Genomic DNA, 115,343 nt, shown 5'->3' on the forward strand with positions numbered 1-115,343 from the left:
CATCGCCGGAAGCTCGCGTAATGTTTCCCGCGCCAGGTAGACGCTAAAGCCTCCGCGCTATACCGTTTACCGACGCAGGAAACTACTACACCGCCGCTCGTTGCCGCTTCGTTAAGCGCCCGCCGCCTCCTCCGCCTTCCAACACGGCTGATCGCCGCGTTTAGATTCCGTAAGTGTTAACAACCCGATCGTCCTTCCCGCGAGCACCTTCAGAAGATCAACCGTATAAATTTTTACGTCGCGCTCCGTTTCGACATGGCGTAGATAAACGACATTACCGTACGATCGCACGAACGTAAATTCACCGGTTATAACCTCCTTCGCTACATCTGCAGCTTCGTACTTTCCTCCGCAACTATGTTTACCCCCGACGTACCACGCGTTAGCCTGTTCTCCGCATACGTTACATACCGCTTTCCTAATCGTCTTTTTCGCAGCCATTACGCTAACCTCCCGTTATTATTTAGTGGCAACCGTACGACAACGTTCGACATCGCTCGACATTATCCGCTATTACCACGTAATTGCTACGACATCGGCCGCGCCTTTCTGTTCCGCCTCTATCCGCTCACGCTCCGCCTTCTCCGCAAGTATCCGCGGCAATATCCGCGACGCCATGAACGATAATACGAAGCCGGCGCTAAGCTGCGGAAAGTCACGTGTCGGCCGGTAATCCGCGAAGGCTTGTTCACATACTTCGCGCAGGACAACGGGACCGTAACGTTCGATCGCCGCTTTAATCTGGCGCTGCTCAAACCCCCAATTACGCATCGGAACGTATTCCTCAACGCCGAATTTCTCGCGATTCATCTCCGCGAAATAACTGTGGAATGTCAACGTGTTCCATGCGGCTGTCGGGAGATTGCGCCAATCCTTCGCGTTAACTTTCGGCTGCTTCACCGCCTTCTTACGTGCCATAATCTAACGCCTCCCTCGCTAAGTGCGCCATTGCTGATCGCGGCATCATCGGACTCTTACGGTCGTCCATCCGTTCTAACACGCCGCGTAACCGTTCAATCTCCGCGAGTGCAGCCGGCCACCCTTCGCGAGCTTCCGCTATGAACCGTGCGTCATTTATCCCGTTTGCGTCCGGAGGAAGTACGATTCGACGACGATTAGATACGTTCGGTTGACGAATCTGAGTCGAGATACCCTCGGCTACCAACCACGGTCCGTGACTCGCCGCGTCACATACCCGCCGATCCTCCGCAAAGTTACGTCTTATTACCGACATTCTCCGTGTCCCCTTTCGTAAATAGAATAGTTTAACTGCGCGATTTCCGTCGAACGCCAAATTCGGCGATTTCGCGTTTACACCCGCTGGAAATTACGCATAGAAATACCGTATAATTTCATACGCATTTGTCGCATTGATACGCATTTAACGTATTCGTCGCGCGTTTCCGTCGAAATTCCCAGTTGTGGATAACGTCAATCTCCCGTTTACTCTCGTATACTCCATTTCGCGTAGAATTACGCAGCGACGGTTTCTTCGTATCTCCGACCCGTTCGCTCCTCAAACGCGCGTATCTGCGGCCAGCGAATCATCGCTCTCTTCGCGTTCTTAGCCCCGGACAAAGAAGCTCCTACGCGCACACATTCCGCAATAAACTCATAGTCGCAATCGTCATACGGTTGACCCGTCATGTGAAGGCGCCAATGTACGAGCTCATGGTGCAGATTATCGATTACTCGGACGAAGCCTAACTCGTTATTCGTCGGCGAGCTCATCCGAATCGTCTTTCGTTCCGCAACGTACAATGCCATATACACCGCCCATCTACGTTTGATTAATTCGATATTTCCCGTAAATGGTACGCCCCAATTTCTCAGGCAGAATAGGTTAGCTGCCACGTATAATTCGTCTAACGATAAGTTACCGCTCATTTTACTCATCCACGCCAACATCCTTTTTCTTAAAGTCCGCATGTTCCGCGACGATAAGTTTCCCGCCGATATCACCGTAAGCTCCGCCGAACCGCGAATCTGACGCGAGGCTCTCCGCGTATTGGCGGACGTGAGTGATATTCGCTTTCAATCGTCTGATCTCCGCGCGGTGTTCGCCTACTAGCGCGAGAGCTTCCGCAAAGAGTTCAGCGGGACTTGGCGGCGTGTGTTCGGTTACCATTACGCCAACACCTCCGTTATCTAACCGCGTCTACGATATCCTTCAGCGCGTAGTAAGCGGGATTAAGTACTTTACCGATTGCATCCGGAATAGAGAACGTGAGTGCCATTACGAGGATGAGCGTAAGTGTCCCGCCAACTAGCGAGTAAAAAAGCAACATATTACCGGCATGTTTTCGTGCCTCCTCCGTGATGCTGGCCCGCGATTGTGTATGATTAATCCGCGCTTCGTTGTACTTACCGAGCGCTCTAAATGCCGCTATAATCAGCGCGATATCTATGATGAGTAGCAGCGCCCATATTCCGATCGTTGTGATCCCCGCGATAACTTGTTGCTTAACTAGCGCTGTCATAACGAACTCCGTCGCCACGCCGAGCTTCTGCGCTATTGCATCGAGATATCCGAAAATGCGGTCCTGTATCGATTGATCAACGTTCATTCTTATCGTTCCCCTTTCGTTTAACTTGCGCTTTGAACCGAAACTGGTACGAATCTACTCCGTAGTGCCTGGCGCGTCTCCTACGCGCTGGAAATGCGGCAACATCGCGACGGTAATCTCCGCCCTTACACGCGTAGTCTCTTTCGCGTAAGCTACGAGTAGGTCCGATAGCGTACGCGCCTCCGTCGTATCGTTAACTTCGTTGATGATCGCCCGTTCGACTGCGGAAATTAAGCCGCCGTGATTTAGCGGATAATAGCCGACATCGCGCCACTCTTCACGGATCGGACCGTCCTCTAGCGGCTTCTTAAACGGATGGCGCGACGGATCGACCGTGTGTTTACGCTTGAGTACGTATTGGCGCTCATCCGCGGTCATACGATAATTTGGCGTGATGGATACGGCGATCGGTGCCGCTGCGGTTTTTGCGGTCATTACGCGTTCACCCCCGAGATTGATACGCCGAGTTCGTTCAGCGTGAATTTGATACCGTTCGCGATTCCAGCACAGCGAGCGTCATAGTTTGAGTAGCCCAGCGAACCTCCGCGACTATGGCGATGTTTATAAGCGGCACGAATTCGGCCATGAGCGGCTTGGCGCGCTTCATCCGCAAGTTCCTCCGCGGTCTTCTCGACTTCGTAACCGTTGGCGATCGCAGAAACGAAAGCGTCCGGATTAGTTCTCGCGAATGAGCGGACAATATTAGCGCGATCCGTTACATATGTACCGTCAGGACGAAACGCAATACCCATAAGCGTAGACAATTCGCAATAATCTCTCCGCAATCCTTCGAGTGCTTCCGCAACATTACGTGGTAATTTCGTTTTAATTACGTTAGACATACGTTAAGACCTCCGTTTAATTATTCGTATAAGAGATAACGCGATAAAGGTTTAATACTACATCGTCGCGAGGAACGAATGTGAACTCGCTATTTTTCATGGTTCTTCTTAAACGTTGGTTATCGTTAATACTAGTTATACTTAGTGCCACGCTGACCAAGTTGGTAAACACCATGTCGGTCAACTTATACTTGGATATCTAATGGCATCCTGAGTAGTTACCCGCTACTTTTGAAGTCTTTGCCCTATTGTGTAGTGGCGATAACGTCTTGATTGCATATGCTTCGTAGATTTCCTGATCCGCGATGTCGTCAACGTAAAACCCCGCAACTCTATATAAGGAATTCTTTATTTCTCTTGTTCGCGGGTCATTCCCTACGAGGTGCTCTATCAGTCGTCGTTTCACGTTCAAGGATCTTCCTATATAAATCAACCGCTCCTTATCGTCATAAACAAGGTATACCCCGCCTTTCTTCCAGACTATTAGATGTAATGCCGCATAACACCGATCCGCAACACGTTTGTCGTTAGGGGAATTTACTTCTCTCCAATCTCTTACGTCAACACTAAAGTCAAAATCAGGCAATGAAATTAGAATTGACATACCGACCTCCTAAAATATTGAGTATCCAGTAGACGGAAGAATGCGGTAATGTAACCGGTCAAATCTACCGTTGTTATCTCGCGCCCTTTCCGCAACGATGATTGGCGCGCCATCACGTCGGAACGCGAGTAACCGCTGCACGTACTTATTCGCCGTCTGCCGGTTAACGCCGAGCAAGCGTCCGACAGATGCCTGCGTAGGGTAGCAGCGGCCGTCACCGTCCATAAACGAAGCGATGACGGTAAGTGTCGCCCATAAGTCCGCACCCATCTCCGCGATGAGTCCGGATTTCGCCGCGTTAACCGATAGTCTTACGTAGATGTCCGCGGACACCTTACCGCCTCCCCTCCGTTTGTGTTTCTCGCGCCTTCGTATATAGTACCCGCTAACATTCCGTATATTGGGACATCGCGCTTACAATTATTTAATCGAACGTGTCGGAGCGTTCCGCACACTTCAGCGTAAATTTATTTTCGCGGGATGTTCCGCGTTTTTACCATGCAATTAGACGCGATAGACTTGCGGGAGGTTTAGCGTAGCCAGTCGGGGTATTGGCGGTGATTTTACGGGGGAATTACGGGGATATAGGATAACAAAAAAACGGACACCCTACGCTGTGGAAGAGCGCGACTGGCGCCCTCCTTTACGTAAAGTGTCCGTTACTAACTAGTATACGCTATCGGGCCAGAGTTTCGCATAAGCGTTTGTATTATCCACTAACCATGCTACTGCTTCTGTCTTATCCGCGTCGCTCGTTTTATTTGAAACAATGAACTCATTTATATTATTTCGGTTTTTAACGAGAGCTCTGCGTATTTCCGCTCTTTCACCTTCGCTGAAACTTACTGCCTGCGATTGTTCAGAAAGTAGTAGAGCCAGCCGATCAATAGGCATAGTTTTAACGAGACGGGCAAGGTCGTTCCAACTCTCGTACTGCATCTCCGGAGAACGAAACGCATTCTTCATTTCAATATGCTGCAGTTGATTAAGGAACAACTCATCCTCCGCGCAAAGCAAGGTTAATTTTTTAACGAGTTGTTCCAAACAATCCCCCGTATAGCTTGGTTCTTCGCTGTAAATTTCTGTGAACTCTCCTTGTTTCACTTTGTTTAATACATATTCATATGCCATCGACATTTTATTTTGATTCAAACTTATCGCAAGATTTCGCTGAATACGCAGAAAACCGACTATTTCTACTTTGTTGATATACTTCTCCATTTAATGATGCACGCTCCCGTCTTCTTCTAATCAACGTACAAGTTCTCAAGTGGACTATGCCGGTCATGCTTCGTCGAGATATCGGACGCGAAGAGTGATACGTAAGTGCGCACCATATCCAACGTAGCATGACCGAGTATCTTCTGCAGTGACAATGGGTCGCCTTCGTCCATAACGAACATTTTCGCGCCGGTATGGCGAAATGTGTGCGGGCTGACGCGTACACCTTTGATTCCCGCCGCGATTCCGTATTCCTGAATACTCTCCTGCATCGTCCGCGTTTTCATCGGCGTGTTATCGATGTTTACGAAGAGGAAATCGTGATCGAGATACCCGCGGATCTCAATGTATTCCTTCAAGTGGCGCTCCAACGTTTTCTGAAACGGTACATAGCGTTCTTTGCGGCCCTTACCGTACACTTTTATCTTCCGTTCGCGCCAGTTAATATTAGGTATCAAAATTCCTTCCGCCTCTGATACGCGGATCATCGTATCCAAAAACGTCAACATAAGTACGTAATTGCGGTACCCGGTGAATGTATTCTTTTTTGGTGCTTCTAACAACGACCGGAGTTGTGTCTTACTGAACGTCTCAATAATACGCCGCTCCGACTTAATTTTCTCAACACGATCAAACGGATTTGTCGTTACGTACCCTTCCGCTGCCATGAAGTTAAAATACGCACGCCATCCCCGCAGATATTTGTCTACTGTAGCGTCTACTACGCCCTCCTCACGTTTCGCCAATACGCAATCGTGAATTGTATCGTGCGTAACGTCGATCGGCCGTTCTACGCCTTGTACGGCTACCATACGCTTTAGCATTGATAAGACATCGCGATAATACGTAATGGTATCCCCGGTTAAATTACGGATCTTACAATTACGGATGAACGTCGCCTCGGCTACGTCGAAGTCAACGGATTCACCCGCTAACTGCGTCGCATCATAGCCGGATACAGCGACCGTGTTCTTCCTACGTACTGGATTACGTTTAATTCCGGACACAAAAAACACCCCTCCACGTTATTATCGTTCGAAAACGAAAAAAGCGCGGTTATGAGGTGTATTTTCGTAGCATTTACGCGGCATCAAAACCGCAGGATTATTATTACGCGAACCGTTTTATACCGATATTTCTACGCGATTCCGTAGGCTAACCGAGTGGCTTACCGTCAGGGTTACGTAGGCATAAACGTCGATATAACGGGCTAAATCGTATGTGGTGCCGAGGACGGGGGTCGAACCCGTACGGTAGTCACCTACCGCAGGATTTTAAGTCCTGTGCGTCTGCCAATTCCGCCACCCCGGCATGTGGAACATGGTCGATTAGAGCATGTTCAAAGGTTACATAACGTTATGTATTGCATACATCTGAATTTCAGTTGGTGGGCCTTGAGGGACTCGAACCCCCGACCAATCGGTTATGAGCCGACCGCTCTAACCAACTGAGCTAAAGGCCCCCGTCTCGGTCCCGAGAAAGGTTGGTTGCGGGGGCAGGATTTGAACCTGCGGCCTTCGGGTTATGAGCCCGACGAGCTACCGGGCTGCTCCACCCCGCGTCATTTTAACCAGGTCACGTTTATTGGCGACAAGTAATAATATACTACACCACACACCCTGGCGTCAAGAACTTTCTTCGATTTCCTACTCTTTCTCTTCCGTTTTCGATTCCGCCTTCGCCATTTCCGCTAATTTCTGAAGTAAAATATGCTGCGGCATGTGCATAAGGTGCTCAAGCGGTACCTTCATATATTGAGCAAGCTTCACGGCTGTGTCTGCCGATAGGGGCATTCTTCGCATCGCCATACCTCCTTCATCCTCTTTCCCTCGGACTCAGAATAGCATAGGATCACCGTTGTTGCCAACCCGTTCCTAAGGCAAGTAACGCACGCCATATCTCCCGCGCCGGGATCGAAAAACTTCGATTTCCTGGGGGACATCTACCCCGAATACCCAGCTATCGTGCTCCATGCGTTGAACAAGGCATCCCGCTTGAAATTTACTGTCGTATAATCTGGACCAATAAATCCATTTCATCTCGTTCCCTCCGGATTCTGGTGTCGATCTTGCTGCTAATAGCATGTGCGGCTTTTGTGATTTTGAATCCATTGTTGGATCATTATTATTGTCCAAAATCGAAAAATGGTGGTGCAGGGATATGCCCCTGCACCACCACTTTATAGCTCAATAGGCTCAACCCTCGCCGGCCGCTTCCATTACTGCTCTTTTCTCCATCGGAATATTGCCTTCCCCGCCATAAACATCGTCGAAAACCCCGTCGATTTGGCCTTTAGGGTTCAGCTTGATTTTCTGCAACAAGTCGTTCCCTTTCGTTTCCCATTGCGTTAGAGCTTCCTTAACCGACTTTTTACCTTGGATGACCTCCGAATAAGCTCTCGATCCAAGCTCGGATACCATGTTCAAATTCGGTTTATCACGATATAATTTTTGTTCTTCGGCAGATGATTGCAAGAGCGGAGCAGGTTTCATTTTCGTAAATGCTTCAACGTTATAACTCATGCCGTCGCGCGCTTTAACGAATTCTTTGCGGGCGGACATTTCGTATGTGCTGCGGGATTTCAGCTTCGCCCACTCTTTGCCGTTCATGAACTTGACGAATTCCCATGCATCATCCGGATTGGCCGCTTTAGCGTTAATTCCCGATAGATTGTTCAAATAGATGCTGCCGCCGACGCCCTCATGACCGACATGAAACGGCATCGAGACGACATCCCAGTCCAGCTTTTCGATTTTCAATTTATCGCTGTTGTCGTTCATTTGTTGGATTTGATTGATCATATTATAATCTCCAACAGTCATGGCCACTTTACCATTCAAGAACAATTGGCCTTGGAAAGGATTGTATCTCATCTTGCCGTCTTGCGGTTGATCGTACTGCATATCTTCCTGATGCGGAGTGACATGGTCTTTGTACAAATCCGTTACCGTTTTCCAGACCGCTTCCCATTGCGGAGTATTAACGGTCATCGTTTCACCTTTGTTGTCGAACATCTTTAATTGAAGCGGAGCGGCATAATTTTGCACATCCCAATAATTGTCGCCGGCACCCCATTGGTTAAACGAAAATCCGAATACGGCATCTTTGCCGGTCCCTTTTTTCATCCTCTTCGCAAGGTTAAACACATCGTCCCAGCTCATGCCGTCATGAGGCACCTCTACTCCGGCTTTGCTGAAAAGCTTCTTGTTGTAATAAAGGGCCGATGGCGTGAACGTAGGCGTTAGAGCGTACAAAAATCCGTTGCCTTGGTCTTTAATGCCTTCGATGACCGTCGTCACGAATTCGTTCGTATCAATCTTCTCTTCCTTAATCATCGGATCCAATTGCTTCAGCAAGCTTTCGTTCACCAATTGGCTAAGCATGCTCATATCGAAAATCATAACATCCACGGGATTCGTCCCCGTCATGATCGCCTTTACCTTCTCGAGCGGGTTAGGCTGTTCCATCTGCTTAGACTGGTCTTCGAACTGCTGCTCCGAGTAATCGATCGCCGGAACGACTTCGATATCGATGTTGGAATGGGTAAACTCGAACATATCGGTAAATTGTTGACGGAAATAAGATTCGTCCTGCTTGCTGCCGTACATCGTACCAATGCGGAGCGTACGTCTTACATCGGCGTCTTTTCCTTTGCTTGTGTTGCATGCGGCCAGTGTAGGAATAAGCAATGATAGCGTAAGGCCTGTCAAAATCCACTTGCGAACTCGGTTTTTCGGCTTGCTCATGCGGATTGATCCCCCTCTAATGATTTTGGTTTCGTAATGACGATTTTGTCCCCGTCGAATTCCATCGTAGCCTTGTCTCCAATCGATAAAGCCTGCAAATATTCTTTCGGAATTTGCAATCTGCCTACCCGATCTACGACGATGTAAGCTTCGTGAATTTCATCAAGCGATTCTCCCTCGGACAAGGGCAAAGATAGATCGAGATTCGGATTGCGCTTAATGAATTCGGTGCTCGTGAGACCATCCCGGATCGCGACCACCCGGTCCACTTTGCCGGCGAGCGAGAGGTCATGCGTAACGATGACGATAGTAAGTCCCAATTCGCGATTGAAGCGGCGGAAAATATCCATGATGACATCCGACGTGCGGGTGTCGACGGAGCCCGTCGGTTCATCGGCGAGCAGAAGCTGCGGACGGTTAGCTAGCGAGATGGCGATCGCCACCCTTTGCTGCTCTCCCCCGGAGAGCTGCTGGAGTTTGTTGTGCATGCGATCCTTGAGACCGACCCACTCCAGCAATTGGATCGCATAAGGCCGGTCCAGCTTTCCCGAGAACATCATCGGCATTTCGACGTTCTCCAGCGCACTCAGAAAAGGAAGCAAGTTGCGCGCGTTGTTCTGCCAGATGAATCCAACCGTATCGCGTTTGTATTTCACCAAGTCCTCGTCGTTTACCTTGAGTAAATTCCAAGGCCCGACTTGGACTTGGCCGGCGGACGGGCGATCGAGCCCTCCCAGTATGTTCAGGAGCGTCGACTTTCCGCTGCCGCTGTTGCCGATGATGGCCATCATTTCCCCGGGTTTGACGGACAAATTCAGTCCTTGAAGAGCTACGACCTCCAAGTCATCGGCTTTGTAAATCTTGACGAGACCTTCGCAATGAATCATGGATTACCGCTCCTCTCCCAGCTTCACGGCCTGGTGGACTTTCAGTCGTCTAATGTGGGTAATAAGCAGCGCAACTCCGATGCTCATCATAACCGCAACCACGATGTACAATCTCATCGTATCGGCTGCTTCGAATACGACTCGGAATGGCGGTACTTGGTTCGCTGAATTATCGGTCGTCTGCAGGAACGGTAGGAATAGAATACTGGTCAGCTTTCCGATTCCGATCCCCAGTCCAATGGATAATCCAGCCGTAAATACTTGTTCTAGCAACAACATCCCGGTCAATTGCTTGCGCGACAACCCCATCGCCCGCAATATCCCGATCTGCACGACCCTCCTCGAAAGGTTGAAAAACCAGAACAGGACGTATCCTGACAAGGAGACAATAATGGTTACCAAGAAGCCAAGGCTCAGAATGCCGAACACGCCGCCGCGTGCGGGATGTTTGCTCTGCGTGACGAGTTCGCTTCTCATATCGTCAATGGAAGCCAGTTCTATTCCTTTGCCTTGCAGCACGGGAATGATCGGCGCAGTCTTCGCGCCAGGTTCCATCTTGAGCCATACATCATAAGGAATAAGCGGGACTTGATCATAGATGTAATCCAGGTTCGCGATCAGGAAAGGCGTTTGATCCGGATATTGGCTAGGCCAGTAGGGCAAAACGTCGAGTATAATAAACTCGATGGTTTGTTCCTGAATGATCGCTTGCACCGTATCCCCGCGCTTCAAGTCGAACTTCTTGGCTACGTTGGAGGAAATGAGCGCCCCCTCCGGTACTTTGCCAAGCCAAGCGAGATATTTATAAGGATTGATCGGATACATGTCTTTGCGCAACCAGCCGACACGGGCGAAATCCACGTTATCGATACCCATAATCGTCGTTTGGCCTGCTGTTTTGCCGGAAATCGTCAAGTTGCTTTTCGTTTGCAATACCCGAGCGGCATGCTCGACTCCTGGCAGGGAACGAAATATTTCGAATGGCGGCTCGTTGTAATTAATACGTGTAGGCGTTGGACGAGATCCCTGACCTCCGCCGCCTCCACTCCCACCGCCGGATCCGCCGCCTGCCCCCCCGCCGGAACCGCCATTTCCACCACCGTTTCCTCCGCCTTGCTGTTTGGTCGGCGGCTTAAATTCCGCCTGCCCTTCCCAAACGGTTTTAACGACGACGTCGGATCCGAATTTGTACATGATTCGCTCTTCTGAGTTCAATCCGATCGTACGGGCGGCAGATGAATTGTATACGCCAAGTCCGAGCGTCAGAATGAGCAAGATCATAAGCGGATAATACGATTTCGACGAACGGGACAACTGGGTAAGCGTTAAATACAAAGGAACCGGCAAAAACTTTTTCCAGATGAGATTAAACAACTTAAGCAAAAGCGGAAATAATCTTAAAAATACAAGTCCTGCAGCGAAGATGCTCAGTGCCGGAACAAAGAACAGGAACGGCTGTACGTTAAGCTGGTCGGTAGTCACTCCGGTTTGGAAGGATACCATTTGCCGCTCATTGAACAAATACCAGCCGTAACCGGCAACTCCGAGCAGAACAACGTCTAAATACCACCTTTGCCAGAACGGCCTCCTGTCTCCACGCGCCATTTGCCGCTTATAATCGACGATGGAAGTGCGAGTGAACACAAGCGCCGGAATGACCGCTGCGCCGATAGCTACGATTACCGCCGCTACCCCTGCCAAGACACCGTCCGTTGAGAATCCGACCGGAATCGCTTTGCGGTCGACGAATTCCAAGAAACCGCTAGCCGACCCGATGCTCTTGGCCATGAACCACCCGAAGAAAGGTCCAACCAGCAAGGCGATAATTCCAAGAAGCGACCCTTCCAGCAAGAACAGCATGAACACTTGCCTTGTGCTCGCTCCGCGGCTTCGCAGCACCGCGATGTCGGATCGCTGCTTCTCCAGCGCCTGCTGCGAATTCATCGTAATGAAATAGAAAACCATCGCGATCATCGGCGCCGCCAAAGTAAACAGCAACGTCTGAAGCTGTATGCTATCCCGACGGAAATCGCTGAGCATACCGGCGAACGAGATATCCAGGTGAGTGTCCTTTAACCTTTTGAATACTTCGATATCGATGCGATTAAGTTTACTGGAGAGCGGGGAAAGCTGACTCGTCTTGATTTCCCGCAGATCGAAAGCGGAATACCAGCCGGCCATCTGTACAGGGATTTTCTGTTTCCCGGCCAGATCTTCCAAGAATGCAGGCTCCGCAATGTATAGATTGTTCATCAGCCCCTCGAAGCCTTGGTACCAATAGGGGCTGTTCTCGTCGGTCGCTTTGAACGAACCGACGATTTGAACTCTAAGCGTCAGATTCTGTCCACCGAATATGGGATACATGAGAACGTCACCCACATGCAAGTCGTTGCGGAACATCGCTTCTTCCATCATGACAGCTTGAAGCGTTCCATCGGGTTCCGCACGATCGGCAAACCATTTTCCGCCTGCCAGCTCGATCTGTTCCTTCAATCCGCTGAACGCCGATATCGTTAACTTGCGCGTTCGGCTTGCATCTACCTTCTTCGGATCTTCCGGGAATACCTCGCTGCTGCGCAATATCAAGCTTCGTTGGCTAACTTCCGTCGGAAATCCGATATTAGCAGTTACATCTTCGCGGATATATTTATCAACATTATTGAAACCTTCCATATCCGTTTTGCCGTCGGTAGATTGATACCTAATCAATAACGATCCGGCGGGTAATCCTTGACTGTTATCCTGCAGGGATTGGGAAACCACCCGTTTAAGCGCTCCATCGGCATACATCGGAATGCTCGTCGTAAAGGCAACTGCAACGAATAATCCGGCGAGCGTGCTGAGCGTGAGCCAGCGGGTATTCCACATTTTGCGAAAGAGAAACCGAATGAGTGCATTCATCGATTACCGTCCTACGACTTTCTGTCCTGGAGTCAATCCGTTTAAGATTTCCGCATCCGTCGACGTTTGTTGTCCGACTTCCACGTCCACTTCGCGTTTGCTGCCATCCGCTTCGACCACTTGCACGTAAGTTCTGGCTCCGATCGTCCGAAGCGCCGCCAGCGGAATGACTACGGCATTTTCCTTGCGGTTGACGATAACCGATACGGAAAGCGGCGTACCTCTCGTTACTGTCTTCGGCAAATTAGCCACTTCGACTAACAAATATTTATCTAGGCTCTCAACGCCGTTTCCGCCTTGGCCGTTGCCCCCGTTACCGCCATTGCCATTGTCTGTTGCAGGCTGCGGGAGTTGTTTCACCTTGCCCTTGACCTGACCGGCGTTGTTGATGTCTACCTGTACTTCCATCCCTAAGGCCACTTTCTCCAGGTCGTCTTTGGAAAGACTGGCGGCTACGATTAACCGGCTTGGATCCGCGACAATACAGATCGGATCATAAGCTTTGATCGAAGCCCCTTCCTGTACGCTTACGGAAACGACGGTTCCTGCGAATGGAGCAGTCAGAACCGCTTTATCAATGTCCGTTTGCAAATCCGTCAACGATTGACGAGAGGTTTCGAAGTCGAGCATGCGTTGCTCGAAGTCGATCGGATCCATATCGTCTTTGGTCCGGAGCAGAGTCTTCATTTCAAGCTCCGTTTTCTTGAAGGCCAGCGTCTGAGTACGAAGGTTTTTCTTCATATCGTCGACGTCCAACTCTCCGATCGCTTGTCCCGCTTTTACCGTGTCGCCTGAGCGTATGTATAATTTCTTGAGTTTTTTACCGTCCAATGTGAAAAATAACGTTTTTTCCTGCGTGGACATCATTTTGCCAGAGCCTTGCGCCGTCGTTTCCAGCGTCTTAGTTTCCACGTCGTATTTGGGCTTCTCGGAAATTTTCGGCAGCTCTATTGCCGATAAATCTTCCTCTACCGGTTCTTTAGGAAGGAGTCCGCAACCGCTTATGGCAACCGACAACGCCAGTACGGCTAATACTCCCGCCCCCCTGCGGCTTCTTCTTCGCATGGACGTCGTGCGATCACTTGACGACGAATACGCCATCCACCATTTCGTAGACATGGTCTGCTACCTCCATTATTGTAGGATCGTGTGTAGTCATGCATATCGTCACGTTCTCGCTCGCGACAATTTCTTTGAATACCTGCATGACCTGAGCGGCCATCTGGCTGTCCAATTCCGCCGTCGGCTCATCCGCCAGAAGCAAGCTGGGACGATGGGCGATCGCTTTGGCAATCGCGACCCTCTGCTGTTCTCCCCCCGATAATTCAAAGGGACGATGGTGCATCCGTTTCGCCAAACCGACCAAATCCAGGCAAGTGGTTACCCGCGATTTCCAGTCCGCACGCGGGACGTTTGCCATGCGGAGCGACAGTTCGACATTCTCGTAAGCAGACAATAGAGGCATCAAGGCGTAGGCTTGGAAAATAAATCCGATATCCTTGCGGCGCACCTCCGTGCGCTTGTCGTCATCCCATTTGTGAAACGGACGTCCCTTGAAGTGAATTTCGCCTTCGGTGGGCGTATCCAGCCCTCCCATTAAATTCATCAGCGTTGTTTTGCCGGAGCCGGATCGTCCCCTAAGCATGACAAGCTGTTGCGGATACAGGTTTAAATTGATCCCTTTCAATACGCGGATTTTCTGGCTGCCGGCATCGAAAGAACGTTCCACATTACGAACGGTTAACAGCGGCTCTACAGTAGATGCCTTGTTCGCTGCATCCGTCTCCTGCACCGGAGTTTCCTCCTGCTCGCCGGTCGCAACAGGTGCGGAACCTCCGCTTAACCAGGTCAGCATGCCATTTCCTCCCTTTCCAATCTCTTCATCAATTATAACGAGCCTTTGTAAAGAAAAGTTACGGAAAAATTAAACCTTTATCATTTTTTTAGGAGAAAATGATTAATTCGTGTAATATTGACGGCGACATCTTCCGACATTTCACCATTTTTTCACTCAACCCTTTATAAGCGGAGCCTCTTTTGTGTATTATTAGAAGATATACTTGCTACAGTGAGGAAGGTTGGTCCGATTGGAAGCTAAGACGCCGTCATCGAACTTTATCAAAAACATCGTAACCGAGGATCTCGCATCCGGAAAAGTACGGGAAGTGGTTACCCGCTTCCCTCCGGAACCGAACGGTTACCTGCATATCGGACACGCCAAGTCGATTTGCCTTAATTTCGAGCTCGCGGACGAGTTCAAAGGAAGAACCAATTTGCGTTTCGACGATACGAACCCCGTAAAGGAAGATACCGAATACGTAGAGTCGATCAAGGAAGACGTAAAGTGGCTCGGGTTCGAATGGGACGGATTATTTTTCGCGTCCGATTATTTCGGCGAAATGTACGAGCGCGCCCTCGTCCTTATCCGCAAAGGCCTAGCGTTCGTAGATGACCAAACCGCGGATCAAATTCGCGAAACGCGGGGTACGCTTACGGCCCCCGGACAAGAAAGCCCTTATCGGAATCGCTCAGTCGAGGAAAATCTCGCCCTTTTCCAAGCTATGAGGGAAGGGAAATTCGCGGACGGGGAACGGGTGCTGCGCGCCAAGATCGATATGGCTTCTCCGAACGTCAACCTGCGCGATCCGATACTTTACAGAGTCGTTCACGCGCACCATCATAATACCGGCGATGAATGGTGCATCTATCCGATGTACGCTTTCGCGCACCCGCTTGAGGATGCTATCGAAGGCGTCACCCACTCCATTTGCACGCTGGAATTCGAGGACCAACGACCTTTCTACGATTGGGTCGTTCGCGAGTGCGAGATGAAATGGGTTCCGCATCAATACGAGTTTGCTCGATTGAACCTGACGAACACAGTCATGAGCAAACGGAAGCTGAAACAGCTCGTGGACGAGAAAGCGGTTGACGGTTGGGACGATCCCCGCATGCCGACCATATCCGGGCTGCGCCGCAAAGGCTACACGCCTGAAGCGATTCGCGCTTTCTGTCGCGAGATCGGCGTCGCTAAGAGCTACGGAATCGTCGACGAACGGATGCTGGAGCATTTTATCCGGGAAGACCTTAAGCTTAAGGCGCTTCGGACGATGGCTGTGCTGCAGCCGCTCAAGGTCGTCATCACCAACTACCCGGAAGGGCAGACCGAGTGGCTTGAAGCGGAAAACAATTCCGAGAACCCGGAGATGGGTAATCGTGAAATCCCGTTTTCTAGGGTAATCTATATTGAGCGGGACGACTTCATGGACAATCCGCCGCCGAAATATTTTCGCTTGTTCCCGGGCAATGAAGTCCGTTTGAAGCACGCTTACTTCATCAAGTGCGAGGAAGCCATCCAAGATGCGGACGGCAACGTCATCGAGCTTCGCTGCACGTACGACCCGGAGACGAAGAGCGGCTCCGGCTTTACCGGACGCAAGGTGAAAGGCACAATCCATTGGGTCGATGCATCGCATGCCGTTCCAGCCCAATTCCGCCTCTACGAGCCGCTCATTGCGGATAATTCGGACGAGGAAGGGGAGTCGTTCTTAGACCGCCTCAACCCGAACTCCCTTGAAGTATTGGAAGGATTCGTTGAACCGGGAATGAAGGATTCCTCCGGTGGAGATAAGTTCCAGTTTTTCCGTCACGGCTACTTTAATGTAGACCCTAAGGATTCTGCACCTGGACACCCCGTCTTTAATCGAATCGTATCTTTGAAAAGCTCCTTTGAAGTTTAATTAGAATAAGCTCCTGCCTCCCTTAACAGGGGATTGCAGGAGCCTTTTATTTAGGAGGATAACCCCTATGAAAATGAACGTTCGATGGAATTTAGGAATCGTGAGTATTTGCACGGCGCTTGTACTAACCTCAAGCTGCGGATGGTCGGGAAAAGGAAACTCTGCCAGCTCATCGCCAAGCACCTCATCTACAGCATCGGAAAGTCCGTCAACCTCTTCTGAGCCGTCGGCGTCCAGTCCTGAGGCTTCCCCAACCGCGTCCGCCTCTCCTACTTCCACTTCAATGCCAACGGAGTCGGAAACAGATACGGATGAAATTACCCGGATCATTAACGATATGACGTTGGAAGAAAAAGTCGGGCAAATGATACTGGCGGGTATCGACGGCACTTCCATTAATCAAGCGACCAAGAAGATGATTGCTAATCAGCACGTGGGCGGCATTATTATGTATAAAAATAATTTCTCCGATATCCGCGGCTCCGTCCAATTGGTTAATGATTTGAAAAAAGCTAATAAAAACAATCCTGTCCCTCTGTTCATGAGCGTCGATCAGGAAGGCGGAAAAGTTAGCCGTCTGCCGAAGGATTTCGTTGCCATACCGGACAATGCCAAGGTAGGTCGTTCCGGCGAAGCGGAACTCGCAAAGGAGATGGGCTCTTTGATCTCTAAGGAGCTGCGGATTATGGGCTTTAACGTCGACTTTGCGCCTGTTCTAGACATCAATAGCAATCCGAACAATCCGGTTATCGGCAATCGCTCGTTCGGCAACAATGCCAAACTCGTAACGAAGATGGGCATTGCAGAGATGAATGGGCTGCGCGATGGTGGGACCATTGCCGTCGTCAAGCATTTCCCTGGTCATGGGGATACGTCTGTCGATTCTCATCTGGATTTACCCGTCGTTCGCAAAACGACCGAGCAGTTGGAAGCCATGGAATGGATTCCTTTCCGAGCAGCTGTTGAAGCTAAGGCGGATGCCGTTATGGTAGCGCATATCCTTTTCCCTCTGATTGACGACAAGGCACCTGCATCATTTTCCAAAGTCATTATTGGAGAACAGCTTCGCGGGACGCTTGGATACAACGGCGTTGTCATCACCGACGACATGACCATGGGCGCCATTGCCAAAAATTATGGAATAGAGGATGCAGCCGTCTTATCCGTTGATGCGGGCAGCGACATCTTGCTTATCGCCCACGGATACGATACGGAGAAGAAGGTGTACGACAGACTGCTTCAAAGCGTAAAGTCCGGAAAAATTCAAGAATCCCGAATCGACGAGAGCGTACGCCGGATACTCGCCTTGAAGCTTAAATACAAATTGTCGGACAAACCCGTCCCAACTCCGAAATTAGCAGATCTACCCAATGAAGCGATCCGTCATTGGCTCGATAAATTATAGAACGCTAAGCTCGTGCCCCCTTACCGCGTCGGCTACTGTCTGGCCATTATCCCCGTCGATCAGGTTCGTGCGCGTTTCCCCGTCGTTTGCTGTCTATCCATTATCCCCGTCGTTCAGTCCTAATCCAGATTTTATCGTAATCAAGATTAAGTCGGACTGAGCATACGGGATAATGGTCATAGAAGTTAGCATGGGTACGACTCACTGAACGAGCGGTATAATGGGACGTACTACCGGACTTCGACTTTCCCTTTACGATAAATCAAAGTCCCGATAGCAAATGCTGCAGCTCCCCATAAAGCCAACACGCCAATTCCCGTCCAGAACTCGCTTGTCGCAATCCCGCTGCCATAAACCATCCCGTCCCTCATTCCATTCACGAAGTAGGTCAAAGGGAGCGCATGAGTAACCGGCTGCAACCATTCCGGCAATCCGCTCGTTGCGAAGAATATCCCGCTTAGGAACATCATCAGAAAGCTGGCAATGTTGGCCATTCCCATATACGCCTCCAATGACTTGCTGAAGGAGGAGAACAGGTAGCCGATAGCATTAAACGAAAGTGCTCCGATGAAGAAGGCAACAATTAATGTCGGGAAATCCAGATGCAGATTAGCGCCGAAGCCAAATACTCCGATCGCGGCCAGGATGACGATCTGCACGATTCCCAACACGAATCTCACCATCATTCCGGCCAAGCCGAACAGTCCCATTTTCACCGGAGTCATCCTTAAGCGCTTCAGCAACCCTTTGCGTCGCATTTCCACCATATCTACCAGGCCGAACAGGCCGCCCTGAGCTACCGACAACGCAATCATTCCTGTCAGCAGAAAATCGACATAGCTTAAATCTTCGCTCCCGTTAGATACGGAATTCATATCGAGTTTGAAAGTAGGCTGCACGCCAGCAACTTCAAAATTCGTTTGTTGGATGAATTGATCCAAGATGCCGCCTATCGCTTGAGTTGTCGCGTTTTTCTCATTCTCTTTGTTAACGACGAGCTGCAACGCTTTGTTATTTTCCGACTCGGGAAGGATAATAACGGCGTCTACGTCCTTGTCTTTAATCCAAGTATCCGCTTGCTCCTTGCTGACCGGCTGTTCCGACTTCCACTCGAATACGGACACTTGACGCAAGTGGGTTTCCAGCATATCGGAAGTGGCATTGGATTGCTGCTTTACGACGGCGATCTTGGCTTTAAATTCTCCGCTGCCGCCGCCACCGAAAATAACCATGAACAATGCCATCAGAATAATCGGGAAAAAGAGATTCCAAAACCAAACCTGCTTCTCGCGAAACATCATTTTGATTTGCGCGCCGAACAATTTGTTCAATTGCTTACCGTTACTCACCTTAGTCCCTCCACTCTTTGCCCGTAAAGGCAATAAATACGTCCTCAAGGCTCATTTCTCTTATGGACACCTGTTCGACCCGGTAACCCCGTTCCTTGGTGAAGCCGAACAATCCGTATAACGTTTCCTCCGGCTGGATCGACCAGAGCTTTAATGCCGCGCCTTCCCGGGTTGTGCGAACGACCGTCGGCTGAGTTTGGGCAAGCTTTTCCGTCTCGCTTGCAGCTTCTTCCCCGTCCAGGAAAGATAGTCGAACTTCCCGTTCCTTGGTCAATCTGTCAATAAGCGCGGCAGGCGTGTCGAGCGAGACGATTCGGCCTTGATCGACAATGCAAACCCGATCGCTTAATTTCTCAGCTTCTTCCATATAATGCGTTGTCAATATCGTCGTTTTGCCAAGTTGCTTGAGCTTCAGCACGATGTCCCAAATGTTGCGGCGCGCTTGCGGATCTAATCCCGTCGTTGGCTCATCGAGGAAAATAATGCTCGGATCGCTGATCATCGCCAATCCGATGGCAAGCCGCTGTCTTTGTCCGCCGGATAGAGATTTCACCCTCTTGTCGCGATGATCTAATAGGTTAATCATCTCGAGCACTTCTGAAGCTTGCTTCGGCCGCGGGTAGAAAGAGGCGAATAAATCCAAATTTTCTTCCACGGTCAGAAGTTCAAACAACGCGCTCGATTGCGGCTGCACCCCGATCTTAATTTTTATTTTTTCCGCGTCCCTGTCCCAGCTCAGCCCGTCTATCGCAATCGTTCCGGCATCCGGCGATTGTAAGCCTTCGATCATTTCCAATGTCGTCGTTTTGCCTGCCCCGTTCGGTCCAATGATCGTAAACACCTCGCCGGTTTCCACGGCAAAGCTGATTTCTTCGACAGCGGTAACTGATCCGAACGACTTACGTAACCCTTTTACTTCTAAAATAGGCATGAATCCCTCTCCTTCATTTTCCAATTTCACTAAGTTAGTACCATTGTATCCTAGACCGCAGACTGTCATCGACGGTCTTAGGCATGCTTTTGCCATCGGTCTTAAGACGGAGTAAATCCAAAATTTTCTTGAATATTACAAAAATAGAGGTTATACTCCATTTGGTTTCATAAATCATCTTTTTTTAATAGGAGAGAGATCAATTTGTCGAAAGTGTTAAGAATGAGAGGGGTCACGGCTGCGTTCGTACTCGCTATCGCATTGTCAATGCCTATATCCGTGTATGCGGAAGGCACAGAGACTGCAGAGCCCCGATACGATTGGGTAGAAGGCACCGGGCAATCCGTTCAAATCGGTTCGGTAGCCGACCTAGCGTTGGACCCTGCCATGCTTTATTTGGATGCGGACAATACAAGACGGTTCCTCGACGAGAATGGCAATATCTCTTCGGATAGCGACATTGCCTCCGTGTTTCCGGCCGATTCGGATTGGAGCGTCTACTTTCAATATTTTGAAGAAGGGCACGTTGCGGATGACGAGAAAAACGATATCGACGCCGATGCTCTCTTGCAAAGTTATAAAGACGGGACGGAAGAACAGAATAAGAAACTCGAAGACCCTGCCGATCATCTTTTCGTAGAAGGCTGGGAGAAGGCACCGGAGTATGACGAGACGCGGCGGGCGTTAACTTGGACTTTAAGGATGCATGACGGCAATAACGAGCCTCTTGTTAACCAGAACGTGCGAGTATTAACGAGAGAGGGTTACATGTCTGTCATCTTGGTCACAGACCCCGCCCAACTGCAAGCGGACGCCGCGGCTATGAACGAACTAGTACTCAAAAAATTTACGGTCAAATCGGGACAGCGATATGAGGATTTCAACGAATCCACCGATAAGAAAGCCAGTTACGGATTAACCGGTCTCATCTTAGGCGGTGCTGGTCTTCTCGTCGCTAAGAAAGCCGGGTTGATCGCATTGATCGTCGTACTAGCCAAGAAGTTCGGCATCGTGATCGTTGCAGCCATTGCCGGCTTATGGCGTTATCTGAGGGGTAAATCGAAGAAGAACGATTCGGAGCCCACGGCCATCGCTCATGAACAACCGGTAGATCCTTCCTCTCCTACTGAATTGAACCGTAGTTAGAATGGATTCCTATATGAAATAAGGTTGTCCCGCTAGGTGAGAACACCGGTGGGACAACCTTATTTTTATTGCATGGAACCTAATACATCAATTTTTCGAAAAATAACTGCTTGCGCGTATTCGCTCCTTCATCAAACGTTCCTGTTCGAGCTCATGAGCGATTTCATCCTGAATTCTTGTCGAACATTTACTGCACATTGTGCCTCTGCGGATCGGTCCGGCACATACATCGCATTCATCCGCTAAATTCGGGTAATCGAAGAGCTTAATTTTCCCTCTGCGGATGAACGACAAAATTTTCTCCCGAGGAATGTCGGCTGTTTCGGCAAGTTCTTTAACGTTCAACTGACGATTGCGCATCAGCAATTTCTCTAAAGCTTTAATATAAGTATCTTCTTCGGCAGAGCAGTTCGCGCATAAGCCCCGCATGTTCATCTGAAAAATTTTCCCGCAGCTATTACAATGGGCAACTTTTAGTTCATTCGACATAATCAGACCTCTTTTATATGGTGCTAATGAACCAATATTAGCATAGGTCTATCGGAATTTCACCACTATTTTCCGAAAGTTTGCGGATTTTCTCGCCAGGATTGCAGCAATTTCACATCATCATCGCTGATTGTGCCCATACGGCGAGCTTCCTCTACCAAAGCGGTATAATTCGATAAAGTTTGCAGTTCGATACCCTCTTCGCGGAAAGCTTCTTCGGCCAACGCGAATTGGTAGGTAAAAATCGCGAGCACGCTTTGCACGTCGCCGCCCGCTTCGATGACGGCGAGAGCGGCTTTGAGCGAGCTGCCGCCAGTGGAGATCAAGTCTTCGATGACTACGACCTTCTGCCCGTCCTTGATCACCCCTTCGATCAGGTTCTGCTTACCATGACCTTTCGCTTTATCGCGAATGTAAGCCATAGGCAAGTTCAGCTTCTGCGCGACCCAAGCCGCATGTGGAATACCCGCCGTTGCCGTGCCTGCGATGACTTCTGTGTCTGGAAAATGCGTACGGATCAACGTCGCGAATCCTTCGGCGATTTGATCGCGAATAGCCGGAAAGCTCATCGTTAAGCGATTGTCGCAATAGATGGGAGAGATGATTCCCGAAGTCCAGGTGAAAGGCTCGTTAGGCCTTAAGTTCACCGCGCCAATCTCAAGAAGGTTGCTGGCAATCGTTGCCGGTAATTGCTCTAAAGGTACACTGCTCATTATTCAGTCATCTCCTTCAAAATGTTGTCCAGCGCTTCGGCAGGATTCGTTGCTGCGTTTATCGGTCGGCCGATGACGAGATAGTCGGTACCGGCTATGACGGCATCCCGCGGTGTCATGATGCGTGACTGGTCACCGACATCGGCGCCCCTCGGGCGAATTCCCGGAGTTACTGTGATGAAATCCGAACCGCAGGCGGCTTTGATCTCGGCTACTTCGAGCGGAGAGGCAACGACGCCTTGAAGACCCGCTTGGCGAGCTAGTCGTGCGTAGCGCACAACGGCATCCTCCACTTGCCCGGCAATGCCGATTTCATTATTCAGCACGTCTTGGCTTGTGCTTGTCAACTGCGTGACAGCGATGACGATCGGAGCATGCTCGGCATCACCCGAAGCAACGCCCTCCCTCACGCCTTCGGCAGCTGCGCTCATCATTGCAATACCGCCTGCTGCGTGCACATTAAACAAGTCTACCCCAAGTCGCGTGATGCTGCGTGCACCCCCGCGAACCGTATTCGGAATATCGTGCATCTTTAAGTCCAGGAAAACACGGAATCCCCGCGATTTCAGCTCCCTAACGATGGAAGGTCCGGCCGCGTAGAACAGCTCCATCCCTACCTTCACCCAACAGCCTTTTCCATGCAATTGATCGGCTAACGTTAATGCCGCTGCAGCATCGGGTTTATCGAGAGCGACCATCACCCTGCTCGCGGCTTCATTCAGCGTTAGTGCTGCCATTCGTGAACCCCTCCCTATCGACTCAACGTTCATGCAGAAGCCCGATCCCCTCATTAGTTCGGGAGGACCGGGCACTCTTCTGAATTTATTCTTGGAAAGCCGGCATCGGTTCGCTGGAGAATCTAAGCGCCTGCAGCATGTTAAGCAACGCGCTTACCGTATCTAGCGAAGTTAAGCAGACGATACCGTTCTCGACCGCTTCGCGGCGAATACGGAACCCGTCGCGCTCGGGCGCCTTACCCTTGGTCAGCGTATTGACGACGAACTGCGCTTGGCCCGTGCGGATCAAATCCACGATATTCGGCGAGCCATCGGAAAGCTTGTTCACGCGACGTACTTTAAGCCCCGCTGCTTCTATAGCGTCAGCGGTTCCGCCGGTAGCGATGAGCTTGTATCCGAGATTGTAGAAGCCCTTCAGAATCTCGATCGCGTCTCCCTTGTCCTTATCGGCGACAGTAGCGATAATAGCGCCCGAGGTCGGGATTTTCATGCCTGAGCCGATCAGACCTTTGTACAAAGCTTTTGCAAAATTCCGATCGCGTCCCATGACCTCCCCTGTCGACTTCATCTCCGGAGTCAGCGTAGGGTCAACGCGGCGCAGCTTAGCGAAGGAGAATACCGGTACTTTCACCGAGATGAACTCATCTTCCGGCCACAAGCCTTCTTGGTAGCCGAGCTCTGTCAGCTTCTTGCCAAGGATCGCTTGCGTAGCAAGGTTAGCCATTGGAATGCGAGTAACTTTGCTTAAGAAGGGAACCGTACGGGATGAACGTGGATTCACTTCGATCACGTAAACCTTTTCTTGCCAGACTACGAATTGGATATTCACAAGTCCGATCGTTTTTAATTCTTTGGCGATCTTGATCGTAATATCTATCGCTTGCTGTTTAATATCATCCGAGAGCGATTGCGGAGGGTACACCGCGATGGAATCGCCCGAATGGACGCCCGCGCGCTCAACATGCTCCATGATACCCGGGATAAGCACCGTCTCGCCGTCGCAAATCGCATCAACTTCGATTTCTTTACCGAGCATGTAGCGGTCTATAAGCACCGGATGCTCTGGGTTTACTTTTACGGCAATTTCCATATAAGCAAGCAACTCTTCATCGGAATATACGATTTCCATCGCGCGTCCGCCAAGTACGTAGGAAGGACGAACAAGTACCGGATAACCTAGCTCCTGCGCGGCTCCTACCGCTTCGTCCACCGAAATTACCGTGGTGCCCTTCGGCTGAGGAACATTCAATTTGCTGAGCAATGCTTCGAACTTCTTGCGGTTCTCGGCCTCGTCGATGCTTTCGAGCGATGTACCGAGAATGCGTACGCCTGCTTTGGCAAGCGGTGCCGCCAGGTTGATCGCGGTTTGACCGCCGAATTGCACGATGACGCCGATTGGCTTCTCTTGCTCGATGACGTTCATGACATCCTCGAAGAAAAGCGGCTCGAAGTACAAGCGATCCGATGTGCTGAAATCGGTGGAAACCGTCTCCGGGTTGTTATTGATAATGACCGCTTCATACCCCGCATTGCGAATGGCCCATACAGCATGAACGGTGGAGTAATCAAATTCGATTCCTTGGCCGATCCGGATCGGTCCGGATCCGAGCACGATGATTTTCTCCTTCGCGCTTGGAATAACTTCGTTCTCCGTCTCGTAGGTGGAGTAGTAATAAGGCGTCGTCGCCTCAAACTCCGCTGCGCAAGTATCAACCATTTTGTATACCGGTTTAATCCCTTGCTCGAGACGGTGCGCTCTTACATCTAATTCCTTAGTCAATGCGCTGCCCGGGTGGCCTTCGCTCCGAAGTTCGGCGATTGCGCGATCCGTGAAGCCATTGCGTTTCGCTGCAAGCAAAGTCTGAGGATTAAGCGCAGGCTCGCGGCGGATAACGTCTTCGAACTGCACGATACGTTCGATCTTGTCCAGGAACCACCAATCGATATTCGTAAGGTCTTGAATGTGCTGGAGCGTCCAACCGCGGCGGAATGCTTCGGCCACTAGGAAGAGGCGCTCATCGTCCGGTTTCACAAGGCGGGTAGTCAGCACATCGTTGGCAAGCTCTTCCGCACCTTTGAGATAAAGGCGATGTACGCCGATTTCGAGCGAGCGGACCGCTTTCTGAATCGACTCCTCGAACGTGCGGCCGATCGCCATTACTTCGCCGGTCGCTTTCATCTGAGTGCCGAGCTTACGGTTCGCCGAGGTGAATTTATCGAACGGCCACCGCGGTATTTTCGCCACGATGTAGTCTAACGTAGGCTCGAAGCAAGCATAGGTTTGCCCGGTAACCGGGTTAATTATTTCATCGAGCGTGTAACCGACAGCAATCTTCGCCGCCATCTTAGCGATCGGATAACCGGTCGCTTTGGAAGCAAGCGCCGAGGAACGGCTAACGCGCGGGTTAACTTCGATAACATAATACTGATAGCTCTGCGGGTCCAGCGCGAATTGTACGTTACATCCGCCTTCGATATTGAGGGCGCGAATGATCTTAAGCGAAGCCGAGCGAAGCATCTGGTATTCACGGTCGGACAACGTTTGGCTTGGCGCCACGACAATGCTGTCTCCGGTGTGGACGCCGACCGGATCGAAGTTCTCCATATTGCAGACGACGATACAGTTATCGTTAGCGTCGCGCATAACTTCATATTCGACTTCCTTAAGGCCCGCGATCGAATTCTCGATCAAACATTGGCCGATAGGGCTGTAGCGAATTCCGTTCGTAACGGTCTCGCGCAGCTCTTCTTCGTTGGCCGCGATACCGCCGCCCGTTCCGCCTAGCGTATATGCCGGACGTACAATGACGGGATATCCGAGTCCGCTGGCGAAGTCAACCGCAGCTTCGACCGTCGTCACGATTACGCTCTCCGGTACAGGCTGTTCCAGTTCCCGCATCAAGTCGCGGAACAAGTCGCGGTCTTCCGCACGTTCGATAGCATTCAGCTGTGTGCCGAGAAGTTTCACGTTCTCTTGCTCGAGCACTCCCGCACGGGCTAATTCAACCGCCATATTAAGTCCGGTTTGCCCGCCGAGCGTCGGCAGCAATCCATCCGGACGTTCTTGGCGGATGATCTGGGATACGAACTCCAGGTTAATCGGTTCGATATATACTTTATCCGCGATATTCGTATCCGTCATAATCGTAGCCGGATTGCTGTTGATCAGAATAACTTCAATGCCTTCTTCCTTTAACGCTTGGCAAGCTTGCGTACCGGCATAATCGAATTCCGCCGCTTGTCCGATGACGATAGGGCCTGAGCCGATTACGAGTATTTTCTTGAGGTCCTTATTTCTGGGCATACTGCAGCTCTCCTCTCAGCGTCTCCGACAATTGCGCCTGGCGCGGACGTTCAGGGTTGGCGATCTTATTGTCCCGGATCAATTCCAGGAAGCGGTCGAACAGGTAACTGGAGTCATAAGGACCCGGAGCCGCTTCGGGGTGGTATTGCACCGAAAAGGCAGGGTAGCGCTTATGCTTCAATCCTTCGATCGTTTTGTCGTTGTTGTTGATATGTGTGACTTCTAGCTCGGTACCGGCTACGGACTCTTCCTTAACCGTATAGCCATGGTTCTGGGAAGTGATGAAGCAACGTCCGGATTCGAGCTCCTTAACCGGATGATTGCCGCCGCGATGGCCGAATTTGAGTTTATCGGTATCCGCTCCGCAAGCGAGCGCGAACAGTTGATGGCCGAGGCAAATGCCGAAGATCGGGAACTCGCCGAGCAGTTGGCGAATCGTTTCCACCGCGTGCGGCACGTCCTTCGGATCCCCAGGACCATTTGAAAGCTGGATGCCGTCGGGGTGCAAACGGCGGATTTCGTCAGCTGTCGCGTCTTGAGGCACAACGACAACGTCGCAGCCGCGTTTGGTCAACTCGCGCAGGATGCCGCTTTTCGCGCCATAATCGACTAATACGATGCGTTCTTTTTCTCCAGGGCTGGAAAATACGCTTTTGGTCGAAGTCCGTGCCACTTGATCGCGCAAGAGCGAAGCCGTTCCAAGGCGTTCCTTCAGCTCTTCGACGCGCTCGCTGCCGGTCGTCAAAATCCCTTTCATCGTACCGTGCTGACGCAATATGCGAGTAAGCATGCGCGTATCGATGTCACTGATACCGACAATGCCGTATTCTTTAAGTAATTGATCGATTGTATATTGCGCCCTCCAATTGCTTGGCACCGTTTCATGGCGACGAACCACGAAACCGTGAATGTAGGGACGAATGCTTTCGAAATCGTCGCGGTTAATGCCATAGTTTCCGATGAGAGGGAAAGTCATGGTCACGATTTGCCCGCAATAGGAAGGATCGGACAACACTTCCTGATAACCCGTAATCCCGGTGTTAAACACCACTTCGCCGACGGAACCGCCCTCGGCGCCGAATCCTTGCCCCGTGAACAACGTGCCGTCTTCCAACAATAATCTAGCTTGCATCCCAATCACTCCTTAGCGGTTGATGCCGTTCTCTTCTGTCCATACAACTTTACCGTTAACAATTGTCAATGCAGGCCAGCCATACAATTTCCAACCCGTGAAGGGGGTATTGCGGCCTTTCGTGAGGAACGCGGCAGGGTCGACCTCCCGTTCGTTCTCTAGATCGATTAGGATCAAGTCAGCCGGTGCGCCGACTGCCATCGTTCCGTATGGCAGACCGAACACGCGTGCCGGATCGCTAGTCATTCGGCGAAGCAGAAATTCGAGGCTCCAGCGTCCCGTGCGGACGAACTTCGTATAGAGCAGCGGAAACGCGGTCTCAAAGCCGACGATTCCGAACGGTGCCCTCGCCATGCCCCGTGCCTTCTCTTCTTCGCTGTGGGGAGCATGGTCTGTCACGATAATATCGATCGTGCCGTCTTCAATCCCTTGGATGCAAGCTTCCACGTCCTTAGGCGTCCGGAGGGGCGGGTTCATTTTCCAATTGGCATCCATGCTGTCCGGAATGTGTTCGTCCGAGAGCAGCAAATGATGCGGGCACACTTCCGAAGTGACTCTGACTCCGACCGACTTGCCTAAACGGATCAGTCTTACGGATTGCTCCGTGCTGACGTGGCAAATGTGATAATGTACGCCCGTCGCTTCGGAGAGTAGAATATCCCGACCGACGTGGATCGCTTCGGATTCGTTCGGAATGCCCTTAAGTCCGTGCTTGCGCGCGAACGCGCCTTCCGAGACCGCCGCGCCTTCAACGAGCGTATCGTCTTCGCAGTGTGCGATAATCGGCATATCGAGCGACTTGGCCAGCGTCATCGCGTCTTTCATCATTTGCGCATTTTGCACGCCGACGCCGTCATCCGTGAAGCCGATCGCTCCCGCTTCCTTCAGGGCCGCGAAATCCGTCAACTCGCGTCCTAGCTCGTTTTTCGTAATCGCTGCATAGGGGAGAACCCTAACGACGCCCTCCGTTGCCGCTTTATCTAAGACCAAATGGATTGTTTCCGGGGTATCCATGACCGGCCGCGTGTTAGGCATAGGCGCTATAACCGTGAAGCCGCCTTTGGCTGCCGACTCCGTGCCGCTCGCTATCGTTTCTTTATACTCAAAACCGGGCTCGCGCAGATGGACGTGCATATCGATGAAACCCGGAGAAATCAGCTTTCCTTTGGCATCGATCAATTCGGCGCGGGTCGTATCAGGCAGGGCCGAACCGTCTCGCCATTCAGCGATCAAACCATTTTCTAATCGAACATGCTTGATCTCCATTTCGCCCGTTTCCATGCTAAGCGTCTTTGCATTGATAATCCATGTAACCATTTTATAGCGCCTCCTCTACCGTTGGGTTTGCCGACGTTATCGTCCGACTTCCGCTTCGCGCGGGTGCAAGATCGTGACGCAATCGCTCTCGTCGATCTCGCTTAACGATACGTCAATCTGTTCATGCCGAGAGGTCGGCACATTTTTGCCTACGTAATCGGGACGAATCGGCAGCTCGCGATGCCCTCTGTCGACCAGTACCGCCAGTTGGATCGATTGGGGTCTTCCGCAATCCATTAAAGCGTCCAAAGCCGCACGAATCGTTCGTCCGGTATAGAGCACGTCGTCGACAAGGATGATTCGCTTATCTTTTACCAAAAGCGACAATTCCCCATCGGGCGTGCTCCTCTTAGCTTCAACCGTATAGGGACGATCATCGCGATACCCCGTAATATCCAGCTCTCCGACCGCAATCGGATGGCCTTCGATATCGAGGATGCGCTCCGCTACGCGATGTGCGAGGTAGACGCCTCTTGTGCGTATGCCGATGAGTACGCAGCCTTGAATTCCTTTGTTCTTCTCGACCATCTCGTGGGCAATCCGGGTAAGCGCCCGCCGTATGGCGGATTCATCCATGATGACGCGGGAGTCTGACAAATCGATCCCTCCTTCACACGGTAATTGCACATAAAAAACCTCCTTGCGTCTTACGCAAGGAGGATTCAGTCAGATGAGGATATCCGCGGGTTCGCACAACCTGTCCGCGCTGCAGTTTAACTGCAGGACAAGTCGGGTCAGATAACCCTGGATATATGTCAACTCTGCGCCACCTTGCCAGTCTCTCAGGACTGAGTTAAAGGTACCCGTTCATTAACAATGATTATCCCATGTTCGACAGGAAGTGTCAAGGAAATCCGGCTCATTAAAATTCAAATTGTACGTCCGTCAGACGGCGTTTGATTTCATCGATTACGCGCGCTTCTTCCGCCTCGCCTTGAGCAATGAACGTAACGGAAAAACGTACGAACTTGCCCGCGTCTTCCCATGGCACGGTGGAAATGAGCTTCTCGCGAATGAGATACTGGGAGAAATCTTCCGCCGACTCGAAACGCTGTCCGCCAACGATTCCTTTAGGAGCTTCCACGTATAGGAAGAAAGAACCTTTCGGTTTCTCCGCGCGGAAGCCGATCTCGTTCAGCGCCGCTACTAACATGTTGTGACGGCGGGAATACTTGGCCGAAATCGCTTCGGTAATGGCAGGATTATCGAGTCCGTAGGCAGCCGCCTTCTGAATGGCGATGAACTGGCCGGAATCGCTATTATCCTTAACGTCGCCGAAAGCTTTCACGATCAGCGGGTTGCCGGCGATAAATCCGATCCGCCAGCCCGTCATGTTGAAAGATTTCGAAAGGGAGTGCAATTCCACGCCTACGTCTTTCGCGCCGGGCACCGACAAGAAGCTGAACGGCTTCACGCCATCGTAGGTGAGAGCAGCGTAAGGTGCATCGTGAACGACGACTACATTGTATTTTTTCGCCCAAGCGATTACCTTCTCGAAAAATTCCACCGTCGCCGCAGCGCCAGTCGGGTTATTCGGATAGTTCAGGTATAACAGCTTAGCGCGCTTGGCAATGTCTTCGGGAATAGCGTCAATATCGGGCAGGAAGTTGTTTTCCTTCGTCAGCTTGATATTATAAACTTCTCCGCCTAAGTATTTGGTATGAGTACCCATTACCGGATAACCGGGAACGGTCATGATCGTTACGTCGCCCGGATTGATAAAAACGGCAGGCAACATCGCAAGTGCCGGTTTCGCGCCGATCGTGTGCAGCACCTCGGTGTCGGCATCGATTCCATCGACGGAAAATACATTTTTCAAATATCTAGCCGCAGCTGCTTTGAACTCGGGAATTCCGTTGTCGGCATAGCCGCGGTTTTCGGGCTTGGCCGCTTCTTCGGCAAGCTTGGCCACGATGCCGGCATCAGCCATTTCGTCGGGTTCGCCTACACCCATGTCGATCAATTCAACGTCGGGATGCGCTTTTTTCGCGGCAGCCTTCGCTCTCTTGATTTTCTCGAATTTATAAATGTTCGTATCCTTACCGTAGTTGGATCCGCCAATGCGGCTTGCGAATTGCTCTTGAATGAATGTTGCTTGGTATTGTTCCACGCTCACGTTCCGACACTCCTTAAAAGTCCAATAGTTTACACTACTATGCCTCATCCGGAAGAAAATCGGAATGGACTATTACGCAGATCATTTGCAGAAATCGCCGCCCTCATATTTTACGATATCTTTATCGGGTTAGCGGGTTCTAAGTATAGTTAACGAATGGTCCATGTCCGTTGGAATCGGCACCGTGAACTCCAAATATTGCCCTGTCCGAGGATGATTAAATCCAAGTATCCCCGCGTGCAAGGCTTGCCCTTTCATGCCCAACGTACGGCCGCTCTTCCCGCCGTATACCGGATCTCCCACCAGGGGAAAGCCAATGTATTTCATGTGAACGCGGATTTGATGCGTCCGGCCGGTTTCCAGCTTTAGTTCAAGCAGCGTATACTCATCAAACCGCTCGATTACCGCAAAATGAGTGACGGAATGTTTGCTGTTCTTTTCCGTTACGACATAAAGCTTGCGGTCGTGGTTCGCCCGCCCGATTGGTGCGTCTATCGTCCCTTTGTCATGTTGCATGACTCCGTATACAAGCGCTGAATAACGGCGGTTCACCGTGTGTTCTTTAAGCTGCTCCGCTAAAGAAGCGTGCGCCAAATCATTCTTAGCGATCATAAGCAATCCGGAGGTGTCTTTATCGATCCGGTGCACGATCCCCGGCCTCATTACGCCGTTGATACCGGATAAATCCTTGCAATGATACAGCAAAGCGTTAACGACCGTGCCGTTAGGATGTCCAGCAGCCGGATGTACGACCATTCCGCGCGGCTTATTAATGACGATGACATCGCCGTCTTCGTAAACAACATCCAAAGGAATGTTTTCCGGCTGCGCTTCCAGCGGCTCGGCTTCTGGCAAAATCACGCGGATACTGTCGCCGCTCGTTATTTTCGTGTTGGCTTTGACCTCATGTCCGTTGACGCTGACAGCGCCGATGCGGATCCATTCCTGCACTTGGGAACGGGATACCGACTGCTCTGCCATTACTTCGGCAATATGCTTGTCCGCCCGTTCACCCGAATGCTGCTCCTCGGCTTTCCACTCTATTGGGCTGTTAGAGCTTTCTTCGCTCGTTTCCAAATCCAAATCCAAATCTTCAGACGATTGGTTGTTCTTCGGGTTGTTTTCCATTGTCATGCGGTTTATTCTCCTGTTTCATGGTCAGCAGCGCATCCAATATCACTAACGCAACGCCGCCGCAAATGGCGGAATCCGCAAGATTAAATATCGGGAAGGTATACGTACCAAAATTAAATTGCAGAAAATCAACAACTTCGCCAAATAACGCACGATCGAGAAAATTACCGACCGCTCCGCCCAATATCACCGATAAAGCAAAAAGCAGCAGGCCGCTTCCCGTACGATAAGAACGGTGCAAATACCAGAGAATTCCTACGACTACGACAATGGTAACGATCAGAAAAAACAAACGCTGCTCCTGAAGCATACCAAATGCCGCTCCCCTGTTGCGAATGTGCGTGATGATGAAGAAATCTCCTAGAACCGGTATCCTCTCGGTATCGAGCTCTACCGTGCGGGAAATTATTTTCTTGCTCACGAAATCGATCAGAAACACGACAACTGCCACCACATAATATGCCCAAACCGGCCAAATACGACGTTTCATCGGCTTTATTCCGCCCTTCATCTGTTCTCCTGCGTGTTGATTTTATCACATTGCGCTTAGGAGCGTCCATGAAGAGCAAGTAAATACCGACAAAACCTCCATACTTGCCCGCTTCATTCCGTACGTAAAACCAACCAAATTCGAGAAAACTACAGTCAGTCAGAAGATGAAGGGAGTGGACATCTTGACTGCTCAGTTAGATCAAGACAAAATCCAGGCTCTCAGGCGGCGATTGCTGCAAGAGCGCAGCGAACTAGAACAACGAGTGCAAGGAAACAGCCATTTTGGTCTAGCCGCGTCCTACCGCGATTCTACAGGCGAGCTTTCCGCCATTGACAATCATCCCGCGGACGCAGGGACGGAGATGTTCGAACGCGGTAAAGACATCGCCTTATTGGAAAAGGAAGCTTTCCGTCTCGAGCGTGTAGATGCTGCATTGGCGCGGATGGATACAGGCGAATACGGTCACTGCGTTACATGCGGCAAATTTATTCCTCTCGAAAGACTGAATGCTCTACCTACGGCGATCTATTGCGTGGAGCATGAGCCAAGGCAGGAGCCGTCGAACCATCGACCGGCGGAAGAAGATTTTCTGTACCCGGCCTTTGGTCGCACCAGCTTTGACGAACGAGAGGATGAGACCGAATTTGACGGCGAGGACGCTTGGCAAATCGTCGAGTCATGGGGCAGCTCCAACAGCCCCGCTATGGCAGAAGGCAATAACATTGACGATTATGAATCCATGAGCATTGAGGCCAACGAGAACGAAGGTTTCGTCGAACCCCTTGAAAGCTTTCTGGCCACGGACATAACCGGCCACAACGTAACCGTCGTACGCAACCGCGCCTACCATCAATACATGGCCAACAACGAAGGCGACCACCTTCTCGAGCCCGACGAGCTTGCGGACGAACGGTAGGAAATATGTGCGCGTTAGTTGTTTATGGTCCTCAATAATTTTGAATGTGAATTGAGTCTGCCGGAACAAATGTATCTCTCGGAAGAGTTTACGTCCGCCTCTGGGAGCCCATTGCCACCTTGTAATCTCATCAGGGCAATGGGCGGACAGCAAGCGGCTGGAGAGAGGTACATTTGTGTAGGCACGGCTCTTTATCACATTCTAATACGGATTAATCTGCAGCTGACGCTGAACGATCCGAACGATATCCGCAATATAATCCCCCACGATAGGCAAATTCAGCGCACCGAGAATTTGCAGCAAATATACGATGGTGGCCGCGAAAAAAGTAAAACCAAGCGCGATACCCACGCCTCGCGAAAGCCCGGAAATGAAATTTCTCCAAATAAGCTGCAACGGACGATGCATCAAATTTACGTATTCGCTCAATTGGGCCTTTTCCATGTCGATGGATAAACGCTCAAGTTTGTTCGCCAGAAAACCCAAAGTCCCTCGCAGCTCTTTCGCCTCTTCAGCTAGCGGCTTTGTCAATTCATCAGAAGCAGTACGAGAGGATGTCTTTACCTTAATCTGATTCGGTTTGCCATCCTTGGAACGATCGCTCATCGCCGTATCCCCTTCGGGCGTCCGATTTTATCCGACCGCCGAACGCAAAACGAGCCCTCCCCGCGGCAGGCCATTTACAGCTTGCCGGACGGGGACATGGAGCTCGTCTTATCGTTTTCCTTATTATGTTTAGCATGTTGCCTCGGTAATTATGCTTCCGTTCCGATGGATATGCCGATTGATTTCTCGCCAAGCTGAACGGTTTCCATATCTCCGGTCTGCCCGAAAGAAACCTGATTCACGAGTACGTTATCCTTCAGCACGTTATCAAAAGCACGCAAGGCGGCCTCCAATTCAGCGTCGACATCGAGCACCAAATTTACCCGTTTCTCGATTGGCAGATCGAGCTTCTTACGCGTATCCTGTACCGCCCGAATGACCTCGCGAACCCAACCTTCTTGTTCAAGCTCCGGCGTGATCTCGGTATTCAAAGCAACCGTCACTCCGCCGCCGGAAGCGGAAGCGAATCCTGTTTTCGCTTCCTTCTCGACTAGGAGCTCCTCTAAGGCTATCGGCAACGACTCGCCATCCGGCGAAACAAAGTCGTATTGTCCATTTTGAACGACCAGGCGCGTCTCGTCGCTCGAAAGTCCCTTCAGCGCATTTTGGATCGGACCGACGTTTTTGCCGTATTTTTTACCCGCGACTTTTAAGTTCAGCTTGAGGTTGAAATTAACGAACCCGCTGTCGTCGATCACGATCGTTATCGACTTCACGTTGATTTCATCCTTAATGATATCCTCGTACCCTGCCAGATCAAATTCACTGCTTAGGGATACCAACAATTCGGACAACGGTTGGCGAGTTTTGAGGCTGGCTTCGTTGCGGATATTGCGAGCCAACTCAACCATGTTCCGCGCGGATGCCATATCCCGCTCCAACTCCGTATCGATGACGGACGAATCCGCTTGCGGATAATCCGTCAGATGGACGCTTCCTTCCCCGCCTAAATTGCCGTAGATATCCTCGGAAACGAAAGGAACATAAGGGGCGATCAGCTTCGACAAGGTCACGAGCACCTCGCCAAGCGTCTGGTAAGCGGTCAGCTTGTTATTCGTTAGTCCGCTGCCCCAGAAACGATCCCGCGAACGGCGAACGTACCAGTTGGATAACTCGTCTACGAACGTTTCAATACCCTTGGCAGGGTTCAGGAAATCGTTAACTTCCAGGCCGCGCACGACGTCCCCGACTAAAGAATTCAACCGTGACAAAATCCACCGATCCAACTTATTGTCGGATTTGATCTTCGCATGCTCCGAAGCCACGTACCCGTCAATGGAAGCGTACAACGCATAGAATGCATGCGTATTAACTAGCGTATCCACCACTTTGGATTTTGCCTCGGCTACGATTCCTTTGGAGAACCGTTTGCTGTTCCAAGGCGCGCTGTCCGCCAGGAGGGCCCAACGAATCGCATCCGAACCGTACTCATTGATAACATCCCAAGGATCGATAACGTTACCCTTGGATTTGCTCATCTTCTGTCCGCTTTCGTCCAGAACGTGACCGGTGGAAATAACCGATTTATACGGTGCTTTGCCGTTGTATAGCGTCGATACCGCCAACAAACTGAAAAACCATCCACGCGTCTGATCAATTGCCTCGCATATAAAGTCCGCAGGATATTGCTCTTCGAATTTCTTTTCATCCCCGTAAGGATGGAAGTATTGCGCGAAAGGCATCGAGCCGCTGTCGAACCACACGTCGATAACTTCCGAAGCGCGGTTCATCACGCCCCCGCAACCGCAGCGAAGCTGAACGGCATCCACGTAAGGCTTGTGGAGCTCAATGTTTTCGGGCACGTCTCCGACAGCCAGCGTACGAAGCTCGGCAATGCTATGAGGCGCTTTCTCCGTGCCGCATGATTCGCAAGTCCATACGTTAAGCGGCGTTCCCCAGTAACGGTTGCGGCTGATATTCCAATCGACCAGATCCTCCAGGAACTTGCCGAACCGACCGTCGCGAAGGTGCTCCGGATACCACTGAATCGTTTTGTTGTTCTCGATCAGTTGGTCTTTGACTGCGGTTGTTTTGATGAACCAACTCTCCGTCGCGTAATAGAGCAGCGGCGATTTGCAGCGCCAACAGAACGGGTAACTGTGCTCGACCTTTTCCTTGTGATATAACAACCCCCGCTCGGACAGCATCTTCACAATGTCGATGTCGCAATCTTTAACGAAGCGGCCAGCTAAATCCGTCACTTCTGCGATATATCGCCCCGCGTTGTCAACGACCATCAGCATAGGGATATCGTGCTGGCGGGCAACCCGGTAATCATCTTCCCCGTGAGCCGGGGAGATATGGACGATACCCGTACCGCTGGCGTCGGTTACGTAATCCGCATCGATGACTCGATATGCGTTATCAACCTTTACGTATGGAAATAGCGGCTCGTAAGATAATCCTATCAGTTCCCGTCCCTTGACCGTGCTAAGCGTCTCGTATTCGCCCTTCATAACCTTCTCGGCCAATGCAGCAGCTACGATGTACACTTCGCCGTCATTACGAACCCGCACATACTCGAGATCGGGATTTACCGCTAAGGCAACGTTAGCAGGCAACGTCCAAGGTGTCGTTGTCCAAGCAAGAACATATTCGCCGCTTTCCTTAAGCTTGAATTTAGCCGTTGCCGTCAAATCTTTAACGTCTTCATAGCCTTGCGCCACCTCATGGGAGCTAAGCGTCGTCTGGCAGTCCGGGCAATAGGGACTTACCCGGTGACCGCGGTACAATAACCCCTTCTCATGGATGGTCGCAAGGATGTGCCATACGCTTTGGATGTAATTGTTGTCCAGCGTGATGTATGGATCGTCAAGATCCGTCCAATACGCGATCGCTTCAGTCAGTTCGCGCCATTGGCGTTCGTATTCGAACACGCTTTCCTTGCATTTTTTGATAAAAGGCTCTACGCCGTAGTTTTCGATTTCTTGCTTGCCGGATATGCCGAGTTGTTTCTCCACGCCCAGTTCGACAGGCAGGCCATGGGTATCCCATCCCGCTTTGCGGATGACGCGGTATCCCGACATCGTCTTGTGGCGGCTCACGAAATCTTTGATTACGCGGCCAAGCACGTGGCCGATATGCGGTTTGCCATTGGCCGTCGGCGGTCCTTCATAAAATACGAAATTCGGTTTCCCTTCACGGTTGTCAATCGATTTACGGAACGTATCCTCCTGCTTCCATTGCTGCAAAATACGCTGCTCACGGGATCGTGCCCGCTCTTTGACGTCGACTCTGTTCATGTTTTTTCGCTTCCTTTCTTCTAGGGCAAAATAAAAAACCCCATCCCTGGAAAGGGACGAGGTTAGCTCGCGTTACCACCCTTGTTCCGCCCTTATTCCCCATTTCGGAAACGTGACGGCAACTCACAACGCACAAGAGGATTGCAGGCATCGTGCCTGACCTGTTAGCTGTGCGTGTTCCCAATAACGGTGGACATCCGGCGTTGCTTAATATCAAGAGAATAAAAGACCCTTGGGGTTCGGCAAAGCGTCTCGGGGACGATATTCGTCATGTTCCTCGCGTTGGCTCGCAGCAACCGCCAACTCTCTGAACTTCGGATACATGCTTACTGCTTCCCGTCTTCGACATTCGTATGAAATAATCGTATATCCCTGTTATACTTTTTGCCGGAGCATTTGTCAAACCCGCTTATGCGACTTCAACAAAAAAAGACCCCGAAGGATCTTTTGTTTTGACATCGATTAAGCTTCAATACCTCTAGGTTCACGGCTATCCAGAGATTCCCAGCCATCTTGCGTCAACAGCTCCATTTGCGTCTCGATTAACGCACGGAAACGCGCACGGTAAATTGTCGCCTGCTTTTTCAACTCTTCAACTTCCAAGGCAACCTTGCGGGACTTGGAGAGAGCGTCGTTGATGATGCGGTCGGCGTTTTTCTCGGCTTCTTTGACGATAAGCTGCGCTTCTTTCTTCGCATTGCCTCTCAGCTCGTCCGCCGCTTCCTGAGCGACGATGATGGTTTTGCTTAGCGTTTCCTCGATGTTGGAGAAGTGACCCAGCTTATCTTGAGTTGCGGCCACTTGATTTTGCAGTTCTTTGTTCTCGCGAATCATCGCTTCGTAATCCTTGATGATCTGATCGAGAAATTCATTGACTTGGTCTTCGTCGTATCCGCGCAGACGGCGGCCGAATTCTTTGTTATGGATGTCCAATGGAGTAAGTGGCATTGGCGCACCTCCTAGAGTCTAATTTCCACGTAGCTTGTTCAATGACTGAATTCGACGAAAGCTGTGAAAATCCTTCTAGACTTCTACACAAATTTACCGATTCGCACTCGAATTCTGCCGCTTTTCGACACACCTTCCACATCCAGCACCTTGAATCGGCCAAAACCTTTCATCGATACGACATCCCCCGCCTTCAAAGGATGGGACGGATCTTCTACCGGTTTCCAGCTGACGCGGCAGCGCCCCGCTTTAATCGGTGCGACGATTTTCGTCCGGCTAAGCCTGAAGACGTCGCTAGCCACGCCATCGAGGCGCATCGACGCGACGGAGATCACTTGCTCCTCCAGCTTCGATATGACCTCACGTAGGGCGGTTAGAGGCCGTATAGAGACAATCACATCTATTCGGTGCGCTTGCTTCATGTGCCCGATCAGGAAATCGCCAATTTCTTGGGCTATTAGCGCATGGCAGCCCTCTTCGCTAACATGCAAATCTCCAATCTTATCCCGTTTAATCCCAAGTCCAAGCAATGCACCCAAATAATCTCCATGATCCAATTCCGATATTCGACGATCATCCGAGGAGATATCCAACACAACTATGCCCATGTCCTCGTCTTCCAATGTTTTGTAATCCGGCGCCACGATGGCTTTTTTCCGCTCGGCTTGTTCGCTTCCCCCATCTAATCTTACCTGCACATCCGGGTTCCGATTAGCCAACGTAAATAAAATATGCGCCTGGCGAGGGTCGAGGAAATCCGTCCGCTTCGTCTCATGACGATCGGCGGCGCGTTCGACCCATTCCGAGGCGCGGTCCACAAAAGATTTTTCATCCGGATGGAAATGCTCGTAAATTTCTCGTTGCACCATAGGACCCCTTCTATCGGGCAATGAAATCCAGCACGGTTACTAACCCGTAAGCCACGAACTTCAATGCGAAAAAAGCTACGATCGGCGAAATGTCCAACATGCCGCCGATTGGCGGGATGAACCGGCGGAAAGGCCGCAGGTAAGGTTCGACCAAACGTCCTAGGAAATCGCCTACGAAGCTTTCGCGAACGGAAGGCAACCAAGACATGAGCACATAGATGATAATCATGTAAGAGTAAATAGTATGGAGTATCCAAATATACGAACTTATGTCATTCAATCTAGTGTCACCTCATTTTAGGGTAGTCGGCATCCTCGGCCAGCATCTCCGTAATCGTTCCCGACACTTCCACCGAATCCGGCGTGCAGAGGAAAATATCAGGTCCGAGCTTAGAGATATGACCACCAAGCGCATAAACGGTACCGCTTAAGAAGTCAACGATTCTAATCGCTTGATCTCTTCTCACGCGCTGCAAGTTAACGATGACTGAACGACGGGATTTAAGTTGATCCGCGATTTCCTGAGCTTCATCGTAGCTGCGGGGTTCCGTTAAGACGACTCGGGCGTTCTTCTGGGAGTGTATGCTTACGACATTGTTCTTTCCCGATTGTTTACGCGAATCGAACGGAGGGGTTTCAATTTCTTGTTCATCTGTCGCGGACGATCTCCCTCGTTCTGTTTCAAGATCTTGCTCATGCTCTTCCTGCAAGCCTAAATAATTCAGAAAACGGTTCATAACGCTCATTGCGTTCCCTCCTCTATCTCTTCTTTCCCGACTAGCACCGTTCCCAAACGCACCCGGGTCGCTCCTTCTTCAACCGCAACCTCGAAATCATTGGACATCCCCATCGAAAGCTCTTTCATCGGCTCTTTCAAAATGGACATTTCGTTTAACTCGTCCCTCAACTGTCGAAGTGCGCGGAAGATCGGTCGAGTTTCCTCCGGTATGCTTTCATATGGGGCCATAGTCATCAACCCGATAGGCTTGATCCGGTCAAAGGCTTGCAGTTGGACGATAAATGGTTTTACTTGTTCGGGAGCTAAGCCGTGCTTCGATTGTTCACCGGATACATTCACTTGCAGAAAACATGGAACTTGAATGTCAAGCTTCTGCGCGCGCTCATGAATAGCTTCAGCTAATGAGAGACGGTCCAAAGAGTGAATGTAATCGAACTTGCCGACAACATCCTTCACTTTGTTTGTTTGGAGGGAACCTATGTAGTGAAAAACAGCTTGTCCCTTCAGCGCGTCCCATTTGGCTTTCGCGTTCGGCCAGCGGTTTTCTCCGATGTGGGATACACCCTCAAGCACGACTGCCTTGGCAGTATCCACCGATACGTATTTCGTAACGGCGATCACCTGTATGTCTTCCCGATGTCTTCCGCTTCTTCGGCATGCTTGCTCAAGCCGGCTTTCCACGTCTCGTAGACGGCTCTGTAAAGTCACGAAACGATCACCTCGATTTCTTACCCAGCCAACTCATCATGCGGCCTGTTGTACCGTTCTCCATACGATGGGAAAACAACAAGTCCGTACGACAGCCTGTACACCATGATGACATTTCGATGCGGCTCGGCATAATTCCTGCTTTTATCATAAGATGTCGGTTTAAATGTTTCAAGTCGAGTTGGGCGCGGTCACTTGATGGAGATATTTGTATGATGCTTTTATCATCTAATGGACGAACATGTTGGAGTACGGATTCATCCACCTCATAGCAACTTGCTCCTATGGACGGCCCAATTGCCGCCATTAGATTTTTCGGCTCCGTACCGAATGCCGCTGTCATTTTCTCTACGGTTTTAACAGCGATTTCGGATACTGTGCCCTTCCAGCCTGCATGGGCGAGTCCAATGCTTTCCGTGACGGGATCGTAAAAATATAAGGGAACGCAATCGGCGAAATACATCGCCAGCAGCACGCCGGGAACGTTAGTGATTAGTGCATCCGTATCGGCAATTGCGCTCAGCCGGTCAAACCGACCGCGTCCTGCGTCATCCGATGTAACTAAGTACACGTTATTGCCATGTACTTGCTCTGCACAAGTAAATGCTTCAAATGGCCAACCTAACTGTTCGACAACCCGTTTGCGGTTATTTATTACGGTCTCGGGAGCGTCACCAACATGGAGAGCGGTGTTGAAAGCATGTCTCGTCGTAAATCCGGCGGTTAAATGATCCAATTCGCACCAAGGCTGAAGCATTAACAATGAGGGCGCTTCATTTTCCGGGAGCAATTGAAAAGGTTCCATGAATGTACACCTCCGCCACCCAGTTTACCATAGCTCAGCGCCAATCGGAAGAAAGGCGCCGCAGCGCGCTATCTTCCTACATGCTCCCCATCTTCTAGCCGATATACCTTCGTCGTATCATCCAACCGAACCAACACCACGTCCGTGCCGATTTTCACGATATTCCTCCACGGTATGACTACATCGTTTCCCCCGCCGAACATTCCGAATAGCCTGGTCGCAGTAGGCACCACGATTGAATCGATCCGCCCTTGGCGTAAGTCCAGTTCCAAGTCGCTTACTTGGCCCAGCTTCTTGCCATCCACGATGTTGATAACGTCCTTTGTCTGAAAATCTGATATTTTCACAACACTCGCCCCCAGTCGACCGGGCACTCGTACCCTATTACTAAATATATGAGCAGCTCTGGAAAAATGTACGGCTTAGCAGTAACAATATATTCGCAGACTGAAAAAGAACAGAAAAGAGGATGAAGACTCGCTTCATCCTCTTGCCTTAGTTAACGTTTAGGTTTTGACGTGCTTCTGCATTTGCTGAATAGCCGACTTCTCGAGACGGGAAACTTGGGCTTGAGAGATACCGATCTCGTCAGCTACTTCCATCTGGGTTTTACCTTCGAAAAATCTCATTGAAAGTATCATTTTCTCGCGATCGTTCAATTTTCTCATCGCTTCGCGAAGAGCGATTTCTTCGATCCACTGCACATCTTTGTTCCGCTCGTCGCTGATTTGATCCATGACGAAGATCGGATCGCCGCCATCGTGATAGATGGGTTCGAACAAGGACACAGGATCTTGAATCGCATCTAAAGCAAATACGATATCCTCTTTAGGTACATTCAGAACCTGGGAAATTTCCAGTATCGTCGGCTCTCTCGAATGTTGGTTGGTCAGTTGGTCTCTTACCTGCAGCGCTTTATAGGCAATATCGCGCAAGCTGCGGGAAACGCGTATCGGGTTATTATCCCGCAAATAACGACGGATTTCCCCGATGATCATCGGCACTGCATACGTTGAAAATCGTACATTTTGACTCAAATCAAAATTATCGATCGCTTTCATCAAACCGATGCACCCGACCTGGAATAGATCGTCGACAAATTCGCCTCTGTTATTGAAACGTTGGATCACGCTCAATACTAATCGCAAATTGCCGTTTACCAATTTTTCCCGGGCAGCGAGCTCTCCTCGGGTTTGTAGAGCAAGAAACAGTTCCCTCATTTCGGCATTAGTTAGAACGGGTAGCTTTGAGGTGTCAACTCCACAAATCTCCACTTTATTACGGGTCAAGGCAATTCCTCCCGGGGAGCAGCATTAATGTAAAGTATCTCCGGGAAGGGGGTTTTTATTCCACAAAATGAGACTTCTGGCACATACAGAAAAAGTGTGAAACGATCGAATATTCGCGCAATTCCTAAACCATTTTGTTAAATTCCTTGCGCAGCCGCTTAATTATGCGCTTTTCCAGCCTTGAAATATACGATTGGGATATGCCTAGAAGATCGGCAACATCCTTCTGCGTTTTTTCTTCCCCATCCGCAAGTCCAAAGCGTAATTCCATGATCGTCCGCTCTCTCTCGCTGAGCTTATCGAGCGCTTTATGCAATAGCTTGCGATCGACCTGTTCTTCAATATTGCGGTAGATCGTATCGTTTTCCGTACCCAGCACATCAGAAAGTAAAAGTTCGTTGCCATCCCAATCGATGTTTAGAGGCTCATCAAAAGAAACCTCTGTCCGAGTTTTGCTATTGCGTCTTAAATACATCAGAATTTCATTCTCGATGCATCGTGAAGCATACGTTGCCAATTTTATTTTTTTCTCGGGATCGAAAGTATTAACCGCTTTAATGAGCCCAATGGCTCCGATGGAAACAAGGTCTTCGATATGAATTCCTGTATTCTCGAATTTCCGGGCGATATAAACGACTAACCGTAAGTTACGTTCGATCAGCATAGCCCGAATTGCGGCATCGCCTGTCGATAACCTTTCCAACAAATATTCTTCCTCTTCCCGGCTAAGCGGTGGAGGTAACGCTTCGCTGCCTCCGATGTAATAGACTTCTTCGCTTTTCCATCCGAACCAGAATAACAGGCGATAAAACGATAATTGGGACCTTAATTTCAAGTTCACGAACATTTCTGCTAACCTCCTGTCACGCAGGCTGAGATGGAGCCGACGACACGGGGTCGGCTTGAGCCATGTCCGGATGGACGATGGCACGATAAGATCCTTCGGAAGACAAAGTACCTGCATCTAAACCAATAAGAACCCGGTTTATTTGAAGAGGGGGATGTCCTTCCCGAGACAACATGACAACATCCGGCTTCAAAGCCAGCATGAGACGGGTATTGCCGTTAACCGCACGATAGGGGACGAGACGCAGGCGATTTCCCCAAAGATAATCTTCGGTGAAACGTGCATCCATTTCGGAAATGAGCTGGTCCGGAGATTCGCTTTTTAACCGTTCGCACCAGCCTGGAGGCAATTGTTCCTTCCAAACGCTTGCTTCCATGATCATGACGGGAATTCGGGTCAAAGGCTCATACAAACGATTTCCGGTATCAAGCAGCGCCCTTACCGCCCAGCTGCCTTCTTCTACCTTAATCTCGATATCCCAAAAAAGCTGTTCCATGTCTTGCCGTTTTCTGCGAGTTTCTGAGGTACTCCGAAATAACCATACGGATAACAAAAAGGTGGTTATAAACAATCCCAGCTGCATTTGCCACTGTAAAGTGAGTCCACCTTCCGCTGTATACGTCATCCCGCCCCACGGAGAATCCGCGGATTGCAGTAGAAACTCGATGCCGATTACCCCTCCGAGCGTCGTAAAATTCACCAGGTAAAATGCGCCGAAGTTTCGAACAAACTGCAACGGGCCACCGTAACCGAAGGAGAGCAGCACCATGATGACGGAAATGAGCACCTTCGTTCCAAACGAGTACAAGTACGGGATTTCAGCCCAAAACATCGCCGCCGCATAAAATGCTCCCAAAAAAGCGGCAGCAAATAAGCGGCTTCTAGTTGGCCGAAGCCGGCGAACTTTGGCGGTCGCAAGAAGTACGGTTCCGTCTACTGCCAGATTGGTGAAAAATACTAAATCTACATACACGGTCATAAGGAACCCCCATCCTTGATCGCCCGGAAAACTCCGGAAATAGGCAGGCCGGGATGGATGAACCTAGTATAATCGCTTTCAATTTCGGTGTCTGTCTAATCTTGCCGACCCTCAAAACCTTTTTTTGTCGATACAAGTAATACCGAGCGGATACTAAAAAAAACTCCGACCCCACATAAGTGGAATCGGAGTTCAACAGCGATGTTCAAATCAGATTTAACGATCCCCACGCGGACGATTACGCAAAAATGCCGGAATGTCCAACTGGTCGCTCGATAAATTCTGGTTTCCGAACGGGCGAAGGTTGCCTGCCGGACGAACTTCATTATTGGTTACAGGCTCTGTGTGGATTTGAGGAGGGGCTGCCGGCGCCGAACGACGCGATGGACCTTTATGCTCGAATCCGGTAGCAATAACGGTAACTTTAATTTCATCCTTCAAGTTGTCGTCAATGATGGCGCCGAAAATCATGTTTACTTCCGGATCGGAAGCAGAAATAACGATCTCTGCCGCTTCATTAACTTCGTATAGGGATAAATTAGAGCCGCCCGTGATGTTCATAATGACACCGCGCGCGCCCTCGATGGACGTTTCCAAAAGCGGGCTCATGATCGCTTTACGAGCTGCTTCCATTGCCCGGTTCTCACCGGAAGCCATTCCGATTCCCATTAAAGCTGATCCACGCTCCGACATGATCGTCTTTACGTCGGCAAAGTCAAGGTTAATCAATCCCGGTACGGCAATGAGATCGGATATGCCTTGTACCGCTTGACGCAATACGTTATCGGCTTCACGGAAAGCTTCGAGCATAGGCGTTTTCTTGTCAACGATCTCAAGAAGCCTGTCATTGGGAATAACGATTAGCGTGTCTACTTTTTCCTTGAGCGCTTCGATTCCGAGTTCCGCTTGCGCGGAACGTTTGCGTCCTTCGAAAGTAAAAGGACGAGTGACAACCCCAACGGTAAGAGCGCCGCATTCTTTCGCGAGTTCAGCGATTACGGGGGCCGCTCCGGTACCTGTTCCGCCCCCCATACCGGCTGTAACGAACACCATATCCGCGGAACGAAGCGTATTCGTAATGAATTCACGTGATTCCTCGGCCGCTTTTTTACCCACATCCGGGTTGGCACCGGCTCCGAGTCCTCGCGTAAGCTTGTCCCCGATTTGCAGCTTTTGCTCCGATTTCGTTAAGTGCAAAGCTTGCGCATCCGTGTTAACGGTAATAAACTCGACGCCTTTGACGCCGTTCTCGATCATTCGGTTTACAGCGTTACTGCCGCCGCCACCGACTCCGATGACTTTGATTTTCGCGAGCGGTTCCAGTTCAAAATCAAACTCCAACATAATTTGCTAACTCCTCCTTGCTTCGCTTGAATGGTTCCTCGTAAGCGGCGGCTTAAATAAATTCCTTGAACATGTTTTTGAACCATTCAACAATGCCAGGTTTGGGTGCCGTGCTGCTTCCGGACGATTTGGCTTTAGGGGTGCGTTTGGTTCCGACCGCGCCGCGTGTTCGTACGTATTTGGTCACATATTGAATCATGCCGACTCCACTGCTGAAGGACGGGTCTCTTACGCCGATATAATCCGGCACGGCGATTCTTACATTGGATTCCAATTCGATCTGAGCCAATGGAAGAACGCTAGGCAAAGAAACCGATCCGCCGGTCAGGACGTAACCGTTGATTTTGTCGTGATAACCGAGTCTCTTCACTTCTTGACGAATCATCTGAAAAATCTCTTGCATGCGGGGCTCGATAATATTGGCGAGATCCAATTGGGAGAAATCCTTCTCCATATTGCTTCCCACCCTCATCACCTTGAACTTCTGATCCTCCGCAGCGTCTTCCGTACGGGCGCAGCCGTACTTCAGCTTGATCTTCTCAGCATGCTCCGTTTGGGTTTTGAGGCCGTAACAAATATCGCTTGTCACATAATCTCCGCCGATTGGAAGCGTCGAGACAGCAGCGAGGCTTCCTCCTTCGAAGATAGCAAGAGTTGTCGATCCCGCGCCGATATCGGCTAGAACGGTACCCATCTGCTTCTCGTCTTTGGTTAAAGCCATCATACCTGATGCCAGCGACATAAGAATAAGGCCGGAAATACGCAGACCTGCTTTCTCTACGCATCTCATGAGGTTATGTACCGCTGCTTTGGTGCCTGTAATAATGGTGCATTCGACTTCTAGACGAACGCCAATCATGCCGCGCGGATCTTGAATATCCGCCAGCCCGTCAACTAAAAACTGCTTGGGAACAAGTCCGATAATTTCCCGTTCAGGGGGTAAGGCAACCACTTTGGCCGCTTGTAAAACACGCTCGATATCTTCTTCACCGATTTCCCGATCTTCATTGGAAACGGCTACGACTCCGTGATTACTTTGCAAAGCGATATGATTGCCGGAAATCCCGACGTAAACCTCGCTAATTCCGATTCCGACCATGCGTTCGGCATGATCGACGGCATTACGGATGGACTGCACGGTTTGGTCAATATCTACAATGGCGCCTTTGCGGATCCCATCGGAATCTGCAGATCCAACGCCAATGATGTTAATGGCCCCGTTGCTGATCTCCCCGATAATCACCCGGATTTTCGAAGTTCCAATATCCAGGCTGACGATGAGGTCGTTGTTGCTCAACCGGTGGCACCTCCCGTAGATCAATGAAAATGGCTGCGAACAAGGGATGCTTCCTCTACTTATTCCACATCCACGAGGTTTTCCCTCTTTTTTCTACAATTTTTTTGGTCGTTCATGAAGGGCGATGAGCAGAGACTCTATTAGAATACCCATTTCACCCATAAATGAAATTCTAGCATTATTTTTGTCTATTGAGTAGAGTCCTTTTCCTTAAGTTTATTAGCTCCCTGCGATGCATCGGTTACATTTTCCGCGGAATACGGCAAATAAGTGTCCGCTTCCAACATTATTATCTTCCCAGGTTCCCGATTTTGCACGATATCGCTAATATAGGAAATTTTATCCTTCAACTTTTCCACAGTTGTCACGACTTCAAAGCGCGAACGGGTAAAGAGCTTGATCCGGTTCGGATAAGAGACGGATGGATCAGGGTGAATCTCGGACAAATCCGCAAGAAGGTAACTAGGCAATCCGCTCAGAACACCGCAAAGGGCAATCAAGTTCGGATCTTCCGGCTTCCATCCGGATAAAATCGGCTTATCGAGCAAGCTCCCGTCGGGCATGGGCAAGGACAATCCGTTGGACAGTACGGCAAATACTTTGCCGTCTGCCGTAAGCTGAACGGCTACTTGGGAATATTCCTTGACTTCAACACTTATTACGCCGGGGAATTTCTTTATAATCTTAACACTTTCAATCGGTTTTAACGAACTAACCTTCTTTTTCAGCTGACCAATGCTCGGAATAAAAAAAGAATCGCCCGGAGCAACTCCGAGAGCATTCGCAACTTCCTCTTTGCGGAGGTATTCCATGCCGGTTATTCGAATTTCCGAAATTTTGGATAGAGGGGAACGGAAAAACAACACGATAAGCACGATTATAAAAAGAGCAATCAGAATTCTAAGCAATTTTCTGCCGCGTCGAGTCCGTGGTACTTCTTCTTCCCGCTTCAAAGCGGGAATGCGATCGGTCATTGTCCGTCCCCCTTTCAGTGCTTGTCCAATGTTTACGTATAAGAAACCCCGCGGCGGAAAAAAATTCTGCGGCGGGGGAAACTTCTCCGTTAGCTGCAAACTTTGCTTCTGTGGACTTCACGGGTAATTTTTCCGCCAATTTGGCGGAACATCTCCTCGATCCGGTCGTAGCCGCGATCGATATGGTGCACTTGCTCCACGACAGTAAGACCTTGCGCCGCCAAACCCGCGATGACAAGCGCCGCTCCCGCGCGCAAATCGGTCGCTTCGACCGTAGTGCCGTAAAGCTGCGGCACTCCGCGAATAAAAGCATTATTCAGATCGACGCGAATGTCGGCCCCCATCCGGCACAGTTCATCCACGTGCTTAAAGCGCCCTTCGAACACCGTTTCCTTCATCAAGCTTACCCCATCCGCTAACGACAGCAGCGTCATGACCTGGGCCTGCAAATCGGTCGGAAAAGCGGGATAAGGCGACGTTACGATGCGATCAACCGCCAGAGGGCGTTTGTACGCACCGACGTTTATTATATCATTGCCTACCTCGATTTGAACACCGGCGCGGCGAAGCACATGAACGAGGGACGTAAGGTGACTCGGCTGCGTATTCTCGAGCGTCACTTCCCCGCGCGTGGCCGCTGCGGCAACCATGACGGTGCCGGTTACGATCCGGTCGGGGATGACCTCAAAATCACAACCTCTTAAGGAGTTAACTCCGTCTATCGTTAACATATCCGTACCTGCGCCCTGTACTTGAGCGCCCATCTCGTTGAGAAATTGCTGCAAATCCTGGATTTCAGGCTCTCTTGCAGCTCCGATGATCGTTGTCCTTCCTTGAGCAAGGACTGCGGCCATCATAATATTTTCCGTCGCTCCGACGCTAGGAAAATCTAAACTAATTTCGGCTCCTTTGAGTCGACGGGCGGAGCAGACGATCCTGCTGCCCTTCTCTTCTATATTCGCACCTAGAGCCGCAAGACCGCGCAAATGCAAATCAATCTTTCTTTCGCCGATGGCGCATCCCCCTGGTTGATAGAGCTGAACTTCTCCGAAACGAGCGAGAAGAGGCCCCATTAAAAAAACCGAAGAACGCATTTTCCGCATCAATGTCTCCGGAATGTGAGAGGATGTTGCGACTGCCGTTTCGACCGTCACCACCGTATCCTGATGTCGGGCTTTACACCCGAGATCCCGCAAAATGTCCAGCATCACTTCGATATCAAGCAGCCTTGGAACGTTGCGGATCGTCACCTTTCCTTCCGCGAGCAAGCTGGCGGCCAAAATCGGCAAAGCGGCATTTTTGGCTCCGTGGATACGAATGGTGCCCGAAAGCGGATGCCCGCCTTCAATCACCAAATTGTCCAAGGGTTTCACCTCCGGGTTACCGCTCACCCAACAAGAGAACCTCCGGCACTAACGATACTCCATAGGTTTGTTCGACCGTTTGTTGAACTCGTCGCATGAGGGTGAGGACGTCCTCAGCCGAAGCACCGCCGTGGTTGACGATAAAGTTGGCATGTAACTGGGAAACTTCAGCCGCACCCTCGCGTTGCCCCTTTAACCCGGCCGCTTCGATGAGCCTTGCGGCATGATCGTTCGGCGGATTGCGGAACACGCTGCCTGCGCAAGCCATTTGGAGCGGCTGGGTACGGAGTCGGCGATCTTTGAACGAAGCAAGCGCTGCCGCAATCTCCTTGCGGTCCCCGTTAGCCAGACGGAAAACCGCACGAGTAACGATACCCCGCCGTTCATGCAAAATGGAGTGGCGATAGGAAAACGCCATCTGATCATTCCCGAGTACTGCCCTGCTCCCGTCTTCCCACGTAATGTCGACTGACTGTAAGATACGCGAGATGTCCGAACTGTGCGCGCCGGCATTCATATACACGGCACCGCCAACCGTTCCGGGAATTCCTCCGGCGAATTCCAAGCCGGTCAGCCCTTCCTTGCCCGACATGACCGACAGCTTGATGAAAGAATACGATGCTCCCGCAATCACCGTATTGCCTTCAAACCGTACATCGTCGAAGCCGTCGCCTAGCTTGATGACGGCCCCGCGAACCCCTTTATCGGATACCAGAGTATTGGAGCCCCGACCTAGTACGCACCATGGTACGCCATGGCGGTGCAACAGCGTTAAAGCTGCCGACAGCTCTTCTTCGGTTCCCGGGATCAGAAATAAATCCGCGGGTCCGCCGATTTTCCAAGTCGTATATCCGGCAAGCGGCTCGTTTAGCCTCACATAGCCGATTCGTGCTTGTTCAAGCTCAGCGACCAACTGCTGCATCGAGATTTCCTCCTTACAAGTCCTTCAGGGCTGCACGCTGTCGTCGTTACCGGCGCCTGCAAGTTCGGCAGTCACGATCACGTTGTATCTTATGACGACTGGGCGGGGGTGGTGACAAACGCCCATTAGCAAGCCTAGCGAAAGACAAAATGGTTTATGATTTCCGGCTTAACCGGACGATTTGATCGTATATCGTGGAAGCAGCTTCAGGCATGCCGAGTTTGCGCGAGGCAAGAGCCATTGAACGCCTATGCGCAATATTGCCCATAATGGCACTGATGTGGCTGAATAATAAGCTGCCCGTTAAATCCCGTTCGAGTATCATAACCGCCGCGCCGGCATCCGCCAGGCTTCTGGCATTAGCTTCTTGGTGGTTGTTCGTTACGTTCGGAGAAGGGATCAATACGGATGGAATACCGAGCGCCGTGATTTCCGCAAGAAAAGAAGCGCCCGCACGGCCAATGAAAAGAGATGCAGCCGCGAGGACTTCCGGCATATTGTGAATATACGGAAGCACTTGGACCCGATTCGCCGCTGCCGGCATTAATTTTCTTATTCGCGTCTCGGTTTCTTCGTAGAATCTTTCCCCCGTCACGAAAACGAAATGCGTGTCGGCCAGCTTAGGTAATAACGGCATCATTTCCGTCATGGCCTCGTTAAGAGCTTTCGCTCCCCCGCTCCCGCCGGCAACTAGAACAAACGGCGTCTCCGGCAACAATCCGAGCGATGCGAAACCTTTATTCCGATCGGCACTCAACACCGTCGTAGCACATGGATTACCTGCGTGCACCACGTCAGGGCAGCGGCTGAAATAGGGGACGGATTCCGCAAAACTGACCGCGACCCCTTGCGCGTAACGGCTTAAAAATTTATTAGTGAGCCCCGGTATGACATTCTGCTCATGAATGAGCGTCGGAATGCCCAGCCTTGATGCCGCATATACGACAGGTCCGCACACGTAACCTCCGGTTCCTACGACGACATCGGGTTTGAATTTTCTAAGTAGTTGTTTAGAACGACGCACTCCCTGCACAAAACGCATTACCGTTCGCACGTTGTCCCAAGATAACGATCGCCGGAATCCGGTAATCGTAATGTCTTCGAAGGCGATGCCTTGCTGCGGAACGATCCGGCCTTCCAAGCCGCGGCTCGTTCCGATGTAGAGCAAGGACGAACCCGGCTCTCTCGCCGTTACTTCCCGGCCAATGGCCAAAGCAGGATAAATATGTCCTCCGGTACCTCCGCCGGTCAATACGACACGCATGTAAGTCACCTCGAATAACGGGATAAATTAAGTAAAATGCCAAGCGCCGTCAATAACAGCGTGAGCGACGATCCTCCGTAGCTGACTAACGGAAGCGTGATGCCCGTTACCGGCAGCAACCCGATAACGACGCCGATATTAATTAACACCTGTACGGCAATGATACCGACGATACCCGTGGCAAGCAAGCTGCCGAACGGATCTGAAAGAGTTATCGCCGTTCTCATACCGCGCCAAATCAGTAACAAGAACAACATAAGCAGCAAGGAGCCTCCAATAAATCCGAGCTCCTCCGAAAGAATAGAAAATATAAAATCGGTTTGCGGCTCCGGTAAATAATTGTATTTCTGACGGCTCATTCCGAGACCAAGACCTACCAAGCCACCGGGACCGATCGCGTACAGCGACTGTATGGATTGGTACCCAGCACCCAGCGGATCTTGCCACGGGTCTAGAAAAGCCGTTATCCGCTGCAAACGGTAAGGCGCGGCGGCTATGAGTCCGATTAATCCCGCAAGGCCTAATAAGGCTAATCCGCCTAGGTGAGCGACTCTCGCTCCCGCTACATAAATGACAAGCAAGGCAGCGCCGATCATTACCGCACCCGTGCCTAAGTCCGGCTGCAGCATAATCAGCCCGAACGCTATGCCCATAATGCCAAGCGGCGGAAGCAATCCGGTTGTAAATCGGGTAATTTGATTTTGCCTCTCCGAGAGAAGTTTGGCCATGAACAGAATCATCGCCAGCTTCATGAATTCGGAAGGCTGAATGCCGAACGAGCCGATCCCGAGCCAGCTTCGAGCGCCGCCCCGGACAACTCCGAGCCCCGGAATCAGAACGATGACCAGCATGCCGAAACAGATCAACAGTGCCGGAACCGCCCATTTCCGCCAAAAGGCATATTCTACGTTCATCATTACGAACATAGAAACTACGCCTAACACGGCGAACAGCAGTTGTCTTTTCACATAATAAAAAGAATCTCCGTAATCATGAAAAGCTGCGACAGCGCTAGCGCTATACACCATTACTACGCCGATGGCCAGAATGCCAAGCGTAGCGGCGATCATCCATAAATCGGGAACGGAACGTGTTTTGGCCATGAACCGGGCACCTCACGGTTTGCAGAAGTGGGGACGGGCCCCCTACTACAACGTATGCGCCGATTGCTTAAAAATGCGACCTCGTACCTCATAGGAGGGGAACATGTCCCAACTGGCGCAAGCAGGCGACAGGAGAACGGTATCTCCGGGCACCGCCATCGCGGCAGCTTCCTCTACGGCACGGCGAAGCGTCAGCTCGGCGTTATCTACAGGTTCGACGATTTTGACGCTCGTTAAACCGGATAACGCGGCCACGCGGCCGATCTTCTCCCTCGTTTGCCCGATCGCGGCAAGACCTTTAAGCCGGTCCCGAAAAACCGGAAGCAGCTCCATGTAGTCGGAGCCTCGATCCAGCCCTCCCGCAATGAGGATAAGGGGCGAGGGCAATGACAATATCGACATCGTCGTTGCCATCGGATTCGTTGCCTTGGAATCGTTATAATACTTCACGCCGCCAAATGTCCCGACATACTCTAGTCGGTGCTCCACTCCGCGGAAATCACGCAGCGGCTCAACCAGCTTCCGCGGTTCCGCGCCGGCCGCCAAGGCGATGGCGATAGCCGCCAAGGCGTTCGCCGTATTATGGCGTCCGGGGATGCCTAGCTCGTCAACGCGAATGATCCGCTGCTCCAGCCTGTCCTCATCCCGATGGACGATCCACCTTTCCGCCTCGATCTCGTCCTCGCCCGGACGCACGTCCGGATAGGGCGGATCCACCATGACGCCTTGCGATAATGTGCGCGTTAAAGAAAACGGCATCCTTCTTGCTTTGAACTTTGCCGCCAGGAAACGGCATGTTTCGTCATCCTCGTTATAGATGGCAACGTCGTCCGGCGTTTGATTCTCGAACAATTTCGCCTTGGAACCGACATAATCCTCCATCGTCCCGTGATAATCCAGATGCGTCTCCGAAACATTCAGCAAACAAGCGATGCGCGGGCGAAAATCCGACGTTCCCTTTAACTGAAAGCTGCTCAGCTCGGCAACAAGCCATCCGTCCTCCGCTACCTCTTGCGCCGCCTCGCTTAGCGGCCGCCCGATATTGCCCGCGACAAGCGGCTTAAGCCCGGCGGCTTCCAACAGCACTCCGGTTAACGTCGTCGTGGTCGTCTTGCCGTTGGAACCCGTAATGCCGATGAGGGGAGCCGGCGACAATTGGCCTGCTACCTCCACCTCGCTGACCACTTCGACGCCAAGCCGCTCCGCGGCAACGACCGGATCGGCCGAATAAGGAATGCCCGGGTTTTTGACCAACAACGCGGTTTCCACCGTGACCAGCCCTTCGGGATGACCCCCGCACACAACAGAAATGCCCAAAGCCGTAAGTTCATCGGCTTCAGGGCATTGCTCGCGTTCCTTCTTGTCGTTGACGATCACGTCGGCGCCGACGCCGTGAAACAGTTTGGCGGCGGCGACACCGCTCCTCGCCAAGCCGAGAACGACGACTCGCCGCCCTCGGTAAGATGTAAGTCGCATCATGTCGTTATAGCCCCTTTGGAGTGACAACAAACCGCAGACGCCAGAGGCGCTGCTCGGTTTGGTCGCACTTAACTCGCCTTATACAACAGCAGCCCGGCTCCCGCCAACAACAGGCCCACGAACCAGAAGGTCGTGACGACCCGCCACTCCGACCAGCCCGAAAGCTCGAAATGGTGGTGGATCGGGCTCATTTTGAAAACCCGTTTGCCCCGTGTCTTGAATGAGGCGACTTGAATAATGACCGACAGCATCTCAAGAACGAACACGCCGCCGATGACGATGAGCAGCAGCTCCGTTTTCGTTAAAATCGCAACCGCGGCAATGCCCCCGCCGAGTCCGAGCGAGCCGGTATCCCCCATGAAGATTTTGGCCGGATGCGCGTTGTGGACGAGGAAGCCTAACACGGCTCCTACTACCGCTGCGCTGAATACGGCCGATTGCGGCTGCGTCGCTTCCAAAGCGATAACCGCGAAAGCTCCGAACGCCAAGGCGCTTGTCCCGGATAACAACCCATCCAAGCCATCCGTGAAATTAACGGCGTTCGTCGATCCCAGAAACATGATAACGACTAACAAATAGTACGACCAGCCCAGATCGATCGACCAATCCGTTCCCGGAACGCCTACTACCGTGCTGTGATTCATATCATAGAGAATATAGCAAAAAATGGCGGAAAACAGCAATTGGCCGAACAGCTTCTGCTTCGCCGTCAACCCAAGCGAACGCTTGAAAACAATTTTAATATAATCGTCCAAAAATCCGATAAGTCCAAAACCTAAGCATGCGGTCAAAAGAGCCCAATATTCCGGCCCTTTATCGGCGAATTTCAAAAAAGCAAGCGTCAAAGCAACCAAGATGATAATGCCGCCCATCGTCGGCGTGCCTGTTTTCTTCAAATGGGACTCAGGACCGTCGACGCGCACCTGCTGCCCGAATTTAAGCCTGCGCAGGAGCGGAATAAACAGAGGCCCGAGCAATACCGCAAGTACGAATGAAACGCCTAACGTCCAAAAAATCGATGTATAGTCCATTCCGTCACCTCCTGGCTCCTTTCTGCAATGCCGTAACGATTTCTTCCAAACGCATCCCTCTGGATGCTTTGACAAGTACCAAGTCCTCAGAATCGAGGTGTTCCAGCAAGTAGTCCATTAAAGCGCCCTTGTCCCGGAAATGCATGGCTTTATCACCCGGAAACCTCGGCTTTGCTTCAATATACGTTTGCTCCGACAACGGCCCGAATGCAATTACGTTATCGGTTTTAGACTCGCTCAAATAGCTGCCGATTGCACCATGGAGGGCGATTTCATCCGGTCCGAGCTCCAGCATGTCGCCCAGTACAACCCACTTCCGTCGAAAGCCGGATAATTCCGCAACTAGATCAATCGCCGCCTTAACGGAAGTAGGACTGGCATTGTAAGCGTCATTGAGAATGACGGCCCCGTTCTTGGCGGAGCTTCTCTCTATTCTCATTCCCGTAAGCTTCGCCGACTTCAACCCTATCCCGATCTCGTCGAAGGATAGTCCAAGCAATCGTCCGACGGCAATGGCCGCGAGGGCGTTCACCGCATTATGCCTGCCCGGCACGGGCAATTCAACATTTGTATCTGTATCTCCTAAGGCGGTAAATTGCGTTCCTTCGGCGGTTACCCTGATGTAACGCGCAATCCAGTCGTTTTCCGGATTTTCTCCGAAAGTGACGATTTTAACTTTTTTCCCCAAATTTCTGGCAGCTAGTTCTTCGGATAACAACGGCTCGTCGCCGTAATACACAAGCGTTCCTCCCGGCTTTAACCCGTCCGTTATCTCGAGCTTGGCCCGGGCAATGTTCCTGCGGGAGCCGAGCTGCAGCAAGTGGGATTCTCCCACATTGGTGATGACCGCTATATCGGGCTGCCCGATTCGGGACAAGAGGGAGATTTCTCCTGCTCCGCTCATCCCCATTTCAAGTACAAGCACTTCGGTTTCTTGCGCCGCGCTTAGGATCGTAAGCGGCAAACCGATATGATTATTGTAATTGCCCTCTGTTTTATGTACCCGATATCGGGTTTCCAACACGGAGGAAATTAAATCTTTCGTCGTCGTTTTCCCGTTGCTCCCCGTTATCGCAACGACTTTCGCCTGCAATTGGCTCAAATAGCCAACTGTTATTGCTTGCAAGGCTTCTAAAGTATTATCAACAATAATTAACGGGATGCCGATGTCGGCATCGGGCATAGGTTTCCTTCTACCCCACAAGGCAGCGGAAGCTCCTGCTTCCCGGGCCGTATGAATGTAATCGTGCCCGTCAAACCGGTCTCCCGATAACGGTACGAATAATTGTCCGGGTCGTATTTTGCGCGTATCGGTCGAAACGCCTGATAATATAAGGCTATCTTGATCGGAGACATTCGTAATCTCCTCGGCGCCGCACCATCCGGCCACTTCGCGAACCGTTGCTTGCATCACTTGCTTCGACTCCTTATCGCTTCTTTCGCTACGAGGCGGTCATCGAAATCGTAGGTGACCCCGCCGATGAGCTGATACGTCTCATGGCCTTTCCCCGCAATCAATACTACATCGCCTGGGCTTGCCATTTCAACCGCTTTTTCTATGGCGAGGCGTCTATCGGGTACCAGTTCGTAACGCTCCCGGGGAATGCCGGCTTTAATCAAACCGGCTTCAACATCGCGTAATATGGCGAGCGGATCTTCCGTTCTTGGATTGTCGCTCGTTACGATTAATCGATTCGCGAGTTCGCCGGCGATGCGACCCATTATCGGACGTTTAGTCGCATCCCGGTCCCCCCCGCAGCCAAATACGCATATTACGTCCCTTGTTGCCAACTCTTTGACCGTATGAAGAACGTTCTCTAATCCGTCGGGGGTGTGGGCATAATCGACGATTACGGCATAGGGTTGCCCCTCGACCACCGCTTCAACGCGCCCGGGCACACCCGGAATTCTCTCCAAGCTTCGGACGGCTTCATCCAAATTGATGCCCTCGCACAAAGCAGCGCCTAGAGCGGCTAGCGCGTTATATACGTTAAATTTCCCTACGAGCTGCAAGTTGACTTGACGATTGCCGCGGAAGGATTGAAGCATGAAAGACGTGCCGGTAGCCGTAATCTTTACGTCGGATGCTTTAAGATGGGCATCGTTCTCAATGCCGTAGGTCAACACTTCGGAAGAGGTCAACTTGGCGAAACGAGCCGAAGCTTCATCGTCGCTATTCAACACGGTGAAAGTACGCTCCTTAGCATCGTCCGAGAACGTATTGCCGAGCCGCGAAAAAAACAGTCCTTTGGCGGCTTCGTAAGCTTCCATCGTTCCGTGATAATCAAGATGATCTTGGGTTAGATTCGTAAACACCGCGGTTTTGAAGCGGCATCCCTTGACCCGACCTTGCTCCAAGGCATGGGAAGACACCTCCATGACGCAGCGCTCCGTCCCCTCCGCCAACATGGCGTGAAAAATCCGCTGAAGCTCAAGAACGTCGGGAGTCGTTCCCGACATCGGGAAGCTGCGGCCTCCATAACGCGTTTCAATGGTGCCTATAACCCCAGCGGAAACGCCTGCATCGGCCCATATTTGCTCGATTAAATAAGTCGTCGTCGTTTTCCCGTTCGTTCCGGTAATCCCGATCGGACGCAGCTTATGGGAAGGTCTTCCATAGAAGAAATCGGTTATGATCGCCAGCGCCTGACGAGCATCCGGGACGACGAGCTGCGGTACGGATACGGGGAGCTCACGTGTCGTAACAAGAGCGCTAGCCCCCCGCTCGATCGCTTGAACCGCATAGTCATGCCCGTCAACCGTATGCCCCGGCAAGCAAAAAAATAAGCAGCCGCGCACCACCTTGCGGGAATCGACCTCCAAGGCATCGATGTTAACGGACGGATCGCCGATTGTTCGCGCTAGCAGCAATTGTTGGGATAGTTCAAAAAAATTCATAAGAAACCGGCTCCTTCAGCTAACCTGACGTACCCTCATTATCGTCCAATGACTCCTATTCATTCAAGGGGTATAGCAAACTTTAGTCCGAAGCGCCTAGATAGATGCGGATGACCGAACCCTTATCAACCCTTGCTCCGGCGGCGGGAGCTTGCCGAATAACCGTGCTTCCGCTTCCAGAAGTTGCTAGCTGAAAGTTAGAATTCATGTCTTCATACAAATCGGATACCGTCTTGCCTACCAGGTTCGGAACGGTGACGATCGGAGGTTCCCCCGACCCGTATTTATATTCCTTCTCCACTTGTTTGGTCCGAGGTTTGACGCCTAAATGAGGCAAGGCGTCAGCCATAATATTGCGAACGATCGGAGCGGCCACGACACCTCCGAATTGGATGCCTTGCGGGTTGTCTACCGCTACGTAAACAATCAATTGCGGATCGTCCGCTGGTGCAAACCCAATGAATGAAACGATATGCTCATTCTGGGAATACCGCCCGTTTACGACCTTCTGCGCCGTACCCGTTTTTCCTCCGACCCGATAACCGTCCAGAAACGCCTTGGCTCCCGTTCCTTGCGCGACAACCTTCTCCAGCGCCTCTCTCACCTTCTTCGAAGTTTCCGGCGAAATGACCTGACGAACGAGCTGCGGCTTGGCATCTTCCAATACCATCCCGGTGTCCGGTTCAATCCATGATTTGGATACATAAGGTTTATACAGCTTCCCGCCATTAATCGCGGCCGACACTGCCGTTATTTGCTGGATCGGCGTAACGGAAACCCCCTGTCCGAAAGCGGTTGTGGCGAGCTCTACCGGTCCGACCTGCTTAGGTTTGAACATGATTCCGTTCTCCTCCCCTTTCAAGTCGATGCCCGTTTTTTTCCCGAAGCCGAAATCGTAAATATAAGAAAACAGCTTATCCTTGCCCAACCGCTGCCCGAGCGTTACAAAACCCGGGTTGCAGGAGTTCTCGACTACTTCGAGGAAGGTTTGGCTGCCGTGTCCGCCCTTCTTCCAGCAGCGCAGCTTCGCTCCCGCCACTTCAATGTAACCGGGATCGTAGAAATGCTCATGCTCCAGGTTCACTTTTCCTTCCTGCAAAGCCGCCGCGAGCGTAATGATCTTAAACGTGGAACCGGGCTCGTAAGTCATCCAAATCGGCAGGTTCCGGTTATACACCTCGGAGGATACTTCCTGATATTTGTCCGGCTCGAAGGTTGGACGGCTGCCCATCGCGTATATTTCTCCGGTATTCGGATTCATCGCGATCGCGATGACGCTATTGGCCTGATACTGCAGCATCGCTTGATCCAGCTCCCGTTCAACGATGGACTGGATAGTCTGATCGATCGTCAATTGCAACGACAAGCCATCCTGCGGCGGCACGAAATTGTCCGACGATTGCGGCATCTTCCTGCCTGCGGCATCCGATAAGTAAGACACGCTTCCCCTCAAACCCGTCAATCTTTGATCGTACTGCAGCTCTAAGCCCGTTAATCCTTGATTATAGCTTCCCGTGAAGCCAAGCACGTGAGATGCCAGACTTCCGAATGGATAAAATCGTTTGTTGTCTTCGGACACCACTATGCCGGGCAATTCCAGTTTGCGAATTTCCAGCGCCTTTTCCGTCGTGATTTTTCGCCCGCCAGGCTTAAGCTCTACGCTCGATTGCCTCTTCGTCAGAAGTTTGACCAACGTCTCTTCCGACATCCCCAGAGGCTCCATCAGCTTACGCGCCGTTTCCCTAACATCTTTGATTTGCACGGGGATGGCCATGATCGACGGCGAGCTGATGTTGTAAGCCAGACGGATTCCGTTGCGGTCGACGATTTCACCCCGCTTGGCTTGGAAAGGAATATCCCGTCTCCAGGAATCCTCCGCCTTCTTCGTAATTTCACCGCCGATCCATAGCTGCACATAACCTAACCTTGCCACCATCGCCGCAAAAGCAAGCACCGCCAATATTAATACGAAATAAAGCCTTTTACGAACGGTAACCTGAGAAACCTTCAATCCGAAAAACCCCCTTTACCGGGAACGTCTGAACCTAAATGGGCTTAGTTCCAGACTATTCTTGTAAAAAGGGGGTTAGAACAAGCCCTCAGCTTTCATGCGAGGTCGATGCCGCTGTACCTGGAGGCGCTGCTTCAACTTGCCCGGGAGGCGCAAGCGTAAGCTGGAGAATCCATTTACCTTCGACTTTGACCGCTTTCTGGGCTTTAACGTATCCTTGGCCGTCAACCGTGCAAACAACCTTCAGAAGCGAGCACATCTCCAGCGCATCCCGCAGCGACATCCCTTTCAGGTCGGGAACGTTACCCGGCTTCGTATCGGTAAGCAAATAAATTTGCTGCGAAGCCGGCAGTACGCTTCCCGCCTTCGGCAGTTGCTGTAGAACTTTGCTGCCGTTGCCTAACACGCCAACCGGGAAAGAACGCTGCTTAAGCTGCGATCGCGCCTGCGTAACGGTCATTCCCGATACATCCGGCACTGTAGCGGTCACTTCAACATCCTTTGATGAAGATGCCGAAGCTATGGCAGAAGAAGCGGACGCATCCGGCATTTTCGGTAAATTCGGCGTTATGCCAAGATGAAGCAGCGACTTGCCCATAATTTCCTTGAATATCGGACCGGCTACCGAACCGCCTCCGGCATTGTCGATTTGAGGCTCGTCGACGACGACGTACAGAACGACTTTCGGGTTATCAACCGGCGCATATCCGATAAACGAAACGACGTATCTGTCCTTTGAATATCCGCTTTTGTTCGTCTCATCGCTTTTTGTTACCTTTTGCGCCGTCCCCGTTTTCCCGGCTATACGGTATCCGGGAATATAAGCTTTTTTACCCGTACCGATTTCTTGATCGCTGACGACCGTCTCCAAGTACTCGCCGACTTTACGCGACGTTTCGGCAGAGATGACCTGACGGATCAGTTTGGGCTCCGTCACCACCTTCTCGCCTGTTGTCGGATCACTGATCGACTTTACGATATGCGGCTGCATAAGCTTGCCTCCATTAGCTACCGCGGCTACGGCCGCCACCTGTTGAATCGGCGTAACCAATACTTTTCCTTGACCGAAAGCGGCCGTCGCGACCTCGGATGGATAATTCAAGCTGAAAGATTTGGAAACTTCATTCGGCAGTTCGATGCCCGTCTTCTGCCCGAAGCCGAAATCGGTAATGTACTTGACTAATCTCTCTTTGCCGAGCATTTCATAACCGAGCTTAACGAACGCCACGTTACTGGAATGCTTCAGTCCGTCCAAGTAGGAAATTTGACCCCAACCTACCCGGTTATGGTCATAGACCGGCCTATCCTTCGCGCTGTATTTAATGGAGCCCGATTTGTAAAAATCGTCCGGCTTGAACAAACCTTCCTGCACCGCGCCGGCCAAAGTCACGATCTTAAACGTAGAACCGGGCTCGTACAATGACTGAATCGCGTTGTCCCTGAACGAATTTTGGTCTTTCGTCTCCCCGTAAGTATTCGGGTTATAGTCGGGCAAGCTCGCCATTCCCAAAATTTCCATCGTTTGCGGGTCCGCGGCAATCGCCGTGATACTAATCGGCTTGTACTCCGTATATGCCTTTCTGAGCGCTTCTTCGATATAAAATTGAATGTCCCTGTCTATCGTTAAAGTGACGTTTTTCCCATCTACCGCTTGCTTGTATTCCACTTGCCCATTGGGAAGCTGGGTCCGGGCGCCGTCCTTCTGATACTTGATGAACCCCGGCTGCCCCCTTAGTTGGTCATTAAGCTTCTTTTCCAAACCTTCGATTGCCACGCCGTCTTTATTCTCGTAACCGAGAATATGGGAAGCAAGAGAACCGTTAGGATAATAGCGTTTTTGTTCCTCCATGAAATAGAGGCCGACGTTATCTTTGTCCGTCAGTTTTTGCAGCTCTGAACGAAAGACGGCAAGCCTATCCTTTATTGCTTTATCCACCTTCCAGCCGTCCGGATGGACTTCCGCCTGATCGCGGTAAGTAACGCCGTCGTCTTTCTTGGCCGTAATGATCTTGCGCAGCTTGTCTTCCGGCGTCCCTAACACTATGTGAAGCTTGGATACGATTCGATCGGTCAGCTTCCAATCGGGGTTCAGCTTTTCAAGCTCGGCGATCTGTTTAGGTCCGACGGCGACCGTATAGGCCATCGCATCGGCAGCTAACACCTTGCCATCGCGATCCAGCAGCATCCCGCGCTCTTGAGGGATCGTCTCTCTCGTAATCCAGGTTTGCATTGCTTGTTTGGTCCAGAAGTCCGCCTCAACGACCTGGACCCAATAAACGCGAAAGATCAAACCGAGAAAAAGGAGGGTGATTAGCCCTCCCATCAGCAACGTCCGCAGTTTTATTCGCTTGGTCATAGCATTGCCCTCTTCATTTCCCGATCATCCTTTGTTAGGCTTGTCAGCCATCGCGGTTTGACCTTCTTTGGAAGTTACTGTGATGCCGTTATTGGCGATTGGACGCATTCCTTGCGCGGTCGCTTTCTCGACGATGAGCTTAGGATCGCTAAGACGTTCCACTTCCCTCTGCAATTCTTTCATTTGCTCGGAGGTTTGCTCGTATGTCTTGTTTTTCACTTGAATCTGAGCATTAATTTGATAGATTTGCGCGTAACGGAAAATAATAAAACCCGCAACTACGACCACTACCGCAATCGTAAACAAGTATAATAGCTTTTCTCCGATCGGAATGGAACGGCGGCGGGTGACCTTGCTTCTGTGCGTCGTTTGGGTTTGTTGAACTTTCTCTTCCTGTATGCGCTCCGGACGAAGCGCCAAGTTGCCGTAATATGCCATCTGTTCCTTGTGCCCCTCTCAATGTTCTCTATTTTGAACCCGTTTTAACCGAGTTTCTCTGCAATCCTTAATTTAGAGGAACGTGCGCGCGGATTAGCCGCCAGTTCTTCTTCGGTCGGCAATATCGGCTTGCGCGGAGTAAGCCTCAACCTTCCGTCTCCACCGCCGCACACGCATATCGGAAAATCCGTCGGACAAGTGCAGCTTGCAACTTCCTTGGCGAAAGCCTGCTTGCAAATCCGATCCTCGAGCGAGTGGAACGTAATAACCGCTACCCTGCCGCCAGGGCTTAAACAATCGATCGTTTGCTCCAACGCTTCTTCGAAAGCACCAAGCTCGTCGTTAACCGTAATGCGAAGCGCCTGGAAAGAACGCTTAGCGGGATGAGGCCCCGTACGGCGAGTTGCCGCGGGTATCGAAACCTTAATCAGCTCCGCCAGCTCTCCCGTCTTCTCGATCGGCGCCTTCTCGCGGGCTTTAACGATATTCGCCGCGATCTTGCGGGCGAACTTCTCTTCTCCGTAATCCCGCAGGATGTTGGAAATTTCCCGTTCGTCCCACTCGTTGACGATTTGTTTCGCCGTAAGCGATTCGTCGCGGTCCATGCGCATATCAAGCTCGGCGTCCTGGTTGTAGCTGAAGCCGCGATCGGCTTCGTCGAGCTGCGGACTGGATACTCCGAGGTCGAACAGCACGCCGTCGACTTGCGGAACGCCGTCCTTCTCCGGAACTCCTGCGGTCCGGAGCGCCATCTTCAGGTGCCGGAAGTTGCTTTTCACCAAAGTTACGATATCGCCGTAAACGGCTAATCGTTCGCGCGCATTGGCGAGGGCGGCTTCGTCCTGGTCGAGCGCGATCAATCGTCCTCGAGGTCCGAGCTGAGAAGCGATCAACTCGCTATGTCCCGCTCCGCCCAAAGTACAATCGACGTAAATGCCGTCCGGACGTATGTTTAAGCCTTTAACCGATTCCTCTTTCAACACGGTAACATGGTGAAACATAATGGCTGCCTCCCGGCACCCGATTACGGGTCCGTCTTCGTTGTTTATGTATTTGACTAGATGTTGTAAACGGGTTAGAAGTTAAAATCGAAATCAACCAGCTTCTCCGCGATTTCGTTAAAGGAGTCGGCCGACTGCCGGGAGTATTCCTCCCAAGTCGCCTTATCCCAAATCTCCACTCTGCTGGAAACGCCGATGACGGTGCATTCTTTGTCCAGCTTGGCGTAATCGCGCAAGTGATTCGGCACGTTTACCCTTCCCTGTTTATCCCATTCGCATTCGGACGCGCCGGAGAAAAGCAGCCTGGAGAAAGCCCGCGCATTGGCGGCCATAGACGGCAAACTTTTGATTTTCTGTTCAAGCTGGGCCCATTCATGGCGAGGATAGACGAACAAGCAACTGTCCAATCCACGGGTAACGATGAAATCGGTGCCGAGAGCTTCGCGAAATTTAGCCGGGATAATAATCCGTCCCTTATCGTCGATACTATGCTGAAATTCGCCTAAAAACATAAACCCTCGTCACCTCCCCCATTCTTCACCACTTTCCACCACTCTGAACCACTTATGATGAATATTCGCGCCATAAAATAAAAATCCTGCCACGAGAGCAGGATTTTCAAAAAAATATTTTACGGGATTAACGAATCCCGTCGTTAGGTTCTTGCTCATCCGGATCCGGCTTCACCTCGGGAGGCGTCTCTGGGATAGCCTTTTCGGTTTCCGCCACAGGTACTAAAGAGCTGTTCCAAGCTTTCCTTTTCTCTTCGGTTACGGCACGTCTTACGGATCTGCGCTTACTAACGAAGTAGAAGGTCGGTATACCCAACACCGTTAAGACGATAAGGACGGGCAACAGAGCGGCTACAACGACGAGCACGCCTTCTCCGAACTGTCTAAGCACTTTCGTGCTTCCGGCCAAAGCATCGGATATCCGCTCGCTGAAGGTTTGCTTTTCATCTACCTTCTCTTCCTTGATTTCCTCGATTCCCGTCGCTTGATACAGGCGCAAATTAATCGTAGAGAAAGCTACATTCTGATCCAGAAAACGAATTCGCCCTTTAATCTGTTCGATTTCTTCCTGCACCCGAGCCAGCTCGTTGGAGAAACGAACGAGATCGTCGGTTTTGGCCGCCTTGTCCATGAAAGCCAGCAATCGCGACTCTACTACTTGCTTCGCTTTGAGGCGGGCATTCAGATCAACGAATTCCTCCGTCACGTCGCTGCCTTCCACTTCCCGTTCGCGATGTAAAGTTTTGATCTTCTGCAGCTTCTCCAGGAACGGTGAGAAGCCACTGGAAGGAACTTTAATTACGTAAGTCGCGCCCACCTCATCGGCACTGCGGCTGTCGGAAAATTGAAGCACGTATGCGCCGCCAAGATGAATGAGATTGAGCAGCTGCTCCTCGGCGGTTTTGAATTCCTCTACTTTCATGACTAGATTGGCTCGATAGATGACTTTCCGGTCAAACCCGGCATTCGCATCCGCGATCTCACCGATGCCTCCACCGACCGCGCTTAAATCGCTGCCTCCGCTCTGATTCCCGCCTTCCGCGGGCGCTTCCGGTGCTGACGATGCTTCCGCCTTCGCAGCTGGAGCCGCTTCCGAGAACTGCAAGGACTTTTGGGAGCTTATCTGGTCGGAGGAAGTGACAGAAATGCTGTCCCCTTGCTTCAGAGCTTCCCCGGGAGCAGCCTCACCCGCCGCTGGCGCGACGGCATTACTATCCTTGCTGCTCCCGCCGCATGCCGTCAATCCGATCACAAACATAACCACCATCAGAAGCATGATACCGGATCTAACGTCTCGAACCCATTTCCCTTTCATCCAGATCTCCCCTTTTTAGGTTTCTGCAACCATAGACGAAGAATAATAGGAAAATGTTCCCTAAACTGAAAATAATAAAAAACCCCGCGTCGCGGCTAAGCGAGCGGGAATTTTTGTCAGCTCTCTTGTGGAAGAGCGGGCAAATGGGACACTATGACTTCATGCAGCGTGATTTTGTTTCCGATGACCATCTCGCTGTTGCCGCTTTCCCTGCGCTGCGCATGCGCTTGCTTAAAGGAATCGCTTTGCACCCAGGCATCGAAAGACTCCTTATTGTCCCAAGCCGTGCATACTTGATATTCCTCGTGCTCCTCCAACCCTTGCGTTTGCAACAACTCCATGCGCACAAAACCGGGAAACGTATGTACGTTTTTCGGAGTCTTAAATCTTTCCCTCATGATATCCCCGTAACCCGGCTTAACTTGAATCGTATTCGTTACAATGATCATATGACAGCTCTCCTTTTTATTTGTCCCAATGTAATTGTTCCAAAAACTCGAATACAAGCCTTGCTTCCTCGCCGCCCATTGCAGCATGCCTAATGAGAGGAATTCCGTGCGGGCCGGTCGCATGAGCCATATCGGGGAATTGTCCGATGATTAGCTTCACGAGCTCTAATTGCCCTAGCATAGCCGCCGCAAATAGATCCAATCGTGCGCCGCGACTCAATAAATATTCCGCGATGTCACGTCTCCCAACATGCGCCGCAGCACCAAGCCCCGTTTCCCAGTCGCCGCCTCCCCAATTCATTGATGCATGCAGCAAACCCGGCCCCCGCTCCAGAAGCTCTTTCACTTTGTGAAGATCGGCATGGGCCGAGCTTACGAACTGTTTAACGAGTTCCGGTTCAATAGCCGCCAGCGGCTTTCGCGATTCCAATGTCATACGTGCAACTCCTCCCATTTTCTGCTTATCGCAAGACCTCTTGGCGTGTATACGGGCTTACCTTCATCTTCATAAACGTTCGCTTCGATCCCGAATACTTGCGAGAAAAAATCTGGCAAAAAAACTTCCGCCGGCGACCCTTGGCTGACTAACTTGCCGTCTTTCATTGCAATGATCCTATCGCTATAACGAGAAGCTTGGTTCAAATCATGCATGACCATCACGATCGTAATTCCCTGCTTGCGATTTAAGAATTGGAGTAATTCCATGACTTCGAGCTGATGCGCAACATCTAAGTAAGTCGTCGGCTCGTCAAGCAGCAACGTATGCGGTGTTTGGGCTACCGCCATCGCAATCCATGCTCTTTGTCTTTCTCCGCCGGATAAAGTGTACAAGGAACGATGTTGCAGCTTCGTCATATCCGTCATCTGAAGCGCCCAATCGACAGCATCCTCATGCTCATTGCGGCATTCTTCATACCACTTCAAATGCGGATGCCTCCCTTGCTTCACCAAATCCCGAACCGTTAAATCCAGATTAGGATCCTGAGTTTGCGGCAGCATCGTCAGCTTCCGGGCAACCTGCTTCGTATTCATGAGGGCAATGGCTTCTCCCTCCAAATACACGATTCCCTTATTCGGCCGTACCAATCTCGTCAGCAATCGCAGTACCGTCGATTTCCCCGAGCCGTTAGGACCGACTATACTCGCCATCTCGCCCTTCCGAATGCTTAAGCCAAAGTTCTCGACGATATTCCGGTTATGATAGCCGAAGTGGAGACCTTCCGAGGTTAAGACGTTTTCCATCCTTTAAGCCCCCCTCGCAACAAGTAAAGGAAAAACGGAGCGCCTAGCAACGCAAGCAATACGCCCACCGGAAATTCAATCGGGTCGAACCAAGCTCTAGCTGAAGTATCGGCAGCGACCACGAGCGCCCCGCCTCCAAGAGCGGATAGCGGCAGAAAAAACTTGTAGTCGTTGCCTGCGATCATCCGCACGATATGCGGCACGACCAAGCCTACAAAACCGATTAAGCCCGAGACGCTAATCGCTATTCCCGCCATGAAAGTAGACATGAGAATGACCAGCATCCTGCTCCTCTCCACTCGATTACCTAACAGTTTCGCCACTTCGTCCCCGAGAATGAGCACGTTCGCATGTTTAACCAGAAATACCGACAATACCATCCCAATGCACGCATAAGGCAAAATCGTTTCAAAATGCGGCCAGCTTTTCCCGTTCAGGCTTCCGGCTAACCAAGGCAATACGGCTTGCACCTTCTCGCTATTGAGCAGTATAACCGTTGTCATGCCTGCTCCGAGCAAGGAATTGACCGCCACCCCGGCCAATATCATTCGGCCGGCAGGCGCTCCTTTATTCCATGCCAGAGCATATATAATTGCAGCTGCCGCCAATGCTCCCAAAAAAGCCGCTAAAGGCACAAGAGACATTTGCTCCGGAAATAAAATCATAACCGATACGGCCGCCAACCCCGCTCCCGAGGAAACTCCGATAATTCCCGGATCCGCTAACGGATTCCGGAATACGCCCTGGAGGAAAGCACCGGATACCGCTAGGCAAATGCCGACCAGCAACCCGGTCAAAACCCTTGGAAGCCGCAAGTTCCATACGATTTGCCGAAATTCCGAATCCGTATCGTTAATTAACGAAGTCCATACTTCCTTCGCCGGGATCGATACGGCTCCTACCATCAATCCATATAGAATGGAAAGCAACAAAAGTACCGCGAATAAAGCCAATAACGCATACCTTGTCTTAGATCGAGGATCCTTTCTGTTCGTATAAGGAGCATTCATTTGCTTATTTTCACCTGCAGCAGCAGTTCATTTAAGTAGGTAATCGCATCTGGTGCGCGCAGTCCCGGGTTAGCGGCAAACAGATCGTTTGGAAGCACCTCGAACTGACTTGTTTTAACAGCCCCCAGGTTTTTCCACGCCGGATTGCTTTCCAGCTCTTTCTTAAAGCTTGCTTTCACTTCTACGGGATCGCCGTGCGTAATTAAGTAAATAACGTCAGGGTCGGCAGCAACGATTCGCTCCATGCTGAATTCTGCATATTGCGGCATCGTATCCATCTTCGGAAAATCAGCCGCAACGTTGTTACCGCCGGCTAGCAGCAAGAAGTTGCCCGGATAACTTGAAGGCAGGGCGACAACGAAGCTGCCTGGCGCACCATAAAGGATCAACGTCTTCGGCTTGTTCAACGGCGGACTTTGCATGACCTTCTTCAATCTGCCGTCCATTCCTTTAATCAGCTTTTCCGCTTCTTCTTCCTTACCCAATACTTCTCCGTATAGACGAATGGAATTTTTGATTTCCTCGAAAACATTGTGCGAGTTAAGCAGCATTCGCGCGCCCAGCTTCTCGATCGTAGCTGCTTGCGGCTGTAACGACGGACTTCCGATGACCAAATCCGGTTTCAACGCAGCCAACGTCTCGAAGTTGATGCCATGCGTGCTGCCGACCTCGGGAATGGATGCCGCTTCCGGCGGATAAACCTTGCCTAACGCCGTCGCTCTTCCGACGATATGGCCGCCAAGCGCTGCAACGATTTCCGTGTCGGACGAGGACAAGGTTACGATGCGTTGAGGAACTTTATTAAGCGTGAGGGGCCCGACCTTCGTTTGTACCGTCAATGTGCTGGAGATCGTTACTTGTTTCTTGTTACCGTCCCATCTAACCCACATTCCGAACGATTGAGCCAGAAAACGGAGCGGCACGAACGTCGTATTATTCAAGCTGACCGGTGCGGATTCCAGCGTCCTTTTCTCGTTATTTATGTATGCCGTCGAGGATCCCGCCGTATAAGCTACCGTGATATTGCCTTTTACTGCTTTAACCGTTTTCGTTTTTTGATCCCAGCTTACTTTGCCGCCCAAGCCGGCTACAACCTCGCTATAGGGGACAAGAAGGCGCCCTTTGACCAATTGCAGGGCTGTCGATAAGGATATGGACTTTCCATCCACGACCACCTTGATTAAACGGCTTGCCTCGGCCGCATCCGTAGAAGGAGTCAAACCGACATTGGCGACGAACAGGACCGCCAAGGTCAACAATCCAATCCTTACTGCATTTCGAAACATTTCTATTCCTCTTAAATAATAATGATAATCATTTTCATTTAGAACTTTAAATGATAATGAGAATCATTGTCAATAACAACTTTGCAAATAAAAAAACGTTTATCCCGTCGAGTGTTTCCGATGGAATAAACGTTCTCTTTTTCATTTCTGTTTAGTTAAGCAGTTAATGGGACGCCCAGCTATCCAAGTAAGCTTTCTGCTCATCGGACAGCGTATCGATCGTAATACCGAGCGATTGCAGTTTCGTGCGCGCGACCAGTTCATCGAGCTCGTAAGGCACGTTAACGACTTGGTTGCCGATGCTCTCATAATTCTCGTTCACATAACGAAGCGCGATTGCTTGCAATGCGAACGTCATATCCATGATTTCCGCTGGATGTCCGTCGCCCGCCGCAAGATTTACTAAACGTCCTTCGGCAAGTACGTAGATTTTGCGTCCGTCCTTCAGCACGTATTCCTCGATGTTGCGACGTACGACCCGTTTGGATACCGACATGGCAGCCAACTCGACCAAGTTGACTTCAATATCGAAGTGTCCCGCATTGGAAAGAATGGCTCCGTCTTTCATATTCGCGATGTGCTCGCCGCGAATGACGTCTTTATTGCCGGTCACCGTAACGAAGAACTCGCCGACTTTGGCAGCTTCGGCCATCGACAGTACCGTAAAACCGTCCATGTACGCCTCGACTGCGCGAATGGCATCCACTTCCGTAACGACGACGTTCGCTCCAAGCCCTTTGGCCCGCATTGCCACGCCCTTGCCGCACCAACCGTATCCGTTGACGACAACCGTCTTACCCGCTACCACAAGGTTCGTCGTCCGGTTGATGCCATCCCATACGGATTGCCCGGTGCCATAACGGTTGTCGAACAAATATTTACAATAAGCATCGTTGACGGCTACCATCGGGAATTTAAGCGATCCGTCTTTTTCCATCGCTTTCAGGCGCAAAATTCCGGTTGTCGTTTCTTCCGCCCCGCCGCGTACTTGAGCAAGCAAGTCCTGACGCTCCGAATGCAGAATGGACACGAGGTCTCCCCCGTCATCGATAATGAGATCGGGCTTTGTTTCCAATGTTTTGACCATCAGGTCCTTATATTCTTGCGGATCGGGATTGTATTTCGCGTATACGGCAATTCCGTCTTCCACGAGAGCCGCGCACACATCGTCTTGGGTGGACAACGGATTGCTGCCGGTAATAACGACTTCAGCTCCGCCAGCTTGTACGACTTTTGCTAAATAAGCCGTTTTGGCTTCCAAGTGCAGCGAAATGGCGACACGAAGACCTTTGAATGGCTGATCTTTCTCGAATTGCTCGCGAATTTGGTTCAAAACCGGCATATGGGCTTGCACCCAATCGATTTTAAGTTTGCCTTCCGGCGCCAATGACGGATCGCGTACGATGCTGGTTAATGCGGTTTTCATCAGATAATTCCTCCAGGTTCTGTTCTATGAATTCGTCAAGCTTTCCACCAAGCGCTGTCCTCCAGTTGCCTGGTAGGGAACCTCTAGCCAACGAACCAACCACTCCGGACCGTAACGATTCCAGAAATGAACGGTACCGTATATTCTTTCTTGCGGCTTATCCAGAGGCGAGAGCGACTGATGGATTCGATCCCATTGACGAAGCGATGCTTCATGTTGCTTAGCGATCGCATCGAGGGAACGAGACTCCAAATAAGTGATTTGCTCCAATATTTTATCCCGATTCGTAGCCGCTAGCGTGGCGAGACCGGGTTGAAGCGACGACACGGTGTCGATGACCGGAGCGTATAATTCCTCGAATTGCCGTTTGGCTAGCCGGAACTTTTCTTCTAAGTTCCACTCGTCCTGCTCGGCTAACCATTCCGATTTCTTTTGTTCCCAGTCGGTTATGGCCTCTTCAACGGATAAGGAATATTTATCCAATAGTTTGGTTACGTTGGGCTCCAAATAAGTAAACGATTGCCGCGGAATTAATAGAGGTACAGACATTCCGAACTCATGAAACGTCGGGCCAAGAATGCCCCAATAGGCCAACTCTGATGGTCCTAGAACCGCGGCTAGCACAGGCAGCAAATAGTCCTGCATAAGAGGACGCGTCAATGCATTCGTGCTTAAGCAATCCGGAGAATTAGACGTTAGTTCTAGCATTTGCTCCTGGGAGTAGGAAACATGTCCTCGACGATCGATGAAACGATCCTTCTCTTTATGAAGCAGAAGCCTTCCGTGCTCGTGATGGAGAAACAAGTTGGCGCTTCCGGGATTCGTCTCCGCCTGAAGCTTGAAACCTTTGCTCAAGACTTGGCTTTCGCCTGCCTTCAATGCGGTTTCCAGCTCGTTGTTTCGAACGATCAACTCCCGGAACATCGGCCCTTCCAACGCACGCAAGTTAGGATCGTCCGCATCAAGAAGCAGCAACCCTTCTCTGCCGAACCAATCGGCAAGCAATCTTGCGAACGCCAAGCTAAGCGATGGACAATCCGTGATATGGCTTTGAAGCCGTTCAAGAAGAGCGGGTTTGAACTCGGAATCCGGCAATTGGTCGGCCAACTCTTGCAAAGCCGTTTCCCACTGCTGCGTTGTCAACGGCGTTCTGCTTACGGCGAGCCGCGGTCCTTCCGGACGTTCGATCCGAATTCGCCTGATCCCGCCTTTCGGCGATTGAATATTCACGTGGTTCGCTTCGTCGAAATCGTGATCTTCTCCCGCGATCCAGAAGACGGGCACGACGGGTCTACCCAATCGTTTCTCCGCTTCGCGGGCTGTTTGCACAACCGATAAAGCTTTGTAGTAAATGAGCAACGCTCCGCCGAATAAGCCGGCTTGCTGCCCTCCTACGACGACCAGTGTCCGTGATTGCTCGAGCTTCTCCAACGACGCCGCGGCTTCGGAATAATAGGGAAGCTTGGATTGATAAGTTCTAATAGCTAACGCAACCTGCTCAAGGCTTGCTCGTCTCTCCGACGTCTCGTCCAGCAGCAAGGCTCTTCGTGCCCAGTGCTCTTCTTGGGAAGGATGCAATCCGAACAATTCGATGACTTCAGGATCGCCTTGCCTATATCGTTCTGCCAATGAAAAAGGATTGGAATCTATAAGAGATGCAATGTTCAAAGGGAAAGTTCCCCCGATCTGTCTGTTGTGCTAACAGATTGATTGTACACAAGAGCTCAATCCGCGTCAAAAGGATCATTACGTTGCGGTTGGGAATAAAAGCTTCAAGGTCATTAACAGCACATACATAACCGCCATTCCGAAAAAGGACAGCCGCCAAACGGCCCTTACTAGTTTTGCCGTATCAACTTTTCCACGAATCCGATTTTGTGCATTCCCGATCAATCCGCCGCCGATAAGCAACAATAAAACAATGAAAAAAAGGCCGAAATTCGTGTTTAAACGGCTGTTGAGAAGGTAGGCAACGCAGCCGATCAAGAAAGCGTTCGTCACGTCCATCGCGAGCCTGAACGCTCTCTTGCGATCTCCTCCGCGTACCGAAGCAACTATGTATACGAGAAGGAACGGGACAATGGGCACGGTGGCCAAAAAAGCATAGGCATGCACGAGTGATTCCCAAATCGAATTCATTTGTTACCTCTCCCCTTATTTAATGGGCGGCTTTGACAAGAGCCATAACGGCTTCGTTCCAAGGAGCTTCCTTGCCTTGCTCTTTCGCGAGCCGGCATATAACGCCGTTAATGAATTCGATTTCCGTTTCTTTATGGGCGGAAACATCCTGCAGCATGGAGGATTCATTGTCGCGGGTAGCGGAGCATACTTGCAATATCGCATTCCATAACTCGGTTTCTTCGCCTACGCCGTAATCTTTAACGATCTCGAACGTTTCTTGAAATAACGATCTCATCAATTCCAGCCGAGCGGACGATTCGGTCAGCTGACCGTTCCGAATTCTTAATATTGCGGTTAGCGGGTTAATGACCGCGTTGATCAATAGTTTCCGTAAAATCGCATCTCCCAACTGTTTCGACAAATAAACGGAAAATCCTGCCTGTTTCAACAGCCGCTCCAAATGCAGCAGCTCATCTGAGAAAGGTTCATTGCCTGTATCCGCGAGTTCGGCAATACCTTCCGGGTGCCCGTCACCGATTCGGGTTTCTCCGCGACCGGTATGGCGAACGGTCGTTGAGTCAATCCGCAATGCCCCTTCCGTCGTAACTGCCATAATCAGCTTTCTTCCAGGCAAAACACGCTGCAGCAGCTCGAAATGACCGATTCCATTCTGAAAAAGGACAAGCGTCCCTCCAACAGGTATAGTTGCTGCCAATTTTCCTTGAAGTTCAGGGACCAATGCCGTTTGTTTGACTGCCACTAAGACAAAGCCATGTTCGCCAGCGGAAGCATCCTCAAAGGGTACGGCTTTAACCTTAATTAAACGATCTCCCGATTGATCCTCTAGCTTTAATCCGTTGCCGTTCAGTAGAGAAGCCTGACTACGTGTTCTCGTCCACAATACGCAATCGCACCCTGAAGCCGTCAACTTTCCGGCAAGCAGCATTCCGAGTGAACCTCCGCCCAATACCGCGATTTTATCCATGAACATGAACAGGTGCGCCTTCTCTCGTTTTTGATAACCATACCAAAGCAAAACCCGCGAGGAAAGTCCCCGCGGGTTTTGCAGCAATCATAAGCTATTCGATTCGTTCGAGATTGCCGTTGGCGTCCATTTTGAATCTAGCCCGGTCCTCGTCTACTTCCTCAGTCAAGAAAGCGAGTCGGCGCGCGCGGTCCATAATGCGAATGAGCGCTTTGTAATCATCGTTGACGACCCGGTAATCGGTTTGCACTTCGTTAACTTCTTTGGACAGACGTTCGTTTACTTCGCGGAATTCGCTTAGCCGATCGTCCTTTTCTTTCAATTCCTTCTCCAGGTGCCGAATTTGCCGGCTCATCTCCTGAACGGTACCTTTCCATTGGCGCAAATATCGGATAATGGCTTCTAATGACATCGATTCCGCAGACAATAGCTCTGCTTTCCCGCTGTCGCCTTCTTCGACTGCTAAACGCTCCGCACCGGAAATGGTGGAAATCCCTTGTTTTTTGAGATAATTACGTTTCTGACGTTGTTGCTTAGCCATTCCGATCGCTTCGTCGTATTTTTTGCGGACAAAGCTATTCCAACGAAACCCGCAAGCTGCGGAAGTTCGAGCAATTCGCTGCCCTACTTCTTCGAATGCGGATAATTGGGTGCTGCCTTCGCGGATGTGGCGCAGAGTAACCTCCGCCAATATTAAATCATCATCCGGACTCCATGCGTCTTGTCTCACAGCCGTCATGGGTGCCCTTCCCTCCTTAAGTATCGCGTATATTTTGTTGCTTTCTTCATTTCTATGCCCGTAATAGAATTCATAGAATCTATCGGATACTTCTATTTATATCCATTTTTCGAATCACTATACCTTCGGACAACAATTAGGCGACAAACACATACATCTGAGCCAAATGGGGGACTATAGAAGCGCCAATGAAAAGTTTGCCGTTTCGTCACGACTTGTCGGTTTACACTCTTTTGTCCAAACGGTATAATATGCTTTAGAAATCGTCTTGTGCTTATGAGAGGGGAATAAACGATGGCACGTATGTTTAGAGTGCTCGGCTTCTGGACACTGGTAATTGCCCTAATGGCATTTGTAGGCGACATGTTTGAATTTGCCTTGTTGTTTTTTATGCAAACCGCTGTTTTCTTCTTACTCGGCTATTTGAATTTCACGGAAAAGACCTATCTCCTCATGTTCTGGGGCTATATGGTGCTGGCGTTCCTGGGATTCACTTATTGGACCGTGTTCGAAATGGGCATACCTGTATAACCTACGATTCGCGATCAGGTACGTACATATGCCTTTACAATTTAATGAAATCACGAAGAGGCTGTCTCTAAAGTCAATCCGACTTGAGGCAGCCTCTTATTGTGCTTTATTAAGTTAATCGGCATTACGCTTTTACGAAAATTTGTACTTTGAACAGCTCGCTCATGCCGTCCGACAAAAGGAGCTGGCGAATAGCTCTGTTGCGGCGAACGGTTGGATGGAAAGGATCAGTCAGTGAATGCGCGCTTAGCTTTTCCAAAATTCCGGATTCGACCAGAAACTTCTTTTGCGTCCCATACCGTAACTCTTTCCATCCAGAATGAACCGCAACTCGCCTAATGTGGCTAAAATTAACGTGGGTCGTTAAATCCTGCTCGCCGGGCAGCAAATAAGGATCGTTGTGCGCACGGTGCTTGTAGTAGCATAACAAAGTGCCATCCATCCTATGGGGGGTGATTAATTCCTCCGTCTCATCCCCATAATCGATAAACACCAGCATCGCTCGATCAAGACGGCTGGCCAAATCCGCCACCCAGTCCGCCGCGTCCAAGTTCACTTCTATCGTTTGATTATCCAGTAAACGAACGCCTTCATTGTCTATCCATTCTTCCAGACGCGGATTAGTCGGATCCATTAAACAAGGAATGAAACGGCGCCCTGCCTCCTCCCAAACGACTCCCCACTCCCGTAAACGTCCGCCCCGCTTTACTAATCGATAGACCGGAAACGCGTCTAACAGCTCGTTAGCCACGATAATGACGGGATGATCCGGGAAAGACATGCTTGACCCTTCTTCGTTGCCGATAACGCGAGCTTTGCCTAATTCTATATAATCGGCCAATTCCTCGATTGCCTGTCGCCGATGCGCGGGATTTCCCTCTACAACCGTCAAAATAAACCTCTCCGCGCGCGTTCCCTCAAGTCCTTCTGAATGACTCGCCTTCTCCCATGTATCCATCATGTGCCGTCCAAGCCGGCCGGTACCGCCGCCCCAGTCCATCACTTCGATCGACTCGACGCCCGTGAGCCATTCGTCTGCAAGTCTCATAAGCTCCGATGCCAGCTGCTCCCCCATCAATTCTCCGACATAAGCGCTTGTATAAAAGTCGCCTTCTCGGCCGACTCTTGAAGTTCCCGAGCGATAATAGCCAAATTCGGGATGATAGAGACAAAGCGTCATATACTGATGGAAGGGAATAGCGGACAACACGTCGCCGTTATCTGTTTCACCAATGGAAGGACTGGTTAATATTGTTTCTCTTATTATTGCGGCAAGAGGCGTTTCCGCAGCAAATCCGGCTTCCAATGCGCTCAACACCTTCCCCAAGCTTCGTTGTCATATTATAATAGCATAGGATTACACGGCTTCGTCGCACGTCCGAATGAAAGGAGGAATCCCGATGCGTCGCCTGCTAGCGGCTGTGCTGATGGCTTCCATAACCCTGCTTGCCCTATCCCGTGCCGGCGCGATATTGCCGGTATTCGCCGAGCCGCTGCCGGAAGAAACAAGAAAGCTATTGGAGCAAAGCTTGTCCGTGGTTGAACTCGATCGAAATATCGCGCGCATCTCCGCGTTAAAGATTCAAACCCAGGCCGAAATCGAACAAAGCGAACAGCGGCTCGCGGAGCAAGAGATCGCCATTGCCGTGCAGAAGGAAAAAGCGGGGCGCGTGCTGCGTTCCTATTATATGGGGTACAAGGATTTCTGGCTGTCGTCATTGTTATCCGCGAATTCGCTGCCCGAGTTGATCCGCGTCTGGGACATGATGGATATGATCGTCCAGTCCGACCATAAGACGATGGATGACTATAAAGTCGGCTACAAAAAAATTAAAAAAGGCTACGACCAATTGCAGCACGACAAGGACGAGCTTACCGCTGTCGGTCAAGAACTCGTTGCCCAACGCGATCGGATGAGCGACCTGCAGAAACAATTGGATGCAGGCGTTGCCGCAAGCAGCGATCAGGAAATGCTGCTTCGCTTAATGGATGAATTGCAAGTCTATTGGAACAATGTCGGGTTATACGAGGTTAAGCAACATTTCAGGGCGCTTGCGAACGCGATGACGCATTTACCCGAATACATAAAGAAAACGCCCGGCATCGTGCAAACTAGCGGGCTCAAGGCAAAGCTGACGATATCGGACGAACAGTTAAATGAATTTCTGCGGAGCGAGGATAGCAGGTTTGACAATTTTTCCTTCACATTCGACAACGATCTCTTGACGATGGAAGGAAAAAACAGCGATATTCAGGTGAAAATACAAGGTCGGTACACGGTTGAAGATAAGCCTGAAAACGCGATTCGTTTTCACGTGGACACTCTGATCTTTAATGGGTTGACTTTACCGGATACGACGCGGGCCGATCTGGAGAGGGAGTTCGACTTAGGCTTCTACCCGCAGAAGCTGATCAAATACGTGAAAGCCCAAAGCGTAGAAATGAATGGCGGTAAATTGATCGTCCAATTAAAGATCGGTTAATCATATTAATGCCGTCGGACTAATCGATCCATTCCTTCTTCCAGTCGTCTAAAGTAATAACACCTGTCGTAAACTTCCTCCATAAACCGCCCAATTTTTCTAAACGTGCCGCCATATCCGGTCCCATAATCAATGGAGATTGATTGGGAAAGGTTTGCCCGTTTCTCCCCGGCAGCAGATTGGATAACCTTCTGTCGTTATCGTAAAGCGTACGGTAGACGGGCAGCAGGTTGCGTTCCTCCAAATTGTGCAATTGATTAGGGGCATCCGTCATTTCGGCAATCCATTTGTAGGCGGCATCTTCGTCTTCCGTAGTAGAAGATATGCTAAAACTGCTTCCCCTCGGCCAAACATAGGGAAGCTTCCAGGTTTGGTGGTCAAGCTCGAGCTTAGAGTCAGAGCTTATTCGCGGCTCGGCAACCAATGGCGCGGCTAGCGAATAAGGGACGATGGCGGCTAACGTTGTCCCCGCTTTCAACGTGCTTGCGGCTTCACTCGCGTTATCAATAAATTTAACGCCTGCTCTTTGTTGGTCTAGAAGAGTTAAGGCTTGTTCGAATGGGGTCCCTTCCCATGGCTTGCTTCCATCGGTCCACAATCCGTCGCTTCGTTCGCCAACGGCATTTTCCAACCAAGCAAGCATCGCTAAAGGATCGTTACGATCTATCGTCAGCCATGAAAAAGCACCTTGCAGTTCCGAGCTCTTAGCCGTCAAAGCGGTCCATTGCTCGATCGTAAGCGGTAGTGTGACATCTTCTCCAAGCCATCCGTGCAATAAGTCCATATTCCATACGAGTACATAGGGATCCATGTCGCGTGGGACTCCCCACAAGTAACTGCCGTTCCATTTAAGAGGAGCAATCAAAACATCGAATTGTTCCGTTAGTGCCTTACCGACGAATGCGGCATCGGCGGGAAGCAAATAACCGGAGACGGCGAACTCCTTTACCCACTCATTGGATAGTAGAATAACATCCGCCAATTCTTCCATTTGCGCTGCTTGTTTATAGGTCGAATAGGCGTGCTGTGGATCGATTCTATGTAATTCCACCGATATATCCGGGTGTTTGGCTATGAATTCATCATTCTGATCGACGAGCGCCTGGAATTCAGGCTCTTCCATGGCCACTTCCACCGTTAATCGAGAGATTTCTTCGGCAACAACCGGCTTCGCGGTGGCAAGATCTTCTCCCGAGGGAACGGGGACAATAGGGGTTGAAGGAGAAGGAGCATCAGCCCAAGGAGATAGGATAACGACCATGATGCAGAGCAATAGGAACACTAAGGCCAATTTACGGCTTGCCACAGCCTTCACCTTTTTCATCGTTAACGTTAACTGCACTTTATTTATGATAACAGGACGGAGCGAACCTGTCTCGCTTTTTTGGAAAGCGCTTTATCTGTTATGATAATACGACCGAGTAATGAAAGGTTGGAGAACTTATGAAGCTTAAACGAATGTACGGTTTGGACATGAATCTGCCCGATGGCAAGATCCCGGGCTTCTATGCACAGATTGTTAAAGGAATTGCCGAGCGCGCGCCTTTGTATGACCGTTATAAGGAACTGCTTATTTTCGACTCGGAAGATCATATCCCTGCCGTCTTGAAGCTTCTGGAACATTATCGGGTAACCTCGGAACGCTGCGATCTCCTGATAGTCCCTTCCGATGGGCTGGAGCAAGGGGCTCTCTATGAGGATTATGCCATCGTCACGCGAAATGAGAACATTTTCCTCGATCTTGCGCTAACCGCTGCATTCTCTTTGAACGCAGCAAAGCCGGATGCGGAACCCGCACCGGCTTTGGAACAGCTGAAGGAGCATTTGATCGGACAATGGTCGAACGACAGCGCTGCGATTTACATCATGGATAGACAGCTCATGGAACTTGCTGAGCGGATTGCAATAGCCTACGGATGCAGCGTGGAATGGCTTTATTAAACATTGACGAAACCATTCTTACAGCCTTTCCGTTGCCAATTGGGCTAAGCGCGAACGTTCTCCTTTCTCCAAGGTGACATGACCGCTAATGCCTTCTTCCTTGAAGCGCTCAACCAAATACGTAAGACCATTGCTCTGGGAATCCAGATAAGGGTGATCGATCTGCTCCGGATCGCCCAGCAGCACGATTTTACTGTTCTCCCCCACCCTGGAGACGATCGTTTTCACTTCGTGTTTGCTCAAATTTTGCGCTTCGTCAATAATAATAAACTGGCCAGGAATAGAGCGGCCGCGAATATAAGTGAGAGCCTCAACCTGAATGCTTCCCATCCCCATTAATATTTTGTCGAGATCGCCCGATTTTTTCGTATCGAACAGAAATTCCAAATTGTCGTAAATGGGCTGCATCCACGGACGCAGCTTTTCTTCTTTTTCCCCCGGCAAATAACCGATATCCTTTCCCATTGGAACGACGGGACGAGCGATCAGCAGCTTCTTGAACTTGTGCTCATCTTCCACCTTCATCAGACCAGCCGCAAGGGTTATGAGCGTCTTCCCGGTCCCCGCACGGCCCGTTAGCGTCACCAATGGAATGTCGTCGTTCAGAAGCAGTTCCAGAGCCATCCTCTGTTGCGCGTTGCGTGCCGTAATTCCCCATATGGGATCATTGCTCATGTGCAGCGGCTCTAGTCGCTGTCCATCCGAGGTCACCTTGAGAAGCGCCGATTTGGACGTGCCGAGCTCATCGCGCAGGATTACGAATTCATTCGGATTCAAGGTTACTTTAATGCCAAGCTGATTCACGCCCAAAACCCGGGTGGAATAAAATTCATCGATTACCGAAGGGTGAACGTGCAACGTCAGATGTCCGGTGTATTGGTCCGAGACCGATGCGGTCTGATCCGACAGGTAATCCTGGGCGGTAATTCCAAGCACGTCCGCCTTGACCCTAACGAGCACGTCTTTGCTGACGATAATGACGGGGCGAGGATCGACGCTCTCCTGTTCTTCCATATGGTAATTCAACGCCACCGCGAGTATCCGGTTATCGTTAGTCATTTCCCCGAACAATTCCTGCACTCTCACAAAGCGGCGATGATTCATTTCCACCTTTAGTAATCCCCCATTGGGCAACGTCACGCCATTGTGAAGCTGTCCAATCGCTCTCATGCTGTCAAGCTCTCGCGAAATATTGCGGGCATTTCTCCCGATTTCGTCGGCGAGCCGTTTTTTGGAATCGATTTCTTCCAAGACTACGGAGGGAATAATGACTTCATTGTCGTCAAAAGCGAACAACGAGAGCGGATCATGCAATAAAACATTTGTATCGAGCACGTAAATTTTGCGCATAAGGTGTTCCCTCCCGTTTCGGCCTTCAGGCTGGTTATGTCATAATGGCACATCGATTTCTCTAAAGCGATCTTACATAGCGAACGGATGACAGGGAACAATAAAACCAATGAACGTTTTCTCCTGCGGCGGCCGGGCGTACTCATATGCAGCTCCTCGGCTAATGCGGGCATCCCTCCAGAATAAGGTGGTGAACATCTTGAAGCTCTATAAAATGATCGCTTACGGAGCCGCGCTGCTAATGCTGCTGACTTTGGCTTTGGGCTCCGCAGGCTGTGGTAAAAAAAATCAAGCAACGCCGGCGCCTTCGGTTAATCGACTAACGGCGCAAGCCTCGAATGGGGTTTCCAAAGCCATCGGCAATCCGAAGCAGGTTGCGGCACACCTGGAATCGCTGGCTCGCGGCATTAAAGGCGTAAAAGGCGCCAACTGCGTCGTATTCGGTAAGTACGCGATCGTAGGAATCGATGTCGACGAGAAAATGGAACGGTCTCGAGTCGGTACGATTAAATACTCGGTTGCCGAAGCCTTTCGTAAAGATCCTTACGGGGTCAATGCCGTCGTTACTGCGGACATCGACCTTGCCCAGCGAATTCGAGAAATTAGAGCCGACGTCAAACACGGCCGCCCGCTCGCCGGTTTTGCCGAAGAGCTTTCCGACATCGTCGGACGAGTCATCCCGCAAATCCCGCGCAACATCATCCCGCCGAAAACCCCGGAAAATACGGGGACCAGCACCTTGAATAAGCTTAAAAAGTGACAAAAAGCCCAGTGAAAATTCACTGGGCTTTCTTCATCGCTTCGAACACTTGGTTATCCAAGCGGTCTGCTGCTCTTTTATCATAAGTTTTCTCAACCTCGGGCAGCACGGACAGACGAGCGCCATAGAACATGGCATCCCGGACCGTTTCTATCTCGAGATCAACGCATGCAAGCGGGAACGGAACGCCTTCCAGATGGTCGGTTACGATACGGGCTTGCCCATATACGGCATGCACGCTCCCCCCGCCGAACAGCGTAACGCTAACATCGGGACGCTCTTTCAAATTCGTAATTAACCGTGATCGGCCGTCTAAAGAAAAGCGAAGCCGATTCACGTCAATCGCAAAGATCCATGAGATCGCACTGGAGGTCGGACTGCCGCTTTCGGCATCTACGGTATGCAGAAGAACAAAATTCATCGTCTGAAGTTGCGTGTAAAGAGCTTCGGTAAGAGCGGTATTCGTTTCTGTCATCCGCAGCCCTCCTTACTGGAATTTCTGGCTCCATTATAACATAAGCAAAACCAGTTTCCAACGGACAAAGGGAGTTATTCGGAAGCGGGAGCTGAGCTTTCAGGCACAGTCGCCGGACGTCCGTCGGGCAATAATTCTTCTGTTAGAGCTTGCTTCGCCTCTTTCAGTTTTTCTTCTTCTAAGTATACATACGGGCTTCTCCAAGTGCCTGCCAAAGGAATGAACCGGATGCTCGAGCGGTTGATGTGAAAATACGTTTTGATCATATTCTCGATCTGCGCGCTAGGAATATCCGTTCTCATATTATCGCCGACCGCATTCAAGATCCCGTCGACTTTCGTGACGCTGCTGAAGGACTTCATTCGATCCGCAATGGCTCCAAGCACTTGGCTTTGTCTTTCATTACGCTCGAAATCGCTTGATTCGGCCGTTCCGCGGTTGGATTTCCGGTATCGGACGAATCCCAGCGCCTGTTCGCCGTCAAGCTCTCGCTCGCCTTTCTCCAGGTCGATGTTCGTACCGTCTACCGTGTCGACATATCGCATATCTTTGTCTACGGTTACGTTTACCCCGCCTAAAGCATCTACGACATCTACGAATCCTTTAAAATCAATGACAGCCGTGTAATCGATTTTGATATTGAAAAATTCGGCCAGCATCTCTCGGGTTTTGTCCCGTGCGTAAGCCGGAATTTGGTCGCCTTCAAGCTTCTCTTTGTTACGGGCGTTCGTATAGAAAGCCGCGTAATAGGCATTAGCCTTATGTTTCTTGTAGCCATCCATGTTCAGGTCGCTGTCGCGGGGAATGGAGACGACCGTCGCTGTTTTGGTTTTCGGATTAAAGGCCGCTACCATCATTACGTCGGTATTCATGCTCCCCGTCTCGCTGCGGGTATCAAGGCCGAGCAGTACAAGAGCTATCGGTTTAACCTGTGCGCGTTCTTCCTTAGGAATGGCGCTATGCTGAGGATTCTGATCGGAAATTTTCTCCAGGTTTTTCTTGCCTACGAAATATAAGTATCCCGCATAAATCGCAAGTGCCACAATGATGAGCGCCAGCAAAATGAATATTGCCCGCCCCCAGCGGAACCTCCGACCGGGAGGTTTAGATGCTTTAGGTGGTGAGTTGCGGCTGCTCGTACGCGATGGCATCGGTGTATCCTGACTCAAACCATTTCCTCCTCATCCTCTGTGTCGGAATCGTCATCCGTGCGTTCCGAGTGTCCGAACATATCCCGGTTTAATTGCTCCACGGCTTCCCGATCAAACCATACGGTACGAGTGGAACCGTCGGTCTTGGCATAGGTTACGTATACTTTGCCGGCTTCCTCCGATCTTACATCAAATGACGCCAAATCGTGGTCTTCCGACAAAATTTGCGCAAAAAAGAGAAGTGTTTCCCTCGCCGCCCCGTCGTCGGGGCGGGCGGAGGAAACCCACTTCATCTGCAACCAGTAAAACAACGCATCCATTAAAGGCACGGCCGTTTCCCCTCTCCAAGTAAACCGGCTTCACCGCCCATAGGACGGTTGCAGACGTTAGTATCGCTTATTGCGGATCGGCGGAATTCACGGAAGACGAGCCTCCGCCCTTCCCGTTGCGGTATGCTTTGCGTTTATCGTAGAACTGGCGCATCCGAAGCAGCGCCATCATTCCGACTGCGACAGCCATGCACTGGATAATCGGCAATTTATCAAGCTGCAATAGCAGCAAGATCAAGCAGCCGACCGCCAAAAACAAGTGCACGAGAATCTCTTTCAGGATAGGAAGCCTCCCCGTCCTGAAAACGGCGTTAAAAATATAAATCGTAAAGGCGACAATGAGCAGATAGGAAATGACGCTGTGATCATGGAACCACTGCTGCATAGAAAACCCTCCAAATTCCGATTAGACTCCGGCTTCAGCCGTACGACGCTGCTTCTCGGAACGCTCGCGCTCGCTCTTGTTCAGAACTTTCTTGCGAAGGCGAATCCCTTTAGGAGTAATCTCGCACAGTTCATCATCGTTCAAATATTCCAGAGCTTCCTCAAGGGACATAAGACGCGGCGACTTCAGCTTAACAGTCTCTTCTTTGTTGGCGGTGCGAATGTTGTTCAAAGCTTTTTCCTTACAAATATTAACGATGATGTCGGTATCGCGAGTATGCTCGCCGACGATCATTCCTTCGTATACGTCTACACCCGGCTCAAGGAACAGTATGCCGCGATCTTCGACGGACATCATGCCATACGTTGTCGTTCTACCCGTTTCACTTGCAATTAGAACCCCTTGGTGACGTCCGCCGACTTGACCGGCCATCATCGGTCCGTAGCTGTCGAACGCATGGTTCATGACTCCGTAACCGCGAGTTAACGTCAGGAAGTTCGTCCGGTATCCGATCAGCCCGCGCGCAGGAATAAGGAACTCTAGACGCACTTGGCCCGTACCGTTGTTGATCATGTTGACCATTTCCGCTTTACGCGTTCCAAGGCTCTCCATAACGGCGCCCATGCTCTCTTCCGGAACATCGATAAGCAAACGTTCGATCGGCTCGCTCTTCACGCCGTCGATCATCTTAAGAATAACTTCCGGCTTGGACACTTGAATTTCGAAACCTTCGCGGCGCATATTCTCGATGAGAATACCCAAATGCAATTCTCCGCGTCCGCTAACGACGAATGCGTCGGGGCTATCGGTTTCGTCAACTCGCAAGCTAACGTCTGTCTCGATTTCCTTAAACAAACGCTCGCGCAGTTTACGAGAAGTTACCCATTTGCCTTCGCGGCCAACGAACGGGCTATTGTTAACGAGGAACGTCATTTGCAATGTCGGCTCATCAATAGCGAGTACAGGCAATGCTTCCGGATTAGCAGGATCCGCGATCGTTTCCCCGATATTGATCTCTTTCAGACCGGCGATCGCGACGATATCGCCTGCAGCCGCTTCTTCGATTTCGATCCGCTTCAGCCCTTGGAAACCGAATAGCTTCTCGATACGCGCTTGTTTAACCTGACCTTCGCGGTTAATAACCGCAACGACTTGGCCTTGGGCAATACGTCCGCGATTGACGCGGCCGATTGCGATACGGCCCATATATTCGTTATAGTCCAGCAATGTAACCAAAAATTGCAATGGCTCGTCCGGGTTCTCTTTAGGAGATGGAATATGCTGAAGAATCATTTCGTACAAAGGTTCCATCGTAGCCTGCAAATCATCAGGCGTATTGCCTGCGATTCCGTTTAATGCGGAAGCATATACAACCGGGAATTCCAATTGTTCATCCGAAGCTTCAAGCTCGATGAACAATTCAAGCACTTCGTCTACGACTTCGGCGGGACGCGCAGCCGGACGGTCGATTTTGTTTAATACGACTACCGGCGTCAAGCCTTGCTGCAACGCTTTGCGCAGCACGAATTTCGTTTGCGGCATACATCCTTCAAACGCATCGACGACAAGCAGAACGCCATCAACCATTTTCATAATACGTTCAACTTCACCGCCGAAGTCGGCATGACCAGGCGTATCAACGATGTTGATCAAATTGTCTTTGTAATTGACGGCTGTGTTCTTAGCCAAGATGGTAATTCCACGCTCACGCTCAAGGTCATTGGAATCCATCGCGCGATCTTGAAGCTGTTCGTTCTCGCGGAATGTTCCGGACTGACGCAGCAATTGGTCAACTAAGGTTGTTTTACCATGGTCAACGTGGGCGATGATAGCGATATTGCGAATACGGTCTCTTGAATGCATAACTTCCACTCCTCATTTATCTCTGATCCCCTATAGGGTTCTCTAAATCCACAAAACAAAACGCCGACGCGAGGCCGACGTTAATTTGCATCACCGGTACGATCGACTCAGCGCGATCCAGAGAGTTTACGCTGGTCCTCATCCCTTCTATTATACGCTAGATTAGTCGAAAAGCCAATAACAATGTAAACCGCACGCCGATATTACCAAGTTCTCGGGCGGCGAAGTACGAGCCATGCGCCAAAACCGATAAGCCCCGCGGCCAGTACGTATATTCCCCATGTCCACAAGAGCGTCATTCCGAACATGACGATCGATAGAACCGCAAGCCCGACGGCAGCCGTCCACACTTGCCGTGTTCGGCTATAGCCGAACACGTAAAACTCATAAAGTCCGACCGCGATGGCAAACGGAAACAACGGCCATAAATACTTCATCAGCCCCCACCCGAACCAATTCCCGATCAACAGGATAACGGATACGACCGTTAAGATCCCTGCCGGTATTAAGGCGACGGACGGAACCATTCTTCCGAAATAGAGCACATGCAACAGCACGCCGGGAATCAAAATGAACAGCGGCCAAAAAACGGCTCCGATAAAAGCGAAAACACCCAATTTGCCTAAAAGAATTATCAATCCAACAGCCACGACTCCGATTCCGACTGCGGCGGATTGTCTGTTCACGAAGGTTCCCCCACTTCATCCCATACTCTGAACATCACGGCTCTCGTTACGGATCGTGACATCTTTTTCTTTAGTTTAATGGAAGTCAGCGGAAAAAACTAGTTCAAGGATGCAAATTTTCCCTAAAGCCTGTGCGCTTTGCCGACCCGGCGAACAATCAAAGCGACTGCCAACAGCACGATTACCGTCGTTATCGGAAACAGCTGCTCGATATCAGGCGGCACTAAATGAATGTAACGCTTGATTCCAGGGTCCCCCAGCATCATATCGGCTGCGGTATAGCCAAGCAATCCCCCTCCCAAATAAACAAGGCCGGGCAAGCGATCAAGAACGCGCATAATGAAGGAACTCCCCCAAATGATAATCGGGATACTCATAACGATACCGATGATCAGCATAACGGTATCTCCTTTGGCAACCGCGGCTACAGCGAGCACATTATCCAGGCTCATGACGAAATCGGCTACGACAATCGTCCATACCGCTCCCGCTAAAGTAGATGCTGCTTGCGTATGGGAGTCAGCTACATGATTATCGAGCAGCAGCTGCAAGGCAATTACGATGAGCAGAACGGCTCCTACGGTTCGAAGAAAAGGAATGTGCAATAAGGTTATCGCTCCCAGCGTCAATACGCATCTTAGTACAATGGCCGCCGCTGCCCCCCACCAGACTGCTCTTCTTCGCTGGGCTGCGGGCAGTTTGCGTCCCGCCATCGCGATGACGATAGCGTTATCGCCGCTTAAGAGCAAATTAATCATTACGATTTCCAGAAACACGAACAAAGTTTCCAAAGTTCCCACGTGGTCACCCCCTCATACCTGTTTTATGTACAAGCAGGCGAGGTTATGTAAGCACATTTTTGAATCCCTTTTATAATTTTCGCGTATTACCGTTTGAATCATTTGGGGAGGGACCAATCGTGGAATTATTCGGATGGGATATTTTAAGCTTGGACTTCTGGTCTATACTCTTGACCATTGTGTTCATCGATCTATTGCTCGCGGGAGACAACGCTATCGTAATCGGTCTTGCAGCCAGAAATTTACCGAAGAACATGCAGAAAAAAGCGGTTATCTGGGGGACGTTCGGTGCGGTATTCATCCGTATCGTCGCGACCATGCTTGTCGTATCGTTGCTGAAAATTCCGTTCCTGCTTGCAATAGGGGGCGTGTTGCTAATATGGATTGCCTACAAGCTTCTCGTGCAAGGGGAGTCTCATGACAATATCAAGGCCGGTACGACCCTATGGTCGGCTATACAGACGATAATCATAGCCGACGCCGCAATGGGTCTGGACAACGTTATCGCCGTAGCCGGCGCGGCGCATGGCGATTACTTCCTTGTCGTGTTGGGGCTTCTGATCAGCATCCCGATCGTCGTGTGGGGCAGTACTTTATTCATCAAAATTATCGAGAAATACACATGGATCATTTACATTGGCTCAGGGGTACTCGCCTATACGGCAGCCAAAATGATTACGCACGAGGGTAAATTCGAGAGCTTCTTCTTAGAAAATCCTTTGTTCACCTGGATATTTATCGCCACAATGGTCGTTCTCGTCATTGTCGCAGGCGTGTGGACGAATGCCATCAGAGCTCGTCGGGCGCAGCTTAACAAGACAAGTCCCGTGCTTGCAACTAAAAAAAGCCGCGAAACGCATTAATTGCGCGACATCCTAATTTTTTTCTCTCGGCAAAAAGGCTTGGATAAGGTCCTCAGGGACGTATCCAAGCCTTTTCTAATACGCCTGCCTTAAAACCACTCGTCCTCGCGTTGCTTAGACGCTCCCGGCACTCCGGTTTCCGTCAATAAAACCGTCTCCGTTCCTTCTACCGCATCATCGATCAACCGATCGAATTGTTCTCCTAGATGCGCTTCAACTCGCTCTACGATCCGCAAATCCGGATTCGTAGCTGGAGACTTCGGCACAAATAACGTACAACAATCTTCAAAGGGCAATATGGACGTCTCGAATGTATTTATTTTTACGGCATAGTCGATGATCTCTTGTTTGTCCATCATAACAAGCGGTCTAAGCAGCGGCAACGATGAGGATCGGCCGATCACGTTCATGCTGCCGAGCGTCTGACTCGCCACTTGCCCCAAGCTATCTCCCGACACGATCGCGAGAGCCCCGCTCCGCTCAGCTAAGCGCTCCGTAATTTTTAGCATGCTTCTACGCATCAAGGTAATGATCAAGCTGTCATGACCGGACTGCGCCAGCTTGGTCTGTATATCCGTGAACGGCACGAGATGAAGCCTGATTTTGCCGCCGTAATAGGCTAGTCTCTGCGCTAGGGTCACAACTTTTTCTTTGGCCTGCTCGCTGGTAAAGGGATAGCTATGGAAATGAACGGCTTCGATTTTCAGCCCTTTCTTCATCGCCATCCAACCCGCTACCGGGCTATCGATCCCGCCAGACAATAGCAGCATCGCTTTACCGTTCATGCCGAGCGGGAAACCCCCGGCTCCCTTCTCGACTTCGCAGTATAGGTATGTTTCTTTATGCTGAATATCCACCTTAAGCTCGACCTCGGGCTTCCGTACATCTACCTTTAATTCCGGACAATGACGGAGCACATACGAACCGATGAGATGGTTCATCTCCAATGAATCATGGGGAAACTGCTTCCAGCCGCGTTTCACCGAAACCTTGAACGTCTTAGGCGCAGGATCCACTGTCCGCATAATTTCAAGAGCGCATTTCTGAATGGACTCCAACTCTTGAGGAGCGCTTGCAACGGGGCTGAACGACATAATTCCGAATATATCTTTAAGCCTCGCCGCAACTAGACCGTAATCCTCGCCGTTTAAGTGGATGTACACCCGCGCATATCCCCTTACGTAGCTCAAAGCCGGAAAATCCTTCAACGCCGACTGAATTTGCAGCAGCAGCATCGCTTCGAATCGATTGCGGTTGCGGCCTTTAATCGTTATTTCCCCGAACCGCACGATTATCAGATCGTAATTCATTATGGTTTCCTTTCCAAAGGCTTCAATTTGTCTACAACCATCTTGAGCCTATCCCCTAATATTTCGATGTCTTCCTTCGTATGTTCATCGCCGAAGCTGATCCGTATGCTTCCAGAGGCGCGATCCGCATCTTGGCCCATCGCAAGAAGCACGCGGCTTGGCTGCAAGCTCTTAGAGGAGCATGCGGATTGCGTAGATGCCAGAATGCCATGTTTTTCGAGCATATGAATCATAACCTCGGGCCGCATTCCCGGATAAGAAAAATTGACAACATGGGGTGCGGCGTTGTCAGTAACATCAGTAGGGACACCGTTAATTAACAACTCCGGTATTTCCGCAACAATCTCTAGCAACCGATGCCTCATCGCATACATCTTCATCCTGCGGTCTTCCCTATTTTCCAAAGTGATCCGCAGCGCTTGCGCCATCGCCACGACTCCAGGAACATTGAGGGTTCCCGATCGCATGCCAAACTCTTGTTCTCCGCCATTCAGCAACGAAGCAAGCTCAGTTCCTTCTTTAGCAAGAAGAAATCCTACGCCCTTGGGACCTCCGAACTTATGCGCCGAACCCGAATATAAATGTACGCCCCATTCCTTCCATGAGAAAGGTACTTTCCCGATCGCTTGAACTCCGTCCACGTGAAAGCGAACATGCGGGTGCTTGGAAACGATCGCTCCGATTTCTTGGATAGGCTGAATAACCCCTGTTTCGTTGTTTACATGCATGACGCTAACGAGAACCGTGTCTTTTCTAATCGCTTTCTCGACATCCTCCGGATTGACTTTACCTTGCTGATCTACAGCCAATATCGTCGTATGGATGCCGAGAGCTTCAAGCTGCCGAACGCTTTCATATACGGAAGCGTGTTCGATTGCCGTTGTTATGACATGTTTAGACTCTCTTGTCACCTTATTGACGGAGCCTTTGATAGCCAGGTTGTTGCTTTCCGTTCCTCCCGACGTGAAAATAACTTCTTTCGGGTTTGCCCCCATTTTATCGGCGATGCTAGACCGAGCTCTCTCCGCGAGTCTCATGGCTTCCGCACCCGATCGATGCAGCGCAGATGGATTGGCGTAATGCAGCTTCATAACGTCGCTCATCGTCTCGATAACCGTTGGCGACATCGGGGTAGAGGCGCAATGATCGTAATAATAAGTTTTCATATCGGTTCCCCATTCTTCCGTAACATAGGATTATGCAATAAAAGGGACCAAAAACGGGTGCATTGCTTCCCGTCTTGATCCCCTCTTAAACTGAATATTCAGCTTTAGACGCTCCATTGCTTGGATGCATCCAGAACTTTACGAATGTAGCTCTGCGTCTCTCCAGGCAGCTTATGAAGGTTCATGGCGACATCTTGGTCGGTCGCTAAACCCAAGCGATCTACCCGTCCGGGTCCCGCATTGTATGCGGCTAGAGCTGTCGATACGTTTCCATCATATTTCCGAAGTAAATAAGACAGAAATCGCGTACCGCCGTCGATGTTCTGCGCCGGATCGAAGGAATTCGTCACTCCCAGACCGCGTGCCGTGTCATCCATCAATTGCATGAGCCCTTTAGCACCCGCTGAGGATACGGCAGAGGAATTAAAGGACGATTCCGATTGGATTACTCCTTTAATTAAGGCAGGATCTACTCCGTATTTCGCCCCTGCAGCGGAAATGAGATCGTCGTAGGTCGAGGACGTACCGCGATCGTCCGTTAGCGCTCCTCCCCAAGAAGCGATCGGCAATGAAAACGCCGAAACATTCGGTATTTCCGAAGATAATCCGCTCACCGTTCCCTGCGATGAGTCAGCCGTCAATTGGCTCAATAATAGATCGAATAGGCCTGTACCATCGCCAGCCGCAGCGTCCGTAGACTTACTGCTGAAAGGATTTGCTCCCGATAGCCATTGGGTCAGAAGCAATTGTTTCAATACGCGCGGATCAGTCGTTACATTCACTTCGGTTGTCTCCCGATAGTCAAATTGTTGATTAATCTATTGTACAACAACTACCGGTGTACGCCTAGTCCCGACACAATTCGCTTCCTGAACCTTAAGACCTATTTTTTGCTGTTTGGCTGAAAGGTCAGGCAACAAGTGACGGAAGATGTCGGCGCATGATCGTGATGAGAGAAAAATTCTTCGGCGAATTCTTCAATCCATTTGTTCTTGGCATGCGAATCCACTTCAATGGCGATTTCATTAGCCCCGCATTGATTGCCTTGATTCCAGAAAGAACAATTGCTTACGCTGCAAGCTACGCCGTTCGGCATATAAACCACCCCCCTGTCCTATTGTGCACCCGATAAAGACGGGTATGCGGACAGAGGGGTGGGGGTTGCAGGGTGAAATGTTATTTCGATTGTCCTTGCATACGACGTTGGGTCAAATAATCGCTTTCGTAATACGTCAGATCGTCGCGCAATTCTTCGTAAATACGGGATATGCTTAATACGACATCGCGGGCGGAACGCACCGGCTTTACGCGGAAACGAATTGCATCTTGACCGGTGTAAGCGTAACGGCCGTCTTCGGAGTAGCATTCATTTTTAGGATAAAAAAAGGCATTCACGCCGTTATGGTACACCTCATACAACGCACGTTCGGCCAGCTCGTTATCGAAATTCGGGCGTCTTAATATCGCGCCAAGCTTCTCGTAAGCGACTTCCGAAAATACGAGCAAATGACGCAAGTCGGACAATAGGCCGCTGTAAAAACTAGTACTATCCGCATTGTCTTGTTGGACAAGCTGCTCAAGCGCATTGTGGTTAAGAAAATGTTCGATCGGATCAATAGCTGCCTTTAATTTCTCTCGGCTGGATTCGGCAAGCCCTTTAATATTGGTGGCTGGCATGAATTGGTCCCCTTTCCATTGTACAAAAGCATACCCTCATAAGATTATTCTGGGTAGCGAGCTAAAAAGTTCCGCTTTTGACCTCGCGAAACTTTCCTCATCGTACCATAAAACACGGTGAAGCGGTACTGGCTAACGTAAAATGTGCCGTATATTTTTATTGCTTCCCTTTCATCCTAATGAGATGAGTTCCCTTATTCAATGGGACGAAAAGGAGATGCGTTATGCGCCGAAATAAGCTGCTCGGTTTTTTATTTACTTTCGCTCTCGTCTTGTTCGCCATTCCGCTTGCATCGCCTGCATTAAGGCCTTGGCATCCTGCGCCCTCGCGGGTGCCGAATGTTCAATCGGCTGCCAAGAAGGAAGTTATGTACAAGCAACAAACCGTTCAACGCGACATGGAAGCGACCGAGCGGTTGTCAAGGTCTCAGGTCGCGAGAGACGTTCATCATTTATTGTTAAAAGAACCCGCGAATGGAAAGTCTGGCTCAAGTGTCGAAGCCTTGTTAAAAACTCATCCTGAAATTTTATACGCAGAGTGGACGCGCGGCAATCAGCATAAAAAGGTCGGATCCATTGACAAAGGACTAGACAAAGCCGCAAAACCGTATTTGTCTAAGGCTCATTCATCATTACGACAAGGTACTCCTTATTCTTCACCCACCTTTTCTTACAATGGCAAAAGTTATTTTGTTTTATCGCAGAAGGCTGCCAATTCTAAGCAAAGCCTTGTCGCGCTAGTATCCACGGAAGTCATCCAAGCGGTTGAGCGTCATCAGCGCCGCAATTTGCGACTCATTCCTTATCCTCCCGAGGGACGATACCGGATCGAATCCGTCACACCCGGTTCAAATAAGGAAACAACGGTGCGGACGGGAGAAGATAACGGAAACGCCAGTCACTATACGATCGACGAGATCGTCGCGAAGTTTCGTACGCCCTTAACGGAAAAGCAATTATTGCAGCTTCGCAAGGAGCTTGATTTATCCGTAATCAAACATACGGGAAAAACCTATGTATTCCGTTCCAAAAAACATCAAACCCATGAATTGAAGGCTTACTTTCTCAGCAAATGGAAGCCGGAATACGTTGAGCCTCATTACTTGTATTTAACAAACGGTTTGCAAGGATCCACCAATAGCGTTCCCTTCGTTCCCAATGATACGCTTTATTCCGAATATCAATGGAATTTGCCCGAGATTGCTACGGAGAACGGTTGGAACGTAACGAAGGGCAGCAAGGATGTAATCGTTGCTGTAGTAGACACGGGCGTGCAATCCGATCATCCCGATCTCAAAGGCCGATTGGTAAAAGGAACTAATATTGTAGATCCTTCGAGCCCTCCCGATGACGACGTCGGTCATGGTACGCATGTTGCCGGAATCATCGCCGCGGAAGTCAACAATAACGAAGGCGTTGCGGGAATGACTTGGTTCACGAAAATCATGCCTGTTAAAGTTCTCGACAGCTCGGGAGCCGGCTCAACGTATTCTGTCGCTGAAGGAATTATTTGGGCGACGGATCACGGGGCCCATATTATTAATATGAGCTTGGGCAATTATGCAGAAGCCGAATTTCTTCATGATGCACTGAAGTACGCGTATGATCACGGCGTCGTGCTGGTAGCCGCAAGCGGCAATGACAATACCGATCGCCCAGGCTACCCTGCGGCTTATCCGGAGGTGCTCGCCATATCCGCAACCGATCAAAGCGAAGCCCGAGCCGAATATTCCAATTACGGGGACTATATCGACGTCGCTGCGCCTGGAACATCTATCCCAAGCACCTATCCGGGAAGCCGTTATGCAGCCTTATCAGGCACCTCCATGGCTTCACCGCACGTCGCTGCCCTCGCCTCATTGGTTCGTGCGGCTAATTCTAAGCTTACCAATGTCGAGATCATGGAATTGCTGCGGCGTACGGCCAGAGATCTAGGCAAACCCGGCAAAGATAACGACTACGGTTATGGACAGATCGATGTCATGTCGGCTTTGCAATCGGCAAGCGGCACGAATACTTCTTTACAGCTCTTTCCTCAACAGGTTCGCCGAGAGCTCGAGCAATTAAACAAGAAATAATCGAATCGGCAAAAAACGGCCTAACTGCCGATGAGCAGTTAGGCCGTTTTGAATTTAAGATTAGCCGGAAAGCTTGCCGTAAGCCGGGTTCTGTACTTCCGGTGGTCATAACGGACAGCTTCCGCTGTCCTCCCACAAAGGAAGCGACAATCATCTTTCTAGGCCGCACATTGCTGTACGGCTCAAGCGACCAACCCGAACGCACCCCGGGCTAGGGCTGCAGCCAGTGACGGCTGCCGCGTTCTCCTCGGTCTTGCTCCAAATGGGGTTTACCAGGAGCAAAGTCACCAGTGCTCCTCGTGGTCTCTTACACCACGGTTCCATCCTTGCCTGATCTGCGTTAGCAGCCATCGGCGGTCCATTTCTGTGGCCCTATCCTTCAACTCGCGTTGACTGGACGTTATCCAGCATTCTGCCCTGTGGAGCCCGGACTTTCCTCTCGTGGCGCGAAGCCACCAGCGATTGTCTGTCAAACTTTCCGGTTTGCAACGACTAGTATATCGCGAATCGCGTCCTCTGACAACGGGAATGAATGGAGGAAGTACCAGTGTTTAATGATTTCCTGATTTATCGCAGCTGAAAAGGCTCGGTATCTACCTGGGAAGCGAATACTTCCGTGTCGTATCCTTTTTCTTTCAATTGCCCGGCAAGCCATTGTGCGGCTTTCGGTTTCATGATCTTCTCGGCATGATGGCCAGGATCGATAATCGCTAACCCCGCAGCTTCGGCGTCCTGTGCGGAATGAAAATCGATATCTCCGGTTACGAGCACGTCCGCGCCGGCAAACGTCGCATGACGAATATATTTGGCACCCGCTCCTCCGAGCACGGCGACTTTACGTATGGGCTTAGAACCGTCTCCAACCATCCGTACGAAAGGAACGTTAAGAGCCCTTTTCACCCGCTCGGCGAATTGATCCAAACTTTCCGATGCCGGCAATACGCCTACCCTGCCTAGTCCGAAAGATCGCCCCTTCAGATCCATGCTGTACAAATCGTAGGCAACCTCCTCGTAAGGATGCGCCTTCAGCATGGCTGAAATCACTTTTTTCCTCGCGCTTAGCGGCACGATGGTTTCTAGCCGAATTTCCCGCGTTTGCTCCAGCCGCCCTTGCTTCCCGATAAATGGATCACTTCCTTCCTGAGGCAGAAAGGTACCCGTGCCCTCGATGTTGAAGCTGCAATGGCTGTAGTTGCCAATCCATCCCGCGCCTGCGGAGAACATTGCCGTTCTCACCGTTTCGTGATGCGTCTCGGGAACGAACACGACAAGCTTGAACAGCTTGTCGGTATGAACCTCCTCCAACACGTCCCGGCCGGTCAGCTCAAGCGCTTCAGCCATCCAATCATTGATGCCGCCTTCCGCGGTATCCAGATTCGTATGGGAAATGTATACGGCTATGTCTTTGCGCAATAGACTCGCTGCCAGCGCTCCTGCCGGAGTATCCGTACGCAAATGAGCAAGCGGTCTATAGATGACTGCGTGATGGGCGATAATGAGCTCGGCTCCCATTGCGGCAGCTTCCTCCACAACGGCGGGCGTTACGTCCAAGGTAACGAGAACGCGGCGTACTTCCTTGGCAACCGAACCGACCTGCAGGCCGATTTTATCGTCCGGAACCGCATAATGCTTAGGAGCAAGACGCTCCATCAATTGGATAATCGTTTCGCCTCGGGCAAACATGAGAGCACCTCCCGGATTTCTCGCACATCCTCTTCCCATTCCCTGGCCTTCTCTTTGGCGCCAGGATCGGAGGAATAGCTTAATTGCAAGATGACTCTTTCCCTTTTTGCGATTTCCTGCTCCCATTTCCTGTGAAATACGGCAGTCGGATTACGCAATAAGAGCGGTCCCATTTCGTATAACAACACCGAAGATACTCTAGACAACCTAGGATCCAACGCTCCTTCGTCGTATAATCGGGAATGACGAGCTTTCGCTTCAGCCGGATCGGGCTCCAGTACTGCACGCATCAGCGTATAAATAACTCCGTCTTCCTCGAGCAGCATTTCCTGGTCCAACACATAATTATGCGCGGCGAGCCATCGCCTTACCATCTCTTCCGCTACATGGGGGGAGAGGACAAGCGTATTAACGCCGTTTAGACTCTCACCGGCTTGATCAAGTATTCTAGCCATTAGGCTGCCGCCCATGCCTGCGATCGTCACCGTGTCCACTTCGCCAGGCGTCAATACCGACATGCCGTCGCCAAGCCTTACGGCCACGACACTTTCCAATCTTGCCTCGGCAACCTGGCGTTTAGCAGCCTCTACCGGGCCGTCATGAACGTCTCCGGCTACAGCGTAATTAATTTTACCGCTGCCTGCCAGAAAAACCGGGAGCAGCGCATGATCCGTCCCGATGTCGGCGAAGCGGGCGCCTTGCGGAACCCACTCCGCTAATGCCGACAATCGTCTGGACAGCTTCAGCCCTGCTCCGTTACTTTCGATATCCTTCATCTCTACGCAACCCATTCCATCCATTGTTTTCTTAATCTAAACATGCCAACGCCGGCAACGACGATCTTAATAAGTATTTCTACCTGTATCCAATCCGTATGAACGACGTACAAAGCCGAATAAATTTCCGGCATAAACCACAGGATGGTTGCCGTGGCAAACAAAACCGCTCCTGCCGATTTGAATCGAACATGAAGAAACCAGCTCAACCAACAAAATAATAGCGCAGCCGGGATCCAGAACACTTGAACTTCGAGCAAAGAGGGATTTGGAACATGCCTGGACAATATCAAGGCGTACAGCACGACGATGGCCATCCATCCGAACCAATGAATCAAGGCGAATCTCAGTCCTATTCCGGAACCGACAAACACTACCGCGCATAGACCCAATAACCAAAGGGGACCTGAGCCATTCGCCCATCCGTTGAGCTGCAAAATGCCGAACCCTGTTCCCAAAAGAAATGCCATTCCCGCACTGGCTGACAGCAGCCCGCGCAGCGGATTTTTCTCTCTGAGCCTTCCGCCAACTAGGACAAAAGCCGCCGTGACAACGGCGGTGAGACCTATTTGCAATGCTAAAGGAAACGCGCTAAAATAAAGTACAACAAAACAAATCAAGGTAAAACTTCCAAATGAAAGAAGCCATTGTTTACCCGAGGCTTGTCCGATTTTCTTCAGCACGGTTCCCATAACGCCTTGTGGACGCTCATTCAAATCATCCAAATATAAGTTTTGCAGGAAGTCGCAATATTGCTCCGGCAATAGCTTGCTGCGGCGCCAAGATTCGATTTCCTTAACGATTAGATTGCGCTTTTCTTCATCCAAAGCGGCCATCAAGGCGATCCCCCATTACTCGGTTTGAAGAAAAAGACCTTCAACCATTACGGCAAAGGTCTCTATAACACAAATATTTATTTATTCTAAGAAGTCTTTCAACCGCTTACTGCGGCTAGGGTGACGAAGCTTACGAAGCGCTTTGGCCTCGATTTGGCGAATACGTTCGCGGGTTACGCCGAACACCTTGCCTACCTCTTCAAGCGTACGCGTACGTCCATCATCCAATCCGAAACGCAAGCGAAGTACGTTCTCTTCTCTCTCCGTCAGCGTATCCAGAACATCTTCCAACTGTTCCTTGAGAAGCTCATACGCCGCAGCATCTGCGGGAGCTAACGCTTCTTGGTCTTCGATAAAGTCGCCCAGGTGGGAATCGTCTTCTTCGCCGATCGGCGTCTCAAGAGATACAGGCTCCTGTGCAATCTTCATGATTTCCCGAACTTTATCTACGCTCAATTCCATCTGCTCGGCAATTTCCTCAGGCGTCGGTTCTCTGCCCAATTCCTGTAACAGCTGGCGTGATACGCGAATTAGCTTGTTGATGGTCTCTACCATGTGGACTGGAATCCGAATCGTTCTCGCCTGATCCGCGATCGCCCGGGTAATCGCCTGTCTAATCCACCATGTCGCGTAAGTACTGAACTTGAAGCCTTTGTCGTGGTCGAATTTCTCGACCGCTTTCAAGAGCCCCATGTTGCCTTCCTGAATTAGATCAAGGAAAAGCATACCCCGTCCGACATAACGCTTAGCTATGCTGACGACTAGACGAAGGTTGGCTTCCGCCAGCCTTTTTTTGGCTTCTTCCCCATCCGGTCCGCCGATTTCAATCTTCTTGGCCAATTCTACCTCGTCATCCGCACCAAGAAGCGGCACGCGGCCGATTTCTTTCAAGTACATCCGAACGGGATCATTGATTTTGATACCTGGCGGAAGGGATAGATCGTCGTCGAAGTTAAATTCGTCGCGTTCTTCCTCTTCTCCGCTGCCATGTCCTTGCCGTCCCAATTCATCGTGATCGTTGGAAACCTCGATGCCGATATCGGCCAATTGCTCGAAAAACTCGTCAATTTGCTCGGGGTCCTGATCGAAAGGAGACAGCTTCTCCATGATGTCTTTATAGCTCAAGGTAGATTTCTTCTTACCTTGTTCCATCAGCTGAGCTTTGACCTGTTCTAACGTCGATTCCGTTTCCAACCCTGTGTGTTGATCGTTTGCCATTTCCGACTCCCTCCTCCCTGAGCAGCCAGCGCTTCAGAACTGCTTGCGCTGCTTTTCCAGGGCGATAATCTCTATACCCATTTGCGTTGCACGGGAATAGTCTCCAGCTCGCTGTGCGCGATTTAATTCTTCGGTCAACCGTTCAACTTCCCGTGCAAGAGAAGCTCGACCGATCGTACGAATGCAATCTTCCAGCTCCCGTTCGCCAAACGGGATGTCTATTAAAGCGATGCTACTTGCAGTCCGTTCCAGACGGTCATCTTGCAAGACCGCTACAAACCGACCGACATCAGGATCATTGTTTTGGGCGTAAAAAGCATATAAATAAGCAGCTAAAGCCGCGTGATCCTCAACATGAAAACGGTCGTCAAGCCTTTGCTGAACGAGGAGCGCCGTCTCTTTATCCTGCATCATCCATGATAGCAGTTGACGTTCCGCATTCACATGCGCGGCACCTAGCGGCGGGTTCTTGGATGCAGTTCTCTTTTCATTCCATACATTATTCCACGATCCGGCTGGAATATCCCCTGCGTTTCCCAATTTCTCCTGTTGTCTGAATTCAAGGCTTTCCTGCTTCAGCGTATCCAAGGAAACGCCGAATTCTTGGGCAAGCTCCTTCAGCAATAGCTCCCGCTCCGTCGGAGAATCTCGTCTTGCGACAATGCGAACCGCATCGCGCAAATACCGAATCTTCCCATCTTCTTCTAGGAGTATATGGGATTTCCTTAAATATATAAGCTGAAATTTGACTGCGGAAACCGCTCCTTCAATGAATTCCCTAACGAATGGCTCTTGTCCATGGGACGAAATGTACTCATCCGGATCCATTCGGTTAGGAAGTACGCTCACCCGTACGCGGAATCCAGCCTCTTCCAGCAAGGGTATGCTTTTGTGCGCGGCGGCTTGTCCTGCATCATCTCCGTCATAGCATAATATAACCTCATCCGCGAACCGCTTAAGCAATGCCGCGTGCTCTCCGGTTAGCGCCGTCCCCATCGTGGCTACGCCATTATGCACACCCGCGGACCAAGCCTTAATGACATCAACGTAACCTTCGAAAAGGACTACCTGCCTTGCGCGGCGTATGGCTGGACGAGCTTCATGCAATCGGTACAGCGTTCGGCTCTTGTTGAAGAGCGCCGTTTCGGGAGAATTAAGATACTTCGGCTGCCCGTCGGACAGCAGTCGTCCAGCGAAAGCGATGATTTGACCGCTCGGATCATGAATGGGAAAAATTATCCGATCGCGGAAACGGTCGACATATCCTTCCGCTTCTTGCCTGCGAGATAATAAACCTCCTGCTTCCATCTCTGCCGGGACATACCCTTTACGTTCCAATGCTTGGGTAAGCGTGTCCCATCTTGCCGGTGCGTAACCGAGCCCGAATTGCTCGATCAAGGTGTCATTGAAACCGCGAGAAGTCAAATACTCCATCGCCGGCCTCGCGGCTTCCGTATTAAGCAGAAGATAATGATACAATTTCGCGCTGTAGTCATGGGCTTCGTGCAGGATTTTCTTTTCCTTCTGGAAGGCGGAGGGTTCCTCTGTGTTCGCGGTCGTCCACGTAATGGGAATGCCAGCATCTTCGGCTAGCGCTTTGACCGCTTCAGGAAACGATTCTCCTTCCATCTCCATGACGAACTTGATGACGTTGCCGCCTTTACCGCAGCCATAACAATGAAAAATTTGCTTCTCCGGCGTAACGGTAAACGATGGCGATTTCTCGGAATGAAAGGGACAGAGACCCTTCAAGTATTTACCGTTCTTGGTCAGATGAACATATTTGCCAACTGTTTCTGAAATTTCGTGGCGGCGCAACACTTCATCAATAACCGTCTGGGGTATCATTCCGTAATTCATGACGAGCCACCCTATCTTCCCAGTGCAGGCAACCGTATTTCATACAGTTCATCACCCTGTTGGTCGCTTTCTTGCACGTAATACAATTCGCTAAAGGTCGGGATTCTCCTGCATCCCTTGCAAGAGAGTTGTCAGTTTTTGTTGAAACCGCTCGCGATCTTCATTCGTGAACGCCCGCGGTCCCTTGGTGCGCAAGCCTCCGCGGCGTTGACGAGCCGAGAAATGACGTTGCTCCAACAAACCCTCGATATCGGACTCCCGAATTACCTTGCCTCTCGGCGTCAACACGGCCGAACCTCGCGCAAGCCCTAATGCTGCCAACCCATAATCACCGGTTACCAGAATATCGCTCTTCGTCAGCACGTTCGCGATATAAAGATCTGCCGATTGATCGCTGGCGTCGACGGTCACGACTTCCACGGACGGCTCCGGCACCAACACATGAGCGTGGCTGGATACAAGAAGCGCGGTCGCTCCACAGCCCCTCACCGTTCTGGCAATTTCCGCCTTAACCGGACAAGCATCGCCATCAACCACTACACGACGACGCGGGACAGTCATCGACATCACCACGATTCACCCAAAGTTTGCCGTAATATTATATACGATAACGGGACTCAAAATCCTGCCTTGTTGGGATCAAATTTTGTATTATCCAATTATACGCATTGAAACAGTGACCAGTTTCGAAACCGCGTTGCAACACACAGTTTGAACTACATTGTAATCGTTTAATAGAGTTTACGTTTCCGTTGTCACAAATTATTCGAAATTCGACATAATTCTGCATCCTTCAGCATCGCTTCATCGTTATATATCTTATATTAGAGTGAAATTTTTCATAAATTGTTCAGGAGGAAGCACTATAATAGTTAAAAAAAGCTAATGTAGTTCATATTGCCTATTATTATATGATATAGTAGTCCATAATACCTGTTCAATTAGGACTATTCAAGTATTTCGTGGTTTACATATGCGCCTTTAGCTAAATTTAACCGAAACGGAGGACCCTCATGAAGATTATTTTGCTTTCCGGAGGCGCCGGGAAAAGATTATGGCCTTTATCCAGCGAGATACTGCCTAAACAATTCATGAAGATCCTTAGAACGCCTTCAGGCGAATCGATCTCTATGGTACAGAAAACTTGGGGAATTCTGGCGGATAAATTCGGGATACATAATCTCTTCATTTCAGCCGGACTGAATCATGAATCGGTTCTTAGAGAACAACTGGGTCCGGATGTTAGACTTATTCTTGAACCTTCCCAGCGCGATACTTTCCCCGCCATTGCAGTTGCCTCTTCTTACCTCTCATCCATCGAAATTCATCCGGATGAAACGGTAATCGTTTTACCCGTTGACGCCTATGTTGATCCTGCCTTTTATGATAAACTTAATGATTTGGATCATATCATTCAACAGGATTTCGCCCGGCTTGCGCTTATCGGTATCCAGCCTTCTTTCCCAGCTGAGAAATTCGGATATATTCTGCCTATTCCATCTTCAAATCCTTATTACAGCAGGGTGAACAGCTTTCATGAAAAACCTGACCGAGCCTCCGCTGGCGATCTTATTGACCAAGGAGCCCTTTGGAACGGCGGAGTTTTTGCTTTTCGCCTAGCTTATATGGAAGAGATCGTTTCTCGCCTCATTCGAACTTGGAGTTATAAGGAGCTAACCGCCGCTTACGATACGATTCCGCGCATCAGTTTCGATTATATGGTCGTCGAGCCGGAAAAGCGAATCATCTGCGTAAAGTACGTGGGCAAATGGACCGATCTGGGAACATGGACTGAAATGCTGCGCGTGATCGAACCAGATGAATGCAACAATGTCATTAAGGACGATAGTTGTGAAGGAACGCATGTTATCAATCAATTAAGCATTCCGATCGTCATCGCGGGCATTAAGAACGCGGTAATCGCAGCTGGCCCAGATGGCATTCTGATTAGCGACAAGAGCGTCTCACATATGATCAAGCCCCTTGTGGATCAGTTGGACTTTGTGAAGACAGATCGTTTAATTTAATTGAATTTCATTTTTATTGCATCGCGTTTGAAAGGGTTTGATGAGATGTCCCAAGCGGAACGGTTTTATGCCAACTTGTTTGTCCAATTGCTTGCTGTCCTATTGTTAAGCTTCTACGTATTTATGACTTTCCCTACGAATCCTATGAACATTTATTGGTTCATAGGCTCCTTACTGCTAATGGTTTACGGCATGCTACGATCTGTAAGCGAGACTTTGCTCGTTTGCTTAATGTTCACTCTGCTTTTCGGCGGATTCATTTTGTATCGTTCATGGCTGGCAATCCCTATTGTAGAAGCGAGTTGGAACGAGTTAATCTGGCTTGTGATTTTCCCTTGTTCTGCATTGCTAGGGGGCATCAATCGCTATAGTAATATAGCAACCTCGGATACTTCCTTCTTCTCTTTCCTCGATCTGGAAGGTCCTGCTTCCTTGCAAGAGGTAGGACCTTGCACGGTAGAGGAAAGATTCGGTTACATGAGCGGTACCGCCTTCCTCTATAAATTGGAAGAAGAAGTACTTATCGGCCTCAAGGACAGGAAAAAATTTAATATGCTGATGATCGAAATCGAACAATTCCGAGAATACAAGCGTATGTTCGGCACCGATCAAGCACAGCTTATCCTAAACTTCGTCGCGGAATGGTTCTTGGAATTTTCAACGAACGCTAGAGCCCAAGTCGGGGAGGCCATATTGGCAGGAATATTGACCGAACAGGAACGGGATTGGATCCCATCCGTGCAAGAAAACTTAGAAAACCAGTTTTACGAGATGTTGTTGAATCGGCCCCGTAGGGAAGGAACGGTAAAACTGAAACTGAAATTCGGCATCGCGGAATGTCCTTCCGACGGGATAGAGGCCAGAACACTCATAGAGAAAGCGAGAAATGAATTGACATGGAATGGTTTATGAATGTAAAGAAAGGACGTATTCGCATGAAGAGGATTGCTTCCTTATGGATCTGTATGATAATCCTATTCGTCTTGACGATGCCGTCCGTTGCCTTTGCGGAAGTAATTGATAAAGATGCTTCTGGATTTACAAAAGGGGAAAAAGAGAGTCTGACTACTTTTTTCGACGATCGGGTGTTCAGGGGGGAAGGTTCCAAACAAGATGCTTTTTTTGAAATCGGAAAAGGTCGGCAATTGTTGCCGGGCTCTTCTGTTGACCTTTACATTTCCCATTCGCCGACACTGCTTCCTGACCATTCCACTTTGACCGTGCTCATAGATGATATACCTATCGCAAGTACATCACTTGATAAATCTAATATCAAAGAAACCTTATTTAGAATCGATATAACTTCATTCGATCTTAAACCCGGGTTTCATAAAGTTTCCTTCTGGGCCAAAATGAAAGTTTCGGCCGCCGTTTGCGAAGATCCGCAAAACAGCTCTGCCTGGTTGGTGATCCATAAAAAAAGCAAAATCAATCTCAACTATTCTCAAAGCTATTCTACGGCCAATTTCACATGGTATCCCAGCCCATTCATTGAGCGCGGCTCGCCGAACCCGGTTCATGCCATCCTTATCGTTCCGGATAACGTCAACCAAACGGAATTCAAAGCAGCTGCCCGAATGTCACAGTTTCTAACGGCACAATCCCCTAACAACCGACTTAATGTTCCGATCTATGCCGAATCGGATTTGACGGAGGCTATACTTCGGGATAACTCGAACATATGGATCGGACAAGCCGACCGTTGGAAAGCGAATGGACAGACCGTATTAAGAACGTTTTCCCAAACTGCACGCGACGATCTTATTGCCAAAGGGATCATTGCTGAAGTCGTTTCTCCTTGGAATGACAATCACTCGAGTTTAGTCGTTGTCGGCAGCGGAAAACAGTTAATGAATGCCGCAGAGATTTTGACGACGGAGTCTTTATATAAACAGTTACAAAGCACCTATTCGATTATCCCTGAAACAATTGCCAAGATCGACAATCAAACAGAGGCAAAAACAGACAAAACCTACAATATGACTCTCGAACAGTTGGGCTACGGAAATCTGGTCACCGAAGGTGTTCTTCAAGGCGGCTCAACCTTTAACTATTCGATCCCTAACAACTGGGATCTGACGAACGGAGCAAATTTACATTTGGTTTATAAGCATTCCCGGTCGATTTCATTCGGAAAATCTGTCATGACTGTTAAATTAAACGGAGTTCCCGTACAGAGCGTCAAACTTGAAGAAAAAACGAGCGTTCACGGGGAAGTAGACGTTAAACTTGACTCTACCGTTATTGGAACAAGCAGGAATCTCTTTGTGGAACTGAGTTTCCAATTCGTTAATCCTACCGGAGGTACGGTAGAAGAAGTAACTTCAAACGCATGTTCGGCGGATACTTTATTGGGTGACTGGGCGTTCGTCGATAAATCTTCCTATTTTACTTTTACACCAGAGAAACGAACATCTTATAATCTTGATTCATTGCCGTTTCCATTTGTATCCGGTGAACAATGGGACAAAACAACTTTTCTAATGAAAAACAGAAAAAAAGAAGAATTGAATGCAGTAATGACCCTGATCGGAAGGATGGGCACTGACATATCCGAGCAATCGGACATTCGTCTAGAAGACTATCCCGCCGGAAATTTGCAAGATGCCCTTAAGGACAGGAACGTAATATTTGTAGGTCCATCGGCTGAATTACCGCCGTTTCTGAACGGATATGAGGATAGTTACGTGAAGTTCACGTCAGGCCAAGCAATCTCTCAATCTGACAAAGTAGAAATCCTTACGGAATTGGCGCATCGCGCAGCTGTCATTCAGTTGACACGATCGCCGCTTAATCCAGACAGAAGCGTACTTATACTGGCCGGCATTGAACGAACTAACCTATCTTTCATTAGCCGTGCTTTGGCGGATGCAGAAAAAAGCTCAGCTATTAACGGTCGTATCGTAGTCATCGATGACCGCAACCAAATCCATTCCTTCCCCAGAACGATTGACAGCAAGAAACCGGTTCTTCCGAACATACAACCCGCTTCCGGATTCAACCGTCCGCTCCGCAATAGCGGAAATGTGTTCTTGGGGACATTTGTGATCGTGCTTTCTTTGATTGTTGTCCTGTTCATAATGGTTCGCCGTAAAAACAATGGATAGATATTGATTTCCTCTCGCGGCCCACGAACAATTTAGGGAGGGTAGGTGCTAGTTATGGGAACTTCGACTGGAGAAAGCAAAGAAAACCTGTCGTTCATCGGATATCGAACAGAAAAAGTCGAGAATAAAATCAATGCCATACGTGCCCGCATTCAAATGATAGATTCGGCCTTGCGTCAGGAAGAGCAGGCAATCCTTGATCTTTACGAGCAGAAACGTCTCTTTCACGATCGATTGCTTCTACAGTTAGAGGAAACGATCGAGGAAGAACGCTCGTTGCTTGACGGAAGGGAAGCGCTATGAAGGGGCTGAAGCTTCAATTTCTCGGGATATCCCCCCGCAAAGCGTCCGCACTAATTAAACACGAAGAAATCATGCTAGAGAAAAAACGTAAAGAACTGCGGCGGCGCAGAGCAGAGCATGCCGCCAAACTACTGCGTTTGAATTGGGAAACGGAGGAAGTCAAACGCCGATTGTCCGCAGCGCAAACCCGAGTACAATATTTACGTCGCGGAAACGTTCAGGAATGGCTTGATCATACCGCCCCTTCACATCAAAACCAGGAGGCGGCATTCGAAGCACCCGCGCAACAGACGACTTCTGTCAGTCTTCCAGAAGTTCCCATCGCACCACGTCCCAGAATGGGCGATCTGCTTATACAGAACGGCTTGATTACTAAGGAACAACTCGAACATGCATTTGCGCGGCAGCAGGACTTCGGCGGTCGTCTCGGGGATATTTTGCTTGATTTGAAATATGTCACAGCCGAGCAATTGCTGCCTTACATTAGCAATCAGCCGCAAAAAGGCCGACTCGGAGATATGCTTTTGCAATTGGGATACTTGACAAAGGAGCAATTGGAAAAGGCGCTTGCGTTTCAACGTAAAAGCGGAGGAATGCTCGGAGATGTACTCCTCTCCCTTCAATTTCTGGAGGCCGAGCAACTTTACCGCGCCATTGCTACGCAGAACAATCTCGGCCGTATCGGCAACGACATCATCTTTAACACAGAGTTGAAACTGCCTGAGCCGATTGCCCGCGAGTATGGAATCGTGGTTATTCATCAATATCCCAACCGATATCTGGTTGCCGTTAATGAACCCCTATCCGACGATAATAAAACCCTTCTTGAAGAAGTACTTAAAATGCCTATTGAGCAAGTTCTTGCAAGCAAGAGCGAAATGGAAATGTTTTGGTCAGAAGTATACGGCGATGAGATGCTTGAAGAGAGCACAACCAAACTCGCCATTGAACAGCCGCACAATTCGGCTAGCGTAACTTTTACTAAGGCACAGATTTTTTGGATTTTCGCGAGTATTATTATCTTAGCAGGCGGGCTGTTATGGGATTTATTTTGGACTTTGATTGCAGTCAATGTTATGGTTCAGTTTTTTTATTTTTCCATGACCCTCTTTAAGTTCATCATCATAATGTTCGGTTCGCGGAGCGGTGCCCAGTATCGCTTTAGTGCGGAGGAATTGAATAAATATGACGAACGGGAGTTGCCTCTATACACGATTCTTGTTCCGATGTATAAAGAAAGCGGAGTTATTCCTCATTTAATTCGAAATTTAGAGAAACTCGATTATCCCAAAGCCAAACTCGATGTTCGACTTCTAATAGAAAAGGACGATATCGAGGCTCAGGAACTGTTAAAGAACATGAAACTCCCTCCTTACTATACTGTTCTTGTCGTCCCGGACAGCCTGCCCAAAACGAAACCGAAGGCATGTAATTACGGGCTTATAAGAGCGAGAGGGAAATATGTCGTCATCTATGACGCAGAAGACCGTCCCGATCCAGATCAACTGAAGAAAGTCCATCTTACTTTCGAATCCTGTTCAGAAAATACGGCTTGCGTTCAGGCAAAATTGAATTATTTCAACAGCGAGCAAAATTTGCTAACCCGGTGGTTTACCCAAGAATATAGTATGTGGTTTGAGCTCCTTTTACCCGGCATCATGAAGTTAGATATACCCATCCCGCTCGGAGGCACCTCGAATCACTTCAAAACAGATGTTTTAAAATCCCTTAATGCTTGGGACCCTTATAACGTAACGGAGGACGCCGACCTTGGAATCCGATTGTACAAGGAAGGTTACAAAACGGCTATCGTAGATTCCAGGACTTGGGAAGAAGCAAACAGCCGCTTCGGCAATTGGATACGTCAACGTTCCCGGTGGATCAAAGGGTATATGCAAACTTGGCTTGTCCATATGCGCAATCCGCTTCGGCTATATCGGGAATTAGGACTAAGAGGTTTTATGGGCTTTCATGTCATGGTGCTTGCAACGCCTATGCTTCCCTTACTAAACCCGCTTTTCTGGTCAATGATCATTTTGTGGTATGGATGGAAAGCAGACTGGATAAAGCAATTTTTCCCTGGATCCGTCTATTATTTGGCATCAGTCGAGTTTTATTTCGCCAACTTTCTGTTTGTATTCAGTAATGCTGCCGGCGTGTATTGGGTCATTCACGAACTCGAAAAACGCGGAGATCACTTCTTCTCTTATGGATTGGTTCGCAGTACGCTACTTACGCCATTATATTGGGTAATGATGAGCATTGCGTCTATAAAAGGCGCTTGGCAACTGATCACAAAACCATTCTATTGGGAAAAAACATTGCATGGTCTTACAGAAGATAATCATGTTGACTCCTCTACATTTACAAAAACAGGATAAAACCATTTCCGGGAGTGATTACATTGAAACCGTCGCCCGAACTGTCCATTATCATTCCCATGTATAATGAAGACAGCCATATTGAGAAATCACTTTTCACTATAGTTGAAATTGTTAGACAAGCTATTACAAGTTTCGAAGTCATTGTTGTTGACGATGGGTCGAGGGATGGAACCTGGACGGCTTTGCAAACCCTTCTTCCTCGCATATCCGAATTGAAAGCCCTTCGGCTGAGTCGGAACTTCGGTAAGGAGCTAGCCTTGTGTGCGGGACTGGAACACGCCGTCGGCCGTGCGGTCATCGTAATGGACGGAGATTTACAACATCCTCCTAATCTTATCCCAGAGATGATCCGGTTGTGGCGAGAGGAAAAGTACGCTATTGTCGAGTGCGTCAAAGAAAGCCGCGGTAAAGAGCCCTTATTGAAAAAAATCGGGGCAACCCTATTCTACGGTACCTTAAATAGATTAACGGGATACAATCTGAAGAACGCTTCCGACTTCAAATTATTGGACGCCATAGTCGTTCAAGCGTGGCGGGGTTTACAGGAAAGAAATACTTTCTTCAGGGGAATGACGGCTTGGGTCGGATTTCGCAAAACAACGATTCCTTTTCGTGTCATGCCCCGAGAACATGGTACCAGCCGGTGGGGTTTTATCAAATTGGCCCGTCTTGCTGTCGAATCCATCGTGTCGTTCTCCACGATTCCTCTTCGTTTGGTGAGTCTGTTGGGAATCGTTTTTTCTATCGGAGCGATTACACTAGGCATTCATACTGTTTGGAAAAAATTGTTCGGTGGAGCCGTAACCGGATTTACGACGGTTATTCTTCTGCAGTTGATTATTGGCGGCTTGCTTATGATATCCATCGGAATCGTAGGGGAATATATTTCCGCGATTTACCATGAAGTAAAGGGAAGACCGCGCTATTTAATTTCAGAGAAGATTTCAAATAGTGAAGGTCAGTCGCAAATCGAGGTAGATTCTTATGGATTTTAGACGGTTACTGCGCTCCTCCTTTATCAGATATGGGATGGTTGGCGGTCTGGGCACTTTATTGCATTTCGGAATCCTTATCTTGCTGGTGGAATCTATAAAAATGACAGCCGTTGTTTCATCGGTTATCGGGTTTATCATCGTGTTGGCAGTATCTTACTATTTGAACCGATATTGGACATTCTCAACCCGTATCATGGAATCACATTGGAGAAATTTCATGAAGTATTGCGTAGTTTCCCTCTTTGGTTTATTGCTGAATACAGCCATCATGTATGTTACTGTCGAACTTTGGCATATTCGTTATCTGATCGGTCAAGCAATCGTTATTTTAGTTGTACCCGCAAGCAACTACTTATTGAACCGATCTTGGACTTTCACGCCTCAACAAACAACTACCAGAACCTACGATTAAGGAGACTGACGTGCAGCATGTGGAAGAAACAAAACAGGTTGCCGTGGGCCCTTTTCTTTTTCTTCTTTATTTCGGAATTTTCGCTTGGCTACTATATCAGCCATGTCATCGGATATTTGCATTCCGATGCAATCAGCCGGGTAGCCAACGCATTTTATGTTCTCTATAGCAGAGACCCTCATTTGGGTGCTATAGGTTTTATTTGGAATCCGCTTCCAAGCCTTCTCGAGCTCATTCCTCTGCTTTTTTATCCATTGTATCCTCCCTTAGCATCCTCTGCTTTGGCGGGGATTTTGTTGACGAGCATGTTTGCTGGATTAACGGCCATTCATCTCTACCGGGCCGGGCAAAAATTTAAGCTTTCCATCCCCATGAGTGTTACGGTTACCTTGCTGTATGGATTAAATCCGTTTATTTTCCTGTTTGGAGCTAACGGTCTGAGCGATGTGCCGTATATGTATTTTCTTATGATGTCGATTACAGAATTTTGCTTCTGGATGAAAGACAGAAAAATCAGCAGCTTGTTAGTCTCGGGGTTTACATTATCTCTAGCTTTTTGGACCCGCTATGAGGCTGTACCTTTCGGTTTCTCGATTGCATTGTCGATCGTTATCGTTGTATTTCTTTGGCAGAGAGACAATTCGTATACGACAAAAGAAAAATGGTACAAGGTCGAAGCTACCTCAATCCTCGTTCTGCTTCCTGTCGTGTTTTCAGGATTTATGTGGCTGTTTTTTAACTACTCTATAATGGGAAACCCGCTTTACTTCCTTAATTCGGAATATTCCAATGATGCCGCAGCTGTCGTCCTGCGCAACGATGCGGAATTCCAGAAAATTTTCAAAAATCCTTGGACGATTTTGCAGTTGGTTATAAAAAAGACGTTTTGGTATTCGATCCCGCTGTTCAGTATACTAATTGTCCGCATAATAACAGGCAGGCTATTCAAATGGGATATCGCAGTTCTTCTATTGTTGTTTTGTGCGGTTCCCGGCCTTCAATATTTGCTATTGCTCAGACAAACCTCCTTCGGATGGTTTCGCTACTTTATGTACGTACTCCCAGTCGTTGTCGCATGGATTCCTTATGAGTTGGGTATGATTGAGAAGCGCATGCGGCGCATCTCATTCGCCATCATTTCTTGCGGACTGTTCGTAACTGCATGCATGCTTAGCTATGCGTTAACAAATCCAAATATCGCCCCCGACGAGCATTCCTTTCTTACAATTAAAAAAGGGAATGAGAGTTATCAGCGGCAACTGATAGAGAAAGATGCCGCTAAGTGGATGGACGATAATATTACGGGTACAATCTTAACGGATTCCGCATCCGCATTTACAATTTTGGTTAATAGTCGCGTTCCCAAGAAGTATCTCATTACAAGCGATTTAGATTTTCGTGCCTCCGTCGATAAACCTTTAGAGCACAACGTCGATTACATTCTGATTCCCAAACCGCTGAACAATGTTCAAAGTACTATTAATATGAGTTATCCCGACATGTATGAAAACGGCGATGCTTGGGTTAAACTGGAACGCGATTTCGGAGGATTGTGGAGGCTCTACAAGGTAATTCAGGACTGAAAACTGAAATAATCTTGGAACAAAAAATTTAACGATATAAAAAGAGAGCCCTAAGGCTTCCCTAAGGCTCTCTTTTTTTCATTATTCCACTCAATCCGTTTCTCTCATCCCTGAAACCGCTCCAAAATCAAACTAGCCGTTTCCTCCACCGCTTTGTTCGAGACGTCGATGACGATGCAGCCGATCTTCTCCATCACTTGCCGGGCGTGCTCCAGCTCTCTCATAATCCGTTCAGAGGTCGCATAGGGCGCCGTGTCCGGCAGTCCTAGAGCTTTCAGCCTCTCCTTGCGGATGGCGTTCAAGGAATCGGGATTAATTGTTAATCCGATGACCTTGCGCGGTGAAGCAATGTACAGCTCCTTCGGAGGTACAAGCTCCGGTACGAGCGGAACGTTGGCGACCTTACCTTGTGCGCGAGCACCATGGAGAGCGGAGTTTTGGACGTTCGCGAGACGCCGACGAGAATAATGTCCGCTTTGAGAATGCCGGTGACGTCTCGGGCGTCGTCGTACTTAACCGCGAATTCTACCGCTTCTACTTTGTGGAAATAATCGGCGTTCAGCGCGTGATTCAAGCTGGGCTCGTGGCGGGATTCCCTGCCGAGCGTGCGCTCCAAATTATCGATTAACGGGCCGAGCAGATCGATGGCCGTCATGTTGATTTTACTTGCCTGTTCGACCATATATTCGCGCAGGAAAGGAATAACCAATGTGTAAAGAACGATGCTGTTCTCGGCGTGAGCAGCGCTTAGAATCGCATCTATGCCCTCCCGCGTCTGTATGAAAGCCGCCCGACGAATGTGCACGGATAGCGGATGGAACTGAGCCGCGGCGGCACGCACCGCAAGCTCGCCCGTGTCTCCCGCTGAGTCGGAAACCACATACTTGAAGCTGGAAGGGAATTGCACCGGGCACAGGGCCTACACCATTATGAAAATAAACTAGTCTAGCCGCTGCTTTTGCTGCAAGGTCACCATAAGATTCATCATGATTTTCCACAATAGGTATGTGAACTCTCTAAGATCAAGCCTCTCGGGATTGGCGCAGATGAATCGACATTGTTCCGCTTGCGGACGACATTTCTATTAGGCTTCCTTACCTCACTTTCGATTTGCTTTCATTTAGAACCTGTGCAGTTAACCAGTCGTTACCACTCAGACCGTGCACCAATGAATCGGACACGTGCATGGCAATGCGGCTAACTATCAAGAGGTGTCCGCTCCTTCGCCAATTCGAACAGTTGTGCTCAGTATCACTCAGTTCTTGAAGCTCGTGGACGAGAGAATACGGGCATTATTAAAGAGAAAGGATTAACTGACCGATTAGGTAAACATCCGTTATTGCTACATCCGCTTAGAACATGCTGATCGGAATATTTCGACTGAGATGTTAGAAAAAAATTATTAAGGCTTAGGACGTTGTTCCCCTTGAAGTTTTTCAGTTCCATGAGTTGGACTTTGTAGGCAAGTCAGCGGATATGAAGCCTCGTATGAAGCTGTTAACTCACTGCTTGTTGAGAGATCAGCAGACAAAATATCGAATGTCCTTCGAGTAGCCAAGGAAATTCTAGAGGCAATAGACGTGGTTAAAGAAAAATAGTTCTACATTAGAATCACCTTTTCGGGTGATTTTTTCATTGTAGAATACCACTTCTGCAACCAATTACCTTTAACCCGAACCTTGTGGAAACAAACGGCTTTCCCGCTGCTGATTCGTGAGACGCAGGGCGGCTTACAGCCTTTCCAGACGTTGGGGCAGGGTTTACCCTGTCCCGCGAAAATAGAAAGGCTGCAAGCCACTCTTGTGGGGGAATTAACTTGTGGTCAAGACGTTTGTATGGGCATGAGGTTAAGACTAGGTTCTTCATGCTACCGTGAGGCGGGAGTTTGTAATTTTATTGTTAAGTCTCCATGCTCAATGACGCAATAGGGTAAAAGAAAACCACATGCTGTTACGCTCACATGTGGTAAAGGTAAATCAGAGAAATTCTATCTTCGAAAACTTTAGTCCAGTCAGATTATTTTCTTTGTAGACCTGAACAAATTTTTCTGAGCAGAATAGCGATGCTCCCAGCTCTTCGGTCATGAAAAGGTCATCTCCATTCCATGTTTCCCTTGCAAAATAAATCGGAGCAGAGGGATCTAAATAACTTAAATTAGGCGTAATAAATTTTTTATATCCGCACGCATCACAAAAGTCGAGGAGTTCAATTTCTGATCTTTCATGTAGACTAATTCCCACATTGGCAAACAATCTGTAGTACTGCGGAACACTGTCTGAAATTAAGTTTATTTTGCAGCCTTTCTTTTTTAATGTCTGTAGGGCATCAAGACTTAATTCGTCATGTAGCATAATATTTATATGCCCAGCAGATATACCCTTTATTTCGTTGTTTTGCAAAAGTTCAAGAGCTTCACTTTTAATAAGTTTGTGATAAATAACATCAGCAAAATCGGCAAAGTTGTCATTGACCAAGGCAACAGTTATATCGGAATTTTTATCCAACAGTTTTTCTTTTCGCCAATTTCTCCCGCATACGGAACAATCGATCATTACCTTAGGGTAGTCGCCAATAATAATACCGTAAGCCCACTCCCCTTTTTTGCGATTGTCACTGCTAATCTCATAGAAAGTCATGTTCTCACCTAGCCTTAATAGTTTACTTCAAATTTATATTTAGATCCCAAAGATCTTCCAAAACTTAAAACATCATCTGCTGTTGCATTTTGATTTCTAGCGATAAACGTTTCCCATTCTTTGGTATATTGATTACTCCAACTACCATGTTCTTTCTTTGCAACCCAAGTACCAAATCTCGGATCATGCACATTTATGCCTCTGTCATTAAAGAAATCACTAAACTTCCCTGCTTGAGGTAAAATATGATGTGCTTCTGGTTTAATCATATCACTTGGTGGTGATCCTCTAAAAATTCTTAAGTTGAAGTTGAAATTTCCAGAATTAAATACTCTATATTTTGATGCGTCAAATAATGCATCAGCGAAATTGGATCTTCCTAAAGA

111 protein-coding genes, 3 tRNA genes, 1 other RNA gene, 1 pseudogene and 1 other annotated feature (1 of these 117 cut by a window edge) are annotated in these 115,343 nt (G+C 50.0%); of the genes and pseudogenes, 18 read left to right on the forward strand and 98 right to left on the reverse strand.

The genetic code is table 11. From position 1 onward, the window contains the following. Positions 1–111 precede the first annotated feature (111 nt). The 22 genes from K7P76_RS21460 to K7P76_RS21560 all read right to left on the reverse strand — a co-directional run bounded on the left by K7P76_RS21460 (position 112) and on the right by K7P76_RS21560 (position 14,623). A complete protein-coding gene (locus tag K7P76_RS21460) occupies positions 112–441 on the reverse strand; it encodes a hypothetical protein (RefSeq protein WP_232187364.1) in 330 nt (109 codons plus the stop codon). A 72-nt stretch (positions 442–513) separates the two neighbouring features. Beyond that, entirely contained in the window at positions 514–918 is a 405-nt protein-coding gene (locus K7P76_RS21465) for a hypothetical protein (protein ID WP_232187365.1), read from the reverse strand. Further along, positions 908–1,234, reverse strand: a complete 327-nt coding sequence (locus tag K7P76_RS21470) for a hypothetical protein (RefSeq protein ID WP_232187366.1) — start codon at positions 1,232–1,234, stop codon at positions 908–910. Before K7P76_RS21470 ends, K7P76_RS21465 begins: the two co-directional genes overlap by 11 nt. A 239-nt stretch (positions 1,235–1,473) precedes the next feature. Then, entirely contained in the window at positions 1,474–1,896 is a 423-nt protein-coding gene (locus K7P76_RS21475; RefSeq protein WP_232187367.1) for a hypothetical protein, read from the reverse strand. Further along, complete coding sequence (locus K7P76_RS21480; RefSeq protein WP_232187368.1) at positions 1,889–2,128, reverse strand: hypothetical protein; 240 nt, start codon at positions 2,126–2,128, stop codon at positions 1,889–1,891. Before K7P76_RS21480 ends, K7P76_RS21475 begins: the two co-directional genes overlap by 8 nt. Before the next feature lie 16 nt (positions 2,129–2,144). Next, positions 2,145–2,567: a hypothetical protein gene (locus K7P76_RS21485; RefSeq protein ID WP_232187369.1), complete on the reverse strand. Its 423-nt coding sequence runs from the start codon at positions 2,565–2,567 to the stop codon at positions 2,145–2,147. 54 nt (positions 2,568–2,621) lie between these two features. Further along, positions 2,622–3,002, reverse strand: coding sequence for a hypothetical protein (locus tag K7P76_RS21490; protein WP_232187370.1), 381 nt, complete (start codon positions 3,000–3,002; stop codon positions 2,622–2,624). Further along, on the reverse strand, positions 3,002–3,409 hold the full coding sequence (locus K7P76_RS21495) for a hypothetical protein (protein WP_232187371.1): 408 nt from the start codon (positions 3,407–3,409) through the stop codon (positions 3,002–3,004). Before K7P76_RS21495 ends, K7P76_RS21490 begins: the two co-directional genes overlap by 1 nt. A gap of 199 nt (positions 3,410–3,608) precedes the next feature. Then, positions 3,609–4,013 (reverse strand): nucleotide excision repair endonuclease, encoded by a 405-nt coding sequence (locus K7P76_RS33705; RefSeq protein ID WP_373692449.1) that lies wholly within the window; start codon positions 4,011–4,013, stop codon positions 3,609–3,611. 9 nt (positions 4,014–4,022) lie between these two features. Next, the gene (locus K7P76_RS21500; RefSeq protein ID WP_232187372.1) at positions 4,023–4,346 is read right to left on the reverse strand and encodes a helix-turn-helix domain-containing protein; all 324 of its coding nucleotides are present in this window, start codon (positions 4,344–4,346) and stop codon (positions 4,023–4,025) included. A 333-nt stretch (positions 4,347–4,679) separates the two neighbouring features. Next, a complete protein-coding gene (locus K7P76_RS21505) occupies positions 4,680–5,234 on the reverse strand; it encodes a hypothetical protein (RefSeq protein ID WP_232187373.1) in 555 nt (184 codons plus the stop codon). Positions 5,235–5,260: 26 nt separating this feature from the next. Next, complete coding sequence (locus tag K7P76_RS21510; protein WP_232187374.1) at positions 5,261–6,241, reverse strand: tyrosine-type recombinase/integrase; 981 nt, start codon at positions 6,239–6,241, stop codon at positions 5,261–5,263. A gap of 215 nt (positions 6,242–6,456) precedes the next feature. After that, positions 6,457–6,545: transfer RNA gene (locus K7P76_RS21515), tRNA-Leu, on the reverse strand. Between the two features lie 74 nt (positions 6,546–6,619). After that, positions 6,620–6,696, reverse strand: a tRNA-Ile gene (locus tag K7P76_RS21520). 22 nt (positions 6,697–6,718) lie between these two features. Then, a tRNA-Met gene (locus K7P76_RS21525) sits at positions 6,719–6,795 on the reverse strand. 85 nt (positions 6,796–6,880) lie between these two features. After that, positions 6,881–7,036, reverse strand: coding sequence for a YycC family protein (locus K7P76_RS21530; RefSeq protein WP_232187375.1), 156 nt, complete (start codon positions 7,034–7,036; stop codon positions 6,881–6,883). A gap of 72 nt (positions 7,037–7,108) precedes the next feature. Further along, entirely contained in the window at positions 7,109–7,273 is a 165-nt protein-coding gene (locus K7P76_RS21535) for a hypothetical protein (RefSeq protein ID WP_232187376.1), read from the reverse strand. Between the two features lie 156 nt (positions 7,274–7,429). Then, positions 7,430–8,980: an ABC transporter substrate-binding protein gene (locus K7P76_RS21540; RefSeq protein ID WP_232187377.1), complete on the reverse strand. Its 1,551-nt coding sequence runs from the start codon at positions 8,978–8,980 to the stop codon at positions 7,430–7,432. Next, positions 8,977–9,867 (reverse strand): ATP-binding cassette domain-containing protein, encoded by an 891-nt coding sequence (locus K7P76_RS21545; protein ID WP_232187378.1) that lies wholly within the window; start codon positions 9,865–9,867, stop codon positions 8,977–8,979. Before K7P76_RS21545 ends, K7P76_RS21540 begins: the two co-directional genes overlap by 4 nt. Positions 9,868–9,870: 3 nt before the next feature. Beyond that, positions 9,871–12,768 carry an ABC transporter permease gene (locus tag K7P76_RS21550; RefSeq protein WP_232187379.1) on the reverse strand — a complete coding sequence of 966 codons (2,898 nt, stop codon included), beginning with the start codon at positions 12,766–12,768 and terminating at the stop codon, positions 9,871–9,873. Positions 12,769–12,771: 3 nt separating this feature from the next. Next, positions 12,772–13,887, reverse strand: coding sequence for an efflux RND transporter periplasmic adaptor subunit (locus K7P76_RS21555; RefSeq protein ID WP_232187380.1), 1,116 nt, complete (start codon positions 13,885–13,887; stop codon positions 12,772–12,774). Then, the gene (locus K7P76_RS21560) at positions 13,847–14,623 is read right to left on the reverse strand and encodes an ABC transporter ATP-binding protein (RefSeq protein ID WP_232187381.1); all 777 of its coding nucleotides are present in this window, start codon (positions 14,621–14,623) and stop codon (positions 13,847–13,849) included. Before K7P76_RS21560 ends, K7P76_RS21555 begins: the two co-directional genes overlap by 41 nt. A 232-nt stretch (positions 14,624–14,855) precedes the next feature. On the opposite strand from K7P76_RS21560, the gene K7P76_RS21565 reads away from it, so the two are divergent. Further along, on the forward strand, positions 14,856–16,508 hold the full coding sequence (locus K7P76_RS21565) for a glutamine--tRNA ligase/YqeY domain fusion protein (protein ID WP_232187382.1): 1,653 nt from the start codon (positions 14,856–14,858) through the stop codon (positions 16,506–16,508). Positions 16,509–16,575: 67 nt separating this feature from the next. After that, positions 16,576–17,913, forward strand: a complete 1,338-nt coding sequence (gene nagZ, locus K7P76_RS21570; RefSeq protein ID WP_232187383.1) for a beta-N-acetylhexosaminidase — start codon at positions 16,576–16,578, stop codon at positions 17,911–17,913. 230 nt (positions 17,914–18,143) lie between these two features. On the opposite strand, the gene K7P76_RS21575 is transcribed toward nagZ, so the two are convergent. Then, on the reverse strand, positions 18,144–19,262 hold the full coding sequence (locus K7P76_RS21575; RefSeq protein ID WP_232187384.1) for an ABC transporter permease: 1,119 nt from the start codon (positions 19,260–19,262) through the stop codon (positions 18,144–18,146). A gap of 1 nt (position 19,263) precedes the next feature. Continuing rightward, on the reverse strand, positions 19,264–20,193 hold the full coding sequence (locus K7P76_RS21580; RefSeq protein ID WP_232187385.1) for an ABC transporter ATP-binding protein: 930 nt from the start codon (positions 20,191–20,193) through the stop codon (positions 19,264–19,266). A gap of 213 nt (positions 20,194–20,406) precedes the next feature. On the opposite strand from K7P76_RS21580, the gene K7P76_RS21585 reads away from it, so the two are divergent. After that, positions 20,407–21,339, forward strand: coding sequence for a DUF2167 domain-containing protein (locus K7P76_RS21585; RefSeq protein ID WP_232187476.1), 933 nt, complete (start codon positions 20,407–20,409; stop codon positions 21,337–21,339). An 87-nt stretch (positions 21,340–21,426) separates the two neighbouring features. Here K7P76_RS21585 and K7P76_RS21590 read toward each other — a convergent pair whose 3' ends face one another. The 10 genes from K7P76_RS21590 to lspA form a co-directional block, all read right to left on the reverse strand. Further along, positions 21,427–21,828, reverse strand: a complete 402-nt coding sequence (locus tag K7P76_RS21590) for a hypothetical protein (protein ID WP_232187386.1) — start codon at positions 21,826–21,828, stop codon at positions 21,427–21,429. 65 nt (positions 21,829–21,893) lie between these two features. Continuing rightward, a complete protein-coding gene (gene pyrE / locus K7P76_RS21595; RefSeq protein ID WP_232187387.1) occupies positions 21,894–22,541 on the reverse strand; it encodes an orotate phosphoribosyltransferase in 648 nt (215 codons plus the stop codon). After that, positions 22,541–23,278 (reverse strand): orotidine-5'-phosphate decarboxylase, encoded by a 738-nt coding sequence (gene pyrF, locus K7P76_RS21600; protein ID WP_232187388.1) that lies wholly within the window; start codon positions 23,276–23,278, stop codon positions 22,541–22,543. The genes pyrE and pyrF overlap by 1 nt, the downstream gene beginning before the upstream one ends. Positions 23,279–23,363: 85 nt before the next feature. Further along, positions 23,364–26,582: a carbamoyl-phosphate synthase large subunit gene (gene carB, locus K7P76_RS21605; RefSeq protein ID WP_232187389.1), complete on the reverse strand. Its 3,219-nt coding sequence runs from the start codon at positions 26,580–26,582 to the stop codon at positions 23,364–23,366. After that, the gene (gene carA, locus K7P76_RS21610) at positions 26,569–27,714 is read right to left on the reverse strand and encodes a glutamine-hydrolyzing carbamoyl-phosphate synthase small subunit (RefSeq protein WP_232187390.1); all 1,146 of its coding nucleotides are present in this window, start codon (positions 27,712–27,714) and stop codon (positions 26,569–26,571) included. The genes carB and carA overlap by 14 nt, the downstream gene beginning before the upstream one ends. Positions 27,715–27,726: 12 nt before the next feature. Further along, on the reverse strand, positions 27,727–29,031 hold the full coding sequence (pyrC, locus tag K7P76_RS21615; protein WP_232187391.1) for a dihydroorotase: 1,305 nt from the start codon (positions 29,029–29,031) through the stop codon (positions 27,727–27,729). A gap of 36 nt (positions 29,032–29,067) precedes the next feature. Then, positions 29,068–29,607 carry a bifunctional pyr operon transcriptional regulator/uracil phosphoribosyltransferase PyrR gene (gene pyrR, locus K7P76_RS21620; RefSeq protein ID WP_373692458.1) on the reverse strand — a complete coding sequence of 180 codons (540 nt, stop codon included), beginning with the start codon at positions 29,605–29,607 and terminating at the stop codon, positions 29,068–29,070. A gap of 286 nt (positions 29,608–29,893) precedes the next feature. Beyond that, positions 29,894–31,147: an LL-diaminopimelate aminotransferase gene (locus K7P76_RS21625; protein WP_232187393.1), complete on the reverse strand. Its 1,254-nt coding sequence runs from the start codon at positions 31,145–31,147 to the stop codon at positions 29,894–29,896. A gap of 129 nt (positions 31,148–31,276) precedes the next feature. Beyond that, positions 31,277–32,281, reverse strand: coding sequence for an RluA family pseudouridine synthase (locus tag K7P76_RS21630; protein WP_232187394.1), 1,005 nt, complete (start codon positions 32,279–32,281; stop codon positions 31,277–31,279). Next, positions 32,241–32,771, reverse strand: coding sequence for a signal peptidase II (lspA, locus tag K7P76_RS21635; protein ID WP_232187395.1), 531 nt, complete (start codon positions 32,769–32,771; stop codon positions 32,241–32,243). The genes K7P76_RS21630 and lspA overlap by 41 nt, the downstream gene beginning before the upstream one ends. A gap of 166 nt (positions 32,772–32,937) precedes the next feature. On the opposite strand from lspA, the gene K7P76_RS21640 reads away from it, so the two are divergent. Continuing rightward, positions 32,938–33,690 carry a TraR/DksA C4-type zinc finger protein gene (locus K7P76_RS21640; protein ID WP_232187396.1) on the forward strand — a complete coding sequence of 251 codons (753 nt, stop codon included), beginning with the start codon at positions 32,938–32,940 and terminating at the stop codon, positions 33,688–33,690. A 201-nt stretch (positions 33,691–33,891) separates the two neighbouring features. Here the strand turns inward: K7P76_RS21640 and K7P76_RS21645 are convergent, their stop codons facing one another. The 39 genes from K7P76_RS21645 to K7P76_RS21835 all read right to left on the reverse strand — a co-directional run bounded on the left by K7P76_RS21645 (position 33,892) and on the right by K7P76_RS21835 (position 75,289). Next, positions 33,892–34,296, reverse strand: coding sequence for a DUF5665 domain-containing protein (locus tag K7P76_RS21645; RefSeq protein ID WP_232187397.1), 405 nt, complete (start codon positions 34,294–34,296; stop codon positions 33,892–33,894). Between the two features lie 149 nt (positions 34,297–34,445). Continuing rightward, positions 34,446–37,538, reverse strand: coding sequence for an isoleucine--tRNA ligase (gene ileS / locus K7P76_RS21650; protein ID WP_232187398.1), 3,093 nt, complete (start codon positions 37,536–37,538; stop codon positions 34,446–34,448). 49 nt (positions 37,539–37,587) lie between these two features. Further along, positions 37,588–37,890: a binding site (T-box leader), on the reverse strand. A 110-nt stretch (positions 37,891–38,000) separates the two neighbouring features. Then, positions 38,001–38,486, reverse strand: a complete 486-nt coding sequence (locus K7P76_RS21655) for a DivIVA domain-containing protein (protein WP_232187399.1) — start codon at positions 38,484–38,486, stop codon at positions 38,001–38,003. Between the two features lie 83 nt (positions 38,487–38,569). Beyond that, entirely contained in the window at positions 38,570–39,355 is a 786-nt protein-coding gene (locus K7P76_RS21660; protein ID WP_232187400.1) for a YlmH family RNA-binding protein, read from the reverse strand. Positions 39,356–39,365: 10 nt separating this feature from the next. Then, on the reverse strand, positions 39,366–39,635 hold the full coding sequence (locus K7P76_RS21665; RefSeq protein WP_255678687.1) for a YggT family protein: 270 nt from the start codon (positions 39,633–39,635) through the stop codon (positions 39,366–39,368). 7 nt (positions 39,636–39,642) lie between these two features. Further along, on the reverse strand, positions 39,643–40,101 hold the full coding sequence (locus K7P76_RS21670) for a cell division protein SepF (RefSeq protein ID WP_232187401.1): 459 nt from the start codon (positions 40,099–40,101) through the stop codon (positions 39,643–39,645). Continuing rightward, a complete protein-coding gene (locus K7P76_RS21675; RefSeq protein WP_232187402.1) occupies positions 40,098–40,802 on the reverse strand; it encodes a YggS family pyridoxal phosphate-dependent enzyme in 705 nt (234 codons plus the stop codon). The genes K7P76_RS21670 and K7P76_RS21675 overlap by 4 nt, the downstream gene beginning before the upstream one ends. A 7-nt stretch (positions 40,803–40,809) precedes the next feature. Continuing rightward, on the reverse strand, positions 40,810–41,607 hold the full coding sequence (gene pgeF, locus K7P76_RS21680) for a peptidoglycan editing factor PgeF (RefSeq protein ID WP_232187403.1): 798 nt from the start codon (positions 41,605–41,607) through the stop codon (positions 40,810–40,812). A 68-nt stretch (positions 41,608–41,675) separates the two neighbouring features. Further along, positions 41,676–41,954, reverse strand: coding sequence for a YlmC/YmxH family sporulation protein (locus tag K7P76_RS21685; RefSeq protein ID WP_232187404.1), 279 nt, complete (start codon positions 41,952–41,954; stop codon positions 41,676–41,678). A 159-nt stretch (positions 41,955–42,113) separates the two neighbouring features. Beyond that, on the reverse strand, positions 42,114–42,896 hold the full coding sequence (sigG, locus tag K7P76_RS21690) for an RNA polymerase sporulation sigma factor SigG (protein WP_232187405.1): 783 nt from the start codon (positions 42,894–42,896) through the stop codon (positions 42,114–42,116). A gap of 124 nt (positions 42,897–43,020) precedes the next feature. Continuing rightward, positions 43,021–43,743, reverse strand: coding sequence for an RNA polymerase sporulation sigma factor SigE (gene sigE / locus K7P76_RS21695; RefSeq protein ID WP_232187406.1), 723 nt, complete (start codon positions 43,741–43,743; stop codon positions 43,021–43,023). A 16-nt stretch (positions 43,744–43,759) separates the two neighbouring features. Then, on the reverse strand, positions 43,760–44,722 hold the full coding sequence (spoIIGA, locus tag K7P76_RS21700; protein WP_232187407.1) for a sigma-E processing peptidase SpoIIGA: 963 nt from the start codon (positions 44,720–44,722) through the stop codon (positions 43,760–43,762). Positions 44,723–44,938: 216 nt separating this feature from the next. Beyond that, a complete protein-coding gene (gene ftsZ, locus K7P76_RS21705) occupies positions 44,939–46,066 on the reverse strand; it encodes a cell division protein FtsZ (RefSeq protein ID WP_232187408.1) in 1,128 nt (375 codons plus the stop codon). 52 nt (positions 46,067–46,118) lie between these two features. Next, positions 46,119–47,363, reverse strand: a complete 1,245-nt coding sequence (gene ftsA, locus K7P76_RS21710; protein WP_232187409.1) for a cell division protein FtsA — start codon at positions 47,361–47,363, stop codon at positions 46,119–46,121. A gap of 188 nt (positions 47,364–47,551) precedes the next feature. Next, on the reverse strand, positions 47,552–48,337 hold the full coding sequence (locus K7P76_RS21715; RefSeq protein ID WP_232187410.1) for a cell division protein FtsQ/DivIB: 786 nt from the start codon (positions 48,335–48,337) through the stop codon (positions 47,552–47,554). 89 nt (positions 48,338–48,426) lie between these two features. Next, positions 48,427–49,701: a UDP-N-acetylglucosamine 1-carboxyvinyltransferase gene (gene murA, locus K7P76_RS21720; RefSeq protein WP_232187411.1), complete on the reverse strand. Its 1,275-nt coding sequence runs from the start codon at positions 49,699–49,701 to the stop codon at positions 48,427–48,429. 16 nt (positions 49,702–49,717) lie between these two features. Beyond that, positions 49,718–50,623, reverse strand: coding sequence for a UDP-N-acetylmuramate dehydrogenase (murB, locus tag K7P76_RS21725; RefSeq protein ID WP_232187412.1), 906 nt, complete (start codon positions 50,621–50,623; stop codon positions 49,718–49,720). A 154-nt stretch (positions 50,624–50,777) separates the two neighbouring features. Beyond that, positions 50,778–51,887, reverse strand: a complete 1,110-nt coding sequence (gene murG, locus K7P76_RS21730) for an undecaprenyldiphospho-muramoylpentapeptide beta-N-acetylglucosaminyltransferase (protein ID WP_232187413.1) — start codon at positions 51,885–51,887, stop codon at positions 50,778–50,780. A 5-nt stretch (positions 51,888–51,892) separates the two neighbouring features. Beyond that, positions 51,893–52,990, reverse strand: coding sequence for a stage V sporulation protein E (gene spoVE / locus K7P76_RS21735; RefSeq protein ID WP_232187414.1), 1,098 nt, complete (start codon positions 52,988–52,990; stop codon positions 51,893–51,895). 45 nt (positions 52,991–53,035) lie between these two features. Next, positions 53,036–54,469 carry a UDP-N-acetylmuramoyl-L-alanine--D-glutamate ligase gene (murD, locus tag K7P76_RS21740; RefSeq protein WP_232187415.1) on the reverse strand — a complete coding sequence of 478 codons (1,434 nt, stop codon included), beginning with the start codon at positions 54,467–54,469 and terminating at the stop codon, positions 53,036–53,038. Between the two features lie 68 nt (positions 54,470–54,537). Further along, complete coding sequence (mraY, locus tag K7P76_RS21745) at positions 54,538–55,500, reverse strand: phospho-N-acetylmuramoyl-pentapeptide-transferase (protein WP_232187416.1); 963 nt, start codon at positions 55,498–55,500, stop codon at positions 54,538–54,540. A 4-nt stretch (positions 55,501–55,504) separates the two neighbouring features. Then, a complete protein-coding gene (locus K7P76_RS21750; RefSeq protein ID WP_255678702.1) occupies positions 55,505–56,911 on the reverse strand; it encodes a UDP-N-acetylmuramoyl-tripeptide--D-alanyl-D-alanine ligase in 1,407 nt (468 codons plus the stop codon). Continuing rightward, positions 56,911–58,398, reverse strand: a complete 1,488-nt coding sequence (locus tag K7P76_RS21755) for a UDP-N-acetylmuramoyl-L-alanyl-D-glutamate--2,6-diaminopimelate ligase (RefSeq protein WP_232187418.1) — start codon at positions 58,396–58,398, stop codon at positions 56,911–56,913. The genes K7P76_RS21750 and K7P76_RS21755 overlap by 1 nt, the downstream gene beginning before the upstream one ends. Before the next feature lie 82 nt (positions 58,399–58,480). Continuing rightward, entirely contained in the window at positions 58,481–60,409 is a 1,929-nt protein-coding gene (locus K7P76_RS21760) for a stage V sporulation protein D (protein ID WP_232187419.1), read from the reverse strand. Between the two features lie 88 nt (positions 60,410–60,497). Beyond that, positions 60,498–62,765, reverse strand: coding sequence for a penicillin-binding transpeptidase domain-containing protein (locus K7P76_RS21765; protein ID WP_232187420.1), 2,268 nt, complete (start codon positions 62,763–62,765; stop codon positions 60,498–60,500). 24 nt (positions 62,766–62,789) lie between these two features. Continuing rightward, complete coding sequence (gene ftsL, locus K7P76_RS21770) at positions 62,790–63,203, reverse strand: cell division protein FtsL (RefSeq protein WP_232187421.1); 414 nt, start codon at positions 63,201–63,203, stop codon at positions 62,790–62,792. 44 nt (positions 63,204–63,247) lie between these two features. Beyond that, the gene (gene rsmH, locus K7P76_RS21775) at positions 63,248–64,204 is read right to left on the reverse strand and encodes a 16S rRNA (cytosine(1402)-N(4))-methyltransferase RsmH (RefSeq protein ID WP_232187422.1); all 957 of its coding nucleotides are present in this window, start codon (positions 64,202–64,204) and stop codon (positions 63,248–63,250) included. A gap of 74 nt (positions 64,205–64,278) precedes the next feature. Continuing rightward, positions 64,279–64,716 carry a division/cell wall cluster transcriptional repressor MraZ gene (gene mraZ / locus K7P76_RS21780; protein ID WP_232187423.1) on the reverse strand — a complete coding sequence of 146 codons (438 nt, stop codon included), beginning with the start codon at positions 64,714–64,716 and terminating at the stop codon, positions 64,279–64,281. A gap of 127 nt (positions 64,717–64,843) precedes the next feature. Next, the gene (locus tag K7P76_RS21785; protein ID WP_232187424.1) at positions 64,844–66,031 is read right to left on the reverse strand and encodes a DUF4349 domain-containing protein; all 1,188 of its coding nucleotides are present in this window, start codon (positions 66,029–66,031) and stop codon (positions 64,844–64,846) included. Between the two features lie 116 nt (positions 66,032–66,147). Continuing rightward, positions 66,148–66,480, reverse strand: a complete 333-nt coding sequence (locus K7P76_RS21790; protein WP_232187425.1) for an antibiotic biosynthesis monooxygenase — start codon at positions 66,478–66,480, stop codon at positions 66,148–66,150. A 16-nt stretch (positions 66,481–66,496) separates the two neighbouring features. Beyond that, complete coding sequence (locus tag K7P76_RS21795) at positions 66,497–66,916, reverse strand: ankyrin repeat domain-containing protein (protein WP_232187426.1); 420 nt, start codon at positions 66,914–66,916, stop codon at positions 66,497–66,499. After that, on the reverse strand, positions 66,913–67,722 hold the full coding sequence (locus tag K7P76_RS21800) for an ABC transporter ATP-binding protein (RefSeq protein WP_232187427.1): 810 nt from the start codon (positions 67,720–67,722) through the stop codon (positions 66,913–66,915). The genes K7P76_RS21795 and K7P76_RS21800 overlap by 4 nt, the downstream gene beginning before the upstream one ends. Beyond that, positions 67,707–68,732: a FecCD family ABC transporter permease gene (locus K7P76_RS21805; RefSeq protein WP_232187428.1), complete on the reverse strand. Its 1,026-nt coding sequence runs from the start codon at positions 68,730–68,732 to the stop codon at positions 67,707–67,709. The genes K7P76_RS21800 and K7P76_RS21805 overlap by 16 nt, the downstream gene beginning before the upstream one ends. After that, entirely contained in the window at positions 68,729–70,018 is a 1,290-nt protein-coding gene (locus K7P76_RS21810; RefSeq protein ID WP_232187429.1) for an ABC transporter substrate-binding protein, read from the reverse strand. Before K7P76_RS21810 ends, K7P76_RS21805 begins: the two co-directional genes overlap by 4 nt. A gap of 163 nt (positions 70,019–70,181) precedes the next feature. Next, entirely contained in the window at positions 70,182–71,444 is a 1,263-nt protein-coding gene (locus K7P76_RS21815) for an adenosylhomocysteinase (protein ID WP_232187430.1), read from the reverse strand. 24 nt (positions 71,445–71,468) lie between these two features. Continuing rightward, positions 71,469–73,112: a bacillithiol biosynthesis cysteine-adding enzyme BshC gene (gene bshC, locus K7P76_RS21820; RefSeq protein ID WP_232187431.1), complete on the reverse strand. Its 1,644-nt coding sequence runs from the start codon at positions 73,110–73,112 to the stop codon at positions 71,469–71,471. Between the two features lie 78 nt (positions 73,113–73,190). Further along, the gene (locus tag K7P76_RS21825) at positions 73,191–73,583 is read right to left on the reverse strand and encodes a DUF3397 domain-containing protein (RefSeq protein WP_232187432.1); all 393 of its coding nucleotides are present in this window, start codon (positions 73,581–73,583) and stop codon (positions 73,191–73,193) included. A gap of 19 nt (positions 73,584–73,602) precedes the next feature. Beyond that, on the reverse strand, positions 73,603–74,556 hold the full coding sequence (locus tag K7P76_RS21830) for a ketopantoate reductase family protein (RefSeq protein WP_232187433.1): 954 nt from the start codon (positions 74,554–74,556) through the stop codon (positions 73,603–73,605). Between the two features lie 88 nt (positions 74,557–74,644). Next, the gene (locus tag K7P76_RS21835) at positions 74,645–75,289 is read right to left on the reverse strand and encodes an RsfA family transcriptional regulator (protein WP_232187434.1); all 645 of its coding nucleotides are present in this window, start codon (positions 75,287–75,289) and stop codon (positions 74,645–74,647) included. Positions 75,290–75,583: 294 nt separating this feature from the next. On the opposite strand from K7P76_RS21835, the gene K7P76_RS21840 reads away from it, so the two are divergent. Next, entirely contained in the window at positions 75,584–75,820 is a 237-nt protein-coding gene (locus K7P76_RS21840; protein WP_232187435.1) for a DUF2626 family protein, read from the forward strand. A gap of 124 nt (positions 75,821–75,944) precedes the next feature. Here K7P76_RS21840 and K7P76_RS21845 read toward each other — a convergent pair whose 3' ends face one another. Further along, a complete protein-coding gene (locus K7P76_RS21845; protein ID WP_232187436.1) occupies positions 75,945–77,135 on the reverse strand; it encodes a class I SAM-dependent methyltransferase in 1,191 nt (396 codons plus the stop codon). An 85-nt stretch (positions 77,136–77,220) separates the two neighbouring features. Here K7P76_RS21845 and K7P76_RS21850 point away from each other — a divergent pair, with 85 nt between their 5' ends. Beyond that, complete coding sequence (locus K7P76_RS21850) at positions 77,221–78,303, forward strand: coiled-coil domain-containing protein (RefSeq protein ID WP_232187437.1); 1,083 nt, start codon at positions 77,221–77,223, stop codon at positions 78,301–78,303. 19 nt (positions 78,304–78,322) lie between these two features. On the opposite strand, the gene K7P76_RS21855 is transcribed toward K7P76_RS21850, so the two are convergent. Beyond that, the gene (locus K7P76_RS21855) at positions 78,323–79,627 is read right to left on the reverse strand and encodes an ABC transporter substrate-binding protein (protein WP_232187438.1); all 1,305 of its coding nucleotides are present in this window, start codon (positions 79,625–79,627) and stop codon (positions 78,323–78,325) included. Positions 79,628–79,746: 119 nt separating this feature from the next. On the opposite strand from K7P76_RS21855, the gene K7P76_RS21860 reads away from it, so the two are divergent. Continuing rightward, the gene (locus K7P76_RS21860) at positions 79,747–80,244 is read left to right on the forward strand and encodes a BTB/POZ domain-containing protein (RefSeq protein ID WP_232187439.1); all 498 of its coding nucleotides are present in this window, start codon (positions 79,747–79,749) and stop codon (positions 80,242–80,244) included. An 18-nt stretch (positions 80,245–80,262) separates the two neighbouring features. Here K7P76_RS21860 and K7P76_RS21865 read toward each other — a convergent pair whose 3' ends face one another. Next, the gene (locus tag K7P76_RS21865) at positions 80,263–81,594 is read right to left on the reverse strand and encodes a PhoH family protein (protein WP_232187440.1); all 1,332 of its coding nucleotides are present in this window, start codon (positions 81,592–81,594) and stop codon (positions 80,263–80,265) included. A gap of 199 nt (positions 81,595–81,793) precedes the next feature. On the opposite strand from K7P76_RS21865, the gene K7P76_RS21870 reads away from it, so the two are divergent. After that, positions 81,794–82,354, forward strand: coding sequence for a YhcN/YlaJ family sporulation lipoprotein (locus K7P76_RS21870; RefSeq protein WP_232187441.1), 561 nt, complete (start codon positions 81,794–81,796; stop codon positions 82,352–82,354). 19 nt (positions 82,355–82,373) lie between these two features. On the opposite strand, the gene K7P76_RS21875 is transcribed toward K7P76_RS21870, so the two are convergent. The 7 genes from K7P76_RS21875 to K7P76_RS21905 all read right to left on the reverse strand — a co-directional run bounded on the left by K7P76_RS21875 (position 82,374) and on the right by K7P76_RS21905 (position 88,043). Then, positions 82,374–82,829, reverse strand: a complete 456-nt coding sequence (locus K7P76_RS21875; protein ID WP_232187442.1) for a pyridoxamine 5'-phosphate oxidase family protein — start codon at positions 82,827–82,829, stop codon at positions 82,374–82,376. Between the two features lie 74 nt (positions 82,830–82,903). Further along, complete coding sequence (locus K7P76_RS21880) at positions 82,904–83,998, reverse strand: LCP family protein (protein ID WP_232187443.1); 1,095 nt, start codon at positions 83,996–83,998, stop codon at positions 82,904–82,906. Beyond that, a complete protein-coding gene (locus K7P76_RS21885) occupies positions 83,995–84,300 on the reverse strand; it encodes a hypothetical protein (protein WP_232187478.1) in 306 nt (101 codons plus the stop codon). Before K7P76_RS21885 ends, K7P76_RS21880 begins: the two co-directional genes overlap by 4 nt. Positions 84,301–84,376: 76 nt before the next feature. Beyond that, positions 84,377–84,694 carry a YlaH-like family protein gene (locus tag K7P76_RS21890; RefSeq protein ID WP_232187444.1) on the reverse strand — a complete coding sequence of 106 codons (318 nt, stop codon included), beginning with the start codon at positions 84,692–84,694 and terminating at the stop codon, positions 84,377–84,379. A gap of 21 nt (positions 84,695–84,715) precedes the next feature. Further along, positions 84,716–86,557, reverse strand: a complete 1,842-nt coding sequence (typA, locus tag K7P76_RS21895) for a translational GTPase TypA (protein ID WP_232187445.1) — start codon at positions 86,555–86,557, stop codon at positions 84,716–84,718. A 203-nt stretch (positions 86,558–86,760) separates the two neighbouring features. Continuing rightward, positions 86,761–87,243, reverse strand: a complete 483-nt coding sequence (locus tag K7P76_RS21900; RefSeq protein ID WP_232187446.1) for a hypothetical protein — start codon at positions 87,241–87,243, stop codon at positions 86,761–86,763. A gap of 122 nt (positions 87,244–87,365) precedes the next feature. Beyond that, a complete protein-coding gene (locus K7P76_RS21905; protein ID WP_232187447.1) occupies positions 87,366–88,043 on the reverse strand; it encodes a TerC family protein in 678 nt (225 codons plus the stop codon). A gap of 119 nt (positions 88,044–88,162) precedes the next feature. Between K7P76_RS21905 and K7P76_RS21910 the strand changes: the two genes are divergently transcribed. Then, positions 88,163–88,906 carry a TerC family protein gene (locus K7P76_RS21910; protein ID WP_232187448.1) on the forward strand — a complete coding sequence of 248 codons (744 nt, stop codon included), beginning with the start codon at positions 88,163–88,165 and terminating at the stop codon, positions 88,904–88,906. 89 nt (positions 88,907–88,995) lie between these two features. Here K7P76_RS21910 and thiI read toward each other — a convergent pair whose 3' ends face one another. The 5 genes from thiI to K7P76_RS21935 all read right to left on the reverse strand — a co-directional run bounded on the left by thiI (position 88,996) and on the right by K7P76_RS21935 (position 93,059). Then, positions 88,996–90,216 carry a tRNA uracil 4-sulfurtransferase ThiI gene (thiI, locus tag K7P76_RS21915; RefSeq protein ID WP_232187449.1) on the reverse strand — a complete coding sequence of 407 codons (1,221 nt, stop codon included), beginning with the start codon at positions 90,214–90,216 and terminating at the stop codon, positions 88,996–88,998. Next, a complete protein-coding gene (locus K7P76_RS21920) occupies positions 90,216–91,382 on the reverse strand; it encodes a cysteine desulfurase family protein (RefSeq protein ID WP_232187450.1) in 1,167 nt (388 codons plus the stop codon). Before K7P76_RS21920 ends, thiI begins: the two co-directional genes overlap by 1 nt. A gap of 104 nt (positions 91,383–91,486) precedes the next feature. After that, a complete protein-coding gene (locus tag K7P76_RS33210) occupies positions 91,487–92,164 on the reverse strand; it encodes a lytic transglycosylase domain-containing protein (RefSeq protein WP_309244785.1) in 678 nt (225 codons plus the stop codon). Positions 92,165–92,265: 101 nt separating this feature from the next. Next, positions 92,266–92,478 (reverse strand): DUF1540 domain-containing protein, encoded by a 213-nt coding sequence (locus K7P76_RS21930; protein WP_232187451.1) that lies wholly within the window; start codon positions 92,476–92,478, stop codon positions 92,266–92,268. A gap of 80 nt (positions 92,479–92,558) precedes the next feature. Further along, complete coding sequence (locus K7P76_RS21935) at positions 92,559–93,059, reverse strand: YpuI family protein (RefSeq protein ID WP_232187452.1); 501 nt, start codon at positions 93,057–93,059, stop codon at positions 92,559–92,561. Positions 93,060–93,283: 224 nt separating this feature from the next. Here K7P76_RS21935 and K7P76_RS21940 point away from each other — a divergent pair, with 224 nt between their 5' ends. Next, complete coding sequence (locus K7P76_RS21940) at positions 93,284–95,137, forward strand: S8 family peptidase (protein WP_232187453.1); 1,854 nt, start codon at positions 93,284–93,286, stop codon at positions 95,135–95,137. A gap of 64 nt (positions 95,138–95,201) precedes the next feature. On the opposite strand, the gene rnpB is transcribed toward K7P76_RS21940, so the two are convergent. The 7 genes from rnpB to K7P76_RS21975 form a co-directional block, all read right to left on the reverse strand. Further along, positions 95,202–95,615: RNase P RNA component class A (gene rnpB / locus K7P76_RS21945), an RNA gene on the reverse strand. An 89-nt stretch (positions 95,616–95,704) separates the two neighbouring features. Then, complete coding sequence (locus K7P76_RS21950) at positions 95,705–96,820, reverse strand: Nif3-like dinuclear metal center hexameric protein (RefSeq protein WP_232187454.1); 1,116 nt, start codon at positions 96,818–96,820, stop codon at positions 95,705–95,707. Further along, positions 96,787–97,596, reverse strand: coding sequence for a tRNA (adenine(22)-N(1))-methyltransferase (locus tag K7P76_RS21955; protein ID WP_232187455.1), 810 nt, complete (start codon positions 97,594–97,596; stop codon positions 96,787–96,789). The genes K7P76_RS21950 and K7P76_RS21955 overlap by 34 nt, the downstream gene beginning before the upstream one ends. Before the next feature lie 2 nt (positions 97,597–97,598). Continuing rightward, positions 97,599–98,432 carry a hypothetical protein gene (locus K7P76_RS21960; protein WP_232187456.1) on the reverse strand — a complete coding sequence of 278 codons (834 nt, stop codon included), beginning with the start codon at positions 98,430–98,432 and terminating at the stop codon, positions 97,599–97,601. 81 nt (positions 98,433–98,513) lie between these two features. Next, entirely contained in the window at positions 98,514–99,650 is a 1,137-nt protein-coding gene (gene rpoD / locus K7P76_RS21965; protein WP_232187457.1) for an RNA polymerase sigma factor RpoD, read from the reverse strand. A gap of 33 nt (positions 99,651–99,683) precedes the next feature. Further along, positions 99,684–101,510, reverse strand: a complete 1,827-nt coding sequence (gene dnaG, locus K7P76_RS21970; protein WP_232187458.1) for a DNA primase — start codon at positions 101,508–101,510, stop codon at positions 99,684–99,686. Between the two features lie 90 nt (positions 101,511–101,600). Further along, positions 101,601–102,071: a YaiI/YqxD family protein gene (locus tag K7P76_RS21975; protein WP_232187479.1), complete on the reverse strand. Its 471-nt coding sequence runs from the start codon at positions 102,069–102,071 to the stop codon at positions 101,601–101,603. A 452-nt stretch (positions 102,072–102,523) separates the two neighbouring features. Here K7P76_RS21975 and K7P76_RS21980 point away from each other — a divergent pair, with 452 nt between their 5' ends. The 8 genes from K7P76_RS21980 to K7P76_RS22015 are packed head-to-tail and all read left to right on the forward strand — an operon-like array spanning position 102,524 to position 112,321. Further along, a complete protein-coding gene (locus K7P76_RS21980) occupies positions 102,524–103,537 on the forward strand; it encodes a sugar phosphate nucleotidyltransferase (protein WP_232187459.1) in 1,014 nt (337 codons plus the stop codon). Between the two features lie 45 nt (positions 103,538–103,582). Continuing rightward, entirely contained in the window at positions 103,583–104,449 is an 867-nt protein-coding gene (locus K7P76_RS21985; protein ID WP_232187460.1) for a diguanylate cyclase domain-containing protein, read from the forward strand. Between the two features lie 23 nt (positions 104,450–104,472). Further along, positions 104,473–106,644: a cellulose biosynthesis cyclic di-GMP-binding regulatory protein BcsB gene (locus K7P76_RS21990; RefSeq protein ID WP_232187461.1), complete on the forward strand. Its 2,172-nt coding sequence runs from the start codon at positions 104,473–104,475 to the stop codon at positions 106,642–106,644. Positions 106,645–106,698: 54 nt separating this feature from the next. Then, positions 106,699–106,947: a hypothetical protein gene (locus K7P76_RS21995; RefSeq protein WP_232187462.1), complete on the forward strand. Its 249-nt coding sequence runs from the start codon at positions 106,699–106,701 to the stop codon at positions 106,945–106,947. Then, entirely contained in the window at positions 106,944–109,328 is a 2,385-nt protein-coding gene (locus K7P76_RS22000; RefSeq protein WP_373692455.1) for a cyclic di-GMP-binding domain-containing protein, MshE-related, read from the forward strand. The genes K7P76_RS21995 and K7P76_RS22000 overlap by 4 nt, the downstream gene beginning before the upstream one ends. A 23-nt stretch (positions 109,329–109,351) precedes the next feature. Then, on the forward strand, positions 109,352–110,326 hold the full coding sequence (locus K7P76_RS22005) for a glycosyltransferase family 2 protein (RefSeq protein ID WP_232187463.1): 975 nt from the start codon (positions 109,352–109,354) through the stop codon (positions 110,324–110,326). Next, positions 110,316–110,738, forward strand: a complete 423-nt coding sequence (locus K7P76_RS22010) for a GtrA family protein (protein WP_232187464.1) — start codon at positions 110,316–110,318, stop codon at positions 110,736–110,738. The genes K7P76_RS22005 and K7P76_RS22010 overlap by 11 nt, the downstream gene beginning before the upstream one ends. Positions 110,739–110,755: 17 nt before the next feature. Next, complete coding sequence (locus K7P76_RS22015; RefSeq protein ID WP_232187465.1) at positions 110,756–112,321, forward strand: glycosyltransferase family 39 protein; 1,566 nt, start codon at positions 110,756–110,758, stop codon at positions 112,319–112,321. Between the two features lie 104 nt (positions 112,322–112,425). Here K7P76_RS22015 and K7P76_RS22020 read toward each other — a convergent pair. From K7P76_RS22020 to K7P76_RS22030, 3 genes and pseudogenes are all read right to left on the reverse strand, one after another. After that, a pseudogene (locus tag K7P76_RS22020) lies at positions 112,426–113,228 on the reverse strand (pyruvate, water dikinase regulatory protein). A 1,069-nt stretch (positions 113,229–114,297) separates the two neighbouring features. After that, positions 114,298–114,957, reverse strand: a complete 660-nt coding sequence (locus K7P76_RS22025; protein WP_232187466.1) for a hypothetical protein — start codon at positions 114,955–114,957, stop codon at positions 114,298–114,300. A gap of 14 nt (positions 114,958–114,971) precedes the next feature. Next, positions 114,972–115,343, reverse strand: the final stretch of a protein-coding gene (locus K7P76_RS22030; RefSeq protein WP_232187467.1) for an RHS repeat-associated core domain-containing protein. 5,037 nt of this gene lie beyond the right edge of the window; 372 of the gene's 5,409 nt are visible here — the last part of the coding sequence; its start codon lies beyond the right edge, outside the window; the stop codon is at positions 114,972–114,974.

Source organism: Cohnella silvisoli, assembly GCF_021190915.1.
Classification (GTDB): Bacteria; Bacillota; Bacilli; order Paenibacillales; family Paenibacillaceae; genus Cohnella; species Cohnella silvisoli.

Bases quoted from the DNA above. Each gene is read 5' to 3' on its own strand.
- K7P76_RS21855 (WP_232187438.1), bottom strand. From the start codon at position 79,627: ATGAAAAAGGTGAAGGCTGTGGCAAGCCGTAAATTGGCCTTAGTGTTC.
- K7P76_RS22025 (WP_232187466.1), bottom strand. From the start codon at position 114,957: ATGACTTTCTATGAGATTAGCAGTGACAATCGCAAAAAAGGGGAGTGG.
- K7P76_RS21530 (WP_232187375.1), bottom strand. From the start codon at position 7,036: ATGCGAAGAATGCCCCTATCGGCAGACACAGCCGTGAAGCTTGCTCAA.
- K7P76_RS21995 (WP_232187462.1), top strand. From the start codon at position 106,699: ATGGGAACTTCGACTGGAGAAAGCAAAGAAAACCTGTCGTTCATCGGA.
- K7P76_RS33705 (WP_373692449.1), bottom strand. From the start codon at position 4,013: ATGTCAATTCTAATTTCATTGCCTGATTTTGACTTTAGTGTTGACGTA.
- K7P76_RS21670 (WP_232187401.1), bottom strand. From the start codon at position 40,101: ATGAGCGTTATGAACCGTTTTCTGAATTATTTAGGCTTGCAGGAAGAG.
- K7P76_RS21860 (WP_232187439.1), top strand. From the start codon at position 79,747: ATGAAGCTTAAACGAATGTACGGTTTGGACATGAATCTGCCCGATGGC.
- K7P76_RS21550 (WP_232187379.1), bottom strand. From the start codon at position 12,768: ATGAATGCACTCATTCGGTTTCTCTTTCGCAAAATGTGGAATACCCGC.
- ileS (WP_232187398.1), bottom strand. From the start codon at position 37,538: ATGAACAGAGTCGACGTCAAAGAGCGGGCACGATCCCGTGAGCAGCGT.
- K7P76_RS21800 (WP_232187427.1), bottom strand. From the start codon at position 67,722: ATGGAAAACGTCTTAACCTCGGAAGGTCTCCACTTCGGCTATCATAAC.
- carA (WP_232187390.1), bottom strand. From the start codon at position 27,714: ATGCAAGCTAGATTATTGTTGGAAGACGGCACGTTGTTCACGGGGCAA.
- nagZ (WP_232187383.1), top strand. From the start codon at position 16,576: ATGAAAATGAACGTTCGATGGAATTTAGGAATCGTGAGTATTTGCACG.
- carB (WP_232187389.1), bottom strand. From the start codon at position 26,582: ATGCCCAGAAATAAGGACCTCAAGAAAATACTCGTAATCGGCTCAGGC.
- K7P76_RS22000 (WP_373692455.1), top strand. From the start codon at position 106,944: ATGAAGGGGCTGAAGCTTCAATTTCTCGGGATATCCCCCCGCAAAGCG.
- K7P76_RS21465 (WP_232187365.1), bottom strand. From the start codon at position 918: ATGGCACGTAAGAAGGCGGTGAAGCAGCCGAAAGTTAACGCGAAGGAT.
- K7P76_RS21540 (WP_232187377.1), bottom strand. From the start codon at position 8,980: ATGAGCAAGCCGAAAAACCGAGTTCGCAAGTGGATTTTGACAGGCCTT.
- K7P76_RS21560 (WP_232187381.1), bottom strand. From the start codon at position 14,623: ATGCTGACCTGGTTAAGCGGAGGTTCCGCACCTGTTGCGACCGGCGAG.
- ftsZ (WP_232187408.1), bottom strand. From the start codon at position 46,066: ATGTTGGAGTTTGATTTTGAACTGGAACCGCTCGCGAAAATCAAAGTC.
- K7P76_RS21470 (WP_232187366.1), bottom strand. From the start codon at position 1,234: ATGTCGGTAATAAGACGTAACTTTGCGGAGGATCGGCGGGTATGTGAC.
- K7P76_RS22015 (WP_232187465.1), top strand. From the start codon at position 110,756: ATGTGGAAGAAACAAAACAGGTTGCCGTGGGCCCTTTTCTTTTTCTTC.
- K7P76_RS21815 (WP_232187430.1), bottom strand. From the start codon at position 71,444: ATGAAAACCGCATTAACCAGCATCGTACGCGATCCGTCATTGGCGCCG.
- K7P76_RS21750 (WP_255678702.1), bottom strand. From the start codon at position 56,911: ATGCAAGCAACGGTTCGCGAAGTGGCCGGATGGTGCGGCGCCGAGGAG.
- K7P76_RS21460 (WP_232187364.1), bottom strand. From the start codon at position 441: ATGGCTGCGAAAAAGACGATTAGGAAAGCGGTATGTAACGTATGCGGA.
- K7P76_RS21935 (WP_232187452.1), bottom strand. From the start codon at position 93,059: ATGCCAGCCACCAATATTAAAGGGCTTGCCGAATCCAGCCGAGAGAAA.
- K7P76_RS21930 (WP_232187451.1), bottom strand. From the start codon at position 92,478: ATGCCGAACGGCGTAGCTTGCAGCGTAAGCAATTGTTCTTTCTGGAAT.
- K7P76_RS21850 (WP_232187437.1), top strand. From the start codon at position 77,221: ATGCGTCGCCTGCTAGCGGCTGTGCTGATGGCTTCCATAACCCTGCTT.
- K7P76_RS21990 (WP_232187461.1), top strand. From the start codon at position 104,473: ATGAAGAGGATTGCTTCCTTATGGATCTGTATGATAATCCTATTCGTC.
- K7P76_RS21545 (WP_232187378.1), bottom strand. From the start codon at position 9,867: ATGATTCATTGCGAAGGTCTCGTCAAGATTTACAAAGCCGATGACTTG.
- K7P76_RS21630 (WP_232187394.1), bottom strand. From the start codon at position 32,281: ATGACAATGGAAAACAACCCGAAGAACAACCAATCGTCTGAAGATTTG.
- pgeF (WP_232187403.1), bottom strand. From the start codon at position 41,607: ATGGAACCTTTTCAATTGCTCCCGGAAAATGAAGCGCCCTCATTGTTA.
- K7P76_RS21940 (WP_232187453.1), top strand. From the start codon at position 93,284: ATGCGCCGAAATAAGCTGCTCGGTTTTTTATTTACTTTCGCTCTCGTC.
- sigE (WP_232187406.1), bottom strand. From the start codon at position 43,743: ATGTTCGTGAACTTGAAATTAAGGTCCCAATTATCGTTTTATCGCCTG.
- K7P76_RS21865 (WP_232187440.1), bottom strand. From the start codon at position 81,594: ATGCGCAAAATTTACGTGCTCGATACAAATGTTTTATTGCATGATCCG.
- spoIIGA (WP_232187407.1), bottom strand. From the start codon at position 44,722: ATGACCGTGTATGTAGATTTAGTATTTTTCACCAATCTGGCAGTAGAC.
- K7P76_RS21765 (WP_232187420.1), bottom strand. From the start codon at position 62,765: ATGACCAAGCGAATAAAACTGCGGACGTTGCTGATGGGAGGGCTAATC.
- mraZ (WP_232187423.1), bottom strand. From the start codon at position 64,716: ATGTTTTTAGGCGAATTTCAGCATAGTATCGACGATAAGGGACGGATT.
- rsmH (WP_232187422.1), bottom strand. From the start codon at position 64,204: ATGTTTCACCATGTTACCGTGTTGAAAGAGGAATCGGTTAAAGGCTTA.
- K7P76_RS21645 (WP_232187397.1), bottom strand. From the start codon at position 34,296: ATGAGCGATCGTTCCAAGGATGGCAAACCGAATCAGATTAAGGTAAAG.
- K7P76_RS21655 (WP_232187399.1), bottom strand. From the start codon at position 38,486: ATGCCACTTACTCCATTGGACATCCATAACAAAGAATTCGGCCGCCGT.
- K7P76_RS21555 (WP_232187380.1), bottom strand. From the start codon at position 13,887: ATGTCTACGAAATGGTGGATGGCGTATTCGTCGTCAAGTGATCGCACG.
- K7P76_RS21640 (WP_232187396.1), top strand. From the start codon at position 32,938: ATGAAGGGAGTGGACATCTTGACTGCTCAGTTAGATCAAGACAAAATC.
- murG (WP_232187413.1), bottom strand. From the start codon at position 51,887: ATGCGTGTCGTATTGACCGGCGGAGGTACCGGAGGACATATTTATCCT.
- spoVE (WP_232187414.1), bottom strand. From the start codon at position 52,990: ATGGCCAAAACACGTTCCGTTCCCGATTTATGGATGATCGCCGCTACG.
- thiI (WP_232187449.1), bottom strand. From the start codon at position 90,216: ATGAATTACGATCTGATAATCGTGCGGTTCGGGGAAATAACGATTAAA.
- rpoD (WP_232187457.1), bottom strand. From the start codon at position 99,650: ATGGCAAACGATCAACACACAGGGTTGGAAACGGAATCGACGTTAGAA.
- K7P76_RS21480 (WP_232187368.1), bottom strand. From the start codon at position 2,128: ATGGTAACCGAACACACGCCGCCAAGTCCCGCTGAACTCTTTGCGGAA.
- K7P76_RS22010 (WP_232187464.1), top strand. From the start codon at position 110,316: ATGGATTTTAGACGGTTACTGCGCTCCTCCTTTATCAGATATGGGATG.
- K7P76_RS21960 (WP_232187456.1), bottom strand. From the start codon at position 98,432: ATGGCCGCTTTGGATGAAGAAAAGCGCAATCTAATCGTTAAGGAAATC.
- pyrC (WP_232187391.1), bottom strand. From the start codon at position 29,031: ATGGTTACATGGATTATCAATGCAAAGACGCTTAGCATGGAAACGGGC.
- K7P76_RS21810 (WP_232187429.1), bottom strand. From the start codon at position 70,018: ATGTTTCGAAATGCAGTAAGGATTGGATTGTTGACCTTGGCGGTCCTG.
- K7P76_RS21490 (WP_232187370.1), bottom strand. From the start codon at position 3,002: ATGACCGCAAAAACCGCAGCGGCACCGATCGCCGTATCCATCACGCCA.
- pyrE (WP_232187387.1), bottom strand. From the start codon at position 22,541: ATGAGCAGTGTACCTTTAGAGCAATTACCGGCAACGATTGCCAGCAAC.
- K7P76_RS21955 (WP_232187455.1), bottom strand. From the start codon at position 97,596: ATGAAGGATATCGAAAGTAACGGAGCAGGGCTGAAGCTGTCCAGACGA.
- K7P76_RS21835 (WP_232187434.1), bottom strand. From the start codon at position 75,289: ATGACGGCTGTGAGACAAGACGCATGGAGTCCGGATGATGATTTAATA.
- lspA (WP_232187395.1), bottom strand. From the start codon at position 32,771: ATGAAACGTCGTATTTGGCCGGTTTGGGCATATTATGTGGTGGCAGTT.
- K7P76_RS21840 (WP_232187435.1), top strand. From the start codon at position 75,584: ATGGCACGTATGTTTAGAGTGCTCGGCTTCTGGACACTGGTAATTGCC.
- typA (WP_232187445.1), bottom strand. From the start codon at position 86,557: ATGCATTCAAGAGACCGTATTCGCAATATCGCTATCATCGCCCACGTT.
- K7P76_RS21755 (WP_232187418.1), bottom strand. From the start codon at position 58,398: ATGAATTTTTTTGAACTATCCCAACAATTGCTGCTAGCGCGAACAATC.
- K7P76_RS21475 (WP_232187367.1), bottom strand. From the start codon at position 1,896: ATGAGTAAAATGAGCGGTAACTTATCGTTAGACGAATTATACGTGGCA.
- K7P76_RS21495 (WP_232187371.1), bottom strand. From the start codon at position 3,409: ATGTCTAACGTAATTAAAACGAAATTACCACGTAATGTTGCGGAAGCA.
- K7P76_RS21805 (WP_232187428.1), bottom strand. From the start codon at position 68,732: ATGAATGCTCCTTATACGAACAGAAAGGATCCTCGATCTAAGACAAGG.
- ftsL (WP_232187421.1), bottom strand. From the start codon at position 63,203: ATGGCATATTACGGCAACTTGGCGCTTCGTCCGGAGCGCATACAGGAA.
- K7P76_RS21590 (WP_232187386.1), bottom strand. From the start codon at position 21,828: ATGTCGAATGAACTAAAAGTTGCCCATTGTAATAGCTGCGGGAAAATT.
- K7P76_RS21950 (WP_232187454.1), bottom strand. From the start codon at position 96,820: ATGTTTGCCCGAGGCGAAACGATTATCCAATTGATGGAGCGTCTTGCT.
- murD (WP_232187415.1), bottom strand. From the start codon at position 54,469: ATGATGCGACTTACATCTTACCGAGGGCGGCGAGTCGTCGTTCTCGGC.
- dnaG (WP_232187458.1), bottom strand. From the start codon at position 101,510: ATGAATTACGGAATGATACCCCAGACGGTTATTGATGAAGTGTTGCGC.
- K7P76_RS21980 (WP_232187459.1), top strand. From the start codon at position 102,524: ATGAAGATTATTTTGCTTTCCGGAGGCGCCGGGAAAAGATTATGGCCT.
- K7P76_RS21785 (WP_232187424.1), bottom strand. From the start codon at position 66,031: ATGAAAGGGAAATGGGTTCGAGACGTTAGATCCGGTATCATGCTTCTG.
- K7P76_RS21975 (WP_232187479.1), bottom strand. From the start codon at position 102,071: ATGACTGTCCCGCGTCGTCGTGTAGTGGTTGATGGCGATGCTTGTCCG.
- murB (WP_232187412.1), bottom strand. From the start codon at position 50,623: ATGCAGCAGTTGGTCGCTGAGCTTGAACAAGCACGAATCGGCTATGTG.
- K7P76_RS21890 (WP_232187444.1), bottom strand. From the start codon at position 84,694: ATGCAGCAGTGGTTCCATGATCACAGCGTCATTTCCTATCTGCTCATT.
- K7P76_RS21790 (WP_232187425.1), bottom strand. From the start codon at position 66,480: ATGATCATTGTAACGAATACGATTCAAGTTAAGCCGGGTTACGGGGAT.
- K7P76_RS21660 (WP_232187400.1), bottom strand. From the start codon at position 39,355: ATGGTGCAACGAGAAATTTACGAGCATTTCCATCCGGATGAAAAATCT.
- pyrF (WP_232187388.1), bottom strand. From the start codon at position 23,278: ATGGCAGCACTAACGCTGAATGAAGCCGCGAGCAGGGTGATGGTCGCT.
- pyrR (WP_373692458.1), bottom strand. From the start codon at position 29,607: ATGGATGAATCCGCCATACGGCGGGCGCTTACCCGGATTGCCCACGAG.
- K7P76_RS21985 (WP_232187460.1), top strand. From the start codon at position 103,583: ATGTCCCAAGCGGAACGGTTTTATGCCAACTTGTTTGTCCAATTGCTT.
- K7P76_RS21920 (WP_232187450.1), bottom strand. From the start codon at position 91,382: ATGAAAACTTATTATTACGATCATTGCGCCTCTACCCCGATGTCGCCA.
- K7P76_RS21505 (WP_232187373.1), bottom strand. From the start codon at position 5,234: ATGGAGAAGTATATCAACAAAGTAGAAATAGTCGGTTTTCTGCGTATT.
- mraY (WP_232187416.1), bottom strand. From the start codon at position 55,500: ATGGACTATACATCGATTTTTTGGACGTTAGGCGTTTCATTCGTACTT.
- K7P76_RS21885 (WP_232187478.1), bottom strand. From the start codon at position 84,300: ATGGATGCGTTGTTTTACTGGTTGCAGATGAAGTGGGTTTCCTCCGCC.
- K7P76_RS21830 (WP_232187433.1), bottom strand. From the start codon at position 74,556: ATGTTCATGGATAAAATCGCGGTATTGGGCGGAGGTTCACTCGGAATG.
- K7P76_RS21825 (WP_232187432.1), bottom strand. From the start codon at position 73,583: ATGAATTCGATTTGGGAATCACTCGTGCATGCCTATGCTTTTTTGGCC.
- K7P76_RS21875 (WP_232187442.1), bottom strand. From the start codon at position 82,829: ATGACAGAAACGAATACCGCTCTTACCGAAGCTCTTTACACGCAACTT.
- K7P76_RS21795 (WP_232187426.1), bottom strand. From the start codon at position 66,916: ATGACATTGGAATCGCGAAAGCCGCTGGCGGCTATTGAACCGGAACTC.
- K7P76_RS21580 (WP_232187385.1), bottom strand. From the start codon at position 20,193: ATGCCTATTTTAGAAGTAAAAGGGTTACGTAAGTCGTTCGGATCAGTT.
- K7P76_RS21485 (WP_232187369.1), bottom strand. From the start codon at position 2,567: ATGAACGTTGATCAATCGATACAGGACCGCATTTTCGGATATCTCGAT.
- K7P76_RS21535 (WP_232187376.1), bottom strand. From the start codon at position 7,273: ATGAAATGGATTTATTGGTCCAGATTATACGACAGTAAATTTCAAGCG.
- K7P76_RS21715 (WP_232187410.1), bottom strand. From the start codon at position 48,337: ATGACCGATCGCATTCCCGCTTTGAAGCGGGAAGAAGAAGTACCACGG.